At 69.3% G+C, this 112,510-nt stretch carries 109 protein-coding genes, 2 tRNA genes and 3 riboswitches (2 of these 114 only partly in view); of the genes, 48 read left to right on the plus strand and 63 right to left on the minus strand.

Annotated features, from left to right (window positions below; all coding sequences use genetic code 11):
- The 3 genes from M2317_RS02540 to M2317_RS02550 form a co-directional block, all read right to left on the minus strand.
- A protein-coding gene (locus M2317_RS02540; protein WP_429457009.1) for a CDP-glycerol glycerophosphotransferase family protein crosses the window boundary here: on the minus strand, positions 1-198 show its 5' portion. Its footprint begins 1,239 nt before the window's first position; 198 of the gene's 1,437 nt are visible here — the first part of the coding sequence; it begins with the start codon at positions 196-198; the stop codon falls past the left edge of the window.
- The gene (locus M2317_RS02545; RefSeq protein ID WP_429457010.1) at positions 195-1,466 is read right to left on the minus strand and encodes a CDP-glycerol glycerophosphotransferase family protein; all 1,272 of its coding nucleotides are present in this window, start codon (positions 1,464-1,466) and stop codon (positions 195-197) included. Before M2317_RS02545 ends, M2317_RS02540 begins: the two co-directional genes overlap by 4 nt.
- Positions 1,467-1,531: 65 nt before the next feature.
- Positions 1,532-3,058, minus strand: a complete 1,527-nt coding sequence (locus tag M2317_RS02550) for a S1C family serine protease (protein WP_429457012.1) — start codon at positions 3,056-3,058, stop codon at positions 1,532-1,534.
- Positions 3,059-3,158: 100 nt separating this feature from the next.
- Between M2317_RS02550 and M2317_RS02555 the strand changes: the two genes are divergently transcribed.
- Complete coding sequence (locus M2317_RS02555) at positions 3,159-4,358, plus strand: aminotransferase class I/II-fold pyridoxal phosphate-dependent enzyme (protein ID WP_429457014.1); 1,200 nt, start codon at positions 3,159-3,161, stop codon at positions 4,356-4,358.
- Between the two features lie 131 nt (positions 4,359-4,489).
- Here M2317_RS02555 and M2317_RS02560 read toward each other — a convergent pair whose 3' ends face one another.
- Positions 4,490-5,284, minus strand: a complete 795-nt coding sequence (locus tag M2317_RS02560) for a carbon-nitrogen hydrolase family protein (RefSeq protein WP_429457016.1) — start codon at positions 5,282-5,284, stop codon at positions 4,490-4,492.
- Positions 5,285-5,355: 71 nt separating this feature from the next.
- Between M2317_RS02560 and M2317_RS02565 the strand changes: the two genes are divergently transcribed.
- Positions 5,356-5,429, plus strand: a tRNA-Met gene (locus tag M2317_RS02565).
- A 152-nt stretch (positions 5,430-5,581) separates the two neighbouring features.
- Positions 5,582-5,655, plus strand: a tRNA-Met gene (locus M2317_RS02570).
- Positions 5,656-6,195: 540 nt separating this feature from the next.
- On the opposite strand, the gene M2317_RS02575 is transcribed toward M2317_RS02570, so the two are convergent.
- Complete coding sequence (locus M2317_RS02575) at positions 6,196-9,123, minus strand: UPF0182 family protein (protein WP_429457018.1); 2,928 nt, start codon at positions 9,121-9,123, stop codon at positions 6,196-6,198.
- A gap of 63 nt (positions 9,124-9,186) precedes the next feature.
- On the minus strand, positions 9,187-10,287 hold the full coding sequence (locus M2317_RS02580) for a YlbL family protein (protein WP_429457020.1): 1,101 nt from the start codon (positions 10,285-10,287) through the stop codon (positions 9,187-9,189).
- A 120-nt stretch (positions 10,288-10,407) separates the two neighbouring features.
- Here M2317_RS02580 and M2317_RS02585 point away from each other — a divergent pair, with 120 nt between their 5' ends.
- Positions 10,408-11,790, plus strand: a complete 1,383-nt coding sequence (locus tag M2317_RS02585; protein ID WP_429457022.1) for a zinc-dependent metalloprotease — start codon at positions 10,408-10,410, stop codon at positions 11,788-11,790.
- 794 nt (positions 11,791-12,584) lie between these two features.
- Here the strand turns inward: M2317_RS02585 and M2317_RS02590 are convergent.
- Both M2317_RS02590 and nudC read right to left on the minus strand, forming a co-directional pair.
- Positions 12,585-14,306 (minus strand): ATP-dependent helicase, encoded by a 1,722-nt coding sequence (locus M2317_RS02590; protein WP_429457023.1) that lies wholly within the window; start codon positions 14,304-14,306, stop codon positions 12,585-12,587.
- Positions 14,303-15,193: an NAD(+) diphosphatase gene (nudC, locus tag M2317_RS02595; RefSeq protein WP_429457026.1), complete on the minus strand. Its 891-nt coding sequence runs from the start codon at positions 15,191-15,193 to the stop codon at positions 14,303-14,305. The genes M2317_RS02590 and nudC overlap by 4 nt, the downstream gene beginning before the upstream one ends.
- A gap of 63 nt (positions 15,194-15,256) precedes the next feature.
- Between nudC and M2317_RS02600 the strand changes: the two genes are divergently transcribed.
- Positions 15,257-16,507, plus strand: a complete 1,251-nt coding sequence (locus M2317_RS02600) for a phosphotransferase (RefSeq protein ID WP_429457028.1) — start codon at positions 15,257-15,259, stop codon at positions 16,505-16,507.
- Here the strand turns inward: M2317_RS02600 and M2317_RS02605 are convergent.
- The gene (locus M2317_RS02605; protein ID WP_429457031.1) at positions 16,453-19,923 is read right to left on the minus strand and encodes a UvrD-helicase domain-containing protein; all 3,471 of its coding nucleotides are present in this window, start codon (positions 19,921-19,923) and stop codon (positions 16,453-16,455) included. The genes M2317_RS02600 and M2317_RS02605 overlap by 55 nt on opposite strands.
- Positions 19,920-23,183, minus strand: a complete 3,264-nt coding sequence (locus M2317_RS02610; RefSeq protein ID WP_429457033.1) for an ATP-dependent helicase — start codon at positions 23,181-23,183, stop codon at positions 19,920-19,922. The genes M2317_RS02605 and M2317_RS02610 overlap by 4 nt, the downstream gene beginning before the upstream one ends.
- Before the next feature lie 137 nt (positions 23,184-23,320).
- Between M2317_RS02610 and M2317_RS02615 the strand changes: the two genes are divergently transcribed.
- On the plus strand, positions 23,321-23,545 hold the full coding sequence (locus M2317_RS02615) for a DUF3107 domain-containing protein (RefSeq protein ID WP_429457035.1): 225 nt from the start codon (positions 23,321-23,323) through the stop codon (positions 23,543-23,545).
- Position 23,546: 1 nt separating this feature from the next.
- A complete protein-coding gene (locus tag M2317_RS02620) occupies positions 23,547-23,834 on the plus strand; it encodes a hypothetical protein (RefSeq protein WP_429457036.1) in 288 nt (95 codons plus the stop codon).
- Positions 23,835-23,915: 81 nt separating this feature from the next.
- On the opposite strand, the gene M2317_RS02625 is transcribed toward M2317_RS02620, so the two are convergent.
- Complete coding sequence (locus tag M2317_RS02625) at positions 23,916-24,626, minus strand: ferritin-like fold-containing protein (RefSeq protein WP_429457037.1); 711 nt, start codon at positions 24,624-24,626, stop codon at positions 23,916-23,918.
- Positions 24,627-24,808: 182 nt separating this feature from the next.
- Here M2317_RS02625 and M2317_RS02630 point away from each other — a divergent pair, with 182 nt between their 5' ends.
- Positions 24,809-26,332 carry a DEAD/DEAH box helicase gene (locus tag M2317_RS02630; protein WP_429457039.1) on the plus strand — a complete coding sequence of 508 codons (1,524 nt, stop codon included), beginning with the start codon at positions 24,809-24,811 and terminating at the stop codon, positions 26,330-26,332.
- On the opposite strand, the gene M2317_RS02635 is transcribed toward M2317_RS02630, so the two are convergent.
- Positions 26,308-27,243 (minus strand): DUF817 domain-containing protein, encoded by a 936-nt coding sequence (locus M2317_RS02635; protein WP_429457041.1) that lies wholly within the window; start codon positions 27,241-27,243, stop codon positions 26,308-26,310. The genes M2317_RS02630 and M2317_RS02635 overlap by 25 nt on opposite strands.
- Positions 27,244-27,335: 92 nt before the next feature.
- Positions 27,336-28,205: a PHP domain-containing protein gene (locus tag M2317_RS02640; protein ID WP_429457042.1), complete on the minus strand. Its 870-nt coding sequence runs from the start codon at positions 28,203-28,205 to the stop codon at positions 27,336-27,338.
- Between the two features lie 76 nt (positions 28,206-28,281).
- Between M2317_RS02640 and M2317_RS02645 the strand changes: the two genes are divergently transcribed.
- Positions 28,282-29,301: an endonuclease/exonuclease/phosphatase family protein gene (locus M2317_RS02645; RefSeq protein WP_429457044.1), complete on the plus strand. Its 1,020-nt coding sequence runs from the start codon at positions 28,282-28,284 to the stop codon at positions 29,299-29,301.
- Between the two features lie 3 nt (positions 29,302-29,304).
- Here the strand turns inward: M2317_RS02645 and M2317_RS02650 are convergent, their stop codons facing one another.
- Positions 29,305-29,697: a DUF3054 domain-containing protein gene (locus M2317_RS02650; protein WP_429457046.1), complete on the minus strand. Its 393-nt coding sequence runs from the start codon at positions 29,695-29,697 to the stop codon at positions 29,305-29,307.
- Positions 29,698-29,739: 42 nt separating this feature from the next.
- On the opposite strand from M2317_RS02650, the gene M2317_RS02655 reads away from it, so the two are divergent.
- Positions 29,740-31,158 carry an aminopeptidase P family protein gene (locus M2317_RS02655; protein WP_429457048.1) on the plus strand — a complete coding sequence of 473 codons (1,419 nt, stop codon included), beginning with the start codon at positions 29,740-29,742 and terminating at the stop codon, positions 31,156-31,158.
- Positions 31,159-31,300: 142 nt separating this feature from the next.
- On the opposite strand, the gene M2317_RS02660 is transcribed toward M2317_RS02655, so the two are convergent.
- Entirely contained in the window at positions 31,301-31,966 is a 666-nt protein-coding gene (locus tag M2317_RS02660; protein ID WP_429457049.1) for an SDR family oxidoreductase, read from the minus strand.
- Between the two features lie 50 nt (positions 31,967-32,016).
- Between M2317_RS02660 and M2317_RS02665 the strand changes: the two genes are divergently transcribed.
- Complete coding sequence (locus tag M2317_RS02665) at positions 32,017-33,060, plus strand: winged helix DNA-binding domain-containing protein (protein WP_429457051.1); 1,044 nt, start codon at positions 32,017-32,019, stop codon at positions 33,058-33,060.
- 33 nt (positions 33,061-33,093) lie between these two features.
- Here the strand turns inward: M2317_RS02665 and M2317_RS02670 are convergent, their stop codons facing one another.
- Genes M2317_RS02670 through M2317_RS02685 form a run of 4 tightly spaced genes read right to left on the minus strand, consistent with a single transcriptional unit; the run spans position 33,094 to position 35,763 of the window.
- Entirely contained in the window at positions 33,094-33,480 is a 387-nt protein-coding gene (locus tag M2317_RS02670; RefSeq protein ID WP_429457053.1) for a VOC family protein, read from the minus strand.
- On the minus strand, positions 33,477-34,229 hold the full coding sequence (locus M2317_RS02675; RefSeq protein ID WP_429457055.1) for a metallophosphoesterase family protein: 753 nt from the start codon (positions 34,227-34,229) through the stop codon (positions 33,477-33,479). Before M2317_RS02675 ends, M2317_RS02670 begins: the two co-directional genes overlap by 4 nt.
- Before the next feature lie 19 nt (positions 34,230-34,248).
- Complete coding sequence (locus M2317_RS02680) at positions 34,249-34,920, minus strand: alpha/beta hydrolase family protein (protein WP_429457057.1); 672 nt, start codon at positions 34,918-34,920, stop codon at positions 34,249-34,251.
- A 3-nt stretch (positions 34,921-34,923) separates the two neighbouring features.
- Positions 34,924-35,763 carry a general stress protein gene (locus M2317_RS02685; RefSeq protein ID WP_429457059.1) on the minus strand — a complete coding sequence of 280 codons (840 nt, stop codon included), beginning with the start codon at positions 35,761-35,763 and terminating at the stop codon, positions 34,924-34,926.
- A 77-nt stretch (positions 35,764-35,840) separates the two neighbouring features.
- Here M2317_RS02685 and M2317_RS02690 point away from each other — a divergent pair, with 77 nt between their 5' ends.
- From M2317_RS02690 to M2317_RS02705, 4 genes are read left to right on the plus strand one after another with little or no spacing between them, the layout of a single operon-like run.
- Positions 35,841-37,103: a magnesium transporter MgtE N-terminal domain-containing protein gene (locus tag M2317_RS02690; RefSeq protein ID WP_429457061.1), complete on the plus strand. Its 1,263-nt coding sequence runs from the start codon at positions 35,841-35,843 to the stop codon at positions 37,101-37,103.
- Complete coding sequence (locus M2317_RS02695; RefSeq protein WP_429457063.1) at positions 37,103-37,672, plus strand: DUF1003 domain-containing protein; 570 nt, start codon at positions 37,103-37,105, stop codon at positions 37,670-37,672. The genes M2317_RS02690 and M2317_RS02695 overlap by 1 nt, the downstream gene beginning before the upstream one ends.
- Positions 37,669-38,787, plus strand: coding sequence for an Mrp/NBP35 family ATP-binding protein (locus M2317_RS02700; protein ID WP_429457065.1), 1,119 nt, complete (start codon positions 37,669-37,671; stop codon positions 38,785-38,787). Before M2317_RS02695 ends, M2317_RS02700 begins: the two co-directional genes overlap by 4 nt.
- A gap of 22 nt (positions 38,788-38,809) precedes the next feature.
- Complete coding sequence (locus M2317_RS02705; RefSeq protein ID WP_429457066.1) at positions 38,810-39,310, plus strand: YcxB family protein; 501 nt, start codon at positions 38,810-38,812, stop codon at positions 39,308-39,310.
- An 18-nt stretch (positions 39,311-39,328) separates the two neighbouring features.
- On the opposite strand, the gene M2317_RS02710 is transcribed toward M2317_RS02705, so the two are convergent.
- Positions 39,329-39,730, minus strand: coding sequence for a Sec-independent protein translocase TatB (locus M2317_RS02710; protein WP_429457068.1), 402 nt, complete (start codon positions 39,728-39,730; stop codon positions 39,329-39,331).
- An 87-nt stretch (positions 39,731-39,817) separates the two neighbouring features.
- Here M2317_RS02710 and M2317_RS02715 point away from each other — a divergent pair, with 87 nt between their 5' ends.
- Positions 39,818-40,456 carry an O-methyltransferase gene (locus M2317_RS02715; RefSeq protein WP_429457070.1) on the plus strand — a complete coding sequence of 213 codons (639 nt, stop codon included), beginning with the start codon at positions 39,818-39,820 and terminating at the stop codon, positions 40,454-40,456.
- 76 nt (positions 40,457-40,532) lie between these two features.
- On the opposite strand, the gene M2317_RS02720 is transcribed toward M2317_RS02715, so the two are convergent.
- From M2317_RS02720 to dapE, 3 genes are all read right to left on the minus strand, one after another.
- Entirely contained in the window at positions 40,533-40,703 is a 171-nt protein-coding gene (locus tag M2317_RS02720) for a DUF3117 domain-containing protein (protein ID WP_099197008.1), read from the minus strand.
- A 91-nt stretch (positions 40,704-40,794) separates the two neighbouring features.
- A complete protein-coding gene (locus M2317_RS02725; protein ID WP_429457072.1) occupies positions 40,795-42,006 on the minus strand; it encodes a hypothetical protein in 1,212 nt (403 codons plus the stop codon).
- On the minus strand, positions 41,988-43,061 hold the full coding sequence (gene dapE, locus M2317_RS02730; protein WP_429457074.1) for a succinyl-diaminopimelate desuccinylase: 1,074 nt from the start codon (positions 43,059-43,061) through the stop codon (positions 41,988-41,990). The genes M2317_RS02725 and dapE overlap by 19 nt, the downstream gene beginning before the upstream one ends.
- 71 nt (positions 43,062-43,132) lie before the next feature.
- Between dapE and dapD the strand changes: the two genes are divergently transcribed.
- Together dapD and M2317_RS02740 are read left to right on the plus strand one after the other, a co-directional pair.
- Positions 43,133-44,086 carry a 2,3,4,5-tetrahydropyridine-2,6-dicarboxylate N-succinyltransferase gene (gene dapD / locus M2317_RS02735; protein WP_429457077.1) on the plus strand — a complete coding sequence of 318 codons (954 nt, stop codon included), beginning with the start codon at positions 43,133-43,135 and terminating at the stop codon, positions 44,084-44,086.
- 220 nt (positions 44,087-44,306) lie between these two features.
- Positions 44,307-45,785: a DEAD/DEAH box helicase gene (locus tag M2317_RS02740; RefSeq protein ID WP_429457079.1), complete on the plus strand. Its 1,479-nt coding sequence runs from the start codon at positions 44,307-44,309 to the stop codon at positions 45,783-45,785.
- Between the two features lie 296 nt (positions 45,786-46,081).
- Here M2317_RS02740 and M2317_RS02745 read toward each other — a convergent pair whose 3' ends face one another.
- From M2317_RS02745 to typA, 8 genes are all read right to left on the minus strand, one after another.
- On the minus strand, positions 46,082-47,377 hold the full coding sequence (locus M2317_RS02745) for a citrate synthase (RefSeq protein WP_429457081.1): 1,296 nt from the start codon (positions 47,375-47,377) through the stop codon (positions 46,082-46,084).
- 161 nt (positions 47,378-47,538) lie between these two features.
- The gene (gene dapC, locus M2317_RS02750; RefSeq protein WP_429457083.1) at positions 47,539-48,651 is read right to left on the minus strand and encodes a succinyldiaminopimelate transaminase; all 1,113 of its coding nucleotides are present in this window, start codon (positions 48,649-48,651) and stop codon (positions 47,539-47,541) included.
- 2 nt (positions 48,652-48,653) lie between these two features.
- The gene (fdxA, locus tag M2317_RS02755; protein WP_264157310.1) at positions 48,654-48,974 is read right to left on the minus strand and encodes a ferredoxin; all 321 of its coding nucleotides are present in this window, start codon (positions 48,972-48,974) and stop codon (positions 48,654-48,656) included.
- A gap of 9 nt (positions 48,975-48,983) precedes the next feature.
- Positions 48,984-49,442 carry a histidinol dehydrogenase gene (locus tag M2317_RS02760; protein WP_429457086.1) on the minus strand — a complete coding sequence of 153 codons (459 nt, stop codon included), beginning with the start codon at positions 49,440-49,442 and terminating at the stop codon, positions 48,984-48,986.
- Positions 49,443-49,482: 40 nt separating this feature from the next.
- Complete coding sequence (locus M2317_RS02765) at positions 49,483-49,797, minus strand: AzlD domain-containing protein (protein WP_429457088.1); 315 nt, start codon at positions 49,795-49,797, stop codon at positions 49,483-49,485.
- A complete protein-coding gene (locus tag M2317_RS02770) occupies positions 49,794-50,501 on the minus strand; it encodes an AzlC family ABC transporter permease (protein ID WP_429457090.1) in 708 nt (235 codons plus the stop codon). The genes M2317_RS02765 and M2317_RS02770 overlap by 4 nt, the downstream gene beginning before the upstream one ends.
- A gap of 47 nt (positions 50,502-50,548) precedes the next feature.
- Positions 50,549-51,634 carry a phospholipase gene (locus tag M2317_RS02775; protein WP_429457092.1) on the minus strand — a complete coding sequence of 362 codons (1,086 nt, stop codon included), beginning with the start codon at positions 51,632-51,634 and terminating at the stop codon, positions 50,549-50,551.
- 270 nt (positions 51,635-51,904) lie between these two features.
- Positions 51,905-53,815, minus strand: coding sequence for a translational GTPase TypA (gene typA, locus M2317_RS02780; protein ID WP_429457094.1), 1,911 nt, complete (start codon positions 53,813-53,815; stop codon positions 51,905-51,907).
- 98 nt (positions 53,816-53,913) lie between these two features.
- Between typA and M2317_RS02785 the strand changes: the two genes are divergently transcribed.
- The gene (locus tag M2317_RS02785; RefSeq protein WP_429457096.1) at positions 53,914-54,687 is read left to right on the plus strand and encodes a CPBP family intramembrane glutamic endopeptidase; all 774 of its coding nucleotides are present in this window, start codon (positions 53,914-53,916) and stop codon (positions 54,685-54,687) included.
- Here the strand turns inward: M2317_RS02785 and M2317_RS02790 are convergent, their stop codons facing one another.
- The 4 genes from M2317_RS02790 to M2317_RS02805 all read right to left on the minus strand — a co-directional run bounded on the left by M2317_RS02790 (position 54,688) and on the right by M2317_RS02805 (position 59,979).
- Entirely contained in the window at positions 54,688-56,400 is a 1,713-nt protein-coding gene (locus M2317_RS02790) for an ABC transporter ATP-binding protein (RefSeq protein ID WP_429457098.1), read from the minus strand.
- Complete coding sequence (locus tag M2317_RS02795) at positions 56,397-57,350, minus strand: ABC transporter permease (protein ID WP_429457100.1); 954 nt, start codon at positions 57,348-57,350, stop codon at positions 56,397-56,399. Before M2317_RS02795 ends, M2317_RS02790 begins: the two co-directional genes overlap by 4 nt.
- The gene (locus M2317_RS02800; RefSeq protein ID WP_429457102.1) at positions 57,340-58,269 is read right to left on the minus strand and encodes an ABC transporter permease; all 930 of its coding nucleotides are present in this window, start codon (positions 58,267-58,269) and stop codon (positions 57,340-57,342) included. The genes M2317_RS02795 and M2317_RS02800 overlap by 11 nt, the downstream gene beginning before the upstream one ends.
- A gap of 81 nt (positions 58,270-58,350) precedes the next feature.
- The gene (locus tag M2317_RS02805; RefSeq protein WP_429457104.1) at positions 58,351-59,979 is read right to left on the minus strand and encodes a peptide ABC transporter substrate-binding protein; all 1,629 of its coding nucleotides are present in this window, start codon (positions 59,977-59,979) and stop codon (positions 58,351-58,353) included.
- Between the two features lie 246 nt (positions 59,980-60,225).
- A riboswitch (glycine riboswitch) is annotated at positions 60,226-60,317 on the plus strand.
- A gap of 130 nt (positions 60,318-60,447) precedes the next feature.
- On the opposite strand from M2317_RS02805, the gene M2317_RS02810 reads away from it, so the two are divergent.
- From M2317_RS02810 to M2317_RS02825, 4 genes are all read left to right on the plus strand, one after another.
- Positions 60,448-61,209, plus strand: coding sequence for a DUF5058 family protein (locus M2317_RS02810; protein WP_429457106.1), 762 nt, complete (start codon positions 60,448-60,450; stop codon positions 61,207-61,209).
- 32 nt (positions 61,210-61,241) lie between these two features.
- Positions 61,242-61,982, plus strand: a complete 741-nt coding sequence (locus tag M2317_RS02815) for a hypothetical protein (RefSeq protein ID WP_429457108.1) — start codon at positions 61,242-61,244, stop codon at positions 61,980-61,982.
- A gap of 25 nt (positions 61,983-62,007) precedes the next feature.
- Positions 62,008-63,462: an amidohydrolase gene (locus tag M2317_RS02820; RefSeq protein WP_429457110.1), complete on the plus strand. Its 1,455-nt coding sequence runs from the start codon at positions 62,008-62,010 to the stop codon at positions 63,460-63,462.
- Positions 63,463-63,528: 66 nt separating this feature from the next.
- On the plus strand, positions 63,529-64,131 hold the full coding sequence (locus M2317_RS02825; RefSeq protein WP_429457112.1) for a TetR/AcrR family transcriptional regulator: 603 nt from the start codon (positions 63,529-63,531) through the stop codon (positions 64,129-64,131).
- 36 nt (positions 64,132-64,167) lie between these two features.
- On the opposite strand, the gene gcvP is transcribed toward M2317_RS02825, so the two are convergent.
- The 8 genes from gcvP to M2317_RS02865 all read right to left on the minus strand — a co-directional run bounded on the left by gcvP (position 64,168) and on the right by M2317_RS02865 (position 74,183).
- The gene (gcvP, locus tag M2317_RS02830; protein ID WP_429457647.1) at positions 64,168-66,981 is read right to left on the minus strand and encodes an aminomethyl-transferring glycine dehydrogenase; all 2,814 of its coding nucleotides are present in this window, start codon (positions 66,979-66,981) and stop codon (positions 64,168-64,170) included.
- Between the two features lie 61 nt (positions 66,982-67,042).
- Positions 67,043-67,420, minus strand: a complete 378-nt coding sequence (gene gcvH / locus M2317_RS02835) for a glycine cleavage system protein GcvH (RefSeq protein WP_429457114.1) — start codon at positions 67,418-67,420, stop codon at positions 67,043-67,045.
- A complete protein-coding gene (gcvT, locus tag M2317_RS02840; RefSeq protein WP_429457116.1) occupies positions 67,417-68,517 on the minus strand; it encodes a glycine cleavage system aminomethyltransferase GcvT in 1,101 nt (366 codons plus the stop codon). Before gcvT ends, gcvH begins: the two co-directional genes overlap by 4 nt.
- 54 nt (positions 68,518-68,571) lie before the next feature.
- Positions 68,572-68,659, minus strand: a riboswitch (glycine riboswitch).
- Positions 68,660-68,755, minus strand: a riboswitch (glycine riboswitch).
- 27 nt (positions 68,756-68,782) lie between these two features.
- Positions 68,783-69,616, minus strand: a complete 834-nt coding sequence (locus tag M2317_RS02845) for an ABC transporter ATP-binding protein (RefSeq protein WP_429457118.1) — start codon at positions 69,614-69,616, stop codon at positions 68,783-68,785.
- A complete protein-coding gene (locus M2317_RS02850; protein WP_429457120.1) occupies positions 69,613-70,497 on the minus strand; it encodes an ABC transporter ATP-binding protein in 885 nt (294 codons plus the stop codon). Before M2317_RS02850 ends, M2317_RS02845 begins: the two co-directional genes overlap by 4 nt.
- Positions 70,494-71,459 (minus strand): ABC transporter permease, encoded by a 966-nt coding sequence (locus M2317_RS02855; protein WP_429457122.1) that lies wholly within the window; start codon positions 71,457-71,459, stop codon positions 70,494-70,496. The genes M2317_RS02850 and M2317_RS02855 overlap by 4 nt, the downstream gene beginning before the upstream one ends.
- The gene (locus M2317_RS02860) at positions 71,452-72,447 is read right to left on the minus strand and encodes an ABC transporter permease (protein WP_429457124.1); all 996 of its coding nucleotides are present in this window, start codon (positions 72,445-72,447) and stop codon (positions 71,452-71,454) included. Before M2317_RS02860 ends, M2317_RS02855 begins: the two co-directional genes overlap by 8 nt.
- A 38-nt stretch (positions 72,448-72,485) precedes the next feature.
- The gene (locus M2317_RS02865) at positions 72,486-74,183 is read right to left on the minus strand and encodes an ABC transporter substrate-binding protein (protein ID WP_429457126.1); all 1,698 of its coding nucleotides are present in this window, start codon (positions 74,181-74,183) and stop codon (positions 72,486-72,488) included.
- A 215-nt stretch (positions 74,184-74,398) separates the two neighbouring features.
- Here M2317_RS02865 and M2317_RS02870 point away from each other — a divergent pair, with 215 nt between their 5' ends.
- The 7 genes from M2317_RS02870 to M2317_RS02900 all read left to right on the plus strand — a co-directional run bounded on the left by M2317_RS02870 (position 74,399) and on the right by M2317_RS02900 (position 81,843).
- Positions 74,399-75,109, plus strand: a complete 711-nt coding sequence (locus M2317_RS02870; RefSeq protein WP_429457128.1) for an NUDIX hydrolase — start codon at positions 74,399-74,401, stop codon at positions 75,107-75,109.
- Between the two features lie 73 nt (positions 75,110-75,182).
- Entirely contained in the window at positions 75,183-76,517 is a 1,335-nt protein-coding gene (nadA, locus tag M2317_RS02875) for a quinolinate synthase NadA (RefSeq protein ID WP_429457130.1), read from the plus strand.
- Positions 76,514-78,043, plus strand: a complete 1,530-nt coding sequence (gene nadB / locus M2317_RS02880) for an L-aspartate oxidase (protein ID WP_429457131.1) — start codon at positions 76,514-76,516, stop codon at positions 78,041-78,043. The genes nadA and nadB overlap by 4 nt, the downstream gene beginning before the upstream one ends.
- A complete protein-coding gene (gene nadC / locus M2317_RS02885) occupies positions 78,040-78,891 on the plus strand; it encodes a carboxylating nicotinate-nucleotide diphosphorylase (protein WP_429457133.1) in 852 nt (283 codons plus the stop codon). The genes nadB and nadC overlap by 4 nt, the downstream gene beginning before the upstream one ends.
- Positions 78,891-80,024 (plus strand): cysteine desulfurase family protein, encoded by a 1,134-nt coding sequence (locus M2317_RS02890; RefSeq protein WP_429457135.1) that lies wholly within the window; start codon positions 78,891-78,893, stop codon positions 80,022-80,024. The genes nadC and M2317_RS02890 overlap by 1 nt, the downstream gene beginning before the upstream one ends.
- Before the next feature lie 72 nt (positions 80,025-80,096).
- Positions 80,097-81,038 (plus strand): glycosyltransferase family 2 protein, encoded by a 942-nt coding sequence (locus M2317_RS02895; RefSeq protein WP_429457136.1) that lies wholly within the window; start codon positions 80,097-80,099, stop codon positions 81,036-81,038.
- 31 nt (positions 81,039-81,069) lie between these two features.
- A complete protein-coding gene (locus M2317_RS02900) occupies positions 81,070-81,843 on the plus strand; it encodes an SDR family NAD(P)-dependent oxidoreductase (protein WP_429457138.1) in 774 nt (257 codons plus the stop codon).
- 102 nt (positions 81,844-81,945) lie between these two features.
- Here M2317_RS02900 and M2317_RS02905 read toward each other — a convergent pair whose 3' ends face one another.
- Both M2317_RS02905 and M2317_RS02910 read right to left on the minus strand, forming a co-directional pair.
- Positions 81,946-83,256: an alpha-L-fucosidase gene (locus M2317_RS02905; protein WP_429457140.1), complete on the minus strand. Its 1,311-nt coding sequence runs from the start codon at positions 83,254-83,256 to the stop codon at positions 81,946-81,948.
- A gap of 107 nt (positions 83,257-83,363) precedes the next feature.
- On the minus strand, positions 83,364-85,454 hold the full coding sequence (locus M2317_RS02910) for an ABC transporter ATP-binding protein (protein ID WP_429457648.1): 2,091 nt from the start codon (positions 85,452-85,454) through the stop codon (positions 83,364-83,366).
- Positions 85,455-85,620: 166 nt separating this feature from the next.
- Between M2317_RS02910 and M2317_RS02915 the strand changes: the two genes are divergently transcribed.
- Complete coding sequence (locus M2317_RS02915; RefSeq protein ID WP_429457142.1) at positions 85,621-87,093, plus strand: MDR family MFS transporter; 1,473 nt, start codon at positions 85,621-85,623, stop codon at positions 87,091-87,093.
- 48 nt (positions 87,094-87,141) lie between these two features.
- Here M2317_RS02915 and M2317_RS02920 read toward each other — a convergent pair whose 3' ends face one another.
- Entirely contained in the window at positions 87,142-87,270 is a 129-nt protein-coding gene (locus M2317_RS02920) for a hypothetical protein (protein WP_429457144.1), read from the minus strand.
- A gap of 108 nt (positions 87,271-87,378) precedes the next feature.
- Between M2317_RS02920 and M2317_RS02925 the strand changes: the two genes are divergently transcribed.
- The 4 genes from M2317_RS02925 (at position 87,379) to M2317_RS02940 (ending at position 89,547) form a co-directional block, all read left to right on the plus strand.
- Positions 87,379-87,855, plus strand: a complete 477-nt coding sequence (locus tag M2317_RS02925) for a DUF6328 family protein (protein ID WP_429457146.1) — start codon at positions 87,379-87,381, stop codon at positions 87,853-87,855.
- 49 nt (positions 87,856-87,904) lie between these two features.
- A complete protein-coding gene (locus M2317_RS02930) occupies positions 87,905-88,480 on the plus strand; it encodes a 1-acyl-sn-glycerol-3-phosphate acyltransferase (RefSeq protein WP_429457650.1) in 576 nt (191 codons plus the stop codon).
- Between the two features lie 124 nt (positions 88,481-88,604).
- Positions 88,605-88,904, plus strand: coding sequence for a Fe-S cluster assembly protein HesB (locus tag M2317_RS02935; protein WP_429457148.1), 300 nt, complete (start codon positions 88,605-88,607; stop codon positions 88,902-88,904).
- 76 nt (positions 88,905-88,980) lie between these two features.
- The gene (locus M2317_RS02940) at positions 88,981-89,547 is read left to right on the plus strand and encodes a carboxymuconolactone decarboxylase family protein (RefSeq protein ID WP_429457149.1); all 567 of its coding nucleotides are present in this window, start codon (positions 88,981-88,983) and stop codon (positions 89,545-89,547) included.
- 69 nt (positions 89,548-89,616) lie between these two features.
- Here the strand turns inward: M2317_RS02940 and M2317_RS02945 are convergent, their stop codons facing one another.
- The 3 genes from M2317_RS02945 to M2317_RS02955 all read right to left on the minus strand — a co-directional run bounded on the left by M2317_RS02945 (position 89,617) and on the right by M2317_RS02955 (position 91,980).
- Positions 89,617-90,003 carry an SHOCT domain-containing protein gene (locus M2317_RS02945; protein WP_429457151.1) on the minus strand — a complete coding sequence of 129 codons (387 nt, stop codon included), beginning with the start codon at positions 90,001-90,003 and terminating at the stop codon, positions 89,617-89,619.
- A 153-nt stretch (positions 90,004-90,156) separates the two neighbouring features.
- Positions 90,157-91,035 (minus strand): GyrI-like domain-containing protein, encoded by an 879-nt coding sequence (locus M2317_RS02950; RefSeq protein WP_429457153.1) that lies wholly within the window; start codon positions 91,033-91,035, stop codon positions 90,157-90,159.
- A gap of 18 nt (positions 91,036-91,053) precedes the next feature.
- Complete coding sequence (locus tag M2317_RS02955) at positions 91,054-91,980, minus strand: DMT family transporter (protein WP_429457155.1); 927 nt, start codon at positions 91,978-91,980, stop codon at positions 91,054-91,056.
- 74 nt (positions 91,981-92,054) lie between these two features.
- Here M2317_RS02955 and M2317_RS02960 point away from each other — a divergent pair, with 74 nt between their 5' ends.
- On the plus strand, positions 92,055-92,639 hold the full coding sequence (locus M2317_RS02960; protein ID WP_429457156.1) for a TetR/AcrR family transcriptional regulator: 585 nt from the start codon (positions 92,055-92,057) through the stop codon (positions 92,637-92,639).
- 4 nt (positions 92,640-92,643) lie between these two features.
- On the opposite strand, the gene M2317_RS02965 is transcribed toward M2317_RS02960, so the two are convergent.
- The 4 genes from M2317_RS02965 to M2317_RS02980 all read right to left on the minus strand — a co-directional run bounded on the left by M2317_RS02965 (position 92,644) and on the right by M2317_RS02980 (position 94,911).
- Positions 92,644-93,207, minus strand: a complete 564-nt coding sequence (locus M2317_RS02965) for an alpha/beta fold hydrolase (protein WP_429457158.1) — start codon at positions 93,205-93,207, stop codon at positions 92,644-92,646.
- A gap of 160 nt (positions 93,208-93,367) precedes the next feature.
- Positions 93,368-94,168: an alpha/beta fold hydrolase gene (locus tag M2317_RS02970; RefSeq protein ID WP_429457159.1), complete on the minus strand. Its 801-nt coding sequence runs from the start codon at positions 94,166-94,168 to the stop codon at positions 93,368-93,370.
- Positions 94,165-94,329 carry a hypothetical protein gene (locus tag M2317_RS02975; RefSeq protein WP_429457161.1) on the minus strand — a complete coding sequence of 55 codons (165 nt, stop codon included), beginning with the start codon at positions 94,327-94,329 and terminating at the stop codon, positions 94,165-94,167. Before M2317_RS02975 ends, M2317_RS02970 begins: the two co-directional genes overlap by 4 nt.
- 36 nt (positions 94,330-94,365) lie before the next feature.
- Positions 94,366-94,911 carry a GNAT family N-acetyltransferase gene (locus M2317_RS02980; protein ID WP_429457162.1) on the minus strand — a complete coding sequence of 182 codons (546 nt, stop codon included), beginning with the start codon at positions 94,909-94,911 and terminating at the stop codon, positions 94,366-94,368.
- A gap of 270 nt (positions 94,912-95,181) precedes the next feature.
- Here M2317_RS02980 and M2317_RS02985 point away from each other — a divergent pair, with 270 nt between their 5' ends.
- Positions 95,182-95,700, plus strand: a complete 519-nt coding sequence (locus M2317_RS02985; RefSeq protein ID WP_429457164.1) for a GNAT family N-acetyltransferase — start codon at positions 95,182-95,184, stop codon at positions 95,698-95,700.
- Between the two features lie 31 nt (positions 95,701-95,731).
- Here M2317_RS02985 and M2317_RS02990 read toward each other — a convergent pair whose 3' ends face one another.
- Together M2317_RS02990 and M2317_RS02995 are read right to left on the minus strand one after the other, a co-directional pair.
- The gene (locus M2317_RS02990; protein ID WP_429457166.1) at positions 95,732-96,556 is read right to left on the minus strand and encodes a DNA-formamidopyrimidine glycosylase family protein; all 825 of its coding nucleotides are present in this window, start codon (positions 96,554-96,556) and stop codon (positions 95,732-95,734) included.
- A gap of 135 nt (positions 96,557-96,691) precedes the next feature.
- A complete protein-coding gene (locus M2317_RS02995; RefSeq protein ID WP_429457168.1) occupies positions 96,692-97,282 on the minus strand; it encodes a TetR/AcrR family transcriptional regulator in 591 nt (196 codons plus the stop codon).
- Between the two features lie 140 nt (positions 97,283-97,422).
- Between M2317_RS02995 and M2317_RS03000 the strand changes: the two genes are divergently transcribed.
- Entirely contained in the window at positions 97,423-97,965 is a 543-nt protein-coding gene (locus tag M2317_RS03000; RefSeq protein ID WP_429457169.1) for a dihydrofolate reductase family protein, read from the plus strand.
- A gap of 3 nt (positions 97,966-97,968) precedes the next feature.
- Here the strand turns inward: M2317_RS03000 and ychF are convergent, their stop codons facing one another.
- From ychF to M2317_RS03015, 3 genes are read right to left on the minus strand one after another with little or no spacing between them, the layout of a single operon-like run.
- Positions 97,969-99,042, minus strand: a complete 1,074-nt coding sequence (ychF, locus tag M2317_RS03005) for a redox-regulated ATPase YchF (protein WP_429457171.1) — start codon at positions 99,040-99,042, stop codon at positions 97,969-97,971.
- Between the two features lie 11 nt (positions 99,043-99,053).
- Positions 99,054-99,788, minus strand: a complete 735-nt coding sequence (locus tag M2317_RS03010; protein ID WP_429457173.1) for an HAD family hydrolase — start codon at positions 99,786-99,788, stop codon at positions 99,054-99,056.
- Entirely contained in the window at positions 99,785-100,528 is a 744-nt protein-coding gene (locus tag M2317_RS03015) for a class I SAM-dependent methyltransferase (protein WP_429457175.1), read from the minus strand. Before M2317_RS03015 ends, M2317_RS03010 begins: the two co-directional genes overlap by 4 nt.
- A 59-nt stretch (positions 100,529-100,587) precedes the next feature.
- Here M2317_RS03015 and M2317_RS03020 point away from each other — a divergent pair, with 59 nt between their 5' ends.
- The gene (locus M2317_RS03020; protein WP_429457177.1) at positions 100,588-101,181 is read left to right on the plus strand and encodes a 3'-5' exonuclease; all 594 of its coding nucleotides are present in this window, start codon (positions 100,588-100,590) and stop codon (positions 101,179-101,181) included.
- A gap of 170 nt (positions 101,182-101,351) precedes the next feature.
- Positions 101,352-102,635, plus strand: a complete 1,284-nt coding sequence (locus tag M2317_RS03025) for a DNA recombination protein RmuC (RefSeq protein WP_429457179.1) — start codon at positions 101,352-101,354, stop codon at positions 102,633-102,635.
- A 40-nt stretch (positions 102,636-102,675) separates the two neighbouring features.
- Here the strand turns inward: M2317_RS03025 and M2317_RS03030 are convergent, their stop codons facing one another.
- Together M2317_RS03030 and glpX are read right to left on the minus strand one after the other, a co-directional pair.
- On the minus strand, positions 102,676-102,984 hold the full coding sequence (locus M2317_RS03030) for a hypothetical protein (protein WP_429457181.1): 309 nt from the start codon (positions 102,982-102,984) through the stop codon (positions 102,676-102,678).
- A gap of 151 nt (positions 102,985-103,135) precedes the next feature.
- A complete protein-coding gene (gene glpX / locus M2317_RS03035) occupies positions 103,136-104,122 on the minus strand; it encodes a class II fructose-bisphosphatase (RefSeq protein ID WP_429457182.1) in 987 nt (328 codons plus the stop codon).
- Positions 104,123-104,306: 184 nt separating this feature from the next.
- Between glpX and fbaA the strand changes: the two genes are divergently transcribed.
- Positions 104,307-105,335, plus strand: coding sequence for a class II fructose-bisphosphate aldolase (gene fbaA, locus M2317_RS03040; RefSeq protein ID WP_429457184.1), 1,029 nt, complete (start codon positions 104,307-104,309; stop codon positions 105,333-105,335).
- 150 nt (positions 105,336-105,485) lie between these two features.
- On the plus strand, positions 105,486-106,085 hold the full coding sequence (locus M2317_RS03045) for a DUF4822 domain-containing protein (protein WP_429457186.1): 600 nt from the start codon (positions 105,486-105,488) through the stop codon (positions 106,083-106,085).
- Between the two features lie 60 nt (positions 106,086-106,145).
- Here the strand turns inward: M2317_RS03045 and M2317_RS03050 are convergent, their stop codons facing one another.
- Positions 106,146-107,276, minus strand: a complete 1,131-nt coding sequence (locus tag M2317_RS03050; protein ID WP_429457188.1) for a hypothetical protein — start codon at positions 107,274-107,276, stop codon at positions 106,146-106,148.
- A gap of 201 nt (positions 107,277-107,477) precedes the next feature.
- On the opposite strand from M2317_RS03050, the gene M2317_RS03055 reads away from it, so the two are divergent.
- Positions 107,478-107,663, plus strand: a complete 186-nt coding sequence (locus M2317_RS03055) for a DUF1918 domain-containing protein (protein WP_429457190.1) — start codon at positions 107,478-107,480, stop codon at positions 107,661-107,663.
- A gap of 10 nt (positions 107,664-107,673) precedes the next feature.
- On the opposite strand, the gene M2317_RS03060 is transcribed toward M2317_RS03055, so the two are convergent.
- Both M2317_RS03060 and M2317_RS03065 read right to left on the minus strand, forming a co-directional pair.
- Positions 107,674-108,213 (minus strand): DUF6264 family protein, encoded by a 540-nt coding sequence (locus M2317_RS03060; protein ID WP_429457192.1) that lies wholly within the window; start codon positions 108,211-108,213, stop codon positions 107,674-107,676.
- A 239-nt stretch (positions 108,214-108,452) separates the two neighbouring features.
- The gene (locus M2317_RS03065) at positions 108,453-109,499 is read right to left on the minus strand and encodes a 4-hydroxy-3-methylbut-2-enyl diphosphate reductase (protein WP_429457652.1); all 1,047 of its coding nucleotides are present in this window, start codon (positions 109,497-109,499) and stop codon (positions 108,453-108,455) included.
- Positions 109,500-109,588: 89 nt separating this feature from the next.
- Between M2317_RS03065 and xseA the strand changes: the two genes are divergently transcribed.
- The 5 genes in view from xseA to M2317_RS03090 are tightly spaced (at most 28 nt apart) and all read left to right on the plus strand, a layout consistent with a single transcriptional unit that may run on beyond the window.
- Complete coding sequence (xseA, locus tag M2317_RS03070; protein WP_429457193.1) at positions 109,589-110,866, plus strand: exodeoxyribonuclease VII large subunit; 1,278 nt, start codon at positions 109,589-109,591, stop codon at positions 110,864-110,866.
- 28 nt (positions 110,867-110,894) lie between these two features.
- Entirely contained in the window at positions 110,895-111,134 is a 240-nt protein-coding gene (locus tag M2317_RS03075) for an exodeoxyribonuclease VII small subunit (protein ID WP_429457195.1), read from the plus strand.
- Positions 111,131-111,778: a DUF4245 family protein gene (locus M2317_RS03080; protein WP_429457197.1), complete on the plus strand. Its 648-nt coding sequence runs from the start codon at positions 111,131-111,133 to the stop codon at positions 111,776-111,778. The genes M2317_RS03075 and M2317_RS03080 overlap by 4 nt, the downstream gene beginning before the upstream one ends.
- The gene (locus tag M2317_RS03085) at positions 111,775-112,449 is read left to right on the plus strand and encodes a carbonic anhydrase (RefSeq protein ID WP_429457199.1); all 675 of its coding nucleotides are present in this window, start codon (positions 111,775-111,777) and stop codon (positions 112,447-112,449) included. Before M2317_RS03080 ends, M2317_RS03085 begins: the two co-directional genes overlap by 4 nt.
- A protein-coding gene (locus M2317_RS03090) for a class II fumarate hydratase (RefSeq protein WP_429457201.1) crosses the window boundary here: on the plus strand, positions 112,446-112,510 show its 5' end (the start). It continues 1,330 nt past the right edge of the window; the window shows 65 of its 1,395 coding nt (coding positions 1-65); its start codon is at positions 112,446-112,448; its stop codon lies off the right edge, out of view. Before M2317_RS03085 ends, M2317_RS03090 begins: the two co-directional genes overlap by 4 nt.

A 112,510-nucleotide genomic window follows, 5' to 3' on the forward strand; every position in this document is an offset into this window, starting at 1 on the left:
CCCGGAGGGCAGCGGCAGCTCGGCACCGCCGAAGCGGGAGATGCGCAGTGGGAACACGGCCTTCCACGTCCGGCCCGCACCGGTGAGGCGGGCGCTGACGCGCGCGCGAGCCCCGTCCAGCACGGCGGAGACGGGACGTGCGCCGTCGCCTGCGATGACGAGCGCGCCGCGCACCTCATCGATCTCGGCGGTGGTCATGGATGCTCTCCCTCTGTGGCGGCTCGCCGAGGTGCTCCGACGCCTCTGGCGCGGATCGCCCGGTAGACCCGGTCGGTGTTGTGTCCGTCGCGGTATGCGTGCATGCGCGCGCTGAGCCGGGCTGATCCGGCGGCCCGCTCGGCGAAGACGGCCTCGTCGTCCAGCATCGCATCCAGTTGGGCGATCACGCCGTCCCAGTCCGCTGCCTGCTGCCCGCCGGTGACCTCGTCGAGGCGTCCGTAGAAGCCGCGGCTGCGGGCGTAGTCGGCCGCGTCCGGTGTCAGATGCACGACCGGCATCGCGAGAAGTCCGACGTCGTACGCGAGCGACGAGTAGTCGGTGATGAGCACGTCGATCGCCGGCAGCGCGACGGTCACGTCCGACAGGACGCCGGAGCCCAGCATCCGGACCCGCCCGGTGGGCAGGGGCGGCGCGTACGCTCCCTCGCCCAGCGGATGCGAGCGCACGAGCAGAACGGCGTCGTGGCGTTCGAGCACGGTGATGATGCGCACCCACTCCGCTGCGGAGGGGACGGCAGGATCCGATGCGCCGTCACGCCACGTCGGCGCGTACAGGATAGCCCTCGCCCCGTCGGGGACGTCGATGCCGGCGGCGACGAGCACACCGGATGCTCGGCTGCGGCGCTCGGCGGCTGTGCCCGTCGAGAGCACGTCGACGCGCGGTTCGCCGGTGACCACGACGCGGTCGTCGCCCAGGGCGAACGCCGATTCCAGGCGCCCCCTGGCGCGATCGGATGCCGCGGGCAGCACGTCGATCCGCTGCGCCGAGGAGCGGTACAGGCGTCCGATGAGCGTGCGCAGCAGCGCGGCACCGGGGACCTGCGGAACCTGCGTCGTCGCCGGCGAGTCGAGTCCGATCCGCTTCAGCGGGATGCCGTGCCACAGCTGGACCGTGAATGCGCCTCCGCCGCCGTAGCGGTTGACATCGCCGAATCCGTGCGTCACCACGAGGACGCCGGCCCTGACCGTCGCCCACCAGCCGGCGAGGCTCTGCTTGCGGATGGTGCGGATGCCGAGGGCGGCCGCCTCGCGGTCCTCGCGCGCGGACGCGGTGAGCCAGACGGCGTCGTGTCCGGCATCCGTCGCCACCCGCCAGAGAGCGAGTGCGCCGTCGCCGATGCCGGCACCGCATCCGAACACCCAGCGCGATCCGCGCGGGATGAGCGCAGCGCCGATGCGCCCCGCGGCATACAGCGGAATGCGCAGGAGCTTCGCCGCATTGCCGGTGCCGAAAGAGAAGGACGCCACCCCGCGAGCCTATCGCGCGGGGTGGCGTCCTTCGTGTGAGCCGGGGTCGAAGCCCGACCAGTGCGTCAGAGCGAGAGCTCGCCCAGTTCGACCTCGATCTCGTACGTCTTTCCGTCACGGACGTAGGTCATGGTCGCGGTGCTGCCTGCGGCGGCCGCGCGGACCTGAGCGGTGAGGTCGCTGGCGCCCGAGATCGGCGCGCCGTTGAACTCGGTGACGATGTCGCCCTTCTTCAGGCCGGCCGCCTTCGCCGCACCGCCGTCGGTGACGTCGGCGATGGCGGCACCAGCGATGTCGGCATCCGCAGAGTTCGCGGCGTCGCTCACCGACGCACCGAGCAGACCGTGCGTCGCCTCGCCGTTCTCGACGAGTTCATCCGCGATGCGCTCGGCGACGTTCGACGGGATCGCGAAGCCGACCCCGATGGAGCCGGACTCCTCGGAACTGGATGCCGTGGCGATCGCCACGTTGATGCCGATGAGCTTGCCCTCGCCGTCGACCAGCGCGCCGCCCGAGTTGCCGGGGTTGATCGCGGCGTCGGTCTGAAGAACCGCGATCGAGATCGTCCCGTTGGAGGTGGGCTGCTGCTGCTCGAGACCGGGGATGTCGAACTGGAACGGGCCGCCCTCTTCGCCCTCGCCTTCGGGGCTGTCCTGCTCCGCGCTGTCGGGGAGTGCGGAGGACGCGATCTCGATGCTCCGGTTCAGGGAGGAGATGATGCCGGTCGTGACGGAATTGGCGAGCCCGAGGGGGGCACCGACCGCGACGGCGGTCGCACCGACGTTCACCTTGGACGAGTCCGCGAACTCGATCGGGGTCAAGCCCTCGGCATCTGTGAGCTTGATCACGGCGAGGTCGTAGATCGGGTCGGTGCCGACGATCGTCGCGGCATAGATGTGCCCATCGGAGGTCGTGACCCGAATCGTCGGGTCAGCGGCCGCGCCGCCGAGCGTCACGACGTGCGTGTTGGTCAGCACGTAGCCGTCGTCGCTGAGGATCACACCGGATCCGCTACCGCCCGCATCCGATCCCTGCACGGCGATCGTGACGACCGATGGAAGCACTTTGCTTGCCACAGCCGTCGCCTCATTGACGTCGTCGGGGTTGTTCACCGTGACGGTGCCCGGGCCTTCGGCCGAACTGCTGACCGGCTGCTGCCACATCGTCGAGCCGAGGTAGCTGCCGCCCAGGCCTGCCGCGCCGCCGACGAGCGCTGCGGCGACGATGATGGCCGCGACTTTGCCCGCGCCGAAGGGCTTGCGCTCCTTCGTGGCGATCGGGGTCACCGGGGCCGTCCCGCCGAGAGGGGTGGTGGGCTGATCCGGGTTCTGGTGGGCGCCGGGCTGGGTCGCGCCGGGTCCGAAGGCGGCGCCGTGCGACGGCACGGGCGGAACGAATCCGCCGGCCTGCGGCGCGGCCGGAGCGTGTGCCGCAGGTGCGGGCTGCTGGGTCGTCGAGGCCGGGGACGCGAACGTCTGCGGAACCTCGTGCCCGGCCGGAGCCGCGGGCGTCGTCGCAGCCGCGCTGTTCGCCGCCGCGGTGTTCGCTGCCTCCGGCGTGGAACCGGGAGTGGGGGCGTTCTGATCGGTCATGGTCTCTGCTCCTTCAACAAGGTTCCTTCAGACTGCCCGCCGAGTCTGTGTGTTCCTTATGCCTGAGATGAGTGTCGCTTATGGCCTTAGCCTGTTCTCCATGAGAGACATCCCCGGCGCGTGGCGCCGCACCGCCGCCGGAGCGGGGCTGCTTTCGCCTGCCGGCGACGTCGCCCCCACAATCTTCGCAGAGATGTCGGCGGCGGCGGTCAGGACCGGGGCGATCAACCTCGGCCAGGGCTTCCCCGATGAGGACGGTCCGGCCGAAGTACTCGAAGCGGCACGTCAGGCGATCTCGGACGGTGCCAATCAGTACCCGCCCGGCCGCGGCATCCCGGATCTCCTGGCGGCGATCGGCGAGCACCAGCGTCGCTTCTACGGACTCGAGGTCGACCCGCAGCGCGAGGTGATCGTGACGGCGGGCGCGACCGAGGCGCTGACGGCGACCCTGCTCGCGCTGATCGATTCGCCGGACGACGAGGTCGTGGTCTTCGAGCCGTTCTACGATTCGTATGCCGCGGCCGTCGCTCTGGCGGGAGCTCGACTGCGGACGGTCCCGCTGCGCCTCCCGGATTTCCAGCCCGATCTCGACGCGCTGTCGGATGCCATCACCGACCGCACCCGCCTCATCCTGGTCAACGATCCGCACAATCCGACCGGAACGGTCTTCTCCCGCGAGGTGCAGGCCGAGATCATCCGCCTCGCCCATGCGCACGACGCGATCATCGTGACCGACGAGGTCTATGAGCACCTCGTGTTCGACGATGCGCATCGTCCGATCGCGACGCTGCCAGGGGCAGCCGAGCGGACGCTCACGATCTCCTCGGCAGGGAAGACCTTCTCTGTGACGGGCTGGAAGATCGGCTGGGTGCACGGACCGGCCGACCTCGTCACGGCGGTCCTCACGGTGAAGCAGTTCCTCACGTATGTGAACGGGTCACCGTTCCAGCCGGCCGTCGCTGCAGGTCTCCGGCTGCCGGATGGGTTCTTCGACGATGCCGCTCGAGCGATGGAGGACAAGCATCGTCTGCTCGCCCAAGGCCTCGGCGCCGCCGGGTTCGCGGTGATCCCGCCGCGCGGCGGGTACTTCACGGTCGCCGACGCGACAGCGCTCGACGGCGCGGACAGTGCGGGGTTCTGTCGCGCGCTCCCCGAGCGCGCCGGTGTCGTCGCGATTCCGCTGAGCGCGTTCGTCAGCAAGGAGCACGCCGGCGACTACGCAGGCCTCGTGCGGTTCGCCGCCTGCAAGCGCGTCGAAGTGCTCGAGGAGGGCATGCGGCGCCTCGCTGCGGCTTTCTGAGGACGGGCGGAACCCCACCGCGTCGCGCGACGCGGTGCCCCGGCCGCGAAACTTCCTTTGCGGGGTGAGATTTCGCCAGCGCAGTCAAGTGTCACACCGCAAAGTAAGTCTCGCGGGAAGGAGAATCCGTCTCAGCGCGGGACGACGGCGTAGCGGCGAAGCCGCAGGACGGGGTTCACGGTGCGGACGCGCTCGAGCTCGGCCCGATCCAGCGCAGCGAGTGCGATCCCCACGCCACTGGCGAGTCCGGCGAGCACCACGCCCTGCGGATCGATGATCTGCGAACGGCCGACTCCGATCGGCGCCGGATGGTCCGCGGCGACGACGAACGCGGTGTTCTCGATCGCCCGCGCGGCGAGCAGGGTCGTCCAGTGATGCTCCTTGAGCGGACCGCGCACCCACTCGGCCGGCACGACCAGGACGTCGGCCCCGGCATCCACGAGCGTGCGGGCGACTTCGGGGAACCGCAAGTCGTAGCAGGTCATCATTCCGAAGCGCAGCCCGTCGATCTCGAAGGTCTCGACCGCGCCCGGCGCACCGGGAGCGATCCAGTCCGACTCGGTCTGCCCGAACGCATCGTACAGGTGCTGCTTGCGGTAGGTCGCGCGTACGCCGTCGCGGTCGACGGCGACGAGAGTGTTGCTCACCCGGTCCCCCGCGGTTTCCACGAGGCCCGCGACGATCGTGACGCCGTGCGCGGATGCCGCGGTCCGCAGCGCCCGCACGAACTCGCCGTCGAGCGTCTCGGCGTTCTCGGCAAGGCTGGCATCCATCGGATCGACGAAGTAGCTGGCGTATTCGGGGAGCACCACGACCTGGGCACCATGGGACGCGGCATCCGCCGTCAGCTCCGCGATCCGGGCGAGATTTCCGGCTCGGTCGACGGTCGGGGCGAACTGGCACACGGCGACGAGGACACTGGGCATGCCCCCATCCTCGCCCATGCCCGGCCCGATGTGACGAACGCTCCTATCCGTGCTAGAGTAAATTCTTGTGCCGCGGGGTGGAGCAGTTCGGTAGCTCGCCGGGCTCATAACCCGGAGGTCGCAGGTTCAAATCCTGTCCCCGCAACGAGAATGCGACACAAGAAAGGCCCCTGATCAGGAGAAATCCAGATCAGGGGCCTTTCGCTTCCCCGCTCGACGGAAGGGGCGGACCCGACACGCCCGCCTCTCGTTCCCTTTAGACGCACCCGCAGGCGGTTGGTAGGCTGATGGTCGTGACGCGGGGTGGAGCAGTTCGGTAGCTCGCCGGGCTCATAACCCGGAGGTCGCAGGTTCAAATCCTGTCCCCGCAACGAGAACGACGAAGTCCCGGCCCTGAGGGCCGGGACTTCGTCGTTCTCGTTGCGGGGTGTGGTGAGAGCAACTCGGTCCCGCGGCGCCCGAGGCTCCGCACGACGCGCAGCGGCGTGTGGAGTGGCGCCGTGGCCAAATCCTGGTGACCTTTCAGGCGGCCGGCGGAGCCGGTCGCCCTCCCAACGCTCGGAGTCTGCAGTGAATGCCTCGCGCGAAGCGCGGGCCCGCAGTGGACGCCTCGCGCGAAGCGCGGGCCCGCAGTGAACGCCTCGCGCGCAGCGCAGGCCCGCAGTGAACGCCTCGCGCGCAGCGCAGGCCCGCAGTGAACGCCTCGCGCGCAGCGCAGGCCCGCAGTGAACGCCTCGCGCGCAGGGCGGGCGCTCTTCATCGCTGCCCCGCAATCAATCACCACGTCGACTCGGCCGGCTCCGCCGTCCTCACTCAACGAACGAGGGGAACGCGGACCCGACGAGCAAGGGCGATACGGAAGACGCAGAAGAGGGCGCCCCGAAGGACGCCCTCTTCTCGCGATCCCGGGACTACTCGCCCCCGGTCTCCTGCGCTTCGAGCTCGAGCAGGGTGTTGACCGCCTCGGTGAGTCGGTCGTCCGCCTCCGCGAATGCCGTCAGGTCTCCGGCCTTCAGCGCGGCATCCCGATCGAGCATGGCCTGCTGCGCGGCCGCGAGTGCCGTCGCCCACGCGTCCGGATCCGTTCCCGTGCCCGGGGTCTCCCCCGTGTCGGGATCTGTCGGCTCGGTCGGCTCGCCGGTGTCGGGGTCGACCGGGTCGACGTTGTCGTCGCCACCGTCCGCACCGGCGTCGCCGCCGAACAGGGCATCGAGCGCATCGGTGAGAGTGTCCTCGAAGGCGACCTCGTCGCCGAAGGACACCAGCACCTTCCGCAGCAGCGGCAGCTGCGTGCCGCTGGAGGACTGCACGTAGACCGGCTGGACGTACAGGAAGCCGCCGCCGACCGGGAGAGTCAGCAGGTTGCCGTACTTGACCTCGGATTCACCCTGCTGCAGCAGGTTGAGCTCACGCACCACGTCGGCATCCGAGTTGAACGTGTTCTGCACCTGGCCGGGTCCGGGGACCGTGGTGTCGGTGTCGATCTCCAGCATCCGGAGCTTGCCGTAACCGGCGCTCTTCTCCCCCGCTGTGTCGCCGGCATCCGAATCGACCGCAAGGTAGCCCATGAGGACGTTGCGCTCTGCTGTCCCCTGCGAGGACGGAATGAACGTCGAGAACATCGAGAACGCCGCCTCGTCCTGCCCCGGCATCTTCATGGTCAGGTAGTACGGCGGCTGCAGCTCGCTCGAGTTGCGCGGGTCGTTCGGCGTCTGCCAGCGGTTGTCCTGCTGAGCGAACGAGCGCGCGTCGTCGACGTGGTACACGCCGAGGATGTTGCGCTGCACCTTGAACAGGTCGGTCGGATAGCGCACGTGGCTCATCAGCTCGCCGGACATCTCGCTGATCGGCTCGACCGTCGACGGGTAGATGTTCTGCCATGCCTGCAGGATCGGGTCCTCGTCGTCCCAGGCGTACAGGGTCACGGAACCGTCGTAGGCATCGACGGTCGCCTTGACCGAGTTGCGGATGTAGTTGATGTCGTCGAACGCCAGGCTCGGCGCCGGGTTGTTCGAGTCGGCGATCGCCTCGGCCAGGCTCACGCCGGTCGAGTACGGGTAGCTCGCGCTCGTGGTGTAGCCGTCGACGATCCAGACGATGCGTCCGTCGACGACGCTCGGGTAAGGGTCGGAATCGATCGTCAGGTACGGCGCGACCTTCTGCACGCGCAGCGCGGGGTCGCGGTCGTAGAGGATCTGCGAATCGGAGTTGACCAGGTCGGAGAACAGGATCTCCGCCTCCTGGAACTTCAGCGCGTAGAGCAGCTTGTTGAACGTGTTGCCGACGCGCGGACCGCCGTCTCCGGAGAACGTCGTCTTCGTCTCGTTCGCCCCGTCCTCGCCACGCGGGTAGTCGATCTCGACGGGCTCGGTTCCCTCGGGGGCGCCGACGATCGAGTACTGCGGCGACTCCTCGCCGAAGTAGACGCGCGGTTCGAAGTTCTCGCGGTCGGTGAGGAATCCGGAGGACGGGATGCCGCTCTCCAGGAACACCGGCTCGCCGTCGGGCGAGCGCTGGTTGCCCGCGGCCGCGACGAGGCCGTAGCCGTGCGTGTACACCGCGGTGCGGTTGTTCCAGTTGTTGCCGTCGCCGAGCTGGTTCATGTTCAGCTCGCGCACCGCAGCGACCGTGTCCTGCGACTTGCCCTCGATCTCGTACCGGTCGACGTCGAGCGTGTCTGTGAACTGGTAGTAGCCGCGGTACTGCTGCAGCTGCTGCACGGTCGGGCTGACGATACCCGGGTCGACGATGCGGATGGATGCCGTGGTCTCGGCGTCCTCGCGCAGCTGACCCGCCTCGACATCGAGGGCCGCCTCGAACGGTGTCGTCTCGAGGTCAGCGATGTCGTACGCGGACTTCGTGCCGTCGATGTTGCGCTGGTAGTACTCGGCCTGCAGGCTGTTCTGGTTCGGGCGCACCTGGAACGTGTCGACGACCCACGGGTAGCCGACGCCGACGACCAGCGACGCGACGATGAGCAGCGCGGTCGCGACGAGCGGGTACCGCCAGCGCCCGATGATGGCGGTGACGAAGAACAGCAGTGCGACGATGGCGGCGAGGATCGCGAGGATCGCGAGACCCGGGATCGTGGCGTGCACGCTCGTGTACGCGGCACCGGTGATGCGGTCCTCTTCGGAGATCAGCGTCTTGTACTGGTCGAGCCAGAGGCTGACGGCCTGCACGAGCAGGTAGAGGCCGGCGATGACCGCCAGCTGGATGCGGGCGGGCTTCGAGATGCGCAGTTCGCGCTGGCCGATCTGCACGGAGCCGTACAGGTACGACACGAGCGCCGTCACGAGCAGGCACAGCAGAAGAACGGCCGACACGAACGCGAGCAGGATCGTGTAGAACGGCATCGCGAAGAGGTAGAAGCCGGTGTCCAGTCCGAACTGCTGGTCGACCGTGTCGGTGGCGACGCCGTTGATCCAGAGCATCACGGTCTGCCAGTTGCCTGCGGCGGCGAACCCGGCGAAGAGCCCGAAGAAGATCGGCATGCCCCACATCGCGAGGCGGCGCAGCGGCTCGATGACCTCCTGGTAGCGGTCCAGTTGCGAGCTCAGCCGCACGTAGACCGGCCGGAGGCGGTAGGCGAGCTGGATCGCGACGAACAGCGGCACGGCCATCCCGAGGAATCCGATGACGAACATGACCGCCGCCGCCAACCACTGCGTCGTCAGCACGTTCGCGAAGCTCAACTGGTCGTACCAGAGGAACTCCGTGTAGAGCGAGGCGAAGACGAAGAAGGCCGCAACCAGCGCGGCGATGATCGCCAGCGTGATGGCGACGATACGTCGGGATGTCCGGGGCGTGGCCGGTGTCGGCGCTGAGGTCGTGGTCACCGTTCCATCCTAGGCATGATGGCTGAACGACGGCTCCGGTGTCCGCTCAGCGCGGACACCTGTTCACCGCGCGGCGGCGGTCTGCGCGGTGCAGGTCGGCAGGGCGTCCAGATCGCCGCCGTCGGCGATCGCGTCCAGTATCTCGATGGACTCGTCGAGCGTCGAGGTCGAGAACACCTGCAGGCCTGCCGGAACGTGGCCGGTGACCTCGTCGCAGTTGGATGCCGGTGCGAGGAAGAAATCCGCACCGGCGTCGCGCGCGCCGTACAGCTTCTGCCGGATGCCGCCGATCGGACCGACCGTTCCTTCGGCATCGATCGTCCCTGTTCCCGCGACGTTCTCGCCGCCGTTGAGCTCGCCTTCGGTGAGCATGTCGACGATGCCGAGGGCGAACATCATCCCCGCGCTCGGGCCGCCCACATCATCGAGCTGGATCGTGACGTCGATCGGGAAGTCGTACGCGGTGGTCAGCGTGATGCCGATCAGCCAGGTGTCGACTCCGTCAGCCGTCGTCTTCTGCGGGGTCAGCTCGATCTCGGACTCCTCCCCCGCGCGCTGGACGGTCAGCGAGACCGTCGCACCCTGGGCATCCTGAATCGCCTCGCGCAGCTGCGCGCCGGAGGCGACCGCGACGCCGTCGATGGCGACGATCACATCACCGGGCTGCAGCACGCCGTCGGCCGCACCGCCCTCGACAACCTCGACGACCTCGACCTGCGCGCCGGTGTCGTAGCCGAGCTCGTTCAGCGCGGCCGCAGTCGCCTCATGCTGCGAGTCGACCATCAGCACGGCGTTGCGCTCATCGCGCTGCTCGGTCGTGACGCCCTCGGGGAACACGCTCTCGATCGGCACGACCGCCTTGGAGGAATCCATCCATGCGAGTGCGAGTTCGAACCAGCTGGGCGTGCGCTGCCGGTTGCCGACCACCTGGACGGTGGTCAGATCGAGCGTGCCCGCCGTCTCGAACGTCTCGGCGCCTTCGATCTCGATGAGGGGCACGTCGACGCCGTCCGCGTCCTCGGCAGTGCCGAGCGTGTCGTACACCGGCCCTGGTCGCTGGATCACATACGGCGTGGGGAGGAAGGTGAGCACGATCAGGGCGACGAGGGCGACGATCAGCGCCCAGACACCCAGCCCGAGCCGTCGAGACCGGGTCTGACTCACAGAAGTACCTCCGTCGTTCGCGAGTGGCGTACAGCGATCTGCGAACAGTCGGGTCCTGCGCAGGGTGCTGCAACTAGCGTAGATGGCACAGGCTACAGGCGCGCTGAGAGGGCGATCGAGATGGCAGACAACGACCCCACCAACCCCGAGGACTTCCAGGAGTTCCTCCGTCGGATGATGGCGAACGGCGGCGCGGACTTCGACCTGAACGCGCTGCAGAACGCCCTCGGCGGCGCCGACGGCATGCCGTTGGACCCGGCGATGATGTCGCAGCTGATGTCGCAGCTGCAGGGCGTCTTCGGCGGCGACCCATGGGAGAACACGCTTCGGCAGGCTCTGCACATCGCCAACCGCGACGGTCAGAGCATCACGGACGGATCCCGCGGGTCGCTCGCGGACGCGTTCGGCCTGGCGAACCTGTGGCTCGGCGAGGCGACGACGATCTCGGAACTCGCGGACTCCCCTCGCGTCCTCACCCGCGGCGAATGGGTCGAGCAGACCCTGCCGGTGTGGAAGGAGATCGCGGAGCCGGTCTCGACCAGCATCGCGGATGCGCTGACCTCCGCGCTGGACGGGCAGGTCCCGGACGACATGCGCGAGGTCGTGCAGGGCGCCGGACGCCTCATGCGGGGTCTGGGCAGCTCGGTGTTCGCCGCGCAGTTCGGTCAGGTGCTCGGCAACCTGTCGCTCGAGGTGGTGTCCGGCGGCGATGTCGGCATCCCGGTCCTGCCTGCCGGCACCGCGGCGATCATCCCGCAGAACCTGACCGCGTTCGGCGAAGGGCTCGAGATCCCCGAGGACCAGATCGCGCTGTACCTCGCGACCAGGGAGCTGGCCTACGCACGTCTGTACCGGCACGCCAAATGGCTGCACCTGCACGTGATGAGCCAGATCACCGACTTCGCTCGCGGCGTCACGGTCGACGTGGAAGCACTCGAGGACGTCGCCAGCAGGCTCGATCCGTCCGACCCCGAGGAACTGCGCGCCGCGATCGAGGGCGGGGCGCTGCTGCCGGCTCAGACCGAGGCGCAGCGCGAATCCCTGGCGCGCCTCGAGAACATCATCGCGATGATCGACGGCTGGGTCGACGTGGTCACAGAGGAGGCGACCAGCCGCCTGCCGGACAGCGTGCGCATCGCGGAGGCCGCCCGCCGTCGGCGTGCGGTCGGCGGGCCCGCCGAGGATGCGCTCGGCGCGCTGGTCGGGCTCAAGCTGCGCCCCCGTCGTCTGCGTGAAGCGGCGGCCATGTGGCGGGCCGTGACGGATGCCGTGGGCGTCGCCGCACGCGACAGCCTGTGGGACTACGCGGACCTCATGCCGGATGCCGCGGACATCGACGATCCGACGGCGCTGATCGCCCGGCTCCAGGCCACCGCGCGCGGCGAGGAGCCCCCAGCGGACGAGTTCGACGAGGCGCTGGCGCGACTGCTCGACGGAGACGACTTCAGCGGCGAGAAGGACGGCATCGACGGCGAGAAGGGCGACGGCGAGACGCCGGTCTGAGCAGTCGTCCTGCACATCGGTCACCGCACGTGGATTTGTCCACCGATCCGGCTCCGGCACCCATGACCGCGGCGGTGTCGAGCAGAATCGGGACATGCCGCGTTCGTCCCCCCTCCTGACGAGGATCGCCCCCGAGTTCGCGCCGCTGTGGCGCGACGGGGACACGCTGCAGTTCGGGGTCGCCGGAGACGTGCGCATCCGCGTCGACCGCCCGTGGGTCGAGCGACTCGTCTCGCGGCTGTGCGCGGGGATTCCCCTCGCATCGTTCGACGTCGCGGCCCATGCGCTCGGCGCGCCGCGCCGTGAAGCCCGAGACCTGCTGGATGCGCTGGCGCCTGTCCTGCAGACCGAGGATCCCCCGGCGCCGGCGGCGTGGACGGAGAGTCTCAACATCGGCGACTCGCGCATCGGCGGCTGGATGCTGGATGCACTCGGCGATCTCGGCGTGCCCGAGGCGGCCCGCACGGATCGTCGCGCCGTCGGAATCCTCCTCGTGCACGGATCGGCTGCGGCCTGCCAGGTGAACGCCTACCAGCGCGAGGACATCGTGCACCTGCCGGTGGCGTTCGACTTCGGCGGGGTGAGCGTCGGCCCCCTCGTGGTGCCTGGCGAGACGCCGTGTCTTTCCTGTCGGGACGGACACGAGCGCGATCGCGATCCGGCGTGGCCGTTGCTGCACTGCCAGCTGGTCGGACGCACCGATTCACCGATCGCCCATGCGCTCGTCGCCGAGACCGCCGGCGTCGTCGAGCGTCTGCTGCGCGCGGGATCCGCGCAATCGTCCATGGTGCGGATCAGCGCCGACGGGTCCCGACGTCGGACTGCGGTGAAGTTTCACGCAGAATGCCGGTGCCGCGAGCAGTCGTTCCGATCTCCGCGAGGAACCGAGACGCCGACCGCTCTCCTCGACCCGCTGCCCGCGACCAGGACAGCGTGAGCGTTCGTCCTGCTCGCGTGATGCCGACGTACGCGAGGCGTCGTTCCTCGTCGATCGCCTCGAAGTCCTTGGCGTAGGAGATCGGCAGCGCGCCCTCGGCCCAGCCCGCGACGTGCACGTGGGGCCATTCCAGCCCCTTCGCCGCATGCAGCGTGGACAGCGTCACGGTGTGCAGCATCGGCTCGTGCTGGTCCTTCGCCCTCGCCATCAGCGCATCGCTGAACGTCCGAAGCGTCGTACCGGGCTCCGCCTCCTCGGCGAGGCGCAGGATCGCGCGCCGCGCCTCCCAGCCGTCGCGCTGCGCGCCCCCGGCAGCCGGCGGTTCGTCGCTCAGGCCGAGCTCGCGCAGGACCTTCTGCACGTTGGACAGGAAGTCCCGCTCGGTGGGCGCGACCGCGGCCCCGCGGAGCGCGAGCACGGCCTGACGCACCTCGGGCATGTCGAAGAAGCGCGTGCCGCCGAGCACGGTCGCCGGGATCCCCTCGCCCGCGAGGGCCTGCTGGATGACGGCGGACTGCGCGTGCGCGCGGTAGAGCACCGCGATGTCGGATGCCGGGATCCCCGACGCGATGCGTGCGGCTATCTGCGCTGCGATGCCCGCGGCTTCGGCGGTCTCGGAGTCGTAGGCCGTCACGGTCGGCGACTCGGCGGTGAGCGCCTCGCGCGCAGGGACGAGCTCGAGCGCACCGGGACGCCCGCGCATCAGCGCGTTCGCCGCCGCGAGGATCGGGGCCTGCGAGCGGTAGTTCGTCTCGAGCCGGACGACCGTCGCATCGGGGTGGTGCCGCTCGAACTCGAGCAGGTACCGCTGATCCGCGCCCGCGAAGGAGTAGATGGTCTGACTGGCGTCGCCGACGACGCACAGGTCGCGACGGTCGCCGAGCCAGAGCTCGAGCAGGCGATTCTGCAGCGGCGAGACGTCCTGGTACTCGTCGACCGTGAAATGGCGGTACTGCTCGTGCACCGAGGCGGCGACGCGGCTCTCGGCCTCCAGCATCCCGGCGCAGGCGAGCAGGACGTCCTCGAAGTCGAGCTGGTGCCGTTCGTCCTTGAGCGCCTCATAGCCGTGCTGGAGATCGACGAGCTGTTCGGCCGTGACCCCGGTGACCGTGCGCCCGAGCGCGGCGTGCTGGTCGATTCCGATCATCGACACCTTGCGCCATTCGATCTCGCTGGCGAGGTCGCGCAGCGTGGCACGATCCAGTCGCAGCCGCAGCGCGTCGGCGGCCTGACCGAGCACGCGCACCTTGTTGTCCACGATCTTCGGAGCGGGAGATCCGGTCAGCGTCGGCCAGAAGAAGTTGAGCTGGGACAGCGCTGCGGCGTGGAATGTGCGCGCCGCGACGCCGACGGCGCCGAGCGCGCGCAGCCGTCCGCGCAGCTCCCCGGCGGCCTTGGAGGTGAACGTCACCGCCATCACGCGCGATGGCGAATACGCGCCGGTGTCGACGCCGTGCGCGATGCGGTGCGTGATGACCCTGGTCTTGCCTGTGCCCGCTCCGGCCAGCACGGCGACCGGACCTCGGAGAACGGACGCGGCCTGTCGTTGCTGTTCATCGAGCGCGTCCAGCGCGCTCACGTCGACTCGCTCCCGCGCTCGTACCAGTCCACGATCAGGGTGCGGGCGATGGATGCCGGACCGGGCAGACCCACCGGGCCCTCGCCCGCCAGAGCGGAACCGATCTCGTCGCGCGTGAACCAGCGGACATCGACGATCTCCTCGCCGTCAGGGCGGGCGCTGCGCTCCGATCCTGCCGTCGCGCGGAACCCGAGCATCAGTGACCGTGGGTAGGGCCACGCCTGCGACGAGACGTACTCCAGCGCCGTCAGATGCACCCCGGCCTCCTCCTCGAGCTCGCGGTGCACGGTCGTCTCGAGGGATTCCCCTGCTTCGACGAATCCGGCGAAGCAGGAGTACATCCGCCCCTTCCACTGCGCATTGGCCCCCAGCAGCAGTCGCTCGCCGTCTTCGCTCTGCACGGCGACGATCACCGCAGGATCCGTCCGCGGGAAATGCTCGCGATCGCAGTCGGCGCACCAGCGCGACCAGCCGCTCTGGCGCACCTCCAGTTCTCGACCGCACGTCGGGCAGAAGCGTGCGTCGGTGAGCCACCCGGCGAGCGCGATCGCCTCGACGAGGAGCTCCGTGTTCAGTTCGTCCAGCATCCCGCCGGTCTCGCGCAGGCTCAGCCACGTCTCCGCGGGAGCGGCATCGATCGACTGCGTGGGCTGGTCGGCGACGGCCAGCAGGATCGGAGTGCCGGACGCGCGCCGTCCGAGCAGCGCCCAACGCGCCTCGCCCGCATCGGAGGGCGTCGTCGTGACGAGCGCGCCGTCCTGGACGCGTGCGCGTCCGGCACGGACCACGACCACCTCGACCTCATCCGATGAGCGCAGCGCGTCGAGGATGCCGGGCACATCGCGCAGGTGCGCTGCGCGATCAAGCAGCGCTCGACCGATGGTCATCGACTCCCTCTCTCCGGGCGTGGCGTGGGCGGATGGAACGCGCCTCCGACCTACCCTGGGGACATGGCACGCTCTGCATTCACTCTAGCGGCGGCGGTGACGGCGGCTTTGCCCGGGGCAGAGGTCACGGGTGCTCGTGCGCTCAGCGCCGACGGGGACGGACGATTCGATTCCGCCGTCGCGACGCTCGCCGATGGCCGCGAACTCGCGATCCGAGTCGCGGATGCCGATGACACAGCCCGCGAGCTCGCCGCGGAGGCTCTGGCACTGCGCGCGCTGACCGCCGGTGCACGGGCGATCCTGCCCTTCCGCGTGCCGGAGTACATCGGAGAGGCGCGGCTCGGCGACGGGCGGGCGCTGGTCACGGCGCTGCTGGACGGATTCCTCGTCGAGGCCGCCGACATCCCGGCCGGCAGAGGGGCCGCCGTGTCGATGGGACGGGCGATCGCGGCCATCCATGCGCTTCCCGCCTCCATCGTCCGCTCGGCGGGCCTCCCGGCCCGCTCCGCCGACGACGTGCGGGCCGAGATCCGGCAACTCGTCGACCGCGCCGCGGCGACCGGCCGCGTGCCCGCGCGTCTCACGGTGCGCTGGCGCGAGGCGACGGACGACGACGAGCTCTGGCGCTTCGAGTCGGCGGTCACCCTCGGCGCGCAGGCGACCTCCTTCCTGTTCGCGGACGACCCGACCGAGGGTCCGCAGGTGACCGGCGTGGTCGGCTGGCACGGCCTCTCCGTGGGCGACCCTGCGGTCGACCTCGCCTGGCTGTCGTCCGCACCGAACGCCGCGGGCGATGTGCAGGCCGCGTACACGGCGGCATCCGACCGCGCTCCGGATGCCGCGATCGGCGTCCGCGCCCGGCTGAACGCCGAACTCGAGTTCGCCCGATGGCTCGTGCACGGCGACGCGATGCGTCGTCCCGACATCGTCGACGATGCCGCGGCTCTGCTCGAATCGCTCGCGGATGGACTGCGCGCCGGGGATCTCGAGGTGATCGCCGAACGCGGCGACGGCGTGGACTCGGCTCTCGCCGCTCTGGATCGCGTTCCGGAGCGCACCAGCGCCGACATCGACACGTCCATGCAGACGGATGCCTACAACCCCGAGGAGCTGTGGCTCGAGACGGCGGAGGCCGAGCCCGTGGGCGATCCGCATGCCACGGCGGACCTCAGCGAGCTCGCCGAGTCGGACCTGCTGCCGCGGGATGCCTCCGCGACCAGGGCTTCCGATGCCGACGAGGAGGGCTCCGAGGACGAGGCTCAGCGCGCGGCGCGGGCCGCGCTCCAGCGCTGGACCAGTTCTTCCTCCGAGTAGACCCGGTCGCCGCGGATGACGAGATCGTCCGCGACGTAGTACAGCGCGACGTCGATGTCCTCGAGCGGCACCCCGAACCGGCGGTGGTAGGCGAGCCGGTACAGGGCCAGCTGGAGCATCCGCTCGTCCTTCTCCGCCGCCGTGCGCGGCGCCTTGCCGGTCTTCCAGTCGACGATCTCGATGCGGTCTCCGCGATCGGCGCGGCGGTAGACCGCGTCGAGCTTGCAGATCACGATGTGGCCGACAGCGGCATCCTCCTCGGAGTGTCCGAGAGCGAAGTCGATCTCGATCTCGACGGCGATCGGCTGCAGGTCCGCCCATTCGCTGCGCTCGAAGATCTGCTGCAGCCGTGCCATGTCGGCCTGATCGGCTGCTGATCCCTCGTGCGCCTCCGGTGCCTCCTCGTCGAGCTCCCACAGTGCGGCATCCGGCGCACGACCCGCGCCGACGAGACCGGAGCGGTGCTCGACCCAGGCATGGAAGAGCGTGCCCAGACGCGTCTGACGGTAGGGACGCTCCGGCATGGGCCGGGCGAGCGAGCGAACCGTCCCGGTGTAGTCGGTGACGTAGTCCTTGAAGCGCGAAGCGGGAACGCGCGTCGGCGCATCGGCGACCAGCCCGTTCTGGCGCGCCGCGCGTTCGACGAGCAGACGCGACAGCTCCTCCGTCGGCACAGGATCCGGCAGCTGCTCGAGCGCGGCGCGCACGGCATCCGCCGCCGTCGTCACGGCCGCGCGCCTGGCGCCGAGCGGATCCATCGGCCATCGGCTCGTCGTCCCCGGTCCGTCGTAGGGGTTCTCCTCCCCCGGCGCCCCCGGCAGCGCGAGGCCGAGGACCTCCAGAGCCTCCAGAAGGTACGGCGATGGCTCGCGCGGCGTCTTCTGCCCTGCCCAGTGCGAGCCCGTCAGGAGCAGATCCGTGCGCGCGCGGGTGACCGCCACGTAGGCGAGCCGGCGCTCCTCCTGCTTCTGATAATCGCGATACGCGTCCTTGAAGACGGTCAGCGCGCCCGGGTTCGTCTTGCTCTTCCCGGTCAGCGATGCGACGCCGGCCTTCTTCCGCTTGACGGGGTCGAGTTCCTCCTCGGCAGGAGGGACCCAGCCGAACCGCGGCAGCGCGTCGGCGTCGCCGCGCAGCGCGAACGGGAGCACGCCGAATCCGAACCATCCTGCGGTGTCGGATGCGCGGGAGGGAAGCTCGTCATCGACCAGCCGGACGACCGCGACGGCATCCCACTCGAGCCCCTTCGAGCCGTGGATGGTGAGCAGCTGCACGACTCCCGGCTCCGGCGGCTCGGGGCGCGGCATGAGCTCGTCGGTGCTCTCCGCCTTGTCCAGCCACGCGATCAGACTGCCGATCGTGCCGCGGTGGTCGGCGGCGAGGAACGCACGGACCTCGTCGGAGAACGCGCGCAGCTGCGTCGCGGCGATGCGCGCCGGCCCCCGGGTCTCGTTGGCGGCCAGCTCGATGTCGAGCCGCAGTTCGAGTTCGATCAGTCGGATGAGCTCGGGGATCGGCTGCGCCGCCGCCCGGCGCAGCCGCTCCAGCATCTCGCCGGCCGCACGCAGCCGGGCCCGCCCGTCCGGGGTGATCTTCTGGATGAGCCGGTAGTCGTCGCGCAGCCCGCGCACGACGTCGACCGCGTCGATGATCGATACCGCCTCGTCGGCGCCGCGCGACGCGCGGATGCGCTGGCGGAGATCGTCCGGGAGCGGTAGGAGTCCGCTGTCCCGCTTGGCGAGCTCGCCGGCGAGGTCGTAGAGCGCCGCCATGTCGGCCACGCCGACACCGAACCGGGGCCCCACGAGCAGCCGGATCAGGGAGGATCCGGCGTTCGGGTCGTGTATCACCCGCAGCACCGAGACAACGTCGACGACCTCGGGCGTGGCGAGCAGTCCGCCGAGACCCAGGATCCGATGCGGGATGCCGCGGCCGGCGAGCGCCGCGGCGAACGTCTGCATGTGTCGCTTGGAGCGGAACAGGATCGCCCCGGTGTGCGGCTTCGCTCCCGTGTGCGCTGCGCGCCGGCCGGCGAACCAGTCCGCGGCCTCCGCCGCCTCGTCGTCGACGGTGAGAGGGAAACGGACGCCGACCTCGCCGGCACCGGCGCCGGGACGCGCTTCGAGCGGCGGGACGTCGAGGCCCGGGCGCTGCAGGGGGCGCAGCACCCGATTCGCGACGTCGAGGATGCGCGCATCGTTGCGCCAGCTCGTCATCAGGCTGTACGTGCCGACGGACGCCTCGTCGGCGAACGTGCGCGCAAAGGCGTAGAGGTTGTCGGCGCTCGCACCGCGCCAGCCGTAGATCGACTGATGCGGATCTCCCACCGCCATCACCGCCGAATCGCGGAACAGGGCGGCCAGGAACCGGGTCTGGATGACCGAGGTGTCCTGGTACTCGTCGAGCAGCACGACCCGGTGCTGTTCGCGGAGCTCCTCGCGCACGTCCGGCGAGGATTCGACGATGTCGAAGGCGCCGGCGACCTGGTCCGCGAAATCCAGCACGCCGCGGCGCTGCTTCTCGGCGATGTACTCGCGCACCAGCGCCGTCAGCGTCGGAAGGGCCTGCAGATTGGCCGTCGCCTTGTCGATGTCGCCTGTGCCGCCGCTCGTGTACGGCTCGAACGCCTCAGCCTGTCGGATGGCGATCCGGTCGGCGCGGTCGAGGTCGGCACGATGATCGAGCGCGTCCCCCGCGAGGCGCTGCACGGCGTCGACGACTCCTCCGACGGCACGGTCGATCTCCTCGAGACCGGGGAGTTCCGCCCGCATCACGATCTCGCGCGCGAGCATCCAGGACGCCGCCTGGCTCAGCATCGCGACGTCCGGGTCGCGTCCGATCCTGGCCGCGTGCTCGCGCACGATCGAGTCCGCGAACGCGTTGTACGTCGATACCTTCGGCCGGATCAGCAGGTCTTCGGCCGTGCGAGCGGATGCCGGAGTCCACCCCGTCTCGTAGCGGGCGGCGAGCTCGTCGAGCACCTGTCTGCGCACCGTCTCGCGCTGCGGTCCGGCGGGCGCGGCATCCACGCGCGCCAGTGCTCCGGTCGCGACGATCTCGGACAGGTGCGGGAGGAGGCCGCGGCGACCGTATTCGTCGATCAGCAGGAGCCGCGCGCCGATCCGCTCGGCGAGTTCGCCGGCGGCCTTGCGCGTGAACGTCAGTCCGAGGATCTCGTCGCGGCGCACGTGGCCGTTGGCGACCAACCACACCACACGGCCGGACATCGTCTCGGTCTTGCCGCTGCCGGCACCGGCGACGACGAGCGCGGGGGTCGGCGGCGCTTCGATGACCTGCTGCTGCGCGGGCGTCGGCGTCGGCAGCCCGAGGGCTGCGGCGACGTCCGTCGCCGAGATGCCATGACCGGTGTCCGACCAGCTGTTCGCGCGAGTGGATGTCGATGGAGCGGGACTCATGCGCTCACCGCCGGAACCGTGTGGATGCGGCACGGCTGGACGCGAGCCCGCGTGTCGGCGCAGTGCACCTCGACCTGCGCGGTGAAGCTGCTCGCCGACATCCCGCGTGCGGCGTCGGCGATGCGGTTCAGGAACTCGTTGCGTCCTCCGGCATCGAGCGTGTGCTGATGCGCCACCCGGTAGTCGCTGCCGGACAGGGTCTTGGCGACCAGGACGAGGCGTGCTCCCGTGAGCGCCGCGGGGTCGGCTCCTTCGACGAGTCCCTGCTGAACCGCCACCTGATAGGCCGCGAGCTGGGCGTGGTCGACGACCTTCAGCTCGTTCTCGGGCTCGTACTTCCCGGTCTTCAGGTCGACGACGACCACCCGTCCGTTCTCGGCGCCGGGTGCCATGCGGTCCCATTTCTGACCGCGGGCCTTGGCATGCTCGCCGCCGCCGGGCGGATACGCCTCCACCCGGTCGATGAACCCGTGCACCACGGCACGATGCGGCTGAGAACCGGCCTCATCCGTCAGTGCGATCACCGCCGGCGTCGGACGGCCCTCGTCCCCGATCTCGTGCGGATCGCCCTCAGCGATCTCGACCGCGAAGCGGAACTCCACCTCGCTCGCCAGCGCGCGGCCGCCCTCGGCCGCGACATCCGTGAGGTAGGAATGCAGCCGGTCGATGTACTGATCCGCACGGCGGCGCTCCTTGCGCCCGATCCACGCGGTCTCGAAGTCGAGCTCGGGCCAGTGCTGGGCGAGGATCTCTCGCATGCGCTCCAGCTCTCCGTCCGGCACCTTCTCCATCGCCTCGTGCACGATCGTGCCGATGCCGGCCGACGGCGGCAGCACGGTGTCGCCGCCCAAAGCGGAGATGACCCAATTCAGCTCGCACTCCTCGAACGACTCCATCCGCGACGGCGACACCCTGGCGGCCTCGACCGCCAGGTCGTGCAGCGGCGCACTGGTCGACGCGGCCGCGACGCCGTACCACTCGTCCGGGTGCGCGCCGGCGACCCCCTCGCGCGCGAGGATCGACAGTTGCGCGGCGGCCTCATTCCGCACCCGCGGCGAGGTCGACGTCGTCAGGGCGCGCCGGTGACGCGCGACCAGTCCGCGCAGGGTGAGCGGATGCTCGGCTGAGGGATGCAGCTCGGGTGCGACCGGCGGGGGCAGGAAGGCGAAGAACCCGCTCGGCGTCATGTCGTCGTCGTCCACCGCGGTGATCAGCAGGCGTGAACGGGCGCGGGACACCGCGCGGACGAACAGGCGCAGTTCGTCGTGCAGCGCGGACCGCCGTCGATCCAGCACACCGGGCGACGGTGCCGCGGTGCCGGTGCGGGCAGCCAGCACCGCGTCCGCGAGACGCCACGCGCCCAGCATCCCGCCGCGCAGCCGCACGTTCGGCCAGACGCCGTCCTGCACCCCGGCGACGACGACGACGTCGAACTCGCTGCCGAGCGCGGTCGCCGGCGTCAGCAGAGTGACCAGCCCTGGGCGATCGGGCGTGGAGAGGGTGTCCTCCGGCACCTCGCTGTCGAGGATGTCGTGGATGAACACCGAGGGCTCCTCCTCCGGCGAGCGCTCCACGAACCGCTTGGCCGCGTCGAACAGCGCGACCAGGCTGTCGAGCGCTCGAGCGGTCTCCCCGCCCCCCGGCTGCTCCGCGATCGTCCGCCACGACTTCTCCAGCCGCGCCCCGTCGAGGCCGCGCGCACGATCCCAGACCCGCCAGAGCAGCTCGTGGATCGTCTCCCCCGCAGCAGCCGCAGCCGAGACCTCGGCGAGCGTCGCCGCGAAGCGATCGGCCGCCCGCGCTTCCGGCGCGTCGATCCGGTCCAGGTGCGCGGGATGCATCATGGCCTGGCGCAGCAGCTCACCGGCAGGGGTCGCCCCGCCGTCGGCGAGTTCGAGGTGACGCAGTCGCGCCCTGAGCCGGCGCAGGCCGACCGCATCCATACCTCCGAACGGCGTGCGCAGCGCCTCGGTCAACGCGTCGGTCTCGCGCTCCTGGGCCGGCGTCAGAGCGAGCCGGACGATCCCGACGATGTCGCGGACGACGCCCTCGCTGCCGAGCGGACGCTGGACGCCCGCCGCACGGGTCGGTACCTCGCGCGCGGCGAGCTCGGTCTCGAGGGCCGTCACCTGGCGGGTATCGTGCGCGATGACGGCCATGTCGCTCCACTCGACGCCGTGCGAGAGATGCCAGTCGCGCAGCACGCCTGCGATCCGGTCGAACTCCTCGTACGGCGAGGACGCCACGAACGTGGAGACCGTCGTGGCGGCATCCTCGGGAACCGGATCGGGTGCGCGGCGATGCTCGACGCGCCCGGCGGCGCCGATCGCCTGCGTCACGGTGCGGGTGAGCGCCGTGAGCGCGGGCGCCTGACGGTGCGGGACGTCGAGCACGTGCACGCTGCCGAGCAGGGCCGCGAGCTCGTGGAACAGCTGCGGAGTCGCACCGCGGAACGCGCCCGACGAGATATCGGGGTCGCCGAACGCGTACACGGCGATGCCTCTGGCGCGCAGCGCGGCGACGAGGTCGATGCCGCCGCGCGTGAGCTCCTGCGCGTCGTCGATCAGCACGACGCGCAGCGCTGCCAGAGGCCCGAGCGCCGACGCGTCCGCCGTGCGCAGCAGGGTCGCCGCCTCGCTGACCAGGTCCGGGATGTCGCGGTGGGCGGCGCGCATGCCGGCGAGCACCTGCCGGTAGTCGTGCAGGAAGTTGCCGACCGCTCGCCAGATCTCGTCGTCGAAGGCCGCCAGTCCGCCGGCATCGACGCCCAGTTCGGTGCACTCGGCGAGGAACGCGCGCAGTTCGGAGCGGAACCCGGTGGACGCCCTCATCGCCGGGCTGAGCTGCTCCGGCCAACGCGACGGCTCGCCGTCGCGTTCGTCCGCCGCGTCGCCTTCGAGCATGTCCGCGATGATGCGGTCCTGGTCGGCACCGGTGAGCAGGGCGGGCGGTTCGTCGACGCCGGCGTGCACGGCCGCCCCGCGCACCACCTGGAAGGCGAACGAGGCCAGCGACCGCGCGAGCGGGCCCGGCGTCGCCTGTCGCGTGCGGACGCCGATCGCATCGCGCAGCTGGGTCGCCGCCTGCCTGCTCGGCGTCAGCACGAGCAGGCTCTCGGGTGTCAGGGAGTGCCCGCCGAGCAGCGCCGAGACCCGCGAGACGAGTGCGTGCGTCTTGCCGGTCCCCGGCGCGCCGATGACGACGGCCGAGGCATCCGCAGGGGCGGCGATCACGGCGTTCTGCGCGGCATCCTCGGTCATGCTCTCCACGGTAGCGGGGCGCGCCGACACGGCTTCGCCGAGCGTTGTGCGCCGTGGGCGAAACCGGCCGGCGCGCCCGATCCGCGACCGGTCCCGCGCGATAGAGTTGCCTGAGTCCCCGACCTCAAGGAGCACGCGTGGAAATTCGCATCGGCATCGTCAACACCGGCCGCGAGCTGAACTTCGAGACCGCCTCCAGCGCTGACGAGGTGCGCGCCCAGGTGGCCGCCGCACTCGAGCAGAACGCGACGCACGTCAGCTTCGTCGACGTGAAGGGCAGCTCCTACTTGGTGCCGACGGCGAACCTCGCGTACATCGAGCTCGGCACCGAGGAATCGCGCCGCGTCGGCTTCGTCGCCTGACATGTACATCCTTCTCGCACTCGTCGCCGCGTGCGCGCTGGGCATCGCCCTGCACTTCCTGCTGCCGGCGCGCGAACTGCGCGGCGTCGTCCTGACGCCCGGCATCGCGACCGCGGCCGCGGCGATCATCTACACCGGGATGCAGTGGGCCGGCGTCGGCCAGGACAGCTTCTGGCTCTGGCTGGCCAGCATCGTCGGGTCGCTCGTGATCGCCGCGGTCGCGACGCTCGCTCTCTCGGCCGCACGCACGCGTTCGGATGCCGCGAAGAAGGCCGCCCTCGGCATCTGACTCCCGCGAGACTTGGCTTGCGCGGTGAGACTTGCGTCGCCGGGCCAAGCCTCATCCCGCAAGGCAAGTCTCGGGGGCGACTCAGGCGGCGAGGCCCATCGCATCCATGCGGCGCGCATGCGCGCCCATCAGCTCGGTGTACACCGGCTCGATGCGGTCGTCGGCCACGACGAGGCGCTCCGGACGCAGCGCGGATCGTGCGACGAGCAGCGCATCGCCGACGAGCCGGCGCGCCCACATCGACAGGAGCGATCGCCACTCGGCATCCGACTGGATCGTCGCGGTGAGCAGCGCGACGATCTCATCGCCGTGGTCATCCTGACGCAGGATCTCCGCCACCCGGCGTCCGGTCTCGCCGTAGCTGCCGGCGAGTGCCAGATAGAAGTCGTCGAGCATGCCTGCGGTGATGTACACCGCAAGCAGCGTCTCGCGAGGCCGTGCGCCGATCGTCTTGCGCCGGAACGCGTCCAGGTGCTCCTGGAAGGGGAGCATCAACTCGGTGGGGTCGTCACCGCGCTCGGCGATCAGGTCGACGATGCCCCGATGCTTGTCCAACGCCGCGCCGGCGGCGCGCGAGATCGCCTCCTTCTCGCTGAGCTCCGGCGTCGCGCGGATCAGACGGCTGAGCGTCTCGAAGTAGCCCAGCTGCAGATACGCCGCCTGCCCGAGGAAGCGCGCCTCCTCCGGCGCCAGTTCGGCGAAGTCGATGCGCGTCGCGCCGCTGTCGTCACCACGGCTGCGCAGCGTGAGCGTGCGCCGTGGCGCTTTGCGCTGCCAGAACCACTGAACCATGGGCTTCAGACTACCGGCGGCTCCGGCATCCGCCCTATCGGCCCGAACCCGCCCCTCGGGTAGGCTGGACCCACGCCCTGCCATCGGAGCAGGGCCCCGCGCCTGTGGCACATGAGACGGCGTGGATCCGTAAATATGTGGCGCGCCCCGCGCACGGGCCGCCGGACAGGCAACATCACATCGTGACAACCTTCGCCGAACTCGGCATCGATCAGGACATCGTCGACGCCCTCGCCGCCAAGGGCATCGTGGACGCGTTCCCGATTCAGGAGCAGACCATCCCCCTGGGACTTCCCGGCCAGGACATCATCGGACAGGCCAAGACCGGAACCGGAAAGACCTTCGGCTTCGGCATCCCCGTCGTGCAGCGTCTGGGTGAGAACCCGGAGCCGGGCGTCAAGGCGCTCATCGTGGTGCCGACCCGCGAACTCGCGGTCCAGGTCTACGAGGACATCGACCTGCTGACCAGCAACCGCTCGACCAGCGTCGTCGCCATCTACGGCGGCAAGGCGTACGAGGGGCAGATCGACCAGCTCAAGGCCGGCGCGCAGATCGTCGTCGGAACGCCCGGACGACTCATCGACCTCGCCGGGCAGCGTCTGCTCGACCTCTCCAACGCGGCGGAGGTCGTGCTGGACGAGGCCGACAAGATGCTCGACCTCGGCTTCCTCGCCGATATCGAGAAGATCTTCCAGAAGGTGCCGGACAAGCGTCACACGCAGCTCTTCTCGGCGACGATGCCCGGCCCGATCGTCGCGCTCGCGCGCCGATTCATGTCGAACCCGATCCACATCCGTGCGAACGACCCGGACGAGGGACTGACCCAGGCGAACATCAAGCACCTGGTCTACCGCGCCCACTCGCTCGACAAGGACGAGGTCATCGCGCGCATCCTGCAGGCCGAGGGCCGCGGCAAGACCGTGATCTTCACCCGCACCAAGCGTGCGGCCCAGCGTCTCGTCGACGAGCTCGGCGACCGCGGCTTCAACGTCGGCGGCGTGCACGGCGACATGGGTCAGGAGCAGCGCGAGCGCTCGATGGCCGCGTTCAAGGCCGGCAAGCGCGACGTGCTCGTCGCGACGGACGTCGCGGCCCGCGGCATCGACGTCGATGACGTCACGCACGTGATCAACCACACCATCCCGGATGAGGACAAGACGTACCTGCACCGTGCGGGGCGCACCGGTCGCGCCGGCAAGACCGGCATCGCTGTGACGTTCGTCGACTGGGAGGACCTGCACAAGTGGGCTCTCATCAACCGCGCGCTCGAGTTCGGCCAGCCCGAGCCCGTCGAGACGTACTCGTCGAGCCCGCACCTGTACAGCGATCTGAACATCCCCGAGGGCACGAAGGGACGCCTGACGACGGCACCCAAGACGCAGGCCGTGAAGACCCAGCGCCAGCGCCCGGAGAAGGCAGCGGATGCCGCGGCCGAGGGCACTTCGGAGGGAACCACCCGCCGTCGCCGTCGCCGTCGCACCGCGACCGAGCCCGTCGGTTCGACGTTCGCCGAGGGCGACGCCGCACCGGGCGAGCACGCATCCGCGGCCCCGGCCGCGGACCGCGCTGCGGAGGGTGCAGGCACGCACGACGGTGCCGGCAAGGAGCACCACGACGGCAAGCCGGCCCCGGCACGTCGTCGGCGCCGACGCCGCGGCGGCTCCGGTGGCGGTACGGCTCCTCAGGCTCCGGCCGCCGGCGCCTGAGACTCTTCTTCCTCGAGGGGCGGATGCTTCGGCATCCGCCCCTCGTCGTCTGCGCTCACGAGCCGGGACGCCTGCTGCGGCGGGTACACCCAGGTGACCATCACGACGGAGATGATCATCAGCAGGAACCACGACCCGAGCTTGCTGGGCGACACGGGCTGCCACGTCTCAACCTGGTCGGGGTACGCCCAGGCGCCAGCCCAGGTGCCGATGTTCTCGGCGAGGTAGATGAACACCGCCACGCCGCCGAACACGACGAGCAGTGGCAATCGCAGCACCCGCCGCCACACCCTGGCGTGCATCACGGTCGGCAGCCAGAGCAGCACCACGGCGCACAGGAGCAGCCACCGGGCATCCCACCAGAAGTGGTGGGTGAAGAAGTTCGCGTAGATCGCCGCGGCCAGCACCGTCGTCAGCCATCGGCGCGGATAGCGGGTGAAGCTCAGATCGAACAGCCGGTGCACGCGCACCATGTACGACCCGACCGCGGCATACATGAATCCGCTGAAGAGCGGGACGCCGCCGATGCGCAGGATGCCGTCGGCGGCATACATCCACGATCCGACGTCGGTCTTGAACAGCTCCATCACGGTCCCGGTCACGTGGAACAGCACGATGACCCACAGTTCGCGTCCGGTCTCGAGCCGGAACACGAGCATGCCGAGCTGGATCAGCACCGCGACGATCGTCAAGGCGTCGTTGCGCGCGATGACCGCGTCGTCGGGGTACCACAGGCGGGCCGCGACGATCGCGAGGAGCAGTGCGGCGCCGAACACGCAGGCCCATGCCTGCTTGAGCACGAACACGGCGAATTCGATGAGCCCGGCGCGCACGCCGTTGGCCGAAGCATCGCGCAGGAGCCGATGGGCGACCTCGTCGATGCGCCGTTCGAGGGATGTCGCCCGCTGCATGCCCGCCACGGTATCCGTGCCGTCCGAGAGTTCCCCGACAGCGGCTGCACTCCCGCCGCTCAGGTGCACGCGGACGGCGAGCGGCGCCGACGTCAGGGGTACCGCGGCTCGGTGCCCGTCGCGCGGTCGATGATGCGGGCCACCATCTCGTCGCTCGTCGTGTTCTCCCCTGGTGCATTCGGCTTGCCGGCGCCGTGATAGTCACTCGATCCCGTCACGATGAGGTCGTGCTCGGCGGCGATCGCGCGGAGCAGCCGTTTCCCGTCCTCGGTGTTCTCGCGATGGTCGATCTCGAAGCCGCCGAGGCCCTCCGCGATCAGGCGCTCGATGAACGACACCGGCATCATCCGATCGCGCCCCGCCGTCACGGGGTGCGCGATGATCGCCACTCCCCCCGCCCGCGTGATCAGGCGCACGGCCGTCAGCGGGTCGGGCGCGTAGTGCGGCTCGTAGTACCCCTCGCGCGGGTGCAGGATGCCGTCGAACGCCTCCGCGCGGTCGCGCACGATGCCCCGCGCCACGAGGGCGTCCGCGATGTGAGGACGTCCCACCGTGGCATCCTGCATCGTCTGGGCGAGCACGTCGTCCCAGTTCAGGTCGTAGTCCCTGCCGATGCTGCGCACGATGCGCTCGGCCCGCCCGACGCGGTCACCGCGGATGCGATCGGTCTCGGCGGCGAGCGCCGGGTCGACGGGATCGAAGAGGTAGCCCAGCACATGAACGCTGCGCCACTCGTGCTTGGCGGACAGCTCCATTCCCGGCAGGAACGTCATGTCCCGCTCGGCTGCCGCCCTGCCCGCTTCATCCCAGCCCGAGGTCCGATCGTGATCGGTCAGCGCGAGCGTGCGGATGCCGTGCAGATGAGCCTGTCGGACCACCTCGGCCGGCGCCTGGGTGCCATCGGAGTGGTTCGAATGCATGTGCAGATCACTGGGGCCCGCGAACCGCTGTGCACTGCGCATCCTCCGAGCGTATCGCCCGCGCCACGGGTTCGGCGCGCCGGTGGTTTCACAGATCGCGCCCGTAGGCTGGTGGGCGATGTTCCGGGTACTGGGGATTCTGCTGACCGTGCTGTTCGCTATCGCGACGGCGGTCGTGGTGTGGCCGCAGTTCTTCCGCCTCGAGCAGACCTACCCGTTCGCGCAGCTGGTCGCCGTGCGCGGCGCGGTCGTGGCCGCGTTCGCGGTCATCGCGGTGATCGCGCTGCTCCTGCTGTTCGCGAAGCCGCTGCGCGGGTTCGCGGCATCCATCCTGATCGTCGCGATCCTGGGGGCCGGCGCATCGGTCGCCATCGGCGCCGTCCGCGGCTTCGGTGCCGACACGCTGCCTGCGAAGACCGAAGATGCCGTCCGAGTGCTGACCTGGAACACCGCAGGCGAGGCGATCCCGGCGGACGACATCGCCGCGGAGATCCTCGCTCAGGATGCCGACATCGTGGCGCTGCCGGAGACCGCCGAGTCCGTCGGCGCCCGGATCGCGGTGATGCTGCGCGAGCAGGGGCACCCGATGTGGGTGCACCATGTGCAGTTCAACCCCGAGGTCGAACTCGGCCCGCAGGCCTGGCAGACCACGATCCTGATCTCCCCCGATCTCGGCGACTATTCGGTGATCCAGTCATCCGTCGACGGCACGAGCAACACGAGCTCGGTTCCGAGCGCGGTCGCGATGCCGGTCGACGGCCACGGACCGACGGTGGTCGCCGTGCACGCCGTCGCTCCTCGCCCCGAGGCGATGCAGCGGTGGCAGAGCGACCTCGCCTGGATCGCGGACCAGTGCCCGCAGGGCGATTTCATCCTCGCCGGCGATTTCAACGCGACGATCGACCACATGGCGTCCCACGGTGTCGACGGCGGCGACATGGGCTACTGCCGGGATGCGGCGACGCGGACCGGCAACGGGGCCGTGTCGACCTGGCCGGCATCCTTCCCCGAGCTGATCGGCGCGCCGATCGACCACATCATGGCCAGCCCGAACTGGGAGCCGACAGGATCCGTCGTGCTGGATGCCGAGGGCAGCGACCACCGCGGCCTGGTCGTGCAGCTCGAACCGGCCGGCTGAGCCTCAGCGGGCGCGACGGCGCTGCACGAGGACGTTGATCAGGCGCCAGCCGATCAGGAAGACCGCGAGCGTCACGGCGGCGACGATGAGGAACGCCCACGCCGTGCCCTGACCCGAAAGAGCGCGCAGCACCATCCCGCCGCCGAGAGTCACGAGCCAGATCAGGATGCCGGGGACCACGCGCTCCGCAGGGACGCGGAACGCGAGAGCGGCCGCGTGCGCGACGACGAGAGCCGCCAGGAAGGGCCAGATCGTGCCGACGAGCCCAGGGATGTCGCCGAGGATCCCTTCGGCGTGCGAGAGGCGCCCGATGACGCAGAACACGACGACGAGCCCGGCATCGATGAGGATCGTCGTAGCGGGACTCGGACGCTGGATCGTGCTGTCGGGACTCACTCCCCCAGCCTACGCGGCCGGTCGGAGTGAGAGACTGGAGGCATGAGCACCGGATCCAGCGACACGATCGCACAGGCCACCGAAGACGACGCGGCGAAGGCGCCCGTCACCAATCGCAAGCAGCCGTTCCCGCGGGGCTTCCTCGACACGATCTCGACCGGGTGGGCCGAGCGGCCGGAGTCGCTGCCGACCCCGCGCACACAGGCACCGTACGCCGCCGCACGCCGCGCGAAGGTCTCGGCGGCGTTCCCGGGCAAGCGACTCGTGATCCCCGCCGGTTCCCTGAAGCAGCGCAGCAACGACACGGATTACCCGTTCCGCGCGCACTCCGCGTTCGCGCATCTCACCGGCTGGGCCGCGGATGCCGAGCCGGACTCCGTGCTCGTCTTCGACCCGACGGATGCCGGACACGACGTCACGCTGTACTTCCGCGAGCGCGCGGACCGCACGACGACCGAGTTCTACGCGGATGCGACCGTCGGCGAGTTCTGGATCGGGCCCCGGCCGTCGCTCGCCGGTGTCGCTGCCGACCTCGCCGTCGCAACGGACCACCTGGATGCCTTCGCCCCAGCCGACGACGACGTGACGCTCGAGGATTCCGAGCTCGCACAGTTCGTCTCGGAGCTGCGGCTCGTGAAGGACGAGTTCGAGATCGCCGAGATGCGCCGCGCCGTCGACATCACGGCGCAGGGCTTCGACGACATCATCCGCGCGCTCCCGGAGGCCGCACGTCACGCCCGCGGCGAGCGCGTCGTGGAGGGCGTGTTCCACCGCCGCGCCCGCGAGGACGGCAACGGCGAGGGGTACGACACGATCGCGGCATCCGGACCGCACGCCTGCTACCTGCACTGGACGCGCAACGACGGAACGGTCGCCGAGGGCGATCTGATCCTCGTGGATGCCGGGGTCGAGACCGACAGCCTCTACACCGCCGACATCACCCGCACCCTCCCGGTGAACGGCACCTTCTCCGATGTGCAGCGCAAGGTCTACGAGACGGTCCGCGAAGCCGCCGACGCCGCGTTCGCCGCCGCGAAGGTCGGCGTGCCGTTCCGCACGGTCCACGAGGCCGCGATGCAGGTCATCGCGAGGCGGGTCGCGGAGTGGGGTCTTCTGCCGGTCACGGCCGAGGAGGCGCTCGACGCGGATGCCGGGGGCCAGCACCGTCGCTACATGGTGCACGGCACGTCGCACCACCTCGGAATCGACGTGCACGACTGCGCGCAGGCGCGTCGCGAGATGTACTACGACGGCATCCTCGAGGCAGGCATGGTCTTCACCATCGAGCCGGGCCTGTACTTCCAGATCGACGACCTGACCGTTCCCGAGGAGCTCCGCGGCATCGGCGTTCGGATCGAGGACGACATCGTCATGACCGCGGAGGGCCCGGTGAACCTCTCCGCGGGCATCCCCCGCACCGCCGACGAGGTCGAGGCCTGGATCGCGCGCGTCCAGAGCTGAGCACCCGCGCGCCGCGTCCTGTTCCGGCACCGTGCCGAATCTCGCATGCGGTGACGCCCCCGGCGGCGTGTCGTCTCCCGAACGGCCTGCGACACGCCGTGCGGCCGCGCAGCGTCAGAAATCCAGCACCGCGACGTCCCGCTCAGTAGCGCGCCGAGAACCCGCCGTCGGCGTGCAGGAGCTGCCCGGAGACCCATCGGCCCTCGGGCGACACCAGGAATGACACGAAGGCCGCGATGTCGGCTGGCGTCCCGATCCGCCCGAGCGGATGCGCCGGTACGAGGGAATCCGCGAACCCTTCCGGCATCCACCCCGTGTCGATCGGCCCGGGGTTGAGTACGTTCGCCGAGATGCCGAGCGGACCGAGCTCTCTCGCGGCCGAGATGACGAGGCGATCCAGCGCCCCCTTGGATGCCCCGTACGGCAGGTTCCCCGTGGTGTGGTCGCTCGTGAGGGCGACGACTGCTCCCCCGGCATCCGGAATCTGCCTGGCGAAGGCGGCGATCAGCAGCAGGCTGGCGCGGGCATTGATAGCGACATGCCGGTCGAAGCTCGCCGCTGTCGTGTCGAGGATGCCGGATTGCACGTCGTGCGCGTGCGAGAGCACGAGCGCCGAGAGCGGACCGTGCTCCCGCACGACCGCGTCGATGAGCTCGCCGGGTCCTTCGTGGGTCGCGAGATCGCACGGGTAGTCGGCATCCGAGATATCGCTGGTCGCGACCTCCCAGCCGTCCGCGCGCAGGCGAGGGATGATCCCGGCAGCGATGCTGTCGGCGCGCGCGGCACCGGTGACGAGAGCGAGAGGCATGCGGGTCAGACTAGCGCGAGGCGGCGGTGAGCGCCGTGTACGGTTCAACCATGAGGCTGAACCGACGGCGTCTCGGACGAACGCTGCTTCTGCGTCAGCACCTGCTCGATCGGGTCGACGCGACGCCGACGGCGATGATCGAGCACCTGATCGGTTTGCAGGCGCAGGAGAACCTGCCCCCGTACTTGTCGCTCGCCGCTCGTCTGCGCTCGTTCGATCCGCTCGCGGTCACTCGCGGACTGGAGGCGCGCGAGCTCGTGCGACTGCTCACGATGCGGGGCACGATCCACCTGCTGACCGCGCAGGATGCCGCGATGCTGCGTCCGTGGGTCGAGCCGCGGATGCAGCAGGAGCTGCGATCCAGCCAGGCCGTTGGCCCGGCGCGCGAGGTCGACCCTGAGGCGTTCGCCGCCGCGTTGGCGCGCGTCCTCGCCGACGGGCCGCTCCCGCAGCGGGAGATCGGACGCAGGCTTGCCGAGGCGTTCCCGTACCCCGCGACGCAGCTCGGGCAGGTGGCCAGGCTCCGCGCGCCCTTGGTGCAGGTGCCGCCGCGCGGGGAGTGGCGGCAGTCGGGCGGTGTGATCTACGACTACGTCGACCGGTGGACGGGAGTGCCGCTCGGCGAGCCGGCCCCTGCCACGATCGTCCGACGTTATCTGCGCGCATTCGGTCCGGCGACGGCCGCCGACGTGACGGCGTGGTCGGCCGTCACCCGGTTGGGACCCGTGCTGAGCGGGATGCCGGACCTGGTGCGGTATGAGGACGAGGACGGGCGCGTGCTGTACGACATCTCGGATGCGCCGATCGCGGACGAGGATGTGCCCGCTCCCGTCCGAATGCTCGGCAACTACGACAACGTGTGGCTGTCCCATGCCGGGCGGGATCGCGTCACAGAGCCCGAGGCGCGGAACATGTGGATCGGCGAGAACCGGGCCCAGTTGCACGCACTGTTCGTGGACGGCTGGCACGAAGGGCTGTGGCGCATCGAAGACGACCGGGTCGTGATCGGGCCGGTGCGGCGCCGACTCACCCGCGCGGAGCGCGCCGAACTGGACGAGGAGATCGAACGCGTCGAGCGCCTGCTGGCGCAGTGAGCGCTGCGATCAGTGCCGTGGGTGCGGGTCAGACTAGCGCGACGCGACGATCTCGACCTTGAATCCGGCGGCGTTCTCCAGCCAGCCCGCGTAGTGGTCGGACCCGCCGGCGTGCGGATAGCGCTCCTGATACAGCGCCGTCCAGCCGTGCGCCGGGGCGTCCGCCATGAGGGCGTCCGCCTCCGCCGGAGTCCCGCCGTGGAACGCCAGATGGTTCACACCGGCGCGGCGACGATCGTGCTCGGCCGCCGACAGATTCGGCGATGTCGTCAGGGTCAGGTACGCGCCGCCGGCCGCCCACGACATCCCGTCCGGCCACTCCTGCTCGAGCTCGAAGCCCAGGGACGCGAGCAACCAGCGCCACGCGGCATCGTCCGCGCGATCCGCCACCCACAGCTCGACGTGATGGAATCCGCTCACTTCTGACTCCCGCGGTACACCGACGTGCGCAGCTCGACCGCCCAGACGTCGCGCGTCGGCATCTGCACCGCCTCGGCCACGGCGATCTCGGCCTCGATGTCGTAGGGCACCCGCACGAACTGGATGCCGAAGGGCGCCGGCTGCTCGGCATCCGCAATCCCCTCCAGGATCACGTACGAAGGCTCCGGAACATCCAGCGGATTGCCGACGCTGCCCACGTTGAACAGCGTCCTGCCCTCGGTGGATTCGATGTACGCGTCATGGATGTCGGCGTAGCCGACGACATCCGGTTCCGGACCGTCGCCGGTCATCTCGGTGTTGACGAACATCCCGGCGAACTGCTCCGGTGTGTGGTGGAAGTGCACGCGCCGGTGCGGACTCTCGGCCGACGCGTGGAACAGCCGGATCCGGTGCCCGCTCATCACCAGATCGTGACTCAGCGGCAGCGCTCCGAGCCAGGCGAGGCTCTCGGCCGACAGCTCGGCGTGCCACCAGCGCATCTCCTCGGGCGCGTCTGCGGCGGTGAAACGCAGGAAGTCATCCCAGTTGCCGCGCACGTTCACCTCGCACACCTCGCACACCTCGCGGCAGCGCTGCACCGCCGCTTCACCGCGCGGCCCCTTGCCCGCGGTGTCGCCCAGATTGAACACCCGATGGATGCCGCGGCCCGCGATGTCGTCGAGCACGGCGTCGAGCGCCGTCATGTTGCCGTGGACGTCGGAGATGAGGGCGATGCGGTCGAGGCTCACCCGACCATCGTGGCAGACGTCAGCGCGTCGACGAGAGGAACCCGGTCACGAGCGGCGCGACCGAGGCGCCGATCACGTCGGCCGTGCGCTTGTTCCCCTTCACCTCGTACGAATGACCGCCGCCGTCGATCCATTCGACGCGGGCATCCTGGCAGGTCGCGACGGCCTGCTCGAACTGCTCGAGCGGCTGGATGAACGGATCGTTCGTCCCCTCCACGAACAACTGCGGCGCCGCGATGGCCGGCAGGTGCTCGATCCGGGGCTTCTCGGGTCTGCCCGGCGGATGCAGCGGATACGCGAGGTACACCAGCCCCGTAACGTCCATGCCCTCGGCCGCCGCCATCGAGGCCATCCGCCCGCCGTAGGAGCGACCGGCTGCCCACACGGGGCCGTCCACGCGCGAGCGCACCACGGCCAGGACCGCGTGCCACGTGGCGATCGCGTGTGCGGCAGGACCAGGCATGCTGCGCCCCTGCGCCCGGTAGGGGAAGTCGAAGCGCACAACGCGGATCCCCTGCGCGGTCAGCGCCGCGGCGAGGCCGACGAGGAACGGATGCTCACGGCCGGTGCCTGCGCCGTGCGCGAGGATCACGGTGTCGCCGGCTGGCACGTCCGGTTCGGACCAGGATGCCGGGATCGCCACTGCTCCGGCGGGCAGGTCCACCTCGACGAGCAGCGATTCCTCGGTCATGGTTCAGTCGTCTGCGGGCTTGTCGGCGCGGCGCTCGACCTGATCGGCCGGCTCGGTCGGTTCGGTCGGCGTCGCCGGCTCGGCGGGTGCGGCCTGATCGGCCGACTCGGTCGGTGCGTCACCTTCCGGCGCGTGGGCGGCCGGCGCAGGAGCGGCCGGCTTCTCCGGCGCATCCGGCGTCGTCCCGGCATCCGCGATCCGCTCACCGTACTGCGGGCGCGGGTCGGCCGGCCGCGGCGGGATGACGGGCCCCTCACCCGCCGCCGACGCCGTAGCAGATGCCGACACGGGACCGGCCGGAGCCGTCTTCCCCGGCGTCACCCGCTCGCCGTACCGCGGCGGCTCGTCGAGGTCGACCGGAGGCCGCACCGGTGCCGGACGCTGGCCGCCCAGAACGTTCCGCGCCTTGGCGAGGGACGCCGGCTGCACGGTGACGTCGTAGTGGTCGGCGACCATCTGCGTGACGCTCGCGAAGTCGCGACGACGACGCACGATCGCGAACGTGACGAGGCTGAGCATCATGCCGATCGCGACGCCGATGAACAGGTAGGCGACGAACAGCTGGATCGGAGCATCCGGTGTGCCCAGCACGAGGATCGCCGAGAGGATGAGCCCGATCAGCAGGCCGTTGATCGCACCGGAGCGAGCCGCCGTCGCGTAGCCGAGGCGCCCGGTGATCTTCTCGACCGTCCGTACCCCCTGGCCGACGATCGCGATGTCGCGTGCCGGGACCTCCCCGGCGATGAGCTGGGACACCGTCTTCTGCGCCCGCTCGTACTCGCGCATCGAGGCGACGGTTTCGCCGATATCGGCACCGTCGGCTGGGCGGTTCATCATGCTCATCCGTCCATTCTTCCACGCATGCCCCTGGCCGTTGCCGAAGGCCCCGTCCGCCGGCCGGCGCGGACTACGCTGGGTGCGTGAGCACTCAACGGGTATTCGTCGCGCGCCTTGCCGGGTGCGCCGTCTTCGACCCCGTGGGCGACCGGCTCGGCAAGGTCCGGGATGTCGTCATCGTGTACCGAAGTACCGCGGCCCCGCGTGTGATCGGCCTCGTGGTCGAGATCCCCGGCCGCCGGCATGTGTTCCTCTCGATCGGGCGGGTCACTTCGATCCGCGCCGGGCAGGTCATCACGACCGGCCTCATCAACGTCCGACGCTTCCAGCCGCGCCCCGGCGAGGTCCGCGTGCTCGCCGAGCTGCTCGGCCGTCGCGTCCGCTTCGTCGACGGTGACGGGTCCGCGGTCATCGAGGATGTCGCGATCGAGCCGAACCGTCTCGGCGAATGGAGCATCACCCAGCTGTTCCTGCGCAAGCCGAAGACCAGCGCGTCCCCGTTCGCCAAGGGACCGACCGCCTTCGCGGCCTGGAACGAGGTCGCCGAGGAGCGCGCGCCTGGCGAGGCGCAATCCGCCGAGCAGCTGGTCGCGTCCTACTCCGAGCTGCACGCCGCCGACCTCGCCAACACGCTTCTCGACCTGCCGCAGCAGCGCATGATCGAGGTCGCCGAGGAACTGCCGGACGACCGGCTCGCCGATGCTCTCGAGGAGATGCCCGAGGACGACCAGGTGCACATCCTCGACCGTCTCGGCGACGAACGCGCCGCCGACATCCTCGATCAGATGGAGCCGGACGACGCCGCCGACCTGCTCGCGCAGCTTCCGAAGAAGCGCCTCGAACAGCTCCTCGAACTGATGGAGCCCGAGGAGGCCGAGGACGTCCGCACGCTGCTCTCGTACGGCCCGGACACCGCCGGCGGGCTCATGACGACCGAGCCGATCATCCTCTCCGCCGACGCGACGGTCGCCGAGGCCCTGGCGCTCATCCGGAGGCACGAACTGCACCCCGCGCTCGCCGCCGCGGTGTTCGTCACGCTGCCGCCGTTCGAGACGCCCACCGGTCGCCTGCTGGGCGTCGTGCACTTCCAGCGGATGCTGCGCTACCCGCCGCACGAGCGCCTGGGCGCGATCGTCGACGACACCATGGAATCCGTGCTCGTGACGGCGTCCGCCGCCGAGGTGGCGCGCATGCTGGCCAGCTACGACCTGGTGTCGCTTCCGGTCGTGGATGCCGCGCATCGGCTCGTCGGTGCGATCAGCATCGATGACGTGCTCGACTACCTGCTGCCGGATGACTGGCGATCGCATGACATCGAGGAGCCGGTGGAAGGAGGCGGACGGTGATGGCCCGAAACTCCCGCACCGGCCTGGACGCGCCGCTCGGCCGCGGCACCGTCCGGCAGCGTCCGACCTCGCGCGACCGCTTCGGCCGTTTCACCGAGTGGGTCGCGCGAGCGATGGGCACACCCGCCTTCCTGCTGATCCTCACGCTGTTCTGCGTGGTCTGGATCGCCTGGAACACGCTCATGCCCGATCACCTGCGCTTCGATGACGCGGCGCTGGGGTTCACCGCGCTGACGCTCATGCTGTCGTTGCAGGCCTCGTACGCCGCCCCCCTGATCCTCCTCGCGCAGAACCGCCAGGACGACCGCGACCGGGTGCAGATCGAGCAGGATCGTCAACGGGCCGAGCGCAACCTCGCCGACACCGAGTACCTGGCGCGCGAGATCGTCGCCCTGCGGCTGTCGCTCGAGGAGCGCAATTCGCAGGTCGTCACGCGCGACGTGCTCCGCCAGGAGCTGCGGGCCCTGCTCGTCGAGCTCGAGGACGGCGGCTCGGACGCTCCGGATGCCGGTCCGGACGACTCCTCCCCGCGGACCGGCCCGATCACGACCCGGCGCCCGCGGCGATGACGGCCGAACAGGTCCGTCGCGCCGTCGAGGCCGTCACCGACCCCGAGCTGCGCCGCCCCATCGGCGAGCTCGACATGGTGCGCGAGATCAGAGTCGACGACGGGATCGCCCGTGTCGCGATCGTCCTGACGATCGTCGGATGCCCGGCGGCGAATCGCATCGAGTCCGATGTGCGCCGGGCCGCGGCATCCGTCCCCGACGTCGACGACGTGGATGTCTCCGTCGGCGTCATGACGCCGGACGAGCGCAAGGCCCTCACCGAGAAGCTCCGGGCAGGTCGCCCGGCGCGTCAGATGCCGTTCGGACCCGATTCGCTCACGCGGGTCATCCTCGTCTCCAGCGGCAAGGGCGGTGTCGGCAAGTCCACCGTGACGGCCAATCTCGCCGTCGCTCTGGCGGAACGCGGTCTCGCCGTCGGACTGGTGGATGCCGATGTGCACGGCTTCTCGATCCCCGGGCTGCTCGGCATCCCCGCAGGAACACAGCCCACGCGCATCGACGATCTCATGCTGCCACCGGTCGCGCACGGGGTGAAGACGATCTCGATCGGCATGTTCCTCCGAGACGGCGAGTCCGTCGTGGCGTGGCGCGGTCCGATGCTGCACCGCACCGTGCAGCAGTTCCTCACCGACGTCTTCTTCGGCGACCTCGACGTGCTGCTGATCGACATGCCGCCTGGGACGGGAGACATCGCGATCTCCATCGGCCAGCTCCTCCCCCACGCCGAGGTGCTCGTCGTCACGACGCCGCAGGCCGCCGCCTCCGAGGTCGCAATCCGCAGCGGTCTGGTGGCACGGCAGACCGGGCAGCGCGTGATCGGTATCGTCGAGAACATGGCGGCGTTCACCCTCCCGGACGGCACCGTCGTCGACCTGTTCGGCTCCGGCGGCGGCACCGAAGTGGCACGCGCGCTGTCGACACCTGCGGAGCAGATCGAGCTGCTGGCGTCGATTCCGCTGAGCCCTGCACTGCGCGCCGGCGGGGATGCCGGGACGCCGGTCGTCCTGGAGAATCCGTCGGATGCCGCGGCATCCGCGATCGACGCCCTGGCGCAGCGCATCGTGACGAAGGGCCGCGGCCTCGCCGGCCGCTCCCTCCCGTTCGCGCCGAGCTGACCGGCGGGGAGAGAATGTCCTGGTGACCGATGCACCCCGATTCGTCCAGGTCGACCGCGATCTGCTGACCCGCATGTCCCGTGACGCGACGATCTTCCTGCTCACCCGGCCGCTCTCGATCGTCGTCTGGGTGCTGCTCGGCGTCGGTCTGCTGTGGTCGCTGGTCCCGTTCGTCACAGCCCTGTCCGCCGCTCCGTCTCAGGCCGGTCGCCTCGTCGTCATGCCCGCGCTGTTCGCCGGGCTCGTGGTGCTGTACGTCCTCTTCACCGTGGTGAGCGTGCGACGCTCACTCACCACCACGATGCCCGAGGGGACGAGCGTGTCCGTCCGGGTCGGCGAGACCGAGCTGCGCGTGGAGAGCGCACGCGGCACCTCGCGCATCGCGTTCTCCGGCCTGCGCAGCATGAAGGCGGGCCGCGATGCGGTCATGTTCCAGTTGCGCGACACCTCGGCGATGACGGCGCTCCCGCGCGCCGTGGTGTCGGATGCCGACATCGAGCGGCTGCGGACGAAGATCGGCTGAGTGCTCGACCCGATCCGGTCAGGTCGATTCGGGGTCGTAGGGCGGCGGACTCGTCCGCGTGAACACGGGAGTGACCCGCGGCACGACCGGATCGACGGGCGTCGCGGCGACTTTCGCCGCCGTCGCAGCAGCGGCGGCCGACGGCGCGATCGGTGCGGGCGCGGCATCCTCGAACAGCGCGTCGCGGATGATGCGGCGGGGGTCGTACTGGCGCGGGTCGAGCTTGCGCCAGTCGACGTCGGCGACGTCCGGCCCCATCTCCTCCTGCACACGGCTCTTGGTGTCGCGAAGCAGTTCGCCACCGCGGCGCACGAGCTTCGCGAACTGCTCGGCGTAGTGCGGCAGCCGTTCAGGGCCGATCAGCAGCACGGCGATCAGCCCGATCACCAGCAGCTTCTCGAAGTCGAGTCCGAACCCCATGCGTCAAGGCTACCTCGCCGCGCCTGTCCGCCGAGAACGCGGCATGCGCCTAATCTGAAGGGGGGAACGAGCTGTACGGGAGAAGTCATGAGCGAGCACGACGCCAACGCACGATACATCCGCGAAGCCACGGCGGAGCCGGACTCCATCGCCCGCGCCCGGAGCCGCGCGGATGAGATCGGAGCGGCGCCCATCAGCGCCCTCGTCGGCGCGCAGTACGCCGTGCTCGCGGCCGCTGTGAACGCCAGGACCATCGTCGAGATCGGCACGGGCGCCGGCGTCTCGGGTCTCTGGCTGCTGCGCGGCGCACCCCACGCCGTGCTCACCTCGATCGACAACGAGCCTGAGCACCTCGCAGCCGCCCGGCAGGCGTTCGCCGATGCGCGCATCCCCACCACCCGCGCCCGTTTCATCACCGGCCGTGCCGCCGATGTGCTGCCGCGGATGAACGAGGGCTCCTACGACATCGTTCTCGTCGATGCAGATCCCGACAACGTCATCGAGTACGTCGAGCACGGACTGCGACTCGTGCGCACCGGCGGCATCGTCCTGGTTCCCCGCATCCTCGTCGGCGGCAAGGTCGCCGATCCGGTGCAGCGCGACGCGGTCACGGCCGCCTACCGGTCGCTCATCCAGGAGACCCAGCAGTCCCAGGCCGTGCTGGCGTCGATCTCGTCTTCCGGCGAGGGGCTGCTGCAGCTGATCAGCGTCACCGAGGCGGACTGACCCGCGGACACGGAAAGGGCGGCGGATCCGAGGATCCGCCGCCCTTTCGCGTCCCGCTGGATGACGGGAAGAGGACTCAGGCGCTCACGACGGCTGCGAGCACGTCGTGAAGCTCCTTCGCTTCGGCGTCGTTCACGGAGACGACCAGACGGCCGCCGCCTTCGAGCGGAACACGCACGATGATGAGGCGCCCCTCCTTGACGGCCTCCATGGGTCCGTCTCCAGTCCTCGGCTTCATCGCTGCCATCGTGGCTCCTTTTCCTCGGTGGTATGGAACAAGTTTATCGGTAGCCCCGCGACCCTGTGTCCGCGCTGAGAAGAATCCGTCATGAACGATGTCACGGAACCTGCCAGAACGTGTTCCCCAGGGCGTACACGTGATAGATCCACACCCACTGGCCGATGACGCACAGCATCAGCACCGCCATCCGGTAGCGGAGCCGTCGAGGAACGACCGCACCCCACAACGGGCTGAGAGGCATGAGCAGCCGGAACGTGGACGACTGCGGGAAGAAGACCGCGAGCAGATACAGCAGGTAGCTGGCACTCCACAGCCGGACGTCCACGCCGAGCCGGCGGACCGACGGTGCGAACAGCAGCGCGGCGACGAGTGCCGCGACCAGCATCGCCAGCGCGATCAAGCCCCACCAACCCGGCATCCCCCACTGGGCGAACCAGAAGGATGCCGCCTCGATCCAGCCCTGGAACGGCACGAAGCCGGATTCCCCCATGCCCCATGCGCGCCGCCAGGCCAACTCGGTCGCGAGATACGACCCGGCGTCGCCGGTGACGATGCCGGCGATCGCCTGCCAGGCGAAGCCCGTGACCGTCGCGAGCGCCCCCAGCGCGATGATGTGCACGATCTCCCGCCCGGCCAGCGGCTCACGGGCACGGCGCACCCAGCGCACGATCCCGTGCAGCCCCAGGAACAGGGCGAACGCGAGGATCCCCGGACGGGTGAACGCCATCAGAGGGATGAGGACGTACAGGATGCCGTAGCGCCGCCGCTGCACGGCATCGATCGCGAACAGCAGCATCATGACGAACAGCGCCTCGGCGTAGCCCACCTGGAACAGTGCGGCCAGGGGGCCGGAGGCGAAGAACGCGACCGCCCACAGCGCGGCGGCGGATCCGATGCGCTCGTGCAGCAGACGGTGCAGTGCGATGCAGGCGAAGTAGCCGGCGACGAGCGAGATCACCAGTGCTCCGGCGCCCCACGATCCCAGAGGCAGGCCGACGATCTTCGCGGCGTACGCGTAGACCGGCATGAACGCCCAGCCGTTCTCGGCGACCTCGCCTGCTTCCGTGCGCGGCAGGTCGGCCGGATATCCGTCGACAGCCACCAGCCAGTACCACTGCGCGTCCCAGCCGATCACGAAGTCGGCGATCCCGGCTTCCGCTCCGTAGCGCGACGACGGACCGGACAGCATCGCCGCAAGAGCGAGCAGACCCGTCGTAGCGAGGCGCGCGGCGATGTAGATCGCCGCGATGCGCGCGGCGATCGGGGCCTGCGCCCAGCGCCTGGCCGGCGTCAGGACCCGGTCAGCCACGCGCGCAGGCCGCGCTCGACGGCGTCGATCTGGGCAGTGGGCACGCGCTCCTCGTCGTGGTGCGCGAGCAGCGGATCACCTGGACCGTAGTTCACAGCCGGGACTCCGAGAGCGGAGAAGCGCGCGACATCGGTCCAGCCGTACTTCGGGCGCGGCTCCGCGCCGACCGCGGCGACGAACTGCTGAGCGATCGGGGCATCCAGACCCGGGCGGGCGCCCTCGGCGGCATCCGTGACCTCGACCTCGAATCCGGCGAGCACCTTGCGCACGTGGGCGGCGGCGTCCTCTGCGGACTTGCTCGGCGCGAAACGGTAGTTGACCTCGACCTCGCACAGGTCCGGGATGACGTTTCCGGCGACGCCGCCCGTGATGCGCACAGCGCTGAGGCTCTCGCGATAGACCAGGCCTTCGACGGCGACCTCCTTGGCGCGGTACTCGGCCAGACGGGCGAGGATCGGAGCCGCTCCGTGGATCGCGTTCTCGCCCACCCACGCGCGCGCACTGTGAGCGCGCATCCCGTGCGTGCGCACGACGGCTCGCAGGGTGCCGTTGCAGCCGCCTTCGACCTGTCCGTTGGACGGCTCGCCCAGGATCGCGAAGTCCGCCTGGAACAGGTCCGGCCGGTCTTTCGAGAGCAGATTGAGTCCGTTCAGCGTCGCCGCGACCTCTTCGTTGTCGTACCACATCCAGGTGATGTCGACGACGGGGTCCGTCAGCTCGGCGGCGAGCTTGAGCTGCACGCCGACCCCGGCCTTCATGTCGACCGTGCCGCGGCCCCAGAGGTGCGGTTCGCCGTCGATGTCGACGTCCCGGGTGGGCACGTTGTCATTGATGGGCACGGTGTCGATGTGCCCGGCGATCACGACGCGCTGCGCGCGCCCCAGATCCGTGCGCGCGACGATCGTATTGCCGTGCCGGATCACCTCGAGGTGCGCGAGAGGTCGGACCGCCGCCTCGATCGCGTCGGCGAGATCGGCCTCGGCACCCGAGACGCTGGGCATGTCGCAGATCGTCCTGGTGATGTCGAGCGCGGACGCGGAGAGGTCGAGTGCCATGCCCTCAGCCTACGGCGCACGCGAGCGACACGTGTCGTGGGGCCCGCTGGTGGGCACGGTAGCGTTGTCCCATGAGCAATGCGCGCACGGTATGGGGTGTCGGACTGTCCACGATCGCACACGACGGCACGGTGCTGGACGCCTGGTACCCGGAGGTCGGGTTCGGTGCGCTGGATGCCGCGGATGCCGTCGCCGCCGTCGCGACCTGTGACGCGCTGGCCGAGGCCGATGAGCGGCGCAACGTCCGCACCGAGCTGGTGCAGCTGCAGATCGACCTCGACGAGGCGCCGGCGTCGACCGCCGACGCCTACCTGCGTCTGCACGCGTTGTCGCGCCTGCTCGTCCAGCCGAACGACCTGAACCTGGACGGCGTCTTCGGGCACCTCCCGAACAACGCCTGGACCTCCGCCGGCCCCATGCTGCCCGCCGACGCCGCCCGGTTGCGTCCGCTGCTGCAGCGCAACGGGATCCAGGTGCAGGGACTCGACAAGTTCCCGCGACTGACGGATTACGTCCTCCCCGAAGGGGTCCGCATCGCTGACGCCTCCCGCGTGCGGCTCGGCGCGCACCTGTCCCCCGGCACCACCGTCATGCACGAGGGCTTCGTGAACTTCAACGCCGGCACGCTCGGGCCCGTGATGGTCGAGGGCCGCATCTCGCAGGGTGTCGTCGTCGGTGCGAACAGCGACATCGGTGCGGGCGCGTCGATCATGGGCACCCTGTCGGGCGGTGGCACGGTGCGCGTCTCGATCGGCGAGCGTTCGCTGCTCGGCGCGAACGCCGGCATCGGCATCGCGCTCGGCGATGATTGCGTCGTCGAGGCCGGCCTGTACGTGACCGCGGGTTCCAAGGTCGTGCTGGCGGACGGCCCGAAGACCGCCGACGGGGGCAGGAAGACCGTCAAGGCGGCGGAGCTCAGCGGCCGCGACGGCATCCTGTTCTGGCGCAACTCGGTCACCGGCGCCATCGAGGCCAAGCAGCGCGCGGGCGTCGGCGTGACTCTGAACGAGGCACTGCACGCCTGATCCGGTTCGCATGCGCCGCGGGGCATGCCACTGCTGGTAGGCTTGTGAGGTTGCCTTCGGGTGACTGCGTCGTCGTCACGGGTCTCTGAGGACCGAAGCGAACTGATCCGCTCCAGCTTCCGGCTGGCGTTTCGAACGGCGAACCGGTGCGCAGCTCTTGCGCCCTCGCCCACCTCACACCCACTATGCGCGCACACTCGCGCGCCGATGGAGCACCACTATGCCTACTTTCCTCGAACTCGGCGTCCCCGCGCCTCTCGCAGCCGTTCTGGCCGCCGAGGGCAAGACCGAGGCGTTCGCGATCCAGCGCGACACCCTCCCCGACTCGCTCGCCGGACGCGACCTGCTCGGCCGCGGACGCACCGGCAGCGGCAAGACGATCGCCTTCGCCCTCCCCCTCGTCGCCCGTCTGTCCGCCTCCGACAAGCGCACCCGCCCCGGACACCCGCGCGGCCTCGTGCTCGCGCCGACCCGCGAACTGGCCACGCAGATCGCCGCGACTGTGGCGCCGCTGGCGAAGGCCGCCGGCCTCACGGTCGCCACGATCTTCGGCGGCGTCAGCCAGCGTCCGCAGGAGCAGGCGCTGCGCAGCGGCGTCGACATCATCGTCGCCTGCCCCGGCCGGCTCGAAGACCTCATGAAGCAGAAGATCGCCTTCATGGATGCCGTCGAGATCGCCGTCCTCGACGAGGCCGACCACATGGCCGACCTGGGCTTCCTGCCCGGTGTCACCCGCATCCTCACGGCGACGCCTGCGGGCGGCCAGCGCCTGCTGTTCAGCGCGACGCTGGACCGCGGCATCGACTCGCTCGCGCGCCGCTTCCTCGTGAAGCCGGTCAGCCACGAGGTCGATGAGGCCAGCGTCCCGGTGGGCGAGATGACCCACCGCGTGCTGCTCGCCGATGCCGAGCGCAAGAAGACGCTCGTCAACGAACTGGCATCCGGCCTCGGCCGTCGCATCCTCTTCACGCGCACCAAGCACCAGGCGAAGAAGCTCGCCAAGGCGCTCACCGCAGCCGGCATCCCCGCGGTCGACCTGCACGGCAACCTGTCGCAGAACGCCCGCGAGCGCAACCTCGCCGCGTTCTCGTCCGACCCGGCCGACGGCGGCGTCCGCGTCCTCGTCGCGACCGACGTCGCCGCGCGCGGTGTCCACGTCGACAACGTGGACCTCGTGGTGCACGTCGACCCGCCCGTCGAGCACAAGGCGTACCTGCACCGCTCCGGGCGCACCGCTCGCGCCGGCGCTGCGGGAACCGTCGTCACGGTCGTGCTGCCCGAGCAGCGCCGCGACGTGAAGGATCTGCTGCGAAAGGCGCAGATCGACGCTGCGCTGGAGCCGGTCACGAGCGACATCGTCGACGACCTCGTCGGCGATCGCGCCGCGTACGTCAAGCCGGCACCCGTGCAGCAGCAGACGCAGGGCGGCGGTCAGCGCAAGCCGCAGGGCGGCGGGTCACGCGGAGGGCAGTCGCAGGGCGGCCAGCGCGGCGGCCAGAAGCAGTCCGGCTCGCGCTCGGGCGGCCGCAGCCAGGGCGGCCGCGGCGCCGCATCCGGCTCCGCACGCAGCGACGTCCCCCGCGGCGGCTCCGTGTCCCGCTATTCAAGCGAGAGCGGCTCGCACGCCCCGGCATCCGGTCAGCAGCGCAGCAGCCAGCGCCGTCGCTCGCAGCGCCCGTCCGGCGCCCCGCGCGCCTGACGCCATGACGCGAAAAGGCCGCTTCCCTCCTGGGAAGCGGCCTTTTCGCTTCTCCTGTCGCCCTTCCTCCGGCCTCACCCCACCGGTTCCGGTCGCAGTTCGTGCCGCTCACCGACTCCGCCGCGCAACTGCGGTCGCAGTTCGCGCCGCTCACGCGTCCGCGAAGCGGCATGAATCGCGACCGGAGTGCGCCGGCCGACCTGCATAACGGCACGAACTGCGACCGGAGCACACAGCCGAAACGCGAAAGAGCCGCTCCCCAGGAGGAAAGCAGCTCTCGCGTAGGATCTCGCGCGTCAGCGCGTCGGGAACGAGCGCTCCGGTGCTCCCGTGTACAGCTGCTGCGGGCGACCGATCTTGGTCTGCGGGTCGAGGTTCAGCTCGCGCCACTGCGCCAGCCAGCCCGGAAGACGGCCGATCGCGAACAGCACCGTGAACATGCGCGTGGGAAAGCCCATCGCCTTGTAGATCACGCCGGTGTAGAAGTCGACGTTGGGGTACAGACGGCGCTCAACGAAGTAGTCGTCCGCGAGGGCGATCTCCTCGAGCTCCTTGGCGAGGTCCAGCAGCGGGTCGCTGACGCCGAGCGAGGCGAGCACCTCATCGGCGGCGTTCTTGACGAGCTTCGCGCGCGGGTCGTAGTTCTTGTAGACGCGGTGACCGAAGCCCATGAGCTTCACGCCGTCTTCCTTGTTCTTGACCCGCTCGACGAAGCGCTGCACGCTCTGACCCGACTCGCGGATCTGTCCGAGCATCGTCAGCACCGCTTCGTTCGCCCCGCCGTGCAGGGGCCCGGAGAGCGCCTGGATGCCGGCGGAGATCGACGCGAACTGGTTGGCGCCGGTCGAGCCGACCAGGCGCACTGTCGAGGTGGAGGCGTTCTGCTCGTGGTCCTCGTGCAGGATCAGCAGCAGTTCGAGCGCCTTCGACATCACCGGGTTGACCTCGTACGGCTCGCTGTGCACGCCGAAGTTCAGCTTGAGGAAGTTGTCGACGAAGCTGAGCGAGTTGTCCGGGTAGAGGAAGGCCTGGCCGACGCTCTTCTTGTGCGCGTAGGCGGCGATGACCGGCAGCTTCGCGAGCATGCGGACCATGTTCAGCTCGACGTGCTCCGGGTTGTTCGGGTCGGTCTGTCCCTCGTAGTACGTGGACAGCGCAGCGACGGCCGACGACAGCACCGACATGGGGTGCGCCGTGTGCGGCAGGGCCGAGAAGAAGTGCTTGAGATCCTCGTGCAGCAGCGTGTGTCGGCGGATGCGCTCGTCGAAGTCGGCCAGTTCATCCGGCGACGGCAGTTCGCCGTAGATGAGCAGCCAGGCCACCTCGAGGTAGTTGCAGTTCTTCGCGATCTCCTCGATCGGGTAGCCGCGGTAGCGGAGGATGCCCTGGTCGCCGTCGATGAACGTGATCGCCGACTTCGTCGACGCCGTGTTCACGAATCCGTAGTCCAGGCCCGTATAGCCGGTCTGGCGGGTCAGCGTCGAGAAGTCGATGCTGTCGTTGCCGCTCGTGCCGCGCACCACCGGGAACTCTGCTGTGGTTCCGTCGATCGAAAGCGTCGCCTTCACCTGCTGGTCTCCCGTCGCGCTCACGCGGGCCTCCTCTTACGTCTGTGTCGACCGTGTTGGTCTTGCTCGTCGATTCACGGCGTCGTGCGCCGGGGCAGATCTCGACCGAATCGCCTTTACAGCCTAGTGCGCACTCCGGCCTACTGTGACATCCGCCAAGAGATGCACGTCCGGGATGCCGATATCTACAGACCCGCGGCGAGCAGCCGTCGCGCGGCCTCGGCGACCCGCTCGGCGGGGGCCGTGAGAGCCAGGCGGATGTGCTGGGTCGAGCTCTCGCCGTAGAACGGCCCCGGCCCCGCGAGGATGCCGAGATCGGCCAGGCGCGCCATCGACTCCCAGGCGTCACGGCCCTCGGTCACCCACAGATACAGCCCCGCCTCGGAACCGTCGATGCGGAACCCGGCGGCTGCGACGGCCGGCACGAGCAGGTCGCGCCGTTCGCGGTACAACGCCTTCTGAGCCGCGACGTGCGCGTCGTCGCCCAGCGCCACGGCCATGGCGTGCTGCACGGGCGCCGGCGGCATGAGCCCCAGGTGCTTGCGTGCAGTGAGCAGGTCGGCGACGATGCGCGCGCACCCGGCGACGAACGCCGCGCGGTACCCGGCGAGGTTGGACTGCTTGCTCAGCGAGTACACGCTCAGCAGGTTCGCCCGGCTGCCTCCTGTCACGCGCGGGTCGAGCACGGACGGGATCGGCTCGGTCGCCCAGGGGCCGTCCCAGCCGAGTTCCGCATAGCACTCGTCGCTCGCGATGACAGCGCCGAGCTCGCGCGCGCGGCGCACCGCCGCCGCCAGTTCGTCGACGGTCCAGGTGCGTCCGTCGGGGTTGCCCGGGGTGTTGATCCAGATGAGCTTGGTGCCGTCGGGCCAGTCGGCGGGATCATCGGCGCGCACCGGAGTCGCACCGACGACGCGCGCGCCCACCTCGTAGGTGGGATACGCGACCGTCGGGTGCACGACGATGTCGCCTTCGCCGAGTCCGAGCAGCGTCGGCAGCAGGGCGACGAGCTCCTTCGAGCCGATGGTCGGCAGGACGTTGTCGACGGTCAGATCCGGCACACCGCGTCGGCGCGCGTACCAGTCCACGATCGCCTCGCGCAGATTCGGGGTGCCGACCGTCTGCGGGTAGGCGTGCGCATCCGTCGCCTCGGCGAGGGCCACGCGGATGATGTCCGGCGTCGGGTCGACCGGCGAGCCGACCGAGAGGTCGACCAGGCCGCCGGGATGCTGAGCTGCGCGCTCGCGGAACGGAACGACCGCGTCCCAGGGATAGTCGGCGAGATCGCGGACCGACACCCTCACTCCCCCTGCGGGGGGAGCGCGGCGATGATCGGGTGGTCGAAGTCGTAGACGCCGACCTTGGCGGCCCCGCCTGGGGAGCCGATCTCCTCGAAGAACTCGACGTTGGCCTTGTAGTAGTCGGCCCACTCCTCGGGGAGGTCGTCCTCGTAGTAGATCGCCTCGACGGGGCACACGGGTTCGCACGCCCCGCAGTCCACGCACTCGTCCGGGTGGATGTAGAGCGAGCGTTCGCCCTCGTAGATGCAGTCCACGGGACACTCGTCGATGCAGGCACGATCCTTCACATCGACACAGGGCAGAGCGATCACGTACGTCACTCCCCCAGTCTACGTCCCGTCGGAGGCGCGCTCCTCCCGAACGCCGGGAACCGAGGTCACGATGGGCGGCGCTTCCACCGGCGCCGGAGTCGCCGGGACGATTGCCGCCGCCTGCGGTCGGGAGAACCGCGGCCACGCCACGGCGAGCAGGACGAGACCTGCGACGAGGTAGATCCACACCCGCCCCCAGATCGTGTCGGCGACGACGACGGAGCCGCCGGGGCCGACGCCCGAGATGAGCGTCACCATCCCCAGCATCCCGAGTCCGGCGGCCAGTGTCGAGGCGCGATCGTGCGTGAGCGCGCGAATCGCCACGAGCAGAGCGGCGCAGGCGATCGCGGCGACGATCAGTCCGACCGGGACCGGCCCCCAGGTCAGACTGTGCGCGATGGTCCCCGCGATTCCGTACACGCCGCCGACGACGGCCGCGGCGGCCCAGGAGAGGATGCGGGAGAGCCAGGTGTTCACCCCGTGAGTCTACTGGCGCCGTGTTCCGGTGCCGCTGGGCTCACGCCGCCCAACCCGCCCATCGCAGCAGCGCAGCGACGGCCGCCGCGGCGAACACGACCACGAGGAACGACTGGCGCAGCCACAGCAGCACGGCGGCGACCAGCACGGCGGGGACTCGCGCATCCACGACGATGGACTGTCCGTCGCCGAGCGTCTGCACGGCCACGAGCGCCGCCAGCAGAGCGACGGTGAGCAGGTCAGAGATCCGAGCCGGCCGTGGGGCGGCAAGCACGTGCGCCGGGATGAGGTAGCCGAACGCCTTCAGCGCGACGCAGATGCATGCGGCCAGGAGCACCGCGCTCCAGATGCTCATGGCTGCGCCTCGGCATCCCTCACGGCATCCCGTCCGAGCCAGTTGAACCAGCCGACGACGATCGCGACGACGGCGGCCAGCAGCACGGGGATGCCCGGCATGAGCCACGGCGTGACGGATGCCGCGACGACGGCTGCCGCGACACCGACGGCGACCGCCTGCCGCCGCTTCAGCCGCGGCCAGAGCAGTGCGAGGAACGCGGCGGCGGCCGCGGCATCCAGACCCCAGGTCTTCGGATCCCCCAGAACGTCGCCGAGCAGCGCGCCGACGAGGGTCATGACGTTCCAGCCGAGGAAGATGCCGATGCCGGTGACCCAGAAGCCGACCCGGCTCAGTCGCGGATCGGACTGCGAGATCGCGACGGCGGTCGACTCGTCGATCGTGAAGTGCGCAGCGGCCGCGCGTCGCCAGAAGCCCCGCCCGATGATCGGCGACATGCGCATGCCGTAGGCGACGTTGCGCACCCCGAGCAGCGCCGCCGATGCGATCGCGGACGGCAGCGCCGAGATGCCGCCGGAGGCGAGCACGCCGATGAAGGCGAATTGCGATCCGCCGGTGAACATGACGAGGCTCAGGACGCAGGTCTGCCAGACGTCGAGGCCCGCAGCGACCGCCAGCGCTCCGAACGAGATGCCGTACGCGCTGGTCGCAAGGGCGACTCCGAGGCCCTCCCGCCAGACTTCACGGGAGCTCTCGGTCGTCATCCCATCATCCTAGGGGCGGGTGGACCGCCCCTAGGATGAACGGTCGATCAGTACCAGTTCGTGGCCTGCGAGTGTCCCCACGCGGCGCACGGCGAACCGTAGACGCTGTCGATGTAGCCGAGGCCCCAGGCGATCTGCGTCGTGGCGTTGGTTCGCCAGTCCGCCCCGGCGCTGGCCATCTTGTCGCCGGGCAGCGACTGCGGGATGCCGGTCGCACCCGACGGGTTGTAGGCCTTGTAGTTCCAGCCGGATTCCTTGTTCCACAGCGACTCCAGGCAGGAGAACTCGCCGTCGCCCCACCCGTACCGATCGGCGGCCATCGTGCGGGCGCTCGCCTTCGCGCCTTCCGGCGTGTTCGCAGCGGCTGCGGCAGCGGCAGCACGCTCTTCGGCTGCCTTCTTCTCGGCCGCCGCCTGCTGCGCCGCGGTGAGCGCTGCACGCAGGGTCGCCGTCGCGGTCGCCATGGCAGTGGCATCGGCGGTGATGTCTGCAGTTTCCAGCACCAGCTCGAGCGGGGCCTTCTCGTCGGATTCCGCCTCGGCGGCGGCCGCCGCGAACCCGGCTGCCGTCGCGGGAGCCGCGGTCTCCGCGGGAGCAGCGGCGTCAGCAGGCGCAGCATCCGTCGGAGTCGCGGTCGCGGCGTCGACCGCTGTCGCGTCGGAGGCGGGCTCGGCTGTGTCGACGTCGACGTCGACCGCGACCGCGAGGTCTGCGATGTCGGCCTCCAGCGCCGAGGTGTCGATCGCCGTGGTCGTCGTCGTAGCGTCGAGCGTCAGGCCGGACGCCGCCACCTCGGCGGTGAGGGCCGCGGCATCCGCGACGGCCGCCTGCGCGGTCGTGACGGCGACCTGCGCGTCTTCCGTGATGTCGGCGAGTGGCAGCGCCATCGCGACGGCACCCGTCGCGGGGCCGCTGGGACCGGCGGCGGTCACTGTCGTCAGCGATGCGATGGCATCGGAGTGCGCGTCGACGGCGGCAGCGGCCGAGGAGGCGGTGCCCGCCGTGATCGCGACGCTCAGCACGGCGCCCAGCGCGATGCCGAGCACGAGCGGGTGGCGGGAGGTGACATCGGCGTGCGCGTGCGCCATCGTCGCGGCGCGCGCGGACGCACGGGTGTTCGGGGAATGCAGCATGAAGGGTTCGACTTTCGGGTCGTCGTCGGCCCGGACCCCATGCAGGGCGGTTCATCGGGAGCCGTTTCCCGGGCACGAACACCGAGTCTGGCCAGCCCACCTGGGCGAAACCATTCATGCACCTGGATGCACCGTGGGTTTTCCCCGGGAATCGTCGCCGACGGCTCCCGGGAAAGTATGTTATGAGTTCGTTATCTTCGAGGGATGCCGCGTAGGTACGACGACGCCCCCGACAACCGATCGCTCGGCCGCCGGGGGCGTGTCAGAAGTTCAGGCGTTGGCGTCCTGGCGCTTCAGGCGCGAGGTCTCGCGGCCGCGGATCGTCTGGTCGAGGATGACCTTGCGGATGCGGACGACCTCGGGCGTGACCTCGACGCATTCGTCGTCGCGGGCGAACTCGAGGCTCTCCTCGAGCGTCAGCTGGCGCGGCGGCGTCATCGACTCGAAGGTGTCGGAGCTCGCCGCACGCATGTTGGTGAGCTTCTTCTCCTTGGTGATGTTCACGTCCATGTCGTCGGCACGCGAGTTCTCGCCGATGACCATGCCCTCGTAGACCTCCTGCGTGGGCTGCACGAAGAACGACATGCGCTCCTGCAGGGCGATCATGGCGAACGGCGTGACGACGCCCTGGCGGTCGGCGACGATCGATCCGTTCTGACGCGTCGTGATCTGGCCGGCCCAGGGCTCGTAGCCGTGCGAGATCGCGTTCGCGATGCCGGTGCCGCGGGTCGTGGTGAGGAACTCGCTGCGGAAGCCGATGAGACCGCGCGACGGAACGATGAACTCCATGCGCACCCAGCCGGTGCCGTGGTTCGTCATGTTCTCCATGCGGCCCTTGCGGTTCGCGAGCAGCTGGGTGATCGCGCCGAGGTGCTCCTCCGGCGTGTCGATCGTCAGGTGCTCGAAGGGCTCGTACGTCTTGCCGTCGACCTTCTTGGTGACCACCTGCGGCTTGCCGACCGTGAGCTCGAAGCCCTCGCGGCGCATGTTCTCGACGAGGATGGCCAGCGCGAGCTCGCCTCGACCCTGGACCTCCCATGCGTCGGGGCGTCCGATGTCGACGACCTTGAGCGAGACGTTGCCGATGAGCTCCTTGTCGAGGCGGTCCTTGACCATGCGCGCGGTGAGCTTGTGGCCCTTGACCTTGCCCATCAGCGGCGACGTGTTGGTGCCGATCGTCATCGAGATCGCCGGGTCGTCGACCGTGATGGCCGGGAGCGGACGGACATCCTCCGGGTCGGCGATCGTCTCGCCGATGGTGATGTTCTCGAAACCGGCGATGGCGACGATGTCGCCGGGGCCGGCCTCCTCGGCGGGGTAGCGCTCGAGGGCGCGGGTCTTCAGCAGCTCGGTGATACGGGCGTTGCTGGTCGTGCCGTCCGAGCGCACCCAGGCGACGGTCTGGCCCTTCTTCAGCGTGCCGTTGAACACGCGCAGCAGCGCGAGGCGGCCGAGGAACGGGCTGGAGTCGAGGTTGGTGACCCACGCCTGCAGCGGAGCCTCGTCGTCGTACGACGGAGCCGGCACGTGCTGCAGGATCGCCTCGAACAGCGGCTCGAGGTCGTCGTTGTCGGGCAGCGATCCGTCAGCGGGACGGGTGAGGGATGCCGCACCGGCACGACCGGACGCGTAGACGACGGGCACGTCGAGCAGTGCGTCGACGTCGAGGTCGGGCACGTCGTCGACGAGGTCCGAAGCGAGGCCCAGGAGCAGGTCGTGCGCCTCTTCCTCGACCTCGGCGATGCGCGCGTCCGGACGGTCGGTCTTGTTGACCAGAAGGATGACGGGCAGCTTCGCCTCGAGCGCCTTGCGCAGCACGAAGCGGGTCTGCGGCAGCGGGCCCTCGGAGGCGTCGACGAGCAGGACGACGCCGTCGACCATGGACAGACCGCGCTCGACCTCTCCACCGAAGTCGGCGTGGCCGGGGGTGTCGATCACGTTGATCGTGACGGGAACCTCGGTGTGAACGCCGTTGTACGTGATCGCGGTGTTCTTCGCGAGGATCGTGATGCCCTTCTCGCGTTCGAGATCGTTCGAGTCCATCGCACGTTCGTCGACGTGCGCGTGCTCGCCGAAGGAGCCGGTCTGACGGAGCATGGCATCGACCAGAGTGGTCTTGCCGTGGTCCACGTGCGCCACGATGGCGACGTTGCGGAGGTCGGAGCGGAGGGCGTGCGCCATGAAGGAGTCCTCAGAAGAATGTGGGATGCGCCGGGATGCCGACTCTTCAGGATATCGCACGCTCGCTGAAGCCTCACTGTGCGGCATACGATCGTCGGGTGACGACTCCCCCGGCATCCCGCACGCGCCTGTGGTGGGAGATCGCGATCGTGCTGGCGCTGGGGCTGGGGCAGTCCGCGATCTACGCGATCGTGCAGCTCGCCTACCGGCTGACGGACACCACGCCGCTCGCCGACCAGACCGCGACGCTCAACCCGTCGCGCAGCGACCGCGAGATCTTCGACTTCATCTATCAGGTGCTCTCGATCGGGTTCTCGCTGGTTCCGGTCGTGCTCGTCTGCTTCCTGCTGTGGCAGAGCTCCCGCCCTCATCTGGGCCGGCTGGGACTGGACGGCACGCGCATCCCCCGCGACACCGGGCGCGGCATCCTGCTCGTACTCGCCATCGGCATCCCCGGTCTCGCGCTCTACCTCGTCGGCCGGATGCTGGGCTGGTTCGTCGCGGTCGACCCCACGGGGCTGGACGCGCACTGGTGGACCGTGCCGATCCTGCTGCTGTCCGCCGCGCGCGCGTCGATCCAGGAGGAGTTCGTCGTCCTCGGCTACCTGTTCGCGCGCCTCAGACAGCTGGGCTGGGGACCGTGGGCGATCATCGTCGCGACGAGCGTGCTCAGGGCCAGCTACCACCTGTACCAGGGGCCGGGCGCATTCGTCGGGAACCTCGCGATGGGGCTGCTGTTCGGCTGGCTGTTCTCGCGCTCGGGGCGTCTGCTGCCGTTTCTCGTCGCGCACTTCCTCATCGACGCGAGCGTGTTCGTCGGCTACCCGTGGGCGGCGGCGACATGGCCCGCACTGTTCGGGCTGCCGTCGTGATCAGCTCGTCCCCTGCCCGAGAGTGATCGCCGCGCCGGGGATCGCGTCGAGCAGTCGCCGCGTGTACTCCTCCCGCGGGTTGGCGAAGATCTCGTCCACTGTGCCGTGCTCGACGATCCTGCCCTGCTCCATGACGCAGACGCGATCGGCGATCACGCGCACGACCGCGAGATCGTGCGTGATGAACAGGTAGGTCAGATCGAGGTCCGATTGCAACTGAGCGAGCAGTTCGAGCACCTGTGCCTGCACGAGGACGTCGAGTGCCGAGACCGCCTCGTCGAGCACCACGATCTCGGGCTTGAGTGCCAGCGCTCGCGCGATCGCGACTCGCTGCCGCTGTCCGCCCGAGAGTTCGTTCGGATACCGGTCGACGACGCTCGAGGGAAGCGCCACCTGGTCGAGCACTTCGAGCACGCGTGCTCGACGCGACGCCGCGTCTCCGACACGGTGCACCCGCAGCGGCTCGGCGACGGTGTTGCCGATGTTGTGCAGCGGATCCAACGACCCGTACGGATCCTGGAACACCGGTTGCATCTGTCGGCGCAGCGCCTGCAACTCGCGGCGATCGAGCTCATCGACGTCGCGGCCGTTCACACGGATCGTCCCCGACGTCTTCGGTTCCAGGCGCAGCAGCAGCTTCGCCGCCGTCGACTTCCCGGAACCGGATTCGCCGACGATCGCCATCGTCGACCCCTTCGGCACGGAGAGCGAGATGCCGTCCACCGCGGTGAACGGCTGGGAGCGGAGGCCCGTTCCTCGGATCCGGTAGACCTTGGTGACATCGGCGAACTCGATCGCGGTCGGCGCATGCGCCGTCGGCTCCGCCGAGGGCGCGAGAGCAGCGAGATCCAGGTCGTCCGGGAGCGTGGAGGCCGCGCTCTTCGCTCCCGTCTGGATCCGCTTGGATGCCAGACTGGGAGCGGCTGCGACCAGTCGCTGCGTGTACGGATGCCGAGGATTCTGCAGGATCTCCAGAGCCGGTCCGGATTCGACGATCCGCCCACGGTGCATCACCAGAAGGTTCTCCGCCCGCTCGGCCGCGAGACCGAGGTCGTGGGTGATGAACAGCACCGCGGTGTTGCGTTCCGCCGTGAGCGTGGCGAGGTGGTCGAGGATCCGCTTCTGGACGGTGACGTCGAGCGCGCTCGTCGGCTCATCCGCGATGAGCAGCTCCGGATCTGAGGACAGCCCGATTCCGATGAGCACCCGCTGCCGCATGCCTCCGGAGAACTCGTGCGGGAACTGCCGCAGCCGACGTTCGGCGTCGGCGAGGCCCGCTTCGTTCAGCACGGCTATCGCCTTCTTGCGCGCCGCGCGACGACTCGAGGCGAGACCGTTCGCGAAGATCGTCTCCTGGACCTGGAAGCCGATCCGGTGCACGGGGTTGAGGCTGTTCATCGGGTCCTGCGGCACGAGTCCGATCCGCTTGCCGCGGATGTCCTCGATACCTGACCGACCGAGCGTCGTGAGCTCCTGACCCTGCAGACGCACAGAGCCGCCCGTGATCCGACCGCTTCCGGGGAGGAGGTTGATCAGGGCGTGCGCCGTCGTCGACTTTCCCGAGCCTGATTCGCCGACGATCGCCATCGTCTCGCCCGGATAGATGTCGAAGCTGACGCCCCTGACGGCGGGGACGTATCCGTCCTGGGTCTTGAACGCGACCTCGAGGTTCTCGACCGAGAGCAGCGGTCCTTCCAGCTCGTTGCGGCTCATCGCAGCGCCCTCGCCTTCGGGTCGAGCGCGTCGCGTACCGTCTCACCGAGCATGATGAACGACAGCACCGTGAGCGACAGCGCGATGGATGGGTAGATCAACGGGAGCGGATCTGTGCGCAGCCGGATCTGCGCCTTCGAGATGTCGGTACCCCACGACACGATGTCTCCGGGGAGCCCTACTCCGAGGAACGACAGCGTGGCCTCCGCAGTGATGGCGGCCGCGAGGCCCACCGTGCTCACCACGATCACCGGCGCGATCGAGTTCGGCAGCACGTGCGTGAACATCGTGCGCACCCGGGAGACACCGAGGGCTTCGGAGGCCAGGACGAAATCGTTGGAGCGCACGCGCAGGATCTCCGATCGGAGGATGCGGGCGGTCGCCGGCCACGCGAAGAAGCCGATCGCGAGCGAGATCACCAGGATGTTCCGGTTGTCCAGGAACATCGACATGATCACGACCGCGGCGAGGATGTACGGGATCGCGAAGAACATGTCGCTGATGCGCATGAGCAGCGAGTCGACCCATCCGCCGAAGAACCCGGCGAACGCGCCGATGACGATGCCGAGCACGGCGATGATGATCGTCACGATGACACCGACGCTGAGGGATGTGGATGTGCCGTGGATGACCCGCGAGTACACGTCGCATCCCTGGAAGTCGTACCCCATCGGATGCCCGGCTGTCGGCGGATCGTTGGAGTAGTCGAGGTTGCACGTGGTCGGGGATATCTGGACGAACAGCCCCGGGAAGATCGCGATGATCGTCAGCACGACGACGATGAAACCGGCGGCCCAGAACATCCACCGCCCACGGAGGTCGCGCCAGGCGTCCAGCCAGAGATTGCTCTTGCGTTCACTGACGCGCACGGCATCGACCGCGCCGATGCCCTCCTCGTCGGTCTCCGCGACGAAATGCGGCATGCGGTGGGTCGGAGTGTTATCGGGCATAGCGGATCCTCGGGTCGAGCACGCCGTAGAGAAGGTCGATCAACAGGTTCACGAGCACATAGATCACCACGAGGATCGTGACGATCGAGACGATCTCCGGCCCGTCGTGACGGTTGATGGCCTCGAACAGTTCGTTGCCGACACCGGGGACGTTGAAGATGCCCTCGGTGACGGTCGCGCCGACGATCAGGATGCCGAAATCGGCCGCGAGGTTCGTCGTGACGGGGATGAGGGAGTTGCGCAGCACGTGGACCGGGATCACCCGGCTGCCGGACAGCCCCTTGCCATAGGCCATGCGCACGAAGTCCTGCTGCCGCGTCTCGATCACCGAGGCCCTCGTGAGGCGGATCACATACGCGAAGTTCAAGGCGGCGAGCACGATCGCCGGAAGTATCAGATCGCTCCACGGCGCGCCAGGACCCACGGTCGGGCGGAACCAGCCGAGTTGGATGCCGAGGAAGAACTGCGCGACGAAGGCGAGCACGAACACGGGCACCGAGATGAGCACGAGACTGACCAGCATCGAGACGTGGTCGATGATCCCGTTCTTGCGAAGGCCGGCGATCAGCCCGATCGTGACGCCGAAGACGAGTTGGATCAGTACCGCGAGCAGCGCGAGGCGCAGCGTCACCGGGAACGTCCGCGCGAGGATCTCATTGACGCTCTGCCCCCGGAACGTCGTTCCGAGGTCGCCCTGGAACAGGTCGCCGAGGTAGATGAAGTAGCGCTGGATGAATGGCTGATCCAGATGGAAGCGCTCCTGCAGCGCGGCGTACTGCGCGGGCGTCGGCGTCTTGTCGCCGAACAGGGCGAGAATCGGGTCGCCGGGCAGCAGGAAGACCATCGAATAGATCAGGAACGTGGCCCCGAGGAACACGGGGATCGCCTGGAGCAGGCGACGGAGGATGTAGGCAGTCATATCAGGCACGCGCGTCCTGCGGTGCGGGGCGACGCATGACCGTCGCCCCGCACCACGGACCCAGGCGGGAACCGAGTGTCACTACTCCTTGGTGATCTCGAAGATGATCGGCCAGCTGTCCCAGCCGTACTCGACGTTCTCGACCACGGTGGAGTAACCGGCATTGGTCGATCGGTACCAGAGCGGCAGGACGGGCAGGTCCTGGAAGAGGACCTCCTGGGCCTGCTCGAACAGGGCATTGCCCTCTTCGACGGACGGCGCCGTCGCGCCCTGCTGAACCAGCGTGTCGTACTCCGGGTTCGAGTAGTCGCCGTCATTCGACCCCGCGCCCGTGATGAACAGCGCACCAAGGATGTTGTACGCACCCGGGTAGTCGAACTGCCACCCCGAGCGCGTCGCAGCGTTCAACGTGCGGTTGGAGATCTCTTCGCGCAGCGTCGCGAGGTCGGGGTACGACTGACCGATCGCATCGATGCCCAGCGTGTTCTTCAGCTGGTTGGCCACTGCATCCACCCAGGGCTGGTGTCCGCCGTCGGCGTTGTAGGCGATGGTGAACGTTCCGCTCCACGGCGAGATCGCGTCGGCCTGCGCCCACAGGTCCTTGGCCTTGTCGGCGTCGGCGTGCGTGACCTCGGATCCGGGGATCGAGTCGGACCATCCTTCGATGACCGGCGACGTGTAGTCCACCGCCGGCGTCCTCGTCCCCTCGAAGATGACATCGGTGATCTGCTCGCGGTCGATCGCGTACGAGATCGCCTGGCGGCGCAGCAGACCCTCTTCGTCGTTTCCGAAGTGCTCGAGTCGGGCGGGGATCGTCAGACCCTCCCAGATCGCGGCGCCCTGATCGACCGCACGGTCGCCGAGGTCGTCCTTGTAGGTGGCCAGCGCCGACGGAGGCACGTTGGGGTTGATCACATCCAGGTTGTCACCGAGCAGATCGGAGTACGCCGCCTCCTGCGTGGCGTACACGACGAGATCGACGCCACCGTTCTGCGGCTGACGAGGACCGTCGTACGTCTCGTTCGGCACGAGCGAGATCACCTGGTCGTGCTCCCACTTGTCGAGCTTGTACGGGCCGTTGCCGATGGGGGCCTCCCCGAACGCCTCAGGGTCATCGAAGAACGACTCGGGCAACGGCGAGAACACCTGATAGCCGAGCGTGATCGGGAAGTCGGACTGCGGTGCGGCGAGTTCGACGGTGAACGAGGTGTCGTCGACGACCTCCAGCGCGAGCGCGCCCTCCTCGCCCGCGGCCTCGGGGTTGTAGCCGGCGAAGTTGCCGAACCACCACTGGTTCTCGAACTCGGCATCCGATGCCGCGTACTGCCACGCATCGACGAAGGAAGCCGCAGTGACGGGCGTACCGTCGCTGAACGTCTGGTCGGCCTTGATCGTGATGGTCCAGTTCTGGTTGTCCTCGGATTCGATGGACTCGGCGACGTCCATCGCCATGGCACCGTCGGCTTCGTAGTACACCAGCCCGGCGAAGATGTTCTGCAGCACCAGACCGCCGCCGACCTCGTTCGTGACGGCCGGGATCAGCGGGTTCTGCGGTTCGTTGTTCTGGACCGTGACGACGCCGGTCGACGCCCCGGAGCCCTCGTCCCCGCCGGTCCCCTCGCCGCTGTCCCCCGACGAGCATCCGGCCAGTGCGATGACGCCTGCTGTGAGCAGCGCCGCGCCCGCGAGGGCGCTCCTGTTTCGCTTCACTTCGTATCCTCCTGGGTACTCGGGTAGCGCCGCACTCCTCATCGAGTGCGTCGTGATAACCAGAGCGTATGCCTGTGGACGTCGCGGCGGCAGTCCCCGTTAATCAACCGTTACTGAACGGGCGGTCAGAAATAATCTGACCGTTACAGGGCCGTAACAGCATTGGTCTTCCGCTGTAATCGGACGATGTCCATTATTGAGACACAACACGAAGAACGGCGGTCGTACACCGACGACCGACGCCCGAACAGTCACCGGGGAGAGATCCGCACTCGATGCGGACGCCGAAGGGGCAAGCCACCCGCCAATCTCTCAGGCAGAAGGACTCGGCGACTGGGGAACTCTGGAGAGAGGCCTCGCGGGGCCCGCCGACGGGGAAGCGCACAGCGCGACGCTCTCAGGCACAACGGACAGAGGGGAAGCGGAACTCCGCCCGGGGTTCGGCAGCTCTACGCAAGGAGACCGCCTGTGTCCTTCGTCCCCATCGCCCTCGATCCGGACTCCACCGACATCCTGTTCGCGGCGAATCAGCCCGTGCTGTGGCTGTGCGCGGCCGGCGTCTTCGCCGTCATCGCGGCGCAGACCGTCATCTACTACCGCGCGGCGCGACGCGTCGCGCCCGCCGTCGAGATGAGTGCAACCGACGTGAAGCGCTCGTTCCGCTCCGGCGCCGTCGCCGCGATCGGCCCCTCCATGGCCGTGGCGCTGATCGCCGTCACGCTGCTGAGCGTCTTCGGCACTCCCGGCGTTCTCACCCGCATCGGCCTGATCGGCTCGGCCGCGTTCGAGGTGGGCGCCGCAGGAATCGCCGCCGACACCCAGGGCGTCACGCTCGGCGGGGAGGGCTACACGCAGCAGGTCTTCGCGACCGTGATGCTGTGCATCGCGCTCGCGGGATCCGGATGGATGCTCGTCACGCTCATCGTGACCCCGCTCCTCAAGCGCGGCACCGACCGCCTGGAAGCCAAGCAGGCCGCCGCGACAGGCGGGGCGATGGCGATCATCCCGACCGCCGCGCTGCTCGGCGCGTTCGGCACCTTCGGCATCCAACAGCTCCAGAAGGGCCTCGCCGTGGCGATCGTCGCGATCGCGAGCGCTCTCGTGATGCTCCTCTGCCTCTGGATCGCCAAAGCGCTCCATCAGAACTGGCTGAAGGAATGGGCTCTGGGCATCTCGATGATCGTCGCGATCGGCGTCGGAATCCTCGTGTCGAGTGCAGGCATCCAGTGAACGTCCCCGAGAACCAGAGCGGAGCATCCCTCATGTCGACATCCACTTCTCCGACGACCTCGCCCCTGACCGCGGGAGCCTGGAAGCAGTTCGATACGACGACATCGCGGTGGGGACGCATCACGATGATCCTCGCGCTCGTCTTCATGCTCGCCGGCCCACTCGTGCTGGCGATCGAGTTCGGCGTCCAGGTCTCGGCGGTCGCCGCCGGTGTCCTGGCCATCGCCCTCGCGTTCGGCGTGCTGTGGTTCATCGAGCCGCTGTCGTACTTCCCGATCCTGGGAGCCGCGAGCATGTACCAGGCGTTCATGATCGGCAACATCAGCAACAAGCTCGTACCGGCAGCGATCGTGGCGCAATCCGCGATCGGCGCCAAGCCGGAGACGAAGCGCGGCCAGCTCGCCGCCGTTCTCGCGATCTGCGGCGCCGCCGCGACGCACCTGGTGAGTCTGATCGTCTTCGTCGGGCTCTTCGGTTCGATGCTGCTGCGGCTGCTCCCACCGGAGATCATCACCCAGGTGCAGACCTTCGTGCTGCCGGCCGTCATGGGTGCCGTGGTCGTGCAGATGATCTCGTCGAATCCGAACCTCCGGATCCTGACGATCGCCGTCGTCGTCGGCGTCGTGGTCCAGCTCGTCCTCACCCCGCTGTTCCCCGTCGTCGCGCTGTTCGGCATCGCGATCTCCGTCGTCGCGACGGTCGTCCTCGCGCTGATCATCCCCGCAGGGAGGAAGAAGCCGCAGACCGCCCCCGCATCCGAAGACCTCTCCTGAAAACCCGAGTCCTGGAGGACCGCACATGATCACCGAAACGACAACGACCGTCGCCGCGATCGCCCCGATCGTCGACGACCTCGCCCCCCGGTTCGTCCGCCTCAGCGACGACATCTGGGCCGAGCCGGAGCTGCGCTGGGAAGAGCACGCGTCGATGGCCAAGCAGATCGCCGCCGCCGAGGAGTTCGGCGGCCGGATCACCCGTGCCGCCGGCGGTGTCCCCACGGCGTTCAGCGCCGAATGGGGCGCCGGATCCCCCGTCATCGGGTTCCTCGGCGAGTACGACGCCCTCGCAGGTCTCAGTCAGGCGGCCGGTGCGACCGAACGGACCCCGGATCCGGACAGCGGCAGCGCTGCCGGTCACGGGTGCCACCACAACCTGCTGGGGTCGGGATCCCTGCTGGCCGCCGTCGCCACTGCCAGGCATCTCGAGGCCGCCGGCCTGCCGGGAACCGTCCGCTACTACGGCTGCCCGGCGGAGGAGGGCGCGGCGGGCAAGACGTTCATGGTCGCGGCCGGCGCCTTCGACGACGTCGATGCAGCGGTCACGAACCACCCGATGCCGCTCGCATCCGCGGCGCAGTGGAAGACCCTGGCCTACACCCAGGCCTACTTCCGCTTCCGCGGACTGGCCGCCCACGCGGGTGCCAACCCTCAGCACGGCCGAAGCGCATTGGATGCCGCAGAACTCATGAACGTCGGCGTCAACTTCCTCCGGGAGCACATGGACGATACCGATCGCATCCACTACGCGTTCATCGACGCGGGAGGCACATCGGCCAACGTCGTCCAGCCGACCGCCGAGCTGTACTACATCGTGCGCTCCCCCACCGTCGCCCGGATGCGCACGCTCTACGAGCGCGTCAAGAAGGTCGCTGAAGGCGCGGCGATGATGACGGAGACCGAGGTGGAGATCGAGTTCGACGGCGCCTGCGCCGAGGTGCTGCCCAACGTCACCCTCGAGAAGCGCATGCAGTCCGTGTTCGAGGATCTCGGCGGAGTCGGATTCGACGAGGCCGATCAGGCCTACGGCCGCGTCCTGGCCGCCGGCCTGCCCGAGGGCGCCGCCGAGGCGATGAAACGACAGCTCGGCATCCCATCGGACAGCCCCGCGTACTTCGACGGAGTCCTGCCGCTGCCGCCGGCGGCCTTGCGCCCTCAGATGACCGGCTCGACCGATGTCGGTGACGTGAGCTGGGTCACCCCGACCGTCCAGATGGGGGCGGGCACGGCGATCATCGGCACCCCTGGGCACTCCTGGCAGATGGTGGCGCAGGGCAAGACCCCCGCCGCCCACAAGGGCATGATCCACGGCGCGAAGGTCATGGCGGCGACCGCGGTCGACCTGCTCACGGACGCCGAACTGCTGGCTGCCGCACGGGCTGAGTTCGCCGACGTCGTCTCCGTGACGCCGTACGACAAGCCGCTGCCCGACGGTCTGATCCCGCCGTCGCTGCGTCCGACGTACCGCCCGGCCTGACGCGAGGCAGGATGCCGGGGTGACCCGAGCGCCCCGGCATCCTGCGGATCAGGAAGAATGGCGGAGATGATCGACGCCGAATCCAAACAGGACTCCCTGCGGACGCGCCGCGTGGGCAGCAGCGACCGGCGAGTGCTCAAGACCCGACGCAGGTTGATCGACGCCTTCCGTCGGCTCGTGGATGCGGACGAGATCCGCACGGCCGGCGTCGCGACGATCGTCCGAGAGGCCGGGACGACGCGGTCGTCCTTCTATGCGCACTTCTCCGGCATCGGCGACCTCGCCGCGACCGCGCTCAGCGACTTCAGCGAATCGGTCATCGCGGATGCCCGCAGCGCCATCCTCGACGGCGCATCGAAGACGGTCGTCAACCGACAGGTGCTGCTGGACATCGTCCGTTTCGTCGCGGACCACCGCACCACATACGGGGTCCTGCTCGTCTCTGATCCGGCCTTCGCCGAAGGGTTCGCCGCGGGGCTCACCGAATCCGTCCTCGTCACTCTGCGCACCAGGGAGACGCTCGCCGCCGACCCGGAGGTGACGGCGCGCTACATCGCCGCCGGCACCCTCGCCGCCATCTCCTGGTGGCTGGCGGACGGCGCGGAACGCACAGCGGAGGAATTGGCCGACGCGTTGATCGCGATCGCGCCCCCCGACTTCCGCGACTGACGCGGCGCGCTCACGGATGAGCGCGCCGCGTGCGGTCTACGCGAACGCCTCGATCGGCGGGCACGCGCACACGAGGTTGCGGTCGCCGTACGCCTGGTCGATGCGGCGGACCGGGGGCCAGTACTTCCCGGCGACGAGCGCGTGCACGGGGTACGCGGCCTCCTCACGGGTGTACGGGTGGTTCCACTCCCCCGCGATCAGCGACACCGCGGTGTGCGGGGCGTTCACGAGCGGGTTGTCGCCGGCTTCCCAACGTCCGCTGGCCACGGCATCCGCTTCGGCCTTGATCAGGATCATGGCCTCGATGAACCGCTCGATCTCGCCGAGGTCCTCGGACTCGGTCGGCTCGACCATCAGCGTCCCCGGCACCGGGAACGACATGGTCGGCGCGTGGAAGCCGTAGTCGATCAGGCGCTTGGCGACGTCGTCGACCGTGATGCCGGTGGCCTCCTTGAGGGGGCGGAGGTCGAGGATGCACTCGTGCGCCACACGACCGTTCTCGCCGGTGTACAGCACCGGGTAGTGCTCGCGCAGGCGCTCGGCGATGTAGTTCGCCGACAGCACGGCTGCCGCCGTCGCGTCCCGCAGCCCTGCCGCACCCATCATCCGCACGTACGCCCACGAGATCGGCAGGATGCCGGCCGAGCCGTACGGGGCCGCCGATACGACGCCGCCCTCGAAGACGAACCCACCGGCATGCTCCGCCTTCTGCGCGAGCGGGTGCGACGGCAGGAACGGGGCGAGATGCGCCTTGGCCGCCACCGGACCCACGCCCGGTCCGCCGCCGCCGTGCGGGATCGCGAACGTCTTGTGCAGGTTCAGGTGCGAGACGTCGCCGCCGAGATCGCCGAAGCGGGCGTAGCCCAGAAGCGCGTTGAGGTTCGCACCGTCGACGTACACCTGTCCGCCCGCATCGTGCACCGCAGAGGTGATCTCGACCACCTGCTGCTCGTACACGCCGTGCGTGGACGGGTAGGTGATCATGAGGGCCGAGAGCTCGTCCTTGTTCGCCTCGATCTTGGCGCGCAGGTCGTCCAGGTCGACGTTGCCGAGCTCGTCGCAGGCCACCACGACGACCTTCATACCCGCCAGGACCGCGGACGCCGCGTTTGTGCCGTGCGCGGACGACGGGATGAGGCACACCGTGCGGTGATCGTCGCCGTTCGCCAGGTGGTAGCCGCGGATCGCCAGGAGCCCCGCGAGTTCGCCCTGCGAACCGGCGTTCGGCTGCAGCGAGACCGCGTCGTAGCCGGTGACCTCGGCGAGCCAGCCCTCGAGCTGGTCGATGAGCTCCAGGTAGCCTGCGACGTCGGATGCCGGGGCGAACGGGTGGATGCCCGCGAACTCGGGCCAGGTGATCGCCGCCATCTCGGTCGCCGCGTTCAGCTTCATCGTGCAGGAGCCCAACGGGATCATGCCGCGGTCGAGCGCATAGTCGCGGTCGGCGAGGCTCTTCAGATACCGCATCATGGCAGTCTCCGAGCGGTGCACATGGAAGACCGGATGCGTCAAGTACTCGTCCTGGCGCAGGAGTGCTTCCGGGAGGGCGTTCGCGCCGCCGACGAGTCCGAAGGCCCGCTCCTGCTTGCCGCCGAACACCATCGCGATCTGGTGCAGCTCGCCGACGGTCGTGGTCTCGTCGACCGAGATGCCGATCGTGTCGGCATCCGCGACGTGGAACAGGATGCCGTAGCCGTGATGCGCCTGCTCGGCGTACTCGGCCGCGCGGCCGGGCACGCGCACCGAGAGCGTGTCGAAGAACGCGTCGAAGGCGATCTCGACGCAGGCCTCCACGAGCCAATCGCGCAGCAGCGTCGCCTTGCCGGCAGTCTCCGCGGCGATCGCGCGCAGCCCGTCAGGGCCGTGATAGACCGCGTACATCGCGGCCATGACGGCGAGCAGAACCTGCGCGGTGCAGATGTTGCTCGTCGCCTTCTCACGCCGGATGTGCTGCTCGCGCGTCTGCAGCGACAGCCGGTAGGCCGGCTTGCCGTCGGCATCCACCGATACCCCGACGAGACGGCCGGGGAGCTGACGCTCCAGCCCCTGCCGCACCGCCATGTAGCCGGCGTGCGGACCGCCGAAGCCCATCGGAACGCCGAAGCGCTGCGTCGTGCCCACCGCGACGTCCGCGCCGAGCGAGCCGGGCGAGGCGATCAGCGTGAGCGCCAGGAGGTCCGCGGCGACGATCGCGAGGCCGCCGGCGACATGCGCCGCGTCGATGACCGCCGACGGGTCCCACACGAGCCCGGATGCCGCGGGGTACTGCACGAACACGCCGAACAGCTCGTCAGGCAGCGCCTCGCCCGCGGCGAGATCGCGCTCGACGAGCTCGATGCCGACGGCATCCGCTCGGGTGGCCAGCAGGGCCTTGGTCTGCGGGAACGCGCCGGAGTCGACGACGAACACGTGCGAGGCGACCTTCGACGCGCGCCGCGCCAGGAGCATGCCCTCGGCCACGGCCGTCGACTCGTCCAGCATGGACGCGTTGGCGGTCGACAGGCCGGTGAGATCCGAGACCATCGTCTGGAAGTTGATCAGCGCCTCGAGGCGTCCCTGCGAGATCTCGGGCTGATACGGCGTGTACGCGGTGTACCAGGACGGATTCTCCAGGACGTTGCGCTGGATCACGCTCGGGGTGATCGTCCCGTAGTATCCGAGCCCGATCATCGGCGTGTTCACGGTGTTGCGGGCGGCGAGCGCACGCAGCTCAGCGAGCGCCTCGGCTTCGCTGGCCGCGGCCGGGATCGCGGTGTCGCCCGGAGCGGTATAGATGGACGCGGGAACGGCCTGGCGCATCAGCTGCTCGACGGGAGCCTCGGCATCCGTGATGCCGAGCGCGTCGAGCATGAGCCGCTGCGTCTCGGAGGTCGTCCCGATGTGACGGTCGGCGAAGGAGACCACTGCGCGATCAGCCCTGCGTCAGAGCGACGTACGCGTCGCGGTCGAGCAGGCCGTCGGTCGCGCCGTCCGCGACGGTCACCTTGATCAGCCACGCGTCCTCGAACGGCGAGGAGTTCAGCAGCGCGGGGTCGTCGACGACGGCCTGGTTGACCTCGGCGACCGTGCCGGCGACCGGCGCGTAGAGCTCCGAGACCGACTTGGTCGACTCGGCCTCGCCGAACACGTCACCGCGGCTGATCTCGGTGCCCACGGCTGGCAGCTCCACGAAGACGATGTCGCCCAGCGCGTCCGCCGCGAAGTCGGTGATGCCGACGGTCGCGACGTCGCCCGTCAGGGCGACCCACTCGTGCTCGTCGCTGTACTTCAGGGTGTTCAGGTCGGTCATTTCGTCCTCCGGTAGAAAGGCAGATCGGTCACGACGGCGGGAATCTTCGTCCCCCGCACGTCCAGGAACAGGTCGGCGGCGACCGCCGCGGGGTCGATGTAGGCCATCGCGATCGGATGGCCGAGCGTCGGGCTGAGCGCGCCGCTCGTGATCTCCCCGACGACGGCGCCGTCCTCGGTGACCACGGCGTATCCCGCGCGACCTGCGCGCTTGCCCTCGGCCGCGAGGCCGGTGAGCACCCGGGCATCGGATGCCGCGGCGACCAAGTCCTTGCCGACGAACGCATCCTTGTCGACGGCGACGACACGGCCGAGTCCGGCCTGGGCGGGCTTCGTGTCGAGCGACAGCTCGTGGCCGTACAACGGCATGCCGGCCTCGAGGCGCAGCGTGTCACGGGCTGCGAGCCCCGCCGGGACCAGTCCGTGCGACTCGCCCGCGGCCAGGACGGCGTCCCACAGCGCGGTCGCGTCCGCTGCTCGGACGAGAAGCTCGAAGCCGTCCTCGCCGGTGTAGCCGGTGCGCGCGATCAGCAGCGGCGCACCGTTGTAGAACGCGGACGCCCAGGCGTAGTACTTCTGCTCGGCCCACGGGATCGAGACCTCGTCGATGCCGGCGGTCGCGGCGACGATCGCCTCGGCGGCCGGGCCCTGCACTGCGAGGAGCGCGTAGTCGTCGGAAACATCGGCGACCGCGACGTCGAACGCTCCGGTGCGCTGAGGGAGCGCGTCGGCCACGGCATCCCGGTTCCCGGCGTTGGAGATGATGAGGAAGCGGTCCTCGGCGAGGCGGTAGACGATGATGTCGTCGACGATGCCGCCGGCCGGTTCCAGCACCAGGGAGTACTTGGCCTTGCCGATGCTCATGGTCGAGATCCGCCCGGCGAGGGCGTAGTCGAGATAGGCCGCGGCATCCGCTCCTTCGACGAGGAACTCGGCCATGTGCGAGATGTCGAAGAGACCGGCGGTCTTGCGGACCGCGTGGTGCTCGGCGAGATCGGAGGTGTAGCGCACCGGCATCTGCCAGCCGCCGAAATCGGTGAACGATGCGCCGAGCGACTCGTGTCGCGCACGCAGCGGGGTGTACCGAGTTTGGGTCATGGAGTTCTCCCGGAAGGATCGGAAGGATGCCGTACTGATTGCACGGTATCCGAGAACTCCCCCTCTGTCATCGGCCTGAGAGTTTCACCCTCGCGGGGCTTTCACCGTCGGCGGATGCGGACGCATCGCTTTTCAGAGTGGCCCGACCGGCGCGGTACGCGGTACCTGAGAGATTGGCGGGGAGGCTTGCTCCTTCGGTGCCCGGTCGCTTTCACCGGGGCTCTCCCGCACGGGTCGTGGGGCCGTCTTCAGTTGTGCGACCAGCTTACGGCCTCGCCGCGAGCTCCGCGCGCACCTCGTCCCGCAGCCGCCCCATGTTCTCGGGGTCCGGCGCCGCACCCAGCAGCGTCTTGGTGTAGTCGTGCTGCGGGTTGAGGATCACCTCATCCGCTGGCCCGCGCTCGACGATGTCGCCGCGGTACATCACGAGGATCTCGTCGCTGAAGTGCCGCGCCGTCGCCAGGTCGTGCGTGATGTAGAGCACCCCGAGATTCTCCTCGCGCTGCAGGTCGGCGAGGAGATTCAGGACGCCGAGGCGGATCGAGACGTCGAGCATCGACACCGGCTCATCGGCGACGATGAAGCGGGCGCCTGGTGCCAGAGCGCGGGCGATCGCGATGCGCTGGCGCTGTCCGCCGGAGAGCTCATGCGGACGCCGCTCCGCGAAGCTCTCGGCCGGAGACAGCCGGACGCGCTCCAGCAGATCGAGGGCCTGCGCCCGCACCTCGGCGGACGACAGCTTCGGATGATGGATGCGCAGCGGGCGGTCCAGGTGATGGATGATCGTGTGGAACGGGTTCAGCGACGCGAACGGGTCCTGGAACACCATCTGCACATCCGACCGGTAGCGCGCCAGTGCACCGCCGTGCGTGCCGCTGGGCGCGCCGTCGAGCAGGATCTCCCCCGATGTCGGCGTCTCGAGCTTCATCAGCATGCGGGCGATCGTCGACTTGCCGCTGCCCGATTCGCCCACGAGCGCGATCGTCTTGCCCGCTTCCAGCGTGAAGGACACGTCCTTCACCGCGTGCAGAGTGGTCGTCTTGAACCCGGACCGGAGCCGGAAGTCCTTGATCAGGTGTCGTGCCTCGAGGGTGCTCATCGTGCGTCCTCCTTCGCGGATGCCGTGACGGATGCCGTAGTCCCTGCGCCGCTGCGCACGAAACCGCCGCGCTCGCCCTTCAGACTCGGGAAGCTGGAGAGCAGCTTCTTGGTGTACTCGTGCTGCGGCGTGCGGTAGATCTCCTCCGCCGTCCCCTGCTCGACGATCTCGCCCTGGAGCATGACCGCGATCCGGTCGCTGATCTCGATGAGCATCGGCAGATCGTGCGTGATGAAGATCACGGCGAAGCCGAGCCGCTCGCGCAGGCGCATGATCTCGCGGATGATGCCGCGCTGCACGACCACGTCCAGCGCCGTCGTGGGCTCATCCATGATCATCACCTGCGGGTCCAGGGCGAGCGCCATCGCGATCATCACGCGCTGGCGCATGCCGCCGGAGAGCTCGTGCGGGAAGCTCGTGAGACGCGCGGGGTCGACGCCGACGAGACCGAGCAGCTCCTCGGCGCGCGCGGTCTTCGCCTTCCGGCTCATCCCAGGGCGATGCGTATCGAAGACGTCGAAGATCTGCGCCTTCACGCTGAGCACGGGGTTCAGCGAGTTCATCGCGCCCTGGAACACCATCGAGATCTTGTCCCAACGGAAAGCCCGCAGGCCGTCGTCCTGGAGGGCGACGATGTCGATGTCGTGGCCGTCGCGGTCGTGGAAGACGATCTCGCCGCTCGTCATCAGCGCCGGGGCCTTGAGCAGGCGGTTCAGTCCGTACGCGAGCGTGGTCTTCCCGCACCCGGACTCTCCGGCCAGACCGAGGATCTCGCCGCGGTGCAGCGTGAGCGACACGTCGCGGACCGCCTTGACCGGCGGGTCCACCTCGTACTCGATCGATACGCCACGGGCGGTGAGCACGGCTTCGGGGGCGGTCATGCGCCCATTCCCTTCTGCTTCGCTGCCTTGCGCACGCGGCGCGCGGCCTCGGGTGCGACCCGCAGCTTCGGGTTGATGATCTCGTCGATGGAGAAGTTGATCAGCGAGAGGCCGCAGCCGAGCAGTGCGATCAGGACTCCAGGCGGGATGAACCACCACCAGGCGCCGGTTCCCAGCGCCTGCCCGGATTGCGCGTCGTTGAGGATGGTGCCCCACGTGATCGAGTCCGTCGCGCCGAGCCCGAGGTAGGAGAGCCCTGCTTCGCCGAGGATGGCGAAGATGATCGCGAACAGGAACTGCGCCGCCAGCAGCGGCAGCAGGTTCGGCAGGATCTCGACGAGGATCACCCGGAACGACTTCTCGCCGGCGACCTTCGCCGCGTACACGTAATCGCGGCTGCGCAGCGACCGTGCCTGCGTCCGCAGGACGACCGCCGCACCGGCCCACGAGGTGATCCCGAGGACGAAGGCGACGAGCAACCAGCTGCGCGAGCTGAAGTAGGTGGCGATCACCATCGCGAGCGGCAGGCCGGGGATGACGAGCGCGATGTTGGTCACGAGCGACAGGCTCTCGTCGCGCCATCCCCCGACGTACCCGGCGAGCACGCCGAACAGCAGCGACAGGATGATCGCGATGAGCCCCGCGACGATCCCGACCAGGAGCGACCCCTGGGTGCCGTGCGCGAGCTGAGCGAAGACGTCGTAGCCGAGCTTGGTCGTGCCCAGCAGGTGCTCCGCGCTCGGCGGCTGCAGCGCGTCGTTGCCCGAGTAGCGCGGGTTCTGCGTGACCAGCGGTCCGATGATCCCGAACAGCACGATCGCGATCACGATGACGAGGCCGGTGACGAGTTTGGCCGACATCGTCGGCATCATGGCGCGCCAGCCGCCTCCGGTGCGCTTCTGCGTGACGAGCGCGACGGTGTCCGGCGGAGTGGATGCGGGCTTCGTGATGGTGTCAGACATTGTGGCGTGCCCTCGGGTCGATGTAGCCGTAGACGAGGTCCATGATGAAGTTGGCCGCGAGCACGGTGAGGGTGATCACGAGGAAGACCCCCTGCATGAGCGCGTAGTCGCTGTTCTGCACAGCCTGGAACATGAGCTTCCCGATGCCCGGGTAGGTGAACACCTGCTCCATGACGATGGAGCCGGCGACGACGAACCCGAGGGTGATCGCGAACCCGGCGATCGACGGGATGGCGGCGTTGCGCGACGCGTACATGGTGAGGATGCGTCGCGGCTTCAGCCCCTTGGCCTCTGCGGTGGTGACGTAGTCCTCGGCGAGGGTGGACACCATCATGTTGCGCATCCCGAACAGCCAGCCGCCGACCGAGCTGATCACGATGGTCACTGCCGGAAGAACCGCGTGGTGCACGGCATCCGCGAAGAACGCCCAGCTCCACTCCGGGCCCTTCGGGAAGTCGAACACGCTGTACCCGCCGATGATCGGGAACCAGCCGAGGCCGACGGCGAATACGGCGACCAGGACCAGGGCGAGCCAGAAGTACGGGATGGATTGCAGGATCGTGGTCGCCGGGATGAGGTGATCGACCCAGGTGCCCCGCTTCCAGCCGACCCAAGCGCCCAGGGCGATGCCGAGGACGAACGAGATCACGGTCGCGACTCCGACGAGGATCAGCGTCCACGGCAGCGCCTGCCCGATGAGCTCGGCGACCGGGGTCGGATACTTCGTGACGGAGATGCCGAGATCCCCGCGGAGCATCCGGCCCCAGTAGCCGATGTACTGCTCCCACATCGAGGCGTCGTCCGACCCCAGGAGCAGCTTGATGTTGCGGACCGTCGTCTCCGACACCTCGCCGCCACTGCGCTGCAGCTTGGCGATCATGATGTCGGCCGGGTCCCCCGGCATGAGCCGAGGGAGCAGGAAGTTGAGAGAGATCGCGGCCCACAACGTGATGATGTAGAACCCGATCCGGCGGGCATAGTACTTCATGTCACTTCGACTTCCTGCTCCCGTGCATCAATGGGTGATCAGCCGGCCGGCTGCAGCTGCGGCAGGATGAATCCGGCCGACACCGAGCCCCAGGACGGCGGGAACGCGTACAGGTCCTCCTCCGTCGGCCAACCCGTGAAGTCCTTCGCGTTGTAGAAGGTCTGGGTGGCGTTGATCACCAGCGGGATGTACGGCAGGTCGCGCACGATCTCGGTCTGGATCGCGGCGTACTGCTCCATCTTCACGGCCTCGTCGTTCGTCGCGTTGGCGGCGGCGATCGCGGCATCCACCGTCGGGTTGTTGTAGCGGCTGAAGTTCCAGCGACCGGCGGGCACTTCCTCGCCGACCGGGCTGGTCGACTCCACGGCCGTGCCACCCAGCCAGTCGCGGTAGATCTGGAAGGGATCGGCGACCGAGGTGCCGATCATGCCGCCCACGATCAGCTCGTACTGTCCGGTCTGGCGCGCGTCGGAGAACTCCTGCCACTGCACCGTGCCGACGTTGATCGTGATGCCGGCCTCGGCCGCCTGCTCGGCGATCAGCTTGGCGGCGTCGTTGTAGTCTGTCCAGCCGTCGACCGAGATGAGGTCGAGCTCGATCGGCGTGCCGTCCTTGCCGTACATCCCGTCGGCATCCTTGGTGTAGCCGGCAGCTTCGAGGATGGCTCCGGCGCCCGCGGCATCCGGGCTCTGCGGGCTGACCTCGTTGGCGGGGTCGGCGACCCACTTCTCGTCGCGGGGCAGCAGCGCGTAGGTCGGCGAGATCTCGCCGGTCAGGTCGACGAACGCCTTCTGCTTGATCGTGCCCCGGTCGATGGCGACGTTCAGCGCCTGGCGCACCGCGACATCGGTCTGCTCGCCCGTGCAGCCCAGGTCCGCGTTCGCGCACGTGTAGAGCACGGTGGGATCCTGCGGGGTGTTGATCCAGTCGATCTTGCCGTTGCCCGTGACCGAGTCGGGGTTCGGGATGAACATGCCCGCCCAGTCGAGTTCGCCCGCGGCGAGAAGGTCCTGCGCGGCCTGGTTGTTGTCCACCGCGATGTACTGCACGGTGCCGACGCCGAGGTCGTCCGCGTCGCGGTAGTTCTCGTTGGCGACGAGCACGTACGACTCGCTCGTGACGCTGTCGACGACGTAGGCGCCGGATCCGACCGGCTCCTCGTTGGTGAAGGTGGCGAAGTCCTCGACCTCGCTCCACACGTGCTCCGGGAGGATCCACGTGCCGCCCATGCGCTGCCATTCGGACGTGAACTGCGGCGTGGAGTACGTCAGCACGACGGTCGTGTCGTCCTGCACGTCAGCGGAGACGAGACCCTGGCCCTCGGGGTTGTTGCCCTCGTACGTGAACGTGAAGGCCACGTCCTCTGCAGTGAGCGGCTCGCCGTCGCTCCACTTCAGGTCGGGCTTGATGGTCACGGTGATGACCGTGCCGTCCTCGTTGTACTCGTAGGTGTCGCCGATCATGCCGGTCGCGGGCTCGTCGGCCGTCTTGTTGAAGAAGAACAGCGGCTCGAGGATCGGCCCGAGCGCACCGTGGAGCACGGTGGGAGCGAACGGGTTGAAGTTCGCCTCGATCGGCGTCTGACTGCCGGCCCAGACGCGCAGCGTCGTGTCGGTCTCACCGCCGTCGCCGGTCTCGTCGCCGCCACCGCCGGAACAGGCGGTGAGGCCGAGTGCGAGGACGGATGCCCCCGCGATCGCCGTGATCGCGACACGGCGCTTTCCATTGCGGATCATGTGTTGTGTTTCCTCTCGATGCTTCAGTGCTTGGAGGTGCTGCTCATCCTTGAGACCCCGGGAGGGGTTTGTTAGGACAGTAACCTAACAAACTCTGCCAGGGCGAACAAGATCGGTGGTCACGGGCATGTAACGTTTCCGATTCCGTTGTGTGACAGGCCCGGTTTGATGTTCTGGTCACCATGACACTAAGATCATTCGCGGAGGTTAGAGTCATGTCGACCAGAACCAGGGATGCCGACATCCGCGTGGCGGTGTCGACGGTGATCCTGACGCTGCGCCGCGGCGACGACGGCGCACCGGTGCTGTCGCTGCCGCTCGTCCTGCGCACCAGGGATCCGCACCAGGGACAGTGGGCGCTTCCCGGCGGATGGCTCGTCGCGCAGGAGGGTCTGGAACAGGCCGCCGCGCGCACGCTCGCCGAGACGACAGGTCTGGCGCCGAGCTACCTCGAGCAGCTCTACGCGTTCGGGGACGTGGACCGCTCCCCCAGCCGCGTCGTCTCGATCGTCTACTGGGCTCTGCTGCGTCAGGACGAGGTCGATGCGCAGAGCGCTGCGCACATCGCCGCTGGCAACGCCCCGGAGAACGTGCAGTGGTTCGATGCGAGCTCGCTGCCGCAGCTCGCCTTCGACCACAACCAGATCGTCGACTACGCCCTGTGGCGACTGCGCAACAAGGTCGGCTACAGCCGCGTCGCGCACGGCTTCCTTCCCCCCACCTTCACGCTCTCCGATCTCCGGGAGGCGTACGAGACGATCCTCGGCCGACGGCTGGATCCGGCCAACTTCCGCCGCCAGGTCGAGGCCACCGGGACTCTCGTGCCGACCGATGCGTTCCGCACCGGCAGCCATCGACCTGCCCGCCTCTACCGCTACAACACCGACGTCGAGCTCGCCGACCGCGGCCCGCTCGTCTCCCGCTGAGACCGGCCAGGTCCCGGCATCCGACCCTGCACACTCCGAACCCGACCCCGGCTCCCGACGAAATGAGCACCCGATGAGCACCGCATTCGTCCCCGTCTCCGCGCTGAACACGGATCCGTCCGTCGACCACGCCATCCAGGCCATCGTCGACGGCTCCAGCGTCGACGCCACCTGCAGCACCGACCTCGCGCTCGGACCGTGGGACTTCGACACCCGGCCGGGATACGGCCCCGGCTCCTCGATGGGCGACGTCATACCGACCGGCGCACCACGGCAGGGCGAGCTCCCGGCCGCCTATCGCGACGCGAGCGAAGAAGAACTCCACGCGCGCATCGTGGCTGCCAAGCAGACGCTGGGCGACCGCGTGGTCGTGCTCGGACATTTCTACCAGCGCGAGGAGGTCGTGCAGCACGCCGACTACGTGGGCGACTCGTTCCAGCTCGCCACGGCGGCGAAGGGCCGAGCGGATGCCGAGGCGATCGTGTTCTGCGGCGTGCACTTCATGGCGGAGACGGCCGATCTGCTCTCCGGGCCGGACCAGGCCGTGATCCTGCCGAACCTCGCGGCCGGATGCTCCATGGCGGACATGGCCGACATCGATCAGGTCGAGGAGTGCTGGGAGCAGCTGGCCGACGTGCTCGGCGATCTCGATGCGGCGGACGAGGACGGCCGCGTCCCGGTGATCCCCGTCACGTACATGAACTCCTCCGCCGCCATCAAGGGCTTCGTCGGGCGGCACGGCGGCATCGTGTGCACGTCCTCGAACGCCGCGACCGTGCTGGAGTGGGCGTTCGAGCGCGGCCGGCGGGTCCTGTTCTTCCCCGATCAGCACCTCGGGCGCAACACCGCGAGGGCGATGGGCGTCGAGCTGTCGCAGATGCCGATGTGGAACCCTCGCAAGGCCCTCGGCGGGTCGACGGCCGCCGAGATCGAGGACTCGAAGGTCATCCTGTGGCACGGCTTCTGCTCCGTGCACCGCCGGTTCACGGTCGGGCAGATCGACCAGGCCAGGGCAGAGCACCCCGGCGTCCGGGTGATCGTCCACCCGGAGTGCCCGATGGAGGTCGTCGATGCCGCGGACCAGGCGGGCTCCACCGACTACATCCGTCGTGCGATCGATGCCGCCACGGAGCCCACGACCTTCGCGATCGGCACCGAGATCAACCTGGTGCGCCGCCTCGCGGCGCAGTACCCGCAGCACGAGATCTTCTGCCTCGACCCCGTCGTATGCCCGTGCTCGACCATGTACCGGATCCACCCCGGGTATCTGGCGTGGGTGCTGGAGGAGCTCGTGGCCGGACGCGTGGTCAACCGCATCCGGGTGACGGACGACGTCGCCGACCCGGCGCGCGTCGCCCTGGAGCGGATGCTGGCGGCGAAGCCACCGGTGGTTGCGAGCGCGCGATGACCATCGCCGTCGTCGGCTCCGGAATCGCCGGCCTCACCGCAGCGCTGCACGCGCACGAGGCGGGGCACGCGGTGACGATCTACACCAAGGGGCGGCTCGGAGACGGCTGCACCCCGCACGCTCAGGGCGGGGTGGCGGGCGTGTACGGCGCAGGCGACTCCCCCGCCGCCCATGCCGACGACACGCTGTCCGCCGGTGCCGGTCTCAGCGATCCGGATGCCGTGGAGGTGCTGGTCTCCGAGGGCGCCGCCCGCATCGCCGAGTTGATCGCCAGGGGCGTCGCCTTCGACCGTGCGGACGACGGCACGCTGCTGCTCGGGCGCGAGGCGGCGCACAGCGCTGCCCGGATCGTGCACGCCGGCGGGGACGCCACCGGCGCGGAGATCGCCAGGGCGCTGAGCGCAGCCGTCCGCGCCGCCGGCATCGAAGTCGTCGAAGGGGCCTTCCTCGTCGACCTGCTCCAGGGCGACGTCGGGGTGGGCGGCCTCCGCCTGCTCGTCGGCGGAGCGCTCGTCGACCGACCGGCGGATGCCGTGATCCTCGCCACCGGCGGCGCCGGCCAGCTGTTCGCGCACACGACGAACCCCGCCGGCGCGACCGGTGACGGGATCGCCGCGGCCATCCGCGCCGGCGCGGCCGTGGCCGACCTGGAGTTCGTGCAGTTCCACCCGACGGTCCTGGCGGACGGAACGCCGTTCCTCATCTCCGAGGCGGTGCGCGGCGAAGGCGCGACGCTGATCGACGAGGACGGTCACCGGTTCTGCTTCGACGAGCATCCGGACGGCGAGCTCGCCCCGCGCGATGTGGTGGCCAGGGCGATCGCCCGGCGGGCTGCGCGCCAGGGCCGTCCGGTGCGCCTGGATGCCACCGCCCTCGGGGCACGGCGCCTGGCCGAACGGTTCCCGACGATCGATCGGGTCACCAGGGAACGGGGATTCGATTGGTCGCGGGAGGCGATTCCGGTGACTCCGGCCGCGCACTATCTGATGGGCGGCATCGTCACCGATCTCGACGGACGCTCGACTCTGCCCGGTCTGCTCGCGGCCGGCGAGGTCGCCCGCACCGGCGTGCACGGCGCGAACCGGCTGGCCTCGAACTCGCTCCTCGAGGGCGCGGTGTTCGGTGCCCGTGCGGCGGCGGCCGCCACTCGCTCCCCTCGATCGTCGAGCGAGGACGGCGGAGCCGACCGAGTCGACACGCGGTCGGTGCTGATCGGCAGTCACCGTGTGTCGCCTGGCTCCGCTCGCTCGACGAACGAGGTGGGCGATCGCGCGGAGTTCTCCCGCGCGGCGCTCCAGCAGCTCATGTGGGAGAGCGTCGGTCTCCTCCGCACGGACGAAGGCCTCGCCGAGGCGATCGCAACGATCCGCGCCTGGCGGGCCGAGGCCGCCGCCCCGGCATCCCTCACCGACCACGAGGATGCGAACCTGCTGCTGATCGCGGCGGCCACGGCATCTGCAGCCGCCTCGCGCACCGAGTCCGTCGGCGCGCATTTCCGCGAACGTTCCCTGATCGGAGTCCGATGATCACCGCTGCGACCCTCACCCGCGTCGTCTCTTCCGCCCTCGAGGAGGACGCTCCGTGGGGCGACCTCACGAGCACTGCGCTGCTCCCCGCCGACGCCACGGCCGCCGCCGATCTCGTCGCACGAGAGGCCGGCGTGTTCAGCGGCGGTGACGTGTTCGCCGCCGCGTTCGCCCTGACCGATTCCGGTATCACGGTCGACCTCCACGTCGGCGACGGCGACGCGTTCGCACCGGGCGATGTGCTGGCCTCGGCATCCGGCCCGGCGCGGAGCCTCCTCACAGCCGAACGCGTCGCCCTCAACTTCGTCCAGCGCATGAGCGGCATCGCGACGCTGACGGCCGCATACGTGCGCGCCGTCGAGGGGACAGGCGTGCGCATCGCCGATACCCGGAAGACGACCCCCGGGCTGCGGGCGTTCGAGCGGCACGCTGTGGTGTCCGGTGGCGGCAGCAACCATCGCTACTCGCTGTCGGATGCCGTGATGGCCAAGGACAATCATCTCGCCGTCCTCACCCGCACCGGGGCCGACCTCGCCACCGCGCTGCGCGAGGCGCTGGCGCGCCTGCCGCACACGACGCACGTCGTCGTCGAGGTGGATCGCCTGGATCAGATCCCGGCCGTCCTCGACGGCGGAGCGGACACCGTCCTGCTCGACAACTTCGCGCTCGACGACCTGCGTGCCGGAGTCGCCCTGATCGGGGAACGCGCGACCACCGAGGCATCCGGTGGGGTGAATCTCGACACCGTCCGCGGGATCGCCGAGACCGGGGTCGACGTGATCTCGGTCGGCGCGCTCACGCACTCGGCGCGCGCGCTCGATCTGGGACTGGACCTGCGGATCGGCTGATGCTGTACCTCGACCACGCCGCCACCTCGCCGGTCCGTCCCGAGGTGCTCGAGGCGATGCGCCCGTATCTGACCGGCGTGTTCGGCAACCCCTCCAGTCATCACACGGTGGGAGAAGCCGCGGCGAGCGCACTCGACGACGCCCGCGCGCGGGTGGCGCGGGTGCTCGGGATGCGGTCGGGCGACGTGATCTTCACCTCCGGCGGCACCGAGGCGAACAATCTGGCGCTCAAAGGCATCGTGCTCGCATCCGGCCGCCGGCATCTGGTGGTCTCGCCGATCGAGCACGAGTCGATCCTGGAGTCCGCCGCGTATCTCGAGCGGTTCCACGGAACGACCGTGTCGATGGTCCCGGTGGATGCCGCGGGTCGCATCTCGGCGTCTGCACTCCTCGACGTGCTGCGCGATGAGACCGCGCTGGTCTCGCTCGGACATGCCAACAACGAGATCGGCACGATCCAGGATGTCGCGGAACTCGCGGATGTCGTCCACGCCGCCGGTGCCGTGCTGCACCTCGACGCCGTGCAGTCGGCAGGCTGGCTGCCACTGACGGGACTCGGAGCCGACGCGATCTCGATCGCCGGGCACAAGCTCGGGACGCCCAAGGGCATCGGCGCGCTGATCGTCCGCGGCCGGATCCCGCTGGAGCCCCTGATCCATGGTGGAGGGCAGGAACGCGGGCGCCGCTCCGGCACGGAGAACGTCGCCGGTGCGGTGGCGCTGGCGACCGCGCTCGAGCTCGCCGATGCGGAACGGGATGCCGTGGCGGACGCGGTCGGCGAACGCACGCGCGCGTTCATCGTCGACGTGCTCGCGCGCGTCCCCCAGGCCGCCCTCACCGGGGATGCCGATGCCCGGCTCCCCGGCATCGCGAGCTTCACCTTTGCCGGAGTCAGCGGTGAAGCCGTGCTGCTCGAACTGGAGCGTCGCGGTGTCGTCTCATCCAGCGGCTCCGCGTGCGCGGCCGGCAGCGATGAGCCGTCGCACGTTCTCATCGCATGCGGCGTCGCCCGGGAGGTGGCGCAGACCTCGGTCCGGTTCACGTTCGGGCGCACTCCGCTTCCCGCCGAGGCTCCGGCGCAGCTCGCGGCTCTCGTCGCGGACGCCGTGCACTCGGTTCTGCCCGCTCGTTGAGTCGAGAAGGGGACGCGCTCGACGAGCGAGGTCGCGGCGCCCCGCTCGTCCGCGCGGCCATAGACTCGGGACGTGCCCGCCCCGATCGTCACGCTCATCGTCCCCGGTCGCGACATCGCCGCGTTCGCCCCTGCGGCCCTCGACTCGCTGCGAGCCCAGACCGAGCAGCGCTGGCGTGCGATCCTCATCGATGACGGGTCGCTGGATGCCACCGGCCGGGTCTTCGCGGATGCCGCGGCATCCGATCCGCGCTTCGACGTGCTCCGTCACGAGCGCTCGATCGGGCTGGGAGCCGCGCGCAACGTCGGCCTCGCGCGCGTCGACACCGAGTACGTCGGATTCCTGGATGGTGACGACGAGCTCACACCGACCGCGCTCGCCCATCTGATCGGCACGCTGGAGGCCACCGGCAGCGACTTCGTCGCGGGCGCCTACGTCCGTTCGCGGCACGTCGACGGCGCCTACGTCTCCGGCCGGGTGCAGCCCTGGGTCGCCGCGGCGACCTCCCCCGAGCGCCTCGGCACGACGATCCTCGAACATCCCAAGGCATCGGCCAACATCGTGGCCTGGTCGAAGATCAGCCGCACCGATCTGTGGTCGGAACTCCGCTTCCCCGAAGACGTCGCCTACGAGGACCAGATCGTCGCGCAGCGGATGTACACGTCCGCCCGGACTTTCGACGTGATCCCTGAGGTCGTCGTCCGGTGGCGGCTGCGCGCCGACGGCTCGTCGATCACGCAGGGCAAGGCGCAACTGCCTGTGCTCCGCGACTATCTGACGGCCCTGCGCGGCGGCATCCGGGTGCTGCAGGATGCCGGGGCGCATGCCGCCGTGACCGCTAGGCTGGAGCTCATCCTCGCGATGGACGTGCCCCCGCTCCAGGAGATCGCCGGCACCCACCCCGACCCCGCATACGCCGCGGAGGTCGCGGCGTTCACGGACGAGCTGCGGTCATTCCCCGAGTTCGACGACGCCCACCCCGACCCCACTCTCGCGGCCGCGCTCAGCTGGTGATGTCCCGGCGCGCCCGCGTGTCAGGAGACCCATGAACACGTACCTCGATTCCCTCTTCTCGCTCAGCGGCCGCACCGCGATCGTGACCGGCGGCAGTTCCGGTATCGGACGCGGCATCGCCACCGCTCTCGCCCGCGCGGGAGCGGCGACCGTGATCGTCGCCCGTGGCCGGGACCGCGTCGATGCGACGGTGCGCGAGCTGGAGGACGCCGGATGCCGGGTCGCCGGCGTCACGGGAGATCTCAGCACCCGCGCGGGCATCCATGCCCTGGCGGATGCCGCGGTGGAGCCGTTCGGCGAACCGGACATCCTGGTGAACTCCGCCGGGATCAACATCCGCCCGTCGTATCCCGAGATCACCGAGGACGACTGGGATGCCACGATGACCGTGAACGCGCTCGCACCGTTCCTGCTCGGTCAGCGCTTTGCGACGGGGATGGCGGAGCGCGGCTACGGCCGGCTCATCCACATCAGCTCGCAGCAGGCGCATCGCGCGTTCGTGGGCAGCGGGATCTACGGCGTCTCCAAGGGCGCCGTCGAATCGCTCATGCGGTCGGAAGCCGAGGCGTGGGGCGGCACCGGCGTGACGAGCAACACACTCGTTCCCGGCTTCGTCCTGACCCCGTTGAACGCGCGACTGCAGGAGGATCCGCAGAGGATCGCCGCGCTCGCGGCGCGCACCATGATCGGCCGCAACGGCCTGCCGGAGGACTTCGCCGGCGCCGCCGTGTTCCTCGCCGGTGCCGGATCGGCGTACGTCACCGGGCATTCGCTGTTCGTGGACGGCGGCCTGTCGGCGCACTGACCGCGGTCACCGCGTACCGGATTCCGGACGGTGCGCCGCCCGCGAGGCGTGTCGACCCTGCGACACGCCCCGCACGTGGGGAGCCGTCCGGATTCCGGAACGTCAGCGGCGGGCGAAGGCGACGGCCGCGGGGCCGTGCGTCACGCCGCCGACGCGCAGCACGCCCTCATCTCCGGCCCGGTCGACGGTCACGTCGCCGGACAGCACGCGTGCACCATCGAGGTCGATCCCTAGGAGCGCGATCCGGTGCTCGCCCGGTTCGTCGACGAAGACGATGCGCTCGGTGGGCGTCTCCCAGTCGCGTCGCCATCGCCCGTCGTCGCCGCGCTCCTCCTGCGCGGTGCGCGCGGTGACTGCTGCCGCGTCCGCGACGTCGCGCTTCCACTGTCCGAAGCCCTCGAGCGTCCGCTGTTGCAGTTCGGGAATGTCGCCCTCGGCCGTCGGGCCCACGTTCAGCAGCAGGCGGCCGCCCTTCGAGACGACGTCCGTCCAGTGCTTGGCGAGCTGCATCGGATCGAGCGTCTCCTTGGGCGACTCGAGCCTGTTGTAGCCGAAGGACCAGCCCAGGCCCCGGTTGTTCTCCCAGACGGGCTTGCCCTCGTTCTCCCTGCCCGCGGAGTACTCGGTGGTCGCGACGTCGTAGTAGGTCCTACCCCACCGATCGTTCACGACGCCATCGGGATGATCGGCGAAGTAGTCGCGGAACAGCTCGTGCAGCCCGCCTTCACCGTGATGCTTGCCGGCATCCGGCCATTCGATGTCGTTCCAGAGCACGTCGGGGTGATAGCGGTCGATGAGGTCGCGCACATGAGCGGCCGCGTAGGCGTGATAGTCCGCGGCATTCGACCGGAGCGTGTGCACCTCCTCCCCCGTGCGGTGCGGCGGAAGGTCGGTGACGGACCAGTCCAGCCCGCCGGAGTAGTACACGCCGAAGCGGAGTCCCTCCGCCCGCACGGCGTCGGCGATCTCGCCGACCAGGTCGCGACGCGGACCGCGGTGCACGGTGTTCCGTGTGCCGGTGCCCGGCGCGTCCCACAACGTGATCCCGTCGTGGTGCTTGGTCGTGGGGACCACGTACTCCGCCCCCGCACGGGCGAACAACGACGCCCACGCCTGCGGGTCGAACCGCTCGGCGCCCCACTGATCGAGGAAGTCATCATACGGCGCGTCGCCGTAGGTCTCGCGGTGATGACGCTGCGCGGGGCTGCCGTCGATGCGGATGGTGTTGAAGTACCACTCGGCGTACGGGTTGTGCGCGAACCAGGTGTCGTCGTCGACCTCCCCGAGCGCGCCGATCGGCTCGGCCCACGCCGGCACCGAATAGGCGCCCCAGTGGATGAAGATCCCGAACTTCGCGCGACCGAACCACTCGGGCAGGTCGCGTTCCAGATCGGTCCAGGGCTTGTCGGTCATGTGCATCTGCCGTCCGTCGCGTCATTAAGATCGGATGTATTCGCGTCCATTCTGGACACAACAGCAGCTCAGGTCAAGGAATTGCCGCAAGACCTCCGATGTATCGGTCACGCCTCCGACGGCTCGACCCGTTCTTCCGCGGCGGTCTCCTCGAGCAGCGGCACCGGCGCGGTGAGAGCAGCCACGGCATCCTCTCCGGCGGAATCCTCGGGAGCCTGATCCGCCCGCCGATCGGACAACGCGGCCATCAGTCCGCCGGAGAATCCCACGGCGGCACCGGCCTCCGCCGCTTCCTCGGCTCCGACGATCCGGGATGCCGCGATCTGCTGCGCCGCGAGCTCGGCGTAGAGACCACCGGCGGCGAGCAGTTCGGAGTGTGTGCCCGATTCGACGATGCGCCCGGCCTCCAGGACGTGGATGACGTCGGCGCCGATGACCGTGGACAACCGGTGGGCGATCGACAGCACCGTGCGCCCGCGCGCCGCCTCGTCCAGCGCCTCCTGCACCACGCGCTCCGAGACCGTGTCCAGCGCGGAGGTGGCCTCGTCGAGCAACAGCACCGGTGGATCCTTCAACAGCACGCGGGCGATCGCGATCCGCTGCTTCTCACCGCCGGACAGCCGGTACCCGCGTTCGCCGACGATCGTGTCATAGCCGTCCTCGAAGCCGCTGACGATGTGGTCGATGTTCGCCGCTCGGCAGGCCGCGATCATCTCGTCGTCCGTCGCATCCGGCTTGGCGTACAGCAGGTTCTCGCGGATCGTGGCGTGGAACAGATATGTCTCCTGCGAGACGATGCCGATCTCGTCGATGATCGATCCCTGCGAGAGCGAGCGCACGTCGGCGCCGGCGAACAGCACCTCGCCCGCCGACGCCTCGTACATCCGCGGTGCGAGGTACAGCACCGTCGTCTTGCCTGCACCCGACGGTCCGACGAACGCGACGTGCTGACCGGGCTCGGCGGTGAACGACACTCCCTGCAGCGTCGGTCGCGCATCCGCCGCGGCATCCGGATACCGGAAGACGACGTCGCGGAACTCCACCCGCCCTCGCGGCCCTGGCGCGCTGGCGACCTCGATGGCGTCCGGAGCATCCTGGATCTCCGGCACGAGGTCGAGGTACTCGAAGATGCGCGCGAACAGTGCAGCCGAGGTCTGCAGGTCCAGCGCGACGCGCATGAGGCCCATGAGCGGCATCAGCAGACGCGCCTGCACGGTCGTGAACGCGACGACGGTGCCTGCGGTGATCGCGTCCACTCCCCCGGCGATGAAGTAGCCGGCGACGAGATAGATGATCGCCGGCACCGATGCCATCAGCACCTGGACGACGGCGAAGAAGCCCTGACCGCTCATGGCCCGCCGCACCTGCAGTGCGACCTGATTGCGGTTCTCCGCCTGGTAGCGCGCCGACTCGGCACGCTGTCGGTTGAACGACTTCGACAGCAGCATCCCCGAGACGCTCAGCGTCTCCTGCGTGATGCTGGTCAGCTCGCTGAGCGACTCCTGCGTCTCGCCCGCGATGCGGGCCCGCACCTGTCCGACGCGGCGCTGCACGATGATGAGGAACGGCATGATCACCACGGCGATCAGGGTGAGCCGCCAGTCGATGAGGATCATCGCCACGAGCGACGCGACGACCGTGACCGTATTGCCCAGGATGCTCGTGACCGTGTTCGTGAGAACGCCGGAGACGCCGCCCACATCGTTCTGCAGACGGGACTGGATGACGCCGGTCTTGGTTCGCGTGAAGAAACCGAGCTCCATCTCCTGCAGGTGCTCGAACAGCTTCACGCGCAGGTCGCCGGTCACCCGGTTGCCCACGGTCGAGGTGAACCAGGTCTGCGCGACCCCGAGGGCCGCGGAGAGCAGGAACAACCCGATCATCAGGCCGACGAGGCGCAGGAGCAGGCTGAGATCCGGACGCGATCCGTCGACGGGAAAGAGCGCGTCGTCGAAGATGCGCTGCACGATCAGGGGCGGGATCACCGCGATCGCCGCTCCGACGACGACGAGGATGCCGGTGATCGCGATGCGCCACAGGTATGGCCGGAACAGCCCGACGACGCGCTGACCGAGCCCGCGGATGCGCGGTGCCTCCGCATTCAGACGCTTCTGCGCCGCCTCGTCGACTCCGCGGAATCCGCCTCCGCCGCCTGGCCCGCCGCCTCGGCCGCCCCCACCGTGTCCGCCGCCGCCCATGCTCATGGGGTCAGCCTAACGCCGGGAGAATTCTTCGGATTCGTTCGCAGGAACGGGAATGCGATGTCGGATCCGGCGGTTACTCTTGAGGCTTGCCCTCGCGCGGATGCCGATTCTGACGGTTCCGCCGGTGGCCGTTCGCCCGTCCTGAACTTAAGGAGACGTCATGGCCACAACCACTGGTTCCATACCCACCACCGCCAAGCCCGCCCCGATGATCCCCCGCTCCGACATGCGGGTGATCTGGCTGCTGCTGGTCGCCGCGTTCGTCGCGATCCTCAACGAGACCACGATGGGCATCGCGATCCCGCACCTCAACGAGGATCTTGGGCTGCCGCCCGAGCTCGGGCAGTGGCTCACGAGCGCGTTCATGCTGACCATGGCCGTCGTGATCCCGACGACCGGTTTCATCCTGCAGCGCTTCACGACGCGTCAGGTGTTCATCGCCGCGATGAGCGCCTTCACGCTCGGCACGCTGGTCTGCCTCGTGGCCCCCGGATTCACCGTGCTGCTCGCCGGCCGCGTGATTCAGGCCGCAGGTACCGGTGTCATGATGCCGCTGCTCATGACGACGATGATGAACGTCGTGCCGCCGCAGTCCCGTGGCCGCATGATGGGACGCGTCGGCCTCGTCATCTCCCTGGCACCGGCCATCGGCCCGACTCTCGCCGGCGCGGTGCTCGAGACGCTCAACTGGCGCTGGCTGTTCGGCATCGTCCTGCCGATCGCGATCGTGGCGCTGGCCATGGGTGCGAAGTGGATGACGAACCTCGGTGAGACGAAGAAGGTTCCGCTCGATGTGCTGTCGGTGCCGCTCGCCGCGTTCGGCTTCGGCGGCATCGTGTACGGCCTGAGCCAGTTCGGCGGCCACGGCGATGGGGCCGCCACGACCGGCATCGTCGCGCTCGTCGTCGGTGCGATCGCCCTGGCACTGTTCGTCTGGCGCCAGCTCGTGCTGCAGCGCATCGATGACGCGCTGCTCGATCTGCGCGTGTTCCGCTCGCGGAACTTCACGATCGCCGTCATCATCATGGCCATCGTCGCCCTGTCGATGTTCGGCACGCTGACGCTGCTGCCGCAGTACCTGCAGAACGTCGCGGGCCTGGATGCCCTGCAGTCCGGGCTCATCCTGCTGCCCGGCTCGGTCCTCATGGGTCTGCTCGGCCCGATCATGGGGCGCGTCTACGACTCGCGCGGAACGCGCACGCTGCTCGTGCCGGGAACGATCATGATCTCGGGATCGCTGTTCTTCTATGCGACAGTCGGCGAGCACACGCCCTGGTGGATGCTGGTCATCGTGCAGACGGTGATGTCCGTCGGTCTCGCGATGTCGTTCACACCACTGTTCTCCGCATCGCTCGGGTCCCTGGAGCGACGGTTCTATTCGCACGGTTCGGCGGTGCTGAACACGCTGCAGCAGGTGGCCGGCGCGGCCGGCGTCGCGGTGATGACGGTCGTCTACTCGTCGATCCTGTATGCGGGCGAGAGCGAGGGCCTGTCGAAGGCGGCTGCGGGGGCACCGGGTGCGCGGACCGCGTTCCTGCTTGCCGCGATCATCTCGCTCGCCGCTGTCGCGCTCTCCGCGTTCGTGCGCAAGCCCGCCGACGACGCCGGAGACGGTTTCCACGGCGGACACTGATGGCTGCGCATCCGCCCTGCTTCGGCGGGGCGGATGCCGCCGCTCAGGTCACTCGGACGGAAGCGCGCAGGAGTCGCCGCAGCAGACACCCGCGTCAGCGCCACCCAGAAGGTTGAGGCCCGCCGGCGCGACAAGAGAAGGCGCAGCGGACGTGGCCGGATCGATCTGATCGCTCATGCCTCCATGCTACGCCCGCTCGCACTCGTGGGCTCCGCGGGCGGGAGCGCGGCCCGAGATCCGCACCACCCCCTGGACAAGCTCGCCGCGTGGTCTGAGACTGCCGGTATGAGCGATGCGGATGCCAAACCCGATGGCCGCGATGAGACGCCGGACGAACGTGCGGATCGCAACTGGGACGAGCTCATGCAGGAGCTTCGCGTCATGCAGACCGGCACCCAGGTCCTGTCCGGCTTCCTGCTCGCGGTCGCGTTCCAACCCCGCTTCACCGAGCTCGACGAGACCCAACGCGGACTGTACCTCGTGCTGGTGGGCCTCGCGGCGCTCGCGACCGTCCTGTCCCTCACGCCGGTCGGTCTGCATCGCGCCTGGTTCGGCAAGCACCGCAAACCCGATCTCGTGCGGTTCACGTCGCGGATCGTGAAGGCGGCCCTGTGCGTCATCGGTCTGCTCAGCATCGGGGTGACGACGCTGATCTTCGACTTCGTACTGGATCGCACCGCCTCAGTTTCCGTGCTGATCGTGGCGAGCCTGGTCGTGCTGGCACTGTGGGTGGTGCTGCCGCGACTGGCGCGGCGCCCATGAGACGCGCTGCATGCCCGCCGATGCATACATCGTCGCCTACGGTTGTCTGATGCTCAAAGGCTTCCTCTCCCGCGTGTACTGGGCGTTCAGCCGCTGGAGGATCGCCGGAGAGCCGGCGCCTGCTCGACCGACCATCCTGCTCGGCGCACCGCACACGTCCAACTGGGACTTCGTGCTGATGCTCGCCATCGCATGGCGCCTCGGGATCGAGGTGCACTGGCTGGGCAAGAAGAGCCTCTTCCACGGCTGGCGCGGACCGGTGATGCGCCGGCTGGGCGGGATCCCCGTCGACCGCGAGGATCCGGGACGCGTCGTCGCCGACGTCGTCCAGCAGGTGGATGCCGGGGCCGTCTTCGGTCTCGTGATCACGCCGGACGGCACCCGTGGGGGCAACGCCTACTGGAAGAGCGGCTTCTACCGGATCGCCAGACAGACCGGGATGCCGGTGACACTGGGCTTCGTCGACCGCACGACGATGACGGCCGGTCTCGGCCCGACCGTCGAGCTCACCGGCGATGTCGCCTCGGACATGGACCGGATCCGCGAGTTCTACGCGGACAAGGCCGGCGTTCGCCCGCAACGGCGCACCGAACCTCGGTTGCGCGAGGAGACCGTAGCCGACTGATCCTCGTCAAGGTGGGAGAACCCTCCGAGTCGTCGCCGAGGGGTTGAAGCACGCGGCACGGTCCGGAATCGTAGCCCGGACATGCCCCGGCCGGGGTGTGTCCGCGAACGGAAAGGAGAGCCCTGTGCTCACCCTCACCGACAATGCAAACGCCGTCGTCACCACGATCGTCACCGGTCAGGAGAACGGAGACGACGCCGGCCTGCGGATCGAATCCGCACCGGCCCCCGGTCCGAACGGAGAAGCACGCTTCGCCGTCCATGTCGTCCCCTCCCCTGAACCGGCGGATCAGATCATCGAAGCCGCCGGCACGCGCGTCTACCTCGAAACGGCTGCGGCGGAGGCTCTCGCGGACAAGGTGCTGGATGCCGGAGTCGACGGCGAGGGCACGGTGAACTTCACCATCCTGCCCCAGCCCGCCTGATCACTCTTCCGCCCGCCGCCGCGGGCGAGTAACGTCCGTCCTGGCGGGTCCGCCCCTGCCAGGACGGACGTCTGCCGTGATCATCACTCCCCCGCCGGTGGAGACCGCCACCGGTCACGTCGCCGACATGTACGCCGCGGACGTGGCGAGCGACGGCTTCGTCTTCGCCTACACGCAGGCGCTGGCCGTGAACCCCGAAGCGCATGCCGCTTTCGAGCAGATGATCCGCGCCGTCGTCCCGTCGATCGGAATCGGCGTCTACGAGGCCGCCACGCTCGGTGCGGCGCAGGCCATCGGGTCACCGCACTGCCTGCTCGCGCACGCGCGCAAGGCGCTGCGCGCAGAGGTCGTCGATGAGCAGGGCCTGCAGTCCTTCACACGCGGCGACGACAGCGGCTTCTCGAGCGCCGAGCAGGTCGTGATCCGGTACGCGCGCAAGCTCTCCGGCGATGCCGGTTCGATGTCGGATGCCGATGCGCAGGAGCTGCGCGATGCCGGATTCAGCGACCGCCAGATCGTGGACATCACGTTCGCGGCCGGCGCGCGCAACTTCTTGAGCCGGTCGCTCCTGGCACTGGCGGTGCCCGTGGACGAGATGCCGGGCCTCCCGCCCGCGCTGGCACAGTCGCTCACGGCATCCTGATCCCGGACGCAGAACAGCCCCTCGCCGATGATGTCGGCGAGGGGCTGTTCTGTCAGCCTCGGGAGCGGATCAGCTCAGGGCCTTGGCCTTGATCTTGTCGAACTCCTCGGTCGTGATGGCGCCGGACGTCAGCAGGTCCTTGGCCTTCGCGATCTCGTCGGTCGGGCTCGCGCCGGCGACCTGCTGGATGTACGCGTCGGTGGACGCCTTGGCCGCCTGGGCCTGGGCTGCGTAGCGCTCCGCCATGCTGCCACCGCGGGCGATCAGGTAGACGAGGACCGTCAGGAAAGGCACGAAGATCAGGAAGATGATCCACAGCGCCTTCCATCCGCCGCCGAGCTTGCTGTCGCGGAACAGGTCGCCGATCACCGCGAACAGTGCGTACAGGTACGACACGAACGCGAAGACGAGGATGAACCACCAGATGATGTCCCAGAATGATGCCCAGAAGTTCATGGGTGTGTGCCTTTCTTTGGATGCCGCCGTCACGGCACATGCGATGCCGCCGTTACGGCGGGCCTCTGGAACCGTACCGCCTCGCTGAGCACTCGACCGCACCGACGCGGCATGGTCACCCCTTCCGGGTGACCATGCCGCGGATTCCCGCGTCTATGCGCGCTCGACGGGCAGCCAGAGCTCGCACGTCGCGTGGGTCTCGGTGAACTCGAGGTATCGGACGATCGACGGTCCGGGCCGCAGCCGCCACGGGTTCGAGGGGAACCATTCGGTCGCCGTCGCCGCCCAGAGACTCTGCAGCGTCTCGGGGAAGGCACCGCTCGATGCGAAGACGGCCCAAGAGCCGGCGGGCAGATCGATGATGTCGAGGTCGCCGGGCACCGTAGTGCTCTTGGAGACCGCGACGCCATGCAGATACCTCAGCGGCGTCCCCTCAGCGGCATCCGGTTCCGGCCCGTCCGAGACGGCGAGGATGCCGGCGGGGTCGGTGTTGCCCAGCTCCTTGAGACGCTGATGCTCCTCCGGTGCGAACGACGCGATGTGCGCCTGGATGTGCGGGTTGACGCCCTCATGGATGAGGGGCACCTCGGCGGCATGGCCGACGAGGGCGAACGCGGGGCGCTCGGTGATGGTGACGTCCATGGGGACTCTCCCTTCGACGCTCAGACGGAATCTGAGCATGGGTTGTGTGCGGAGAGGACCGCCGTCCCGGCGCACCTGAGCCGGAGCAGTGCCGTGCACGGCGCGGAACGCGCGAGTGAACGCCTCGATCGAGCCGTACCCGTGGCGCACCGCGACCGCCAGCAGGTCGGGCGCTCCGGAGACGAGCTCCGCCGCCGCGCGCGTCATGCGCCGGCGTCGGATGTACTCCGACACCGGCATTCCGGCGAGCGACGCGAACATGCGCCGCAGGTGGTACTCCGTCGTCGCGTGCGCCCGGGCGAAAGCGGCGATGTCGATGTCCGGCCCTGGGCGATCCTGGTCGAGGGCGTCCTCGACGAGGTCGATCAGAGCGTTCAGGGTGCCGATCATGCGGTCCTCCTTTCGAGATCAATGCTCGTCGGACGGGGCTCTCACCGCCCGATCATCCGTGCCCGATTCGGTCGGAGCGTTCGAACTCGCACGCCGCATGCCGATCATGACGCCGATCGCCACGAGCAGAGCCCCGATGATATGCGACGGGCGGATCTCGCCGATCCCCAGCACCGCCGTGGTCAGCAGCGCTCCGACGGGCACCAGTCCTGCGAAGAGCCCCGCACGATCGGCTCCGAGTCGGTGCAGCGCGTCGTACCAGAGCAGGAACGCCAGCGCCGTGACGATCGCCCCGAGGTATCCGAACGCGAGCGCCTCGGCCGGCGTGGGCAGTCGCAGCGACCCGGCACCGTCGATGGCGATTCCGACGACGACGAGCGGCACGACGGACAGGGTCGCCGGGTATGCCGCGACGCGCAGCGCGCCGAGTTTCGGCAGCAGCGGAACCGCCAGCAGCGAGAACGCGACCTCGCTCAAGAGCGCGCCGAGCGAGAGCAGCATTCCGTAGACGCTGCCGCCCCCGAATCCGGCGGCGACGACGACGCCGATCGTGACGATGACCGCCGCCGCGATCAGCCGGGGCGCGGGGCGCCGCCGTAGCAGAAGCGGGCCCGTGATCGCGAGCACGATCGGAACCGCCCCCACGACGCTGCCGATCATCGCTGGACTGGCATGGCGGGTGGCCTCGACGAGGAACACGTTGAACCCCACCAGCCCGGTGGCCGACAGGGCGAGCAGCAGGAGGACGTCGCGCTTCGTCAGCTGCACCTTCGGCAGGCCGAGCCTTCGTACGACCAGCAGCAGGATCGCTGCGGCGAGCGCATAGCGAAGCGCTTGACCGAGCAGCACCGGATACTCGGCGATCGTGGCGGACACCGCGGTCGATGTGCCGACCAGCAGCATCGCTGTCGCAGCCCCGACAGCCGACATCGTGGTCGATCGCATGCGCCATCCTCCTTAACTGCAACACTGTTGTTGCAGTTATAGCAGAAAGAAGATCATGGCAGTAGTGTTTTGTCATGATGATCTCGACCCCGCGCCCGCTGAGAGCGGATGCCGAGCGCAGCGTTCACGCGATTCTCGAGGCTGCTGAGCGCACGCTCTCCGCTGATCCCGGTGCGTCGATGGAGCAGATCGCTGCGGCCACCGGGGTCGCGCGCACGACCATCCATCGTCGCTTCGTGAATCGGCAGGCGCTGCTCGATGCCCTGGCGCTGTCGGCCGCCGAGCGGCTCATCCAGGCGATCGGCGATGGGCGGCCCGACACCGCGCCTCCGCTCGTCGCCCTGCATCGGATCACCGCGAACGTCCTCGACGTCAAGGGCGCATGGGCGTTCGCGCTCAGCATCCCCGCCCCTGCAGGGAGTGCGGCCGCGCAACTGCATGACGACATCGCGCAGCACTGCCTCACTGTGCTCGAGCGCGCACGGGGTACCGGGCTCATCGCCGCGGATACCGACCTGCAATGGACCCGACGCGTGTACTACGCACTGCTCGCGGCGACCCTGCAGACGCCTGAGGAGGACGCCGGGCTCGACGTCGACGCGCTGGCCGCCCGCATCATCGACACGCTGCTGCACGGCGCGGCTCGTCGGGCGACGTGACCGATCAGTCCCAGTCGAGGTACTCCTCGATGATGACCGCGGTCTCGACCGGGTGCGTCACGGGGAACAGGTGATCCGCACCCTCGACGGTCTTGATGCTCGAGCGTTCGGGCGCGGTGGCGTGCAGCCGCTCGGCGTTCGCCACCGGGGTGACCTCGTCGGCCGAAGCCTGCACGATCAGAACGGGCAGCACCGGGGCGAGCGCGATCTCGGCATCCTCGACTCCCAGCAGGAGCAGGCCGTTGGAGCGGTCGGGGTGCTCGGCCACCACCGTGCGAGCGACCGAGCCGCCGAAGCCGTGTCCGCCGATCCAGGCGTCGGCGAGGCCGACGTGGTCCATGACCGCGATGACGTCGTCTGAGCGCTCTGCGAGCGAGGTCTCGTCCGGGCGATGACCGATGCGCAGCACGCGGAAACCGGCCTCCTCGGCGAGATAGTGGGCGACGATGCCGAGAACATCGTTGTCGGTGCGCGCTTCGGGGATCAGCACGAGGGCGACGGGGCCCTCCCCCTCGTCGACGTAGGGCACGGCACGGCCGGTCGGGTCGAAGATGCTGCTGTCGCTCACGTGGTCAGTCCTCTCGTATGGCCGTCATGATCGCCTTCGGCCATGCGGGCGCGGCACGGACTGACAATGCTACCGGAGCGTGGTGCGCGCCGACGGGGAAGCGTCCGTCGCAACGCAGCGGCCGAGAGCGCGGATCAGAAGCCCAGGGTGCGCGGCATCCTCATGCGTCATCGTCGATCAACCAGGCCCGGATCACCGCGATCCATTCGTCGAACGCGTCGAGGTGCGCGTCGTGGCTGCCGCCGCCCAGGTCGATCCGCCGGGTTCCGGGACGGCGCCCCAACAGTTCGGCCTTGGATGCCGTCGTGAACATCCCGTGGGCGGCGAACACCGCGAGCGTCGGCACCTCCAGCCGTTCCCACTCCTGCCATCGGGACACGTGCACGGCTCGGAGTGTGCGTTCCATGATGTCGGCGTCGAAGCGCGGCCGCGGACCGGACGGTGTGGCTTCCAGGTCGGCGATCCAGGCATCAACGATCGCGTCGCTGCCGAGGAACTCGCGGGCCTCGGCTTCGTCGCGGAAGGCCGGCCAGCCGGCGAAGAATCGTCCGAGATCAGCAGCGGACTTCGGATCGTCGTCGCCCGCGGCATGCCCTTCGAGCATCACGAGCCGATCGACGAGATCGGGACGCTCGGCGGCGACGAGGAACGCCGTGTGCGCGCCCATCGACTGCCCGACGAGCACGCAGCGCTGTCCGGGGACGAGGGATTCGAGCACGTGGACGACGTCGGCCACGTGCGCCTCGCGCGAGAGATTCTCGGGCCGCCGCGTGCTGCCGCCGTGGCCGCGCTGGTCCATGAGCAGGACGCGGAACGCGTCGGCGAGCGCTGCGGCCGTGGGCGTGAGCTCGCGCGAGCTGCCCGCGAGTCCGTGAAGCAGGAGCAACGGCGGACCGTCACCACCGAGGTCGGTGACGGCGAGCGAGACGTCGTCTCGGTCGAGTGCGATCGTCGTGGTCAACCGTGACCTGCACTGTGGTCGGCGGTGTCGGGCTCGGCCCGCAGCACGTCGGCGATCTCCTCTTCTGGACGAGGCGCGATCGTCTCGTCCTCTTCGAGCTCGGGGACGGACGACTCACCCGCTGCCGGAATGTGCCCGGGATGCTGAGCATCGAACGTCATGGCGATCCTCCTTCGACACTCACAGGGTACGCCGGGTCACCACGCGCGTCCGCGGAGGTCGACGGAGCCGGGCGGCCAGGACGTCAGCTCGCGCTCGACCGGAAGCACGAGAATCGGCTGACCCGGCGCGTCTTCGACCGGCGTCCCGTCCCGCGCGATCGAGCGTTCCGCCACGACGATGCGATGCCAGCCGCACGATTCATAGAACGACGCCACCTGTTCACGACAGCCCAGGTATCCGAAGGCGATCCCGCCGGACTCGTGCATCGACCGGGCCGTTTCCGCCAGCATCCGCTTCCCCAGTGAGCGTCCGCGTGCCCGCTCGGAGATCAGCACTCCCCCGACGCCCGCGACTGTGACGTCGCTGTCGCCGACACCGATGGTGCGGCGTGCCCAGCCCACGTGCCCGACGACGCGCCCATCCGACCGCGCGATGACGTGCACGTCATGAGGTGCGTAGCCATACGGCTGGGTGGGGTTCCACTCACCGAAGTCGTCGAGGTACTCGCCGTCGAACAGGTCTCTCAACCGGGAGAGATCGTCGGACGAGAGCCCCTCATGCGCTACGACGTCGATGGACATCGTGTCAGCCTAACGGCGCGATCACGGTGGGATCGACGATGAGTGATCGACCTGCATCGGGAGCGCCTCGAAGCTGGGTGACGGATCGGATCGCAATCGCCCGTAGGTGTCGACATCGATCCGCTCCTGACGGGACATGTCTGTGTTGGAGGCGAAGGCGGCGTGGGTCGCTCTGGCATCTGACGCTCGCGGTCGGTGCAGCGCAGGACCCGTGTTCTCGGCGGTCACCGGATCAGACGACTGCCCGGTGGCGCCTGCGAGACTGGATGCGTGCCCATCACCCCCTCGACGCCCGTCATCCGCGGAGCGCTGCATGCCGACACCGCCGCCATCGGCGAGGCACTGCGCGCTTACCTCGTCCAGACCGAGACCGAGAAGATCCAGCACGGAGTCGGCACAGGTCCGTCCCGATCCGGCGAGCTTCCGCCTCAGTACAGAGCAGAGGTCGACAATCCCACCGCCGCATTATCGGATCACCTGGTCCTCGTGGCCGAGATTGATCGAACCATCGTCGGTATCGTCGTGCTGAAAACGACCGCGGGAGCCAGCGAGATCAAGCGCCTGTGGACATCCCCGGTGGTACGCGGCCGCGGCATCGGATCCGCGCTGCTGGACGAGGCGATCACCCTCGCCGGCTCGAATCCGGTGACGTTGACCGTCTGGGACTGGCGCGAGGCCGTGGTCCGAATGTACGTGTCGCGCGGGTTCGCCCAGGTGGAGTCTTGGGACGAGCGCCCTCGCCTGATCTGCATGCGCCGCGACGCACGAGCAGAGCGCCCAACGACCTAGGGCTCTCGCCCGGCCATGCGAAGTCTGGGCATCAATCGCCGGTGAGATCCGGCTGGCAGTGCGGACAGAACTGCGCGGAGGCCCCGCCGGCACCACGATCGGTGATCGTGGTGCCGCATACGGGGCATGCCTGGCCGCCGCGCCCATGCACGACCATCGCCTCGACCTTCGCCTGTTTGAGCTGATCAGGTCGCAGTCCTCGACGATCGGCAACGGCATCCCGCATGATGTCGACGACGGCGCGGAACAGTCGCTCCCGCGTATCCGCGTCCAGAGCTGCCGCATGTACCGCGTGCGGCAGCCGTGCGCGATGCAGGATCTCGTCCGAGTACGCATTGCCGATTCCGGCCAGACTGGTCTGCTCCTGAAGCAGTGCCTTGATCTGCTTCCGCCTGGTGCCGAGTGCGCGCTCGAAGTCGTCCCGGGAGAAGTCGGTTGCGAGTGGATCCGGTCCGAGGGCGGCGATGCCCGCGACATCGGTCGGTGCATCGACGACCGACGCGGTGACGGCGAGGAAGTCGCCCGTGTCGACGAGCCGCATCACGGCCCTGCCCTCGAGCACGATCCGTGCGACCTCCGGTGCCGACTCATCACCGGACGGGTCTTCCGGATCCTGCCACCGGATCCAGCCGTTTCGACCGAACCCGATCATCAGCCAGCCCGCAGTCGTTTCGAAGCCGACGTGCTTGCCGAAGCGCCGCACGTCGGTGATCCGGGCACCGACGAGCGAGTCGAGCTGCCGATCGCGCGTCTTGACGATGCGGAACTCGGCCACGTCGATCGCTGCGATGACGCTGCCGCGGAGCTGCTCACCGAGGAACTCGACGAGCACCTGAACCTCTGGCGACTCGGGCATGCGCCCATCCTCGCACCGAGCTCCGACATCCGCATGCGAGACGGAACGAGCGGCGATCACAGAGAAGCCTCAGCAAGACAGTGCGGACCCGTGCCGCGCGACGAGCCGTACTGTGGCGGTCACGCCGAGATCGCTTCAGCGTGTGGCGTACCGCGCGGCGATCGTTCGGGCAGCCTCCTCCACGACCTGTAGCTGTTCAGCGTCAGTGATGGACCATGTGCCGTGCACAAGGCGCGGCCAGAAGATGGAAGATGCGATCATCCCGAGGAACTGCTCGGACACCCGATCCGGGTCATCCATGTGGGCCGTCCCCGCAGCATGCGCGTCGCGCAGGTAGTGCCCCAGTGCTGTGAGCACGGGCAGCGTTCCGAAGTCGAAGGTGCGCTGCCGGAGCTCGGGGAAGCGCGGCGACTCGGCGATCACCGTCCGCATCAGTGCTGTCATCTCAGGCCGCATCAGCAACTCCGCGTATGCGCGACCGAGGACCACCAGCCCGGTGGTGAAGTCGTCCGTCGGGACGTCGACGGGTTCCGATGCAGGCCGCCCGCCGGCAGCGAGCACCGCGGCCTCGAACAGCGCCGCCTTGGTCGGGAATTGTTTGAAGAGGGTCGCCCTGGAGACGCCAGCCCCGTCAGCGACTCGTGCCAGGGAGGTGCGGTCGTAGCCGTTCTCCAGGAACAGCTGCGTTGCTGCGACGAGGATCGCGTCACGATTCGTCGCGGCCATCTCGCGATGGTAACTAGAGCTTCCGCGTGCCATCCGTCCAGTATTCCATAGTTATGAGTTCCTTGACTCACCTCTAGAGGGTGCCTACATTGAGAGAAGCGAGTCGCCGGACTCACCTCTAGAAGCAAGGAGCGCGCAACATGGCCACAGTGATCGTCCACGCCACCATCACCCTCGATGGATTCTTGGCGGATCAGGGAGGCGGAGTCGACTGGATGTTCGGCAGGCCGTCTGCTCCGGAAGACAGCGCCGTCGTCGAGGACGTCATGGGCAGGATCGGTGCCATCGTCGGAGGTGCGAACAAGACACGGACCATCGAAGACGGCGAGATCCCATACGGCGGGATGCTCCAGGTCCCTGTCTTCCTCATGACGCACGATGCGCAGGAGCCCATCGAACGCGACGGCATCACGTACACATTCGTGGTCGACGACATCGCCCGCGCCGTCGAGCGCGCCTCGCAGGCCGCCGGCGACCGATGGGTCAGCCTGCTCGGAGGGAGCATCGCGCGGCAGTGCCTGCGGCTCGGACTCGTCGACGAGTTGCACCTCGATGTCGCGCCGGTGCTCCTCGGCGACGGCATCTCACTTTTCGCCGGCCTCAGGCAGCGCATCGAACTGGAGCGCCTCGAGACCTCCGCCTACGCCAGCGAGACTCACCTGTGCTACCGAGTGCTTCGATAGGAGTCAGTTGTTGAAGCGGAACTCCACCACGTCGCCGTCCTGCATGACGTAGTCCTTGCCCTCCAGGCGTGCTTTGCCCTTGGCGCGGGCTTCGACGACGGACCCCGTCGCCACGATGTCGTCGAACGAGATGACCTCGGCCTTGATGAAGCCCTTTTCGAAGTCGGTGTGGATGACACCCGCGGCCTGTGGAGCCTTGTCACCCTTGTGGATCGTCCAGGCGCGCGCCTCCTTCGGACCCGCGGTGAGATAGGTCTGGAGGCCCAGCGTGTCGAAGCCGATCCGTGCGAGCTGGTCGAGTCCGGACTCATCCTGTCCGGTGGACGCGAGCAGCTCCGCGGCATCCTCAGGGTCCAGGTCGATCAGCTCGGACTCGATCTTCGCGTCCAGGAACACGGCCTTCGCCGGAGCGACGAGAGCCGCCAGCTCGGCCTTGCGCGCGTCATCCGTCAGCACGGACTCGTCGACGTTGAAGACGAAGATGACCGGCTTCGACGTCAGCAGGCCGAGCTCCCGGATCGGTGCGAGATCGATGCCGCTGGTGGAGAGCAGGATGCCGCGTTCCAGTGCGTCCTTCGCGGCGTTGGCGGCCTCGAGCACCGAGGAGTCGAGCTTGCGCCCGCGCACCTCCTTCTCGTACCGGGTGATCGCCTTCTCGAGCGTCTGCAGGTCGGCGAGCATAAGCTCTGCGTTGATCGTCTCCATGTCGGATGCCGGGTTCACCGCACCATCGACGTGCACGACATCGTCATCGGCGAAACCGCGCACGACCTGCGCGATCGCGTCGGCTTCGCGGATGTTGGCGAGGAACTGGTTGCCCAGCCCCTCCCCCTCGCTCGCTCCGCGGACGATGCCGGCGATGTCGACGAACGACACGGTCGCCGGCAGGATCCGCTCGCTGCCGAAGATCTCGGCGAGCTTGCCGAGCCGCGCGTCCGGCAGGCTCACCACGCCCACGTTCGGCTCGATCGTCGCGAACGGATAGTTCGCCGCGAGCACGTCGTTCTTGGTCAGGGCGTTGAAGAGGGTGGACTTGCCGACGTTGGGCAGGCCGACGATTCCGATAGTGAGAGCCACGGGGTACGAGTCTACCTGCGCGGGATGCCCGTCTCCTGCGGCCCGTCGACCAGAACGTCCCGCAGCGATCGGATGTCGCGGTGCACCACGTCCGCCCGCGGCGCGACCGCCGCATCGCGGTTGATCCAGACCGCGGTCATCCCGACGGCAGCAGCACCCACGACATCGGCCGCGAAGTTGTCTCCGACATGGAGCGCGCGTCCCGCCGTGACGCCGAGCCGCTCCAACGCCAGCTCGAAGATGGCGCCGGAGGGCTTGAGCACGCCGATGTCGCCCGACGCCACCACGACGTCGAACAGTCCGTCGATCCCGACCGTGGCGAGCTTCGCCCGCTGGGATTCTGCCGGACCGTTGGTGATGACTCCGAGCGGGATGCCGGCGGAACGAAGCCCTTCCAGGACCGAGAGCGTCTCGGCGTACAGCGTGAACGTGCCGTGCTCGGCCCCGACATGCAGTCGTACTGCTTCATCCAGGAGCGAAACGCCATCCCGCCCGAAACCGATCAGCGTCAGCCGCCAGATCTCACGCGGCAGCGCGTCGCCAGGGAGCTCGCCGCGCATCCACCTCTCGCCCTGTTGGGCCCAGCACTCGCTCCACGCCTCGGCGTTCGCCGCGAGGATCGCGTCGGCGTCGAGCCCGTGTCGCCGCGCGAGCTCCCGCGCGGTCTGGCGCACGGCGTCGCCTGCCCCGTCGTGGACGAGCGTGCCGTCGAGATCGAAGAAGACGGCTTCGGCGCGCTCGGTCATTGCCGCACCGCCCGGAACGCGCGCGTGAGGTAGGGCAGCTCGATCGCATCGTCGTCGTGAATGCCGAGTTCGTCGAGCAGCTCGTCCATCTCGCGTCGGATCCGCAGCTTCTCGGCATCCGGCGCCGTGATCACGTAGCTTCGCGAACTGGCGAGATCGTGCAGCCGGGAACGCGTGATCGGCATCGTCCACTCCCACTCCGCGGAGGCGAGGGGCCCGAAGGGTGCCATGACCTCGGGGCCCGCACCGGACAGCAGTTGCTCCGCCGCACTGCCGTGCATGATCGTCGTCAGTCGACGCACCCAGTCCGTGCGCTCGTCGCGGATGTTCCAGATCAGCCCCAGGACGCCGCCGTCGCGCACGACACGGCCGACTTCGGCCGATGCCGCCACCGGCTCGACCCAATGCCACGCCTGTGCCAGTACCACGGCATCAACACTCGAATCGGGAAGCGGCAGGTGCTCGGCCGTGCCGAGGAAGGTGGGCACACCGGGCACGGTCACCCCGAGCGTCGCGAGCATCTCGGCATCCGGATCGACCGCGACGATCTCTGCATCCGGAGCCGTCGCCAGCACCCGCGTCAGCTTGCCCGTGCCGGCGCCGACGTCCGCGATCCGCCGTGAGCCGTGCGGCAGCGGCTCGAGCATCCAGGCAACGGCTTCGAACGGGTAGTCGGGTCGGGCGAGTTCGTAGCCGGCGGCCTGCGCCCCGAAGGATGTCGCCCGTGCGTCTTCGCTCATGTGGCCAGCCTACGGCGAGCCTGCGACGTCGCGTCCGGATGCCGGGAGACAGTGAATCCGTGCCACTGGATTTCACTGCGATCGACTTCGAGACCGCGAACTCCAGCCCCGCCTCCGCGTGCTCCGTAGGGCTCGTGCGCGTGCGCGGCGGCGAGGTCGTCGCGATGACGGGCTGGTTGATCCGCCCGCCGGCCGGGCACGACGAGTTCCAGGAGTGGAACGTCCGCATCCATGGGATCCGCCCCGAGGACGTCGAGGATGCCGCGACCTGGCCCGAGCAGTTCGATCGCCTCTGCGACTTCGCCGGCGCCGACGTGCTGGTGGCGCACAACGCCGGATTCGACCTCAACGTGCTGCGCAAGGCATCCGACGCGACCGGACTGCAGTGCCCGCCGTACCGTTCGCTGTGCAGCCTCCAGGTCGCCCGAAAGACCTACCAGCTGGACTCCTATCGCCTGCCCAAGGCGGCCGCGGCCGCCGGGTTCGCCGAGTTCTCGCACCACGACGCCCTCGCCGACGCCCGGGCGTGCGCGCAGATCGTCATCGACGCCGCCCGCCGGCACGGCGCAGCCGACGTGCATGCCCTGGCCGACGCGCTGCATGTGCGCGTGACGGCTCCGGCCCCGTCGGTGCCGGAGCGCGCCGTCGCCTGAGCCGGACGCGCGCTGAGCCGGCCGCGCGCCGAAGCCGAAGCCGCGATGCGCCGCCGGCGCACCGACCTGCGTAAGCGCGGCACCGTTCGCCCTGGGAACGATGCGGGCGCTCGCCTGGGTCCTGCGGCGCGCGTCCGTGCGATGTCGGAGGCCACGCGCACACTGAAGTCATGGATGCTCTCCTCACCGTACTTCTCGTGATCGTCGCCCTCGCCGCAGGCGCTGCGGCCGGGTGGTACGCGCGCGCCTCACGCGGTGCCGCAGCGCTCGCGCGTGCGGAGGCCGAGCTCGCGGCAGCGCGAGACGACCGCGACCGGCAGTACGACCTGTATCGGGATGCCGTGGAGCATGCCCGCGCACAGCAGCTGGCCGAGGCGGCGCGCGCCGAGCAGCAGAGCGCCGTGCTGACCGCACTCGCGCCGGTGCGCGAGAGCCTGCACCACATGCAGCAGAAGGTCACGTCGCTGGAGCAGGAACGGCACGCCCAGTTCGGGTCGCTCGCCGAGCAGCTGCGGCGCGCGCAGGAGTCTGATGAGGCGCTGCGCGCGACCACCGAGTCGCTCGCGGGCGCGCTGCGTTCGACCGCGACGCGCGGCGTCTGGGGCGAGACGCAGCTGCGACGCGTCGTCGAAGCCGCCGGCCTCACCCGGCACGTCGATTTCGATCTGCAGTCCACGATCTTCTCCGATCGCGGACAGGGCCGGCCCGACATGGTGATCCGCCTCGCCGGCGGTGCGTCGATCGCGGTGGACGCGAAGGTTCCTCTCGACGCGTATCTCGAGGCCAGTGCCCTCGGCATCGGCGAGAAGGACGAGGCGGCGCGGCGCATCCTCATGCAGAAGCACGTCAAGGCGGTGCGTGCGCACATCGATGCGCTGGCGAAGAAGGCGTACTGGTCCGGGTTGGATTCCAGTCCCGAGTTCGTCATCTGCTTCCTGCCGAACGAATCGCTGCTGGCCGCCGCCATCGATGAGGACGCCACGCTGCTCGACTACGCATTCGGCAAGCGCGTGGCGCTCGCCTCCCCGGTGAACCTCTGGGCGGTGCTCAAGACCGTCGCCTACACGTGGACCCAGCAGGAGGTGTCGACGGAGGCGCGGACGCTGCTCGCTCTCGGCACCCAGCTTTACGAGCGACTCGGCACTCTCGCGGGACACGCGGACGATCTGCGCCGGGCACTCGAGCGCACCGTCGACAGCTACAACCGCTTCGCCGGTTCGCTCGAGAGTCGCGTGTTGGTGACGGCACGGCAGTTCCCCGGTATCGACGCGTCGACACTCGATTCGGCGCCGGCCGCGATCCTCACGACCGGCCGCAGGTACACCGCGCCGGAACTGATCGACCCAGTGGTCGGCAGCGAGAACTCATCCAGTCCCTCGACGCTGCGGGCGGACGTCGGCGATGTCCGCCTTCGGCTCGACGATGCCCGCACAGACGCCGCGGCCGAGAGCTGAGCCGGTCAGCGAGCCGAGTCGGTCAAGCGGCGACCCAGGTTCACGCGCCGCCGGGGACCCAGCTGAGCAGGGCGATGACCAGGCCGGAGGTCACGACGAACGCGCCGATCATCCACCATGCGCTGAGTTCGTGGCCCGCCTCGCGCCGCACGCGGAAGAGCACATCCGCACGACGCGCCGGATCCTGAGCGATCCCGCTGCGCGCGGCAGCGACCGTCTGAGCGGACGCCTGGGCGTCCTGCGAGCTCGACCCGAGTGTGCCGTCGGCGTTGACGCGCAGGATGCGACCCGTCGCGGTGGTGACCACCTTCGGCATGGCCTTCTCGCGGCCGGTGTGCTGCGTGCTCATCGCTCGTCCTCTCCCCGGCACGCCTCGGTCGAGGGGTGCCAGCAGATCCGGCACCATTCTGCCAGGCTCCGCTGAGAAATCATGACGCGACGATGCGCCGGCGCCGTACCGGGTCGATAACGATGCGGTCAGCGCTTATGGATCGGCGCGATCACAACCACTTCGAGACGAGGTGCTCGCTCGCGATGCGACGAAGCGTACCGGATGCTCCGCGCAGCACGACCGACTCCGTGTACACGTAGCCGCCCTCGCGGCGCACTCCCGCGACCAGCTGCCCGTCTGTGACACCGGTCGCGACGAAGATCGTGTTGTTGCCGCGCACGAGATCATCGGCCTCGTGCACCTTGTCCATCTCGAGCCCGGCATCGATGCCGCGCTGACGCTCTTCGTCGTCCCGCGGCCAGAGCCGGCCCTGGATGTGACCGCCGAGCGCCTTGATGGCACATGCGGTCACGATGCCTTCAGGGCTCCCGCCGACTCCGACGCACATGTCCGTCCGTGCACCATGGCGCGCGGCATTGATGCCGCCGGCGACATCGCCGTCGCTCATCAGGCGCGTGCCGGCCCCAGCATCCCGGATCTCCTGGATCAGCTGCTCATGCCGCGGCCTGTTCAGCACCGACACGACGATCTCGTCGACCGGCTTGCCCAGCGCCTTCGAGAGCAGACGGATGTTCTCCCCGATCGGAAGACGGATGTCGACGACGCCGACACCCGCGGGTCCCGTCACGAGCTTGTCCATGTAGAAGACGCTGGATGCATCGAGCATCGTGCCGCCGTCCGACACGGCGATCACGGACAGGGCGTTCTGACGACCGGCAGCCGTCAACGATGTCCCGTCGATCGGGTCCACCGCGATGTCGCACTCGGGACCGCGTCCCGTACCGACGACCTCGCCGTTGAACAGCATCGGCGCGTTGTCCTTCTCGCCCTCGCCGATGACGACCCGACCCTTGAAGTCGACGGTCCCCAAGAACGCGCGCATGGCGTCCACCGCCGCACCGTCAGCCGCCTCCTTCGCACCGCGCCCGATGAAGGGCACCGCGCGGATCGCCGCGGCCTCGGTCGCGCGCACGAGCTCCAGCGCGAGGTTGCGGTCAGGACGCAGTGGGCTCAGATCGGCCGTCAGACTTACCATGCGGTCAGCCTATCCAGCGGATCGACCGAAAACACAGGAGTTTCGCCCTCGAAACATCGAAGGAATTCCGTTTTTTAACATCAGCGAAGAGCGACCCGTCGCCGAGTGACCCCGGCCACGGCATCCGGAGCGTCCGACGATAGAGTGACTGCTGTCCCGGCTTCATCTATCGCAGGAGTTCCTCATGCCCGTCGCCACTCCGGATCAGTACGCAGAAATGCTCGACCGCGCGAAGGCCGGTGGCTTCGCGTACCCGGCGTTCAACGTCTCCAGCTCGCAGACCATCAACTCCGTCCTCCAGGGCCTGACCGAGGCCGGCTCCGACGGCATCATCCAGGTCACCACGGGTGGCGCCGACTACTTCGCCGGCCACACCGTGAAGGCCCGCGCGACCGGCGCTCTGGCCTTCGCCCGCTTCGCGACCGAAGTCGCGAAGAACTATCCCGTCACGGTCGCGCTGCACACCGACCACTGCCCGAAGGATGCCCTCGGCGGCTTCGTCGAGCCGCTCATCGCCGCATCCGAAGAGGAGGTCAAGGCCGGCCGCAACCCGATCTTCCAGTCCCACATGTGGGACGGTTCGGCCGTTCCCCTCGCGGAGAACATCGAGATCGCCAGGGACCTCCTCCCCCGCATGAAGAACATCAACGCGATCCTCGAGGTCGAGATCGGTGTCGTCGGCGGCGAGGAGGACGGCGTCCAGCACGAGGGCTCGAACGACGCCCTCTACACGACCTTCGCGGACGTCGACCAGGCCGTCCAGGCCCTCGGCCTCGGCGAACAGGGCCGCTACATCGCCGCCCTCACGTTCGGCAACGTCCACGGTGTCTACAAGCCCGGCGGCGTCAAGCTGCGTCCCGAGCTCCTCGGAGAGATCCAGGCGCAGGTCGCGGCGAAGTACAGCACGGGCGCCAAGCCGCTCGACCTCGTCTTCCACGGCGGTTCCGGCTCGACCGACGAGGAGATCGCCCTCGCGGTCGCGAACGGCGTCATCAAGATGAACATCGACACGGACACGCAGTACGCGTACACCCGCGCGATCGCCGACTACATGTTCAAGAACTACGACGGCGTCCTGAAGGTCGACGGCGAGGTCGGCAACAAGAAGCAGTACGACCCGCGCGCCTGGGGCAAGGTCGCCGAGTCCGCGATGGCCGCACGCGTCGTCGAGTCGACCCGCCAGCTCGGCAGCTACGGCCAGTCCAAGAGCTGACACCGCAGGACCGGCTCGCTGAGCCCGTGTCAGGATGCCCCGGCCGATCGGCCGGGGCATCCTGCGTTCGGCGATGTCGACCGCTCGGGCGCCCAAGGCTAGCCGATCGGATGATGTGCCGTCCGATGGGCGATTCGTAGCGTGGAGGACATGAACATCACCACCTCCTTCACCCGCCGTTCCGTCATCGCCGCGTCGACCGTGGCCCTCGCGGCCCTCGCCATCGTCCCGACGACCGCTGCCGCCGCAGCCCCTGCCGCCTCGGCATCCTTCTCCTCGGTGCGGATGGCGCAGACGCCGTCGGACGTGCTCGCCTCGACGCCGTGGAAGACGACGAGTGCGTTCGACCAGAACGGAAACCGCGTCGCCCTCGACGATGCCGCGGTGTCGAACTTCGTCGGCTGGGCGTACTTCGACGCGGACGGCACGTACACGATGTACAACCTCGACGACAGCCCCAAGCTCCACGGCGACTGGACGGTTGCGCCCGACGGTTCCGAGCGCTGGATCAACGCGAAGGATGCCGCGGGCGACGTGCTGTTCCAGCGCGTCGTCCCGATCACGGAGCTCACCAAGAACGTCTTCACCTACCGCGTGTTCCCCGACGCCGCAGACACGAGCATCTACTACGACATCGTGCACACGAAGACGAACCACGTCGAGTCCGGTACCGGCGGCCGCGGCCCTGGCGCCAACGGCCACCAGGGTGGTGGCGGCGACTACCACTTCAACAACGGCAACGCCCACTGATCCATGCCGAGACGAGGCCCGGCGCTGCGCGCGCCGGGCCTCGTCTCGTCTCGGGACGCGTCAGCGGCGGCGGAGCCGCGTGATCCAGACGGCGATACCGCCGATCGCGTCGACGATCGCCAGCAGTCCCACGGCCTTCGCCGCACCGGGGAGGCGGCGCGCAGCCCACAGTCCGAACGTCAGCTCACCGGTGGATAGGGCGAGGCCCAGAACGGGTCGGCGTCGAATCGCGGCCGCCGCGCGCTGGAAGAACGTGTTCCGCCGGGGCAACGGTGCCAGCTCGCCGACGCCGGCGACGAGAGTGTTCCAGACCGCCGCGGGCCAGCCGACCGGCTCGAATCGTCGGACACCGCGTTCCTCTGCGTCGTCGAAGGCCTGATCGATCAGGGCGTCCGGGATCCCGAACGCGGCCAGGAACGCGCGATGGCGCTCGTCGGTGCCGACCACTCCGCCCAGAGCCTCGGCGATCAGTCCGCGATGAGCGGCATCCACGTCCAGTCGGGTGAGAGTCGCGAGCTCGGCCAGTTCATCGCGGCTGCCGTCGCCCTCCGTGAGCAGCCGTCGGTACACCTCGACGGTCTCGGGGACTGTGATCGCGTCGGGATCCAGCACCGGCTGCGTGTCGCGCTCGGCATCGGGCCAGAACGGTACCGTCCCGGCCCCCGCGGAAACCTCGACCCAGGTCTCGCCGTCATCCGTGCGATTGACCTCGATCACGGGAAGCTCGGCGCTCGACGACACCCATCCAGCGGTCGGATCCGACGTCCGGAAGCGCTGCAGCGACCACTCCCCTTCCTCCACATGCACGACGGTCGTCCGATTCGCCTCGGCGAGCAGGCGCGCGACGGCGGGTCCCCGATGCGAGAACGCCGCCACTCGCACCGGAATCGGGGCGAACGACTCGGAACCATCGGCCGGCTCCACGCCCGCGCCTGCGGGCCCGTCCGCGAACTCGGCCTCGAACTCCTCGAAACCTGCGGGAATCACCGCCGCGGGTGCATCGGCGGCCAACGAGAGGTTCAGCCCGGCATCCGCGAATGCCGCACGCAGCGCGTCGACCGCCAGCGTCGTCGCAACGGTGTCGTCGTCGGTCAGAGTCAGCACCGCCCCGTCATCGGTCAACGGGATCACCAGCAGGGCTTCGGCGTGCTCCTGCCATGCGGCAGAGGCGTCCCGCACGGCGGACAGCACGCGCAGAGTCGAGAGCACGCCCCGCGCAGAGGCGCGTGGATCCGCGCCATCGCCTCGTTCGACCGAGGCATACGAGACGCGAACTCCGAAGTTGTCATGAGGCACGCCTTCGACAGTACCCGTGACCCGCTTGCGTACGACCGGGCATGCGGAGGATCGTGGAATCAGCGGCAACGGCCACGGCGAAGCGAGGTGGGGATGATGCATGCACAACCCGGAGATCAGCTGATCGTCGAAGGGCGCACGGACACGACGCCCAGGCGAGAGGGCGTCATCGTCGAGGTCCACGGCGACGACGGCGCTCCGCCGTACCTCGTCCGCTGGGACGACGGCCACGAGGGCGTCCTGTTCCCTGGGCCCGACGCGCACATCCGGTCGCGCGGGTGATCCGTCTGGGTCAGAGACCGCCGGTCTGGAGGTACGCGGCGAACGCCGGGTCGCCCATCATCGGGATCATTATGCAGATCGTGACGACGATCATCGTCACGGCCGCACCCACGAGCGGCACCCACCACGAGCGCTTGCCCGCACGCAGTCGGCGGAAGGCGACGAGCACGGTGAGCGCGTAGCCGATCACCAGGATGACGGCGGCGATGCCGCCCCAGAGCCGTGCCGGTGCGAAGTTCGTGAAATCGCCTTCGATGCCCAGGATGTCCATGCTCTGCTGCAGGACGGTCGGAAGATCGAGATACGAGATCGCCGTCATGACGACGTTGACGAGTCCGTAGGCGAGCAGAGCGATCGTGACGATCCGATCGGCGCCGCTCGGGCGAGCGCTCGGTGCGCTCACCGGCGCAGCAGCGGCCACCGGCCGGACCGGTTCCTCGACGACCGGCGCCGCATCCACGGGAGGAAGCCCGGCCAGACGACGCTGCTCCTCGGGCGTCGCATACTCGCCGTACTGCGGCCGCGGGGCCGGGGTCATCTGGTCGCTCATCCCGCCATGCTAACGAGTCGTCCTCTGCGTCTCTCCCAGGAATTCCGCTCACACGGCGACGGCCCCGAGGTGTGGGGACACCCCGGGGCCGCTGGCGTGAGCGCTGGGGACGCTCGCACCGAAAGCACCGGGCGCTGGGGACGCTCCGGCACCTGCGGCACCATCAGACCGGCGCCGCGATTACATCGTAGAGCCGATCTCGGCGAGTTGTCTCCGTGCCCTGCCGGAACAGGTGAGCGCTATGCGGACGCCTCCGTGGTGCGGCCGCCGAGTGGACGCGCGTCGCGCTGGCCCGCAGCATCCTGTCGGAGCTCCTTGGGAAGCGAGAACATCAGGTCCTCCTCCGCGGTTCGCACCTCCTGGACGTCGGCATAGCCGGCACCACTCAGCGCCTCGAGCACCTCTTCGACGAGGACCTCGGGGACGGACGCGCCGCTGGTGACGCCGACCGTCGCCACACCGTCGAGCCATTCCTGCTCGACCTCATCGGCGTAGTCGACGCGGTATGCGGCCTTGGCGCCGTACTCGAGTGCGACTTCGACGAGGCGGACGCTGTTGGAGGAGTTCGCCGAACCGACGACGATCACGAGCTCAGCCTCGGCGGCGACCTTCTTGATCGCGACCTGCCGGTTCTGAGTGGCGTAGCAGATGTCGTCGGACGGCGGGTTCTGCAGCTCGGGGAAGCGTGTGCGCAGACGATTCACCGTCTCCATGGTCTCGTCGACCGACAGCGTCGTCTGCGACAGCCACACGACCTTCGACGGGTCGCGCACCACGACGGTGTCCGCCTCCTCGGGGGAGTTCACGACGGTGACGTGGTCGGGCGCCTCGCCCGCGGTCCCCTCGACCTCTTCGTGGCCGTCGTGGCCGATGAGCAGGATCTCGAAATCGTTCTTGGCGAAGCGCACGGCCTCGCGGTGCACCTTGGTGACGAGGGGACAGGTCGCATCGATCGCGTGCAGCCCCCGGTCGGATGCCGCGTTCACGACGGCCGGCGACACTCCGTGCGCGCTGAACACGACGTGCGCGCCCTCGGGTACCTCGTCGACCTCGTCGACGAAGATCGCACCCTTGTCCTCGAGCTCGGTCACTACATGGATGTTGTGCACGATCTGCTTGCGCACGTACACCGGCGCTCCGTAGCGCTCGAGCGCCTTCTCGACCGCGACGACCGCGCGGTCGACGCCGGCGCAGTACCCGCGCGGGGCGGCGAGGAGCACCCGCTTGTGTCCGTCGACCGGGTTATCCTGGAGCGCGGCGCGCCGCGATCGCGGAATACGCGGCATGGATAGGTGCACGGCTGTCTGGCTCACCCCTCGATTCTACGGCGAGCGGATGGGACGAGGCTGGGCGAGCCGCCGACAGGAGGAACAGGATGACCGTCTTCGAGGCCGCGTCCGTCCCCGGCGAGGCGCCCCCGGCCGACGCCGTCGCGCCGAAGGACTCCACGGCGGATGCGCCGACCTCCGTCGCTCGCCTGAACACGACGATCCGCGACTTCGTCGCCCGCTGGAACACGGTCTGGGTCGAAGGGGAGATCACGTCCTGGAACATGCGGGCCGGCAACGTGTTCGCGCGGCTGAAGGACACCCGCTCGGATGCGCAGATCTCCCTGCGCATCTGGTCGAGCGTGCGCGCCCGCATCCCGAACGACCTCGGTGTCGGCGACCACGTCACAGCCGCGGTCAAGGCGGACTACTTCGTCAAGGCCGGCGACTTCAGCTTCACGGTCTCCGCGATGAAGCACGTCGGTCTCGGTGATCAGCTCGAGCGGTTGGAGAAGCTGCGCATGCAGTTGCGGCAGGAGGGTCTGTTCGACGCGGCTCGCAAGCGTCCGCTGCCGTTCCTCCCGCATGTGATCGGGCTGATCACGGGCGAGCGGTCCGATGCCGAGAAGGACGTGCACCGCAATGCCGAGCTGCGCTGGCCGGCGGTGCGGTTCCGCACCGAGTACGCCGCGGTGCAGGGCGATCGGTGCGTCCCGGACACGCTCGCAGCATTGGCGAAACTGGATGCCGACCCGGACGTCGACGTGATCATCATCGCCCGCGGCGGCGGCGACCCCCAGACCCTGCTCGGGTTCAGCGACGAGCGGCTGGTGCGGGCGGTGGCCGCGGCATCCACTCCGGTCGTCTCCGCGATCGGCCACGAGAACGATCATCCGCTGCTCGACGACGTCGCCGACCTGCGGGCCTCCACACCGACCGACGCCGCCAAGCGCGTCGTCCCGGATGTCGGCGAACAGCGCGCGCTCATAGCGCAGCTGCGTTCGCGGGCCACGAGCCGGCTGACGCAACGGGTCTCGCACGACATCGCGCAGCTGGACCAGCTGCGTTCGCGCCCCGTGCTGCGCTCCCCCGACCACATCATCGACGCGCGAGCCCAGGAGACGCTGCTGCTCGCGGCGCGCGGCCGCGACATCGTGTCGCGTCGCGTGGACGATGCGGGGCGCCGGACGACCGAGCTCCGAGCGTCCCTGCGTGCGCTGTCACCCGCAGCGACGCTCGCCCGCGGGTACGCCATCGCGCACCTCGACGGCGGGGTGATCCTGCGCGATGCGACGGATGCCCCGGCCGGCACGGCGCTGACTCTGACCGTCGACCGCGGGTCTGTGACGGTGCGCTCGGAGGGCGAGATCGCGGAAGGCGCCTGAATCGGCGCGAGTCGGGCGACGACGTAGGATGGAGGGCGTGACTGCGCCGACCGACACCCCTGTGGAATCGCTGTCGTTCGAGGCCGCGCGCGACGAACTCGTCCGGGTGGTCGCCGAGCTCGAGCAGGGCGCTCCGACGCTCGAGCAGTCGCTGGCATTGTGGGAGCGCGGCGAGGCGCTCGCCGCGCGCTGCGAGGAGTGGCTGCTCGGCGCGAAGCGCCGTCTGGACGCCGCGCGCACTGCGGCATCCGACGAGGACGAGTCGTGAGCCGCAAGTCCTCCGCCCCCATCGTCGCCGAACTCGGACGCCCGGAGACTCCCGACGAGACGGCAGCGCGCAAGGCCGCCTCCAGCCAGGCCTACCGCTCCAGCCAGACCTTCCGGCACCTGATCGCGGCGCTGATCCTGACGGTCGCCGTCGTCGCCGTCATCGTGTTCGCGGTTCCCCGCGGCGAGCCGACTCCCGCGGCGAAGATCGACGTGGACCGGATCGCCGCCGACGTCGAATCGACCATGCAGAGTCCGGTCGTCGTGCCCGACCTGGACGACTTCTGGCGCGTGAACGTCGCGCAGCTCGACGGCGGGGCGACCGTCGTCTGGAACATCACGATCGCTCCGGCCGACGAGGAGGAGCGCGGATTCATCCGCATCGCCCAGGCGTTCGACGCCGACGCCGCCTGGGCGCCGCAGATGCTGGACGGCTTCGCCCCCACCTCGACCGTCACCATCGACGGCCGCGAATGGGACGTGTACGACATCGGCGACCGCGGGTCCGCCAACGTCACGTACGCCCTGGGCACCCAGGCCGGCGATGACTACGTTCTGCTGTTCGGTTCGCGGTCCGCGGATTCGATGGCCGAGGTCGCCCGATCGCTGGATTCTCAGATCACCGCTGTGGAGGAGGCCGAATGACTGTGTTGACCCCGAACCAGGCCTGGCACGAGATGCGCGAAGGGAACCGCCGATTCGTCGCCGGTGAACCGCGGCATCCGAACCAGGACGTCGAGAAGCGCCACGAACTCGCCGACGGGCAGAGCCCGATCGCGACCCTGTTCGGATGCTCGGATTCGCGTCTCTCGGCCGAGATCATCTTCGACCTCGGGCTGGGCGACCTGTTCGTGGTCCGCAACGCGGGCCAGGTCATCGGCGAGTCCATCGTGGGAAGCCTCGAGTACGCGGTCGAGGTCCTCGAGGTCCCGCTGATCGTCGTCCTCGCGCACGACTCGTGCGGCGCCGTGAAGGCCGCGATCGACGGGACCGCCATCGATGCGGCACCCCTGCCCCCGCACATCTGGAAGCTCATCGCTCCGATCATCCCGGCGGCCCGCAAGGTGCTCGCCGAGCACGGTGGAACGGAACCGGCGGACATCGACGCCGAACTCGTCGGACGCGAGCACCTGCGCAACACCGTGGCGAATCTGCTGCAGTCGTCCGAGCTGATCAGCGACGCCGTCGCCGAAGGGCGACTCGGCATCGTCGGCGCGAACTACCGCCTCGCCGAGGGCACGGCCGTGCCCGTGATCACGGTGGGCATCGACACCGGGAGCACAGGCGCTCCCACAACCCAGGAGGAATCGAAGTGACCGAGACCGAGTACCGCATCGAGCACGACACGATGGGCGAGGTTCGCGTGCCCGTGAACGC

This window comes from Microbacterium sp. ZKA21 (assembly GCF_050434165.1).
Lineage (GTDB): Bacteria > Actinomycetota > Actinomycetes > Actinomycetales > Microbacteriaceae > Microbacterium.

Bases quoted from the DNA above. Each gene is read 5' to 3' on its own strand.
- gcvT (WP_429457116.1), bottom strand. From the start codon at position 68,517: ATGACCCAAACTCGGTACACCCCGCTGCGTGCGCGACACGAGTCGCTC.
- M2317_RS02850 (WP_429457120.1), bottom strand. From the start codon at position 70,497: ATGACCGCCCCCGAAGCCGTGCTCACCGCCCGTGGCGTATCGATCGAG.
- M2317_RS02665 (WP_429457051.1), top strand. From the start codon at position 32,017: ATGAGGCTGAACCGACGGCGTCTCGGACGAACGCTGCTTCTGCGTCAG.
- M2317_RS02905 (WP_429457140.1), bottom strand. From the start codon at position 83,256: ATGACCGACAAGCCCTGGACCGATCTGGAACGCGACCTGCCCGAGTGG.
- nadB (WP_429457131.1), top strand. From the start codon at position 76,514: ATGACCATCGCCGTCGTCGGCTCCGGAATCGCCGGCCTCACCGCAGCG.
- M2317_RS02550 (WP_429457012.1), bottom strand. From the start codon at position 3,058: ATGACCGATCAGAACGCCCCCACTCCCGGTTCCACGCCGGAGGCAGCG.
- M2317_RS02845 (WP_429457118.1), bottom strand. From the start codon at position 69,616: ATGAGCACCCTCGAGGCACGACACCTGATCAAGGACTTCCGGCTCCGG.
- M2317_RS02610 (WP_429457033.1), bottom strand. From the start codon at position 23,183: ATGACCGAGGATGCCGCGCAGAACGCCGTGATCGCCGCCCCTGCGGAT.
- M2317_RS03025 (WP_429457179.1), top strand. From the start codon at position 101,352: ATGGATGCTCTCCTCACCGTACTTCTCGTGATCGTCGCCCTCGCCGCA.
- gcvH (WP_429457114.1), bottom strand. From the start codon at position 67,420: ATGACCGACCTGAACACCCTGAAGTACAGCGACGAGCACGAGTGGGTC.
- M2317_RS03000 (WP_429457169.1), top strand. From the start codon at position 97,423: ATGGCCACAGTGATCGTCCACGCCACCATCACCCTCGATGGATTCTTG.
- M2317_RS03010 (WP_429457173.1), bottom strand. From the start codon at position 99,788: ATGACCGAGCGCGCCGAAGCCGTCTTCTTCGATCTCGACGGCACGCTC.
- fbaA (WP_429457184.1), top strand. From the start codon at position 104,307: ATGCCCGTCGCCACTCCGGATCAGTACGCAGAAATGCTCGACCGCGCG.
- M2317_RS02790 (WP_429457098.1), bottom strand. From the start codon at position 56,400: ATGAGCCGCAACGAGCTGGAAGGACCGCTGCTCTCGGTCGAGAACCTC.
- M2317_RS02980 (WP_429457162.1), bottom strand. From the start codon at position 94,911: ATGTCCATCGACGTCGTAGCGCATGAGGGGCTCTCGTCCGACGATCTC.
- M2317_RS03045 (WP_429457186.1), top strand. From the start codon at position 105,486: ATGAACATCACCACCTCCTTCACCCGCCGTTCCGTCATCGCCGCGTCG.
- M2317_RS03030 (WP_429457181.1), bottom strand. From the start codon at position 102,984: ATGAGCACGCAGCACACCGGCCGCGAGAAGGCCATGCCGAAGGTGGTC.
- typA (WP_429457094.1), bottom strand. From the start codon at position 53,815: ATGGCGCACGCCCTCCGCTCCGACCTCCGCAACGTCGCCATCGTGGCG.
- M2317_RS02925 (WP_429457146.1), top strand. From the start codon at position 87,379: ATGAGCGATGCGGATGCCAAACCCGATGGCCGCGATGAGACGCCGGAC.
- M2317_RS02560 (WP_429457016.1), bottom strand. From the start codon at position 5,284: ATGCCCAGTGTCCTCGTCGCCGTGTGCCAGTTCGCCCCGACCGTCGAC.
- M2317_RS02605 (WP_429457031.1), bottom strand. From the start codon at position 19,923: ATGAGTCCCGCTCCATCGACATCCACTCGCGCGAACAGCTGGTCGGAC.
- M2317_RS02645 (WP_429457044.1), top strand. From the start codon at position 28,282: ATGTTCCGGGTACTGGGGATTCTGCTGACCGTGCTGTTCGCTATCGCG.
- M2317_RS02795 (WP_429457100.1), bottom strand. From the start codon at position 57,350: ATGCCCGATAACACTCCGACCCACCGCATGCCGCATTTCGTCGCGGAG.
- M2317_RS02640 (WP_429457042.1), bottom strand. From the start codon at position 28,205: ATGCGCAGTGCACAGCGGTTCGCGGGCCCCAGTGATCTGCACATGCAT.
- M2317_RS02585 (WP_429457022.1), top strand. From the start codon at position 10,408: ATGGCAGACAACGACCCCACCAACCCCGAGGACTTCCAGGAGTTCCTC.
- M2317_RS02930 (WP_429457650.1), top strand. From the start codon at position 87,905: ATGCTCAAAGGCTTCCTCTCCCGCGTGTACTGGGCGTTCAGCCGCTGG.
- M2317_RS02975 (WP_429457161.1), bottom strand. From the start codon at position 94,329: ATGACGTTCGATGCTCAGCATCCCGGGCACATTCCGGCAGCGGGTGAG.
- M2317_RS02695 (WP_429457063.1), top strand. From the start codon at position 37,103: ATGGCCCGAAACTCCCGCACCGGCCTGGACGCGCCGCTCGGCCGCGGC.
- M2317_RS02770 (WP_429457090.1), bottom strand. From the start codon at position 50,501: ATGACGACCGAGAGCTCCCGTGAAGTCTGGCGGGAGGGCCTCGGAGTC.
- M2317_RS02815 (WP_429457108.1), top strand. From the start codon at position 61,242: ATGTCGACATCCACTTCTCCGACGACCTCGCCCCTGACCGCGGGAGCC.
- M2317_RS02995 (WP_429457168.1), bottom strand. From the start codon at position 97,282: ATGGCCGCGACGAATCGTGACGCGATCCTCGTCGCAGCAACGCAGCTG.
- M2317_RS03085 (WP_429457199.1), top strand. From the start codon at position 111,775: ATGACTGTGTTGACCCCGAACCAGGCCTGGCACGAGATGCGCGAAGGG.
- M2317_RS02655 (WP_429457048.1), top strand. From the start codon at position 29,740: ATGAGCACCGGATCCAGCGACACGATCGCACAGGCCACCGAAGACGAC.
- M2317_RS02900 (WP_429457138.1), top strand. From the start codon at position 81,070: ATGAACACGTACCTCGATTCCCTCTTCTCGCTCAGCGGCCGCACCGCG.
- M2317_RS02660 (WP_429457049.1), bottom strand. From the start codon at position 31,966: ATGCCTCTCGCTCTCGTCACCGGTGCCGCGCGCGCCGACAGCATCGCT.
- M2317_RS02625 (WP_429457037.1), bottom strand. From the start codon at position 24,626: ATGGTTCAGTGGTTCTGGCAGCGCAAAGCGCCACGGCGCACGCTCACG.
- M2317_RS02700 (WP_429457065.1), top strand. From the start codon at position 37,669: ATGACGGCCGAACAGGTCCGTCGCGCCGTCGAGGCCGTCACCGACCCC.
- M2317_RS02865 (WP_429457126.1), bottom strand. From the start codon at position 74,183: ATGATCCGCAATGGAAAGCGCCGTGTCGCGATCACGGCGATCGCGGGG.
- M2317_RS02950 (WP_429457153.1), bottom strand. From the start codon at position 91,035: ATGATCGGCACCCTGAACGCTCTGATCGACCTCGTCGAGGACGCCCTC.
- M2317_RS02910 (WP_429457648.1), bottom strand. From the start codon at position 85,454: ATGGGCGGCGGCGGACACGGTGGGGGCGGCCGAGGCGGCGGGCCAGGC.
- M2317_RS02720 (WP_099197008.1), bottom strand. From the start codon at position 40,703: ATGGCAGCGATGAAGCCGAGGACTGGAGACGGACCCATGGAGGCCGTC.
- M2317_RS02915 (WP_429457142.1), top strand. From the start codon at position 85,621: ATGGCCACAACCACTGGTTCCATACCCACCACCGCCAAGCCCGCCCCG.
- M2317_RS02600 (WP_429457028.1), top strand. From the start codon at position 15,257: ATGGCACGCTCTGCATTCACTCTAGCGGCGGCGGTGACGGCGGCTTTG.
- M2317_RS02620 (WP_429457036.1), top strand. From the start codon at position 23,547: ATGTACATCCTTCTCGCACTCGTCGCCGCGTGCGCGCTGGGCATCGCC.
- M2317_RS02820 (WP_429457110.1), top strand. From the start codon at position 62,008: ATGATCACCGAAACGACAACGACCGTCGCCGCGATCGCCCCGATCGTC.
- nadC (WP_429457133.1), top strand. From the start codon at position 78,040: ATGATCACCGCTGCGACCCTCACCCGCGTCGTCTCTTCCGCCCTCGAG.
- M2317_RS03060 (WP_429457192.1), bottom strand. From the start codon at position 108,213: ATGAGCGACCAGATGACCCCGGCCCCGCGGCCGCAGTACGGCGAGTAT.
- M2317_RS02555 (WP_429457014.1), top strand. From the start codon at position 3,159: ATGAGAGACATCCCCGGCGCGTGGCGCCGCACCGCCGCCGGAGCGGGG.
- M2317_RS02765 (WP_429457088.1), bottom strand. From the start codon at position 49,797: ATGAGCATCTGGAGCGCGGTGCTCCTGGCCGCATGCATCTGCGTCGCG.
- M2317_RS02825 (WP_429457112.1), top strand. From the start codon at position 63,529: ATGATCGACGCCGAATCCAAACAGGACTCCCTGCGGACGCGCCGCGTG.
- gcvP (WP_429457647.1), bottom strand. From the start codon at position 66,981: ATGCTCGACGCGCTCGGCATCACGGATGCCGAGGCTCCCGTCGAGCAG.
- M2317_RS02715 (WP_429457070.1), top strand. From the start codon at position 39,818: ATGAGCGAGCACGACGCCAACGCACGATACATCCGCGAAGCCACGGCG.
- M2317_RS02860 (WP_429457124.1), bottom strand. From the start codon at position 72,447: ATGAAGTACTATGCCCGCCGGATCGGGTTCTACATCATCACGTTGTGG.
- M2317_RS02710 (WP_429457068.1), bottom strand. From the start codon at position 39,730: ATGGGGTTCGGACTCGACTTCGAGAAGCTGCTGGTGATCGGGCTGATC.
- M2317_RS02870 (WP_429457128.1), top strand. From the start codon at position 74,399: ATGTCGACCAGAACCAGGGATGCCGACATCCGCGTGGCGGTGTCGACG.
- M2317_RS02635 (WP_429457041.1), bottom strand. From the start codon at position 27,243: ATGCAGCGGGCGACATCCCTCGAACGGCGCATCGACGAGGTCGCCCAT.
- M2317_RS02890 (WP_429457135.1), top strand. From the start codon at position 78,891: ATGCTGTACCTCGACCACGCCGCCACCTCGCCGGTCCGTCCCGAGGTG.
- M2317_RS02955 (WP_429457155.1), bottom strand. From the start codon at position 91,980: ATGCGATCGACCACGATGTCGGCTGTCGGGGCTGCGACAGCGATGCTG.
- nudC (WP_429457026.1), bottom strand. From the start codon at position 15,193: ATGACCATCGGTCGAGCGCTGCTTGATCGCGCAGCGCACCTGCGCGAT.
- M2317_RS02945 (WP_429457151.1), bottom strand. From the start codon at position 90,003: ATGAACTTCTGGGCATCATTCTGGGACATCATCTGGTGGTTCATCCTC.
- M2317_RS02740 (WP_429457079.1), top strand. From the start codon at position 44,307: ATGCCTACTTTCCTCGAACTCGGCGTCCCCGCGCCTCTCGCAGCCGTT.
- M2317_RS03055 (WP_429457190.1), top strand. From the start codon at position 107,478: ATGCATGCACAACCCGGAGATCAGCTGATCGTCGAAGGGCGCACGGAC.
- M2317_RS03015 (WP_429457175.1), bottom strand. From the start codon at position 100,528: ATGAGCGAAGACGCACGGGCGACATCCTTCGGGGCGCAGGCCGCCGGC.
- M2317_RS02990 (WP_429457166.1), bottom strand. From the start codon at position 96,556: ATGCCCGAGTCGCCAGAGGTTCAGGTGCTCGTCGAGTTCCTCGGTGAG.
- xseA (WP_429457193.1), top strand. From the start codon at position 109,589: ATGACCGTCTTCGAGGCCGCGTCCGTCCCCGGCGAGGCGCCCCCGGCC.
- M2317_RS03075 (WP_429457195.1), top strand. From the start codon at position 110,895: ATGGAGGGCGTGACTGCGCCGACCGACACCCCTGTGGAATCGCTGTCG.
- M2317_RS02960 (WP_429457156.1), top strand. From the start codon at position 92,055: ATGATGATCTCGACCCCGCGCCCGCTGAGAGCGGATGCCGAGCGCAGC.
- M2317_RS02680 (WP_429457057.1), bottom strand. From the start codon at position 34,920: ATGACCGAGGAATCGCTGCTCGTCGAGGTGGACCTGCCCGCCGGAGCA.
- M2317_RS02800 (WP_429457102.1), bottom strand. From the start codon at position 58,269: ATGACTGCCTACATCCTCCGTCGCCTGCTCCAGGCGATCCCCGTGTTC.
- M2317_RS02920 (WP_429457144.1), bottom strand. From the start codon at position 87,270: ATGAGCGATCAGATCGATCCGGCCACGTCCGCTGCGCCTTCTCTTGTC.
- nadA (WP_429457130.1), top strand. From the start codon at position 75,183: ATGAGCACCGCATTCGTCCCCGTCTCCGCGCTGAACACGGATCCGTCC.
- dapE (WP_429457074.1), bottom strand. From the start codon at position 43,061: ATGGCACTCGACCTCTCCGCGTCCGCGCTCGACATCACCAGGACGATC.
- glpX (WP_429457182.1), bottom strand. From the start codon at position 104,122: ATGGTAAGTCTGACGGCCGATCTGAGCCCACTGCGTCCTGACCGCAAC.
- M2317_RS02775 (WP_429457092.1), bottom strand. From the start codon at position 51,634: ATGCTGCATTCCCCGAACACCCGTGCGTCCGCGCGCGCCGCGACGATG.
- M2317_RS03065 (WP_429457652.1), bottom strand. From the start codon at position 109,499: ATGCCGCGTATTCCGCGATCGCGGCGCGCCGCGCTCCAGGATAACCCG.
- dapD (WP_429457077.1), top strand. From the start codon at position 43,133: ATGAGCAATGCGCGCACGGTATGGGGTGTCGGACTGTCCACGATCGCA.
- M2317_RS02685 (WP_429457059.1), bottom strand. From the start codon at position 35,763: ATGAGCATGATGAACCGCCCAGCCGACGGTGCCGATATCGGCGAAACC.
- M2317_RS02855 (WP_429457122.1), bottom strand. From the start codon at position 71,459: ATGTCTGACACCATCACGAAGCCCGCATCCACTCCGCCGGACACCGTC.